115 protein-coding genes and 3 tRNA genes (2 of these 118 running past the window's edge) are annotated in these 110,621 nt (G+C 63.6%); 41 read left to right on the top strand and 77 right to left on the bottom strand.

The window, feature by feature from the left end; translation table 11 throughout:
* From O6P39_RS17315 to O6P39_RS17305, 3 genes are all read left to right on the top strand, one after another.
* Positions 1-300: the 3' end of a 3-hydroxyacyl-CoA dehydrogenase NAD-binding domain-containing protein gene (locus O6P39_RS17315; protein ID WP_275607713.1), read on the top strand. 1,845 nt of this gene lie to the left of the window's left edge; 300 of the gene's 2,145 nt are visible here — the last part of the coding sequence; the start codon falls outside the window, past its left edge; its stop codon occupies positions 298-300.
* A 169-nt stretch (positions 301-469) separates the two neighbouring features.
* Positions 470-1,024 carry a cysteine hydrolase family protein gene (locus O6P39_RS17310; protein ID WP_275607712.1) on the top strand — a complete coding sequence of 185 codons (555 nt, stop codon included), beginning with the start codon at positions 470-472 and terminating at the stop codon, positions 1,022-1,024.
* A gap of 204 nt (positions 1,025-1,228) precedes the next feature.
* Positions 1,229-1,966, top strand: coding sequence for an amidotransferase (locus O6P39_RS17305; protein WP_275607711.1), 738 nt, complete (start codon positions 1,229-1,231; stop codon positions 1,964-1,966).
* Positions 1,967-2,149: 183 nt separating this feature from the next.
* Here O6P39_RS17305 and O6P39_RS17300 read toward each other — a convergent pair whose 3' ends face one another.
* Positions 2,150-3,121 (bottom strand): magnesium and cobalt transport protein CorA, encoded by a 972-nt coding sequence (locus O6P39_RS17300; RefSeq protein ID WP_275607710.1) that lies wholly within the window; start codon positions 3,119-3,121, stop codon positions 2,150-2,152.
* Between the two features lie 107 nt (positions 3,122-3,228).
* Entirely contained in the window at positions 3,229-3,450 is a 222-nt protein-coding gene (locus O6P39_RS17295; protein WP_275607709.1) for a hypothetical protein, read from the bottom strand.
* Positions 3,451-3,728: 278 nt separating this feature from the next.
* Here O6P39_RS17295 and O6P39_RS17290 point away from each other — a divergent pair, with 278 nt between their 5' ends.
* Positions 3,729-4,226: a macro domain-containing protein gene (locus O6P39_RS17290; protein WP_275607708.1), complete on the top strand. Its 498-nt coding sequence runs from the start codon at positions 3,729-3,731 to the stop codon at positions 4,224-4,226.
* A gap of 95 nt (positions 4,227-4,321) precedes the next feature.
* Here O6P39_RS17290 and O6P39_RS17285 read toward each other — a convergent pair whose 3' ends face one another.
* Both O6P39_RS17285 and O6P39_RS17280 read right to left on the bottom strand, forming a co-directional pair.
* The gene (locus O6P39_RS17285; RefSeq protein WP_275607707.1) at positions 4,322-4,507 is read right to left on the bottom strand and encodes a hypothetical protein; all 186 of its coding nucleotides are present in this window, start codon (positions 4,505-4,507) and stop codon (positions 4,322-4,324) included.
* 177 nt (positions 4,508-4,684) lie between these two features.
* Positions 4,685-5,374, bottom strand: coding sequence for a crotonase/enoyl-CoA hydratase family protein (locus O6P39_RS17280; RefSeq protein ID WP_275607706.1), 690 nt, complete (start codon positions 5,372-5,374; stop codon positions 4,685-4,687).
* Between the two features lie 208 nt (positions 5,375-5,582).
* On the opposite strand from O6P39_RS17280, the gene O6P39_RS17275 reads away from it, so the two are divergent.
* Positions 5,583-6,857, top strand: coding sequence for a hypothetical protein (locus O6P39_RS17275; RefSeq protein ID WP_275607705.1), 1,275 nt, complete (start codon positions 5,583-5,585; stop codon positions 6,855-6,857).
* Positions 6,858-6,878: 21 nt separating this feature from the next.
* Positions 6,879-7,163 carry a GNAT family N-acetyltransferase gene (locus tag O6P39_RS17270; protein ID WP_152222548.1) on the top strand — a complete coding sequence of 95 codons (285 nt, stop codon included), beginning with the start codon at positions 6,879-6,881 and terminating at the stop codon, positions 7,161-7,163.
* A 222-nt stretch (positions 7,164-7,385) separates the two neighbouring features.
* Here O6P39_RS17270 and O6P39_RS17265 read toward each other — a convergent pair whose 3' ends face one another.
* Together O6P39_RS17265 and O6P39_RS17260 are read right to left on the bottom strand one after the other, a co-directional pair.
* The gene (locus O6P39_RS17265; protein ID WP_275607704.1) at positions 7,386-8,462 is read right to left on the bottom strand and encodes a 3-deoxy-7-phosphoheptulonate synthase; all 1,077 of its coding nucleotides are present in this window, start codon (positions 8,460-8,462) and stop codon (positions 7,386-7,388) included.
* A gap of 179 nt (positions 8,463-8,641) precedes the next feature.
* A complete protein-coding gene (locus O6P39_RS17260; RefSeq protein ID WP_275607703.1) occupies positions 8,642-9,061 on the bottom strand; it encodes a PilZ domain-containing protein in 420 nt (139 codons plus the stop codon).
* Between O6P39_RS17260 and O6P39_RS17255 the strand changes: the two genes are divergently transcribed.
* From O6P39_RS17255 to cysB, 5 genes are all read left to right on the top strand, one after another.
* Positions 9,060-9,446 (top strand): thioredoxin, encoded by a 387-nt coding sequence (locus O6P39_RS17255; RefSeq protein ID WP_275607702.1) that lies wholly within the window; start codon positions 9,060-9,062, stop codon positions 9,444-9,446. The two genes, O6P39_RS17260 and O6P39_RS17255, sit on opposite strands and share 2 nt — an antisense overlap.
* Complete coding sequence (locus tag O6P39_RS17250) at positions 9,446-10,393, top strand: putative 2-dehydropantoate 2-reductase (protein WP_275607701.1); 948 nt, start codon at positions 9,446-9,448, stop codon at positions 10,391-10,393. The genes O6P39_RS17255 and O6P39_RS17250 overlap by 1 nt, the downstream gene beginning before the upstream one ends.
* A gap of 21 nt (positions 10,394-10,414) precedes the next feature.
* Positions 10,415-11,326, top strand: coding sequence for a 5'-nucleotidase (locus O6P39_RS17245; RefSeq protein WP_275607700.1), 912 nt, complete (start codon positions 10,415-10,417; stop codon positions 11,324-11,326).
* A gap of 94 nt (positions 11,327-11,420) precedes the next feature.
* Positions 11,421-11,906 (top strand): universal stress protein, encoded by a 486-nt coding sequence (locus tag O6P39_RS17240; RefSeq protein ID WP_152222560.1) that lies wholly within the window; start codon positions 11,421-11,423, stop codon positions 11,904-11,906.
* 166 nt (positions 11,907-12,072) lie between these two features.
* Positions 12,073-13,047, top strand: a complete 975-nt coding sequence (cysB, locus tag O6P39_RS17235; protein WP_207887173.1) for an HTH-type transcriptional regulator CysB — start codon at positions 12,073-12,075, stop codon at positions 13,045-13,047.
* A gap of 856 nt (positions 13,048-13,903) precedes the next feature.
* On the opposite strand, the gene O6P39_RS17230 is transcribed toward cysB, so the two are convergent.
* From O6P39_RS17230 to O6P39_RS17220, 3 genes are all read right to left on the bottom strand, one after another.
* A complete protein-coding gene (locus tag O6P39_RS17230; protein WP_275607699.1) occupies positions 13,904-15,088 on the bottom strand; it encodes an MFS transporter in 1,185 nt (394 codons plus the stop codon).
* A gap of 75 nt (positions 15,089-15,163) precedes the next feature.
* A complete protein-coding gene (locus tag O6P39_RS17225) occupies positions 15,164-15,508 on the bottom strand; it encodes a hypothetical protein (RefSeq protein ID WP_275607698.1) in 345 nt (114 codons plus the stop codon).
* Positions 15,509-15,592: 84 nt separating this feature from the next.
* Positions 15,593-16,327: a phosphoadenylyl-sulfate reductase gene (locus O6P39_RS17220; RefSeq protein ID WP_275607697.1), complete on the bottom strand. Its 735-nt coding sequence runs from the start codon at positions 16,325-16,327 to the stop codon at positions 15,593-15,595.
* 188 nt (positions 16,328-16,515) lie between these two features.
* Here O6P39_RS17220 and thrH point away from each other — a divergent pair, with 188 nt between their 5' ends.
* Entirely contained in the window at positions 16,516-17,133 is a 618-nt protein-coding gene (thrH, locus tag O6P39_RS17215; protein ID WP_275607696.1) for a bifunctional phosphoserine phosphatase/homoserine phosphotransferase ThrH, read from the top strand.
* A 341-nt stretch (positions 17,134-17,474) separates the two neighbouring features.
* Here thrH and pabB read toward each other — a convergent pair whose 3' ends face one another.
* Complete coding sequence (gene pabB / locus O6P39_RS17210) at positions 17,475-18,818, bottom strand: aminodeoxychorismate synthase component I (RefSeq protein ID WP_275607695.1); 1,344 nt, start codon at positions 18,816-18,818, stop codon at positions 17,475-17,477.
* A gap of 163 nt (positions 18,819-18,981) precedes the next feature.
* On the opposite strand from pabB, the gene O6P39_RS17205 reads away from it, so the two are divergent.
* From O6P39_RS17205 to O6P39_RS17175, 7 genes are all read left to right on the top strand, one after another.
* The gene (locus tag O6P39_RS17205) at positions 18,982-21,690 is read left to right on the top strand and encodes a helix-turn-helix transcriptional regulator (protein WP_275607694.1); all 2,709 of its coding nucleotides are present in this window, start codon (positions 18,982-18,984) and stop codon (positions 21,688-21,690) included.
* Positions 21,691-24,414, top strand: a complete 2,724-nt coding sequence (locus tag O6P39_RS17200; protein WP_275607693.1) for a helix-turn-helix transcriptional regulator — start codon at positions 21,691-21,693, stop codon at positions 24,412-24,414. It abuts the gene before it with no gap.
* Between the two features lie 229 nt (positions 24,415-24,643).
* Positions 24,644-25,099, top strand: coding sequence for a DUF6160 family protein (locus O6P39_RS17195; RefSeq protein ID WP_275607692.1), 456 nt, complete (start codon positions 24,644-24,646; stop codon positions 25,097-25,099).
* Positions 25,100-25,180: 81 nt separating this feature from the next.
* Positions 25,181-25,942 carry a C39 family peptidase gene (locus tag O6P39_RS17190; protein ID WP_275607691.1) on the top strand — a complete coding sequence of 254 codons (762 nt, stop codon included), beginning with the start codon at positions 25,181-25,183 and terminating at the stop codon, positions 25,940-25,942.
* Between the two features lie 48 nt (positions 25,943-25,990).
* On the top strand, positions 25,991-26,995 hold the full coding sequence (locus tag O6P39_RS17185) for a transporter (protein ID WP_275607690.1): 1,005 nt from the start codon (positions 25,991-25,993) through the stop codon (positions 26,993-26,995).
* A gap of 18 nt (positions 26,996-27,013) precedes the next feature.
* On the top strand, positions 27,014-28,612 hold the full coding sequence (locus O6P39_RS17180; protein WP_275607689.1) for an outer membrane protein transport protein: 1,599 nt from the start codon (positions 27,014-27,016) through the stop codon (positions 28,610-28,612).
* Positions 28,613-28,683: 71 nt separating this feature from the next.
* On the top strand, positions 28,684-29,808 hold the full coding sequence (locus tag O6P39_RS17175) for a MalM family protein (protein WP_275611970.1): 1,125 nt from the start codon (positions 28,684-28,686) through the stop codon (positions 29,806-29,808).
* A 413-nt stretch (positions 29,809-30,221) separates the two neighbouring features.
* Here the strand turns inward: O6P39_RS17175 and O6P39_RS17170 are convergent, their stop codons facing one another.
* The 6 genes from O6P39_RS17170 to O6P39_RS17145 all read right to left on the bottom strand — a co-directional run bounded on the left by O6P39_RS17170 (position 30,222) and on the right by O6P39_RS17145 (position 37,043).
* Complete coding sequence (locus tag O6P39_RS17170; RefSeq protein ID WP_275607688.1) at positions 30,222-31,208, bottom strand: alpha-L-glutamate ligase-like protein; 987 nt, start codon at positions 31,206-31,208, stop codon at positions 30,222-30,224.
* Positions 31,209-31,211: 3 nt separating this feature from the next.
* Positions 31,212-32,747 (bottom strand): inactive transglutaminase family protein, encoded by a 1,536-nt coding sequence (locus O6P39_RS17165; protein WP_275607687.1) that lies wholly within the window; start codon positions 32,745-32,747, stop codon positions 31,212-31,214.
* A 4-nt stretch (positions 32,748-32,751) separates the two neighbouring features.
* Positions 32,752-33,291, bottom strand: coding sequence for an ATP-dependent zinc protease (locus O6P39_RS17160; protein WP_275607686.1), 540 nt, complete (start codon positions 33,289-33,291; stop codon positions 32,752-32,754).
* Positions 33,292-33,560: 269 nt separating this feature from the next.
* Entirely contained in the window at positions 33,561-34,451 is an 891-nt protein-coding gene (locus tag O6P39_RS17155; protein ID WP_275607685.1) for a DUF2950 domain-containing protein, read from the bottom strand.
* Positions 34,452-34,461: 10 nt separating this feature from the next.
* Positions 34,462-36,063 carry a DUF3300 domain-containing protein gene (locus O6P39_RS17150; RefSeq protein WP_275607684.1) on the bottom strand — a complete coding sequence of 534 codons (1,602 nt, stop codon included), beginning with the start codon at positions 36,061-36,063 and terminating at the stop codon, positions 34,462-34,464.
* 161 nt (positions 36,064-36,224) lie between these two features.
* Positions 36,225-37,043, bottom strand: a complete 819-nt coding sequence (locus O6P39_RS17145) for a pyruvate, water dikinase regulatory protein (protein ID WP_152222596.1) — start codon at positions 37,041-37,043, stop codon at positions 36,225-36,227.
* Between the two features lie 219 nt (positions 37,044-37,262).
* Between O6P39_RS17145 and ppsA the strand changes: the two genes are divergently transcribed.
* From ppsA to O6P39_RS17105, 8 genes are all read left to right on the top strand, one after another.
* Positions 37,263-39,578 carry a phosphoenolpyruvate synthase gene (gene ppsA / locus O6P39_RS17140; protein ID WP_331314103.1) on the top strand — a complete coding sequence of 772 codons (2,316 nt, stop codon included), beginning with the start codon at positions 37,263-37,265 and terminating at the stop codon, positions 39,576-39,578.
* Positions 39,579-39,645: 67 nt separating this feature from the next.
* Positions 39,646-40,620: an alpha/beta fold hydrolase gene (locus tag O6P39_RS17135; protein ID WP_275607682.1), complete on the top strand. Its 975-nt coding sequence runs from the start codon at positions 39,646-39,648 to the stop codon at positions 40,618-40,620.
* Between the two features lie 105 nt (positions 40,621-40,725).
* Entirely contained in the window at positions 40,726-41,214 is a 489-nt protein-coding gene (rraA, locus tag O6P39_RS17130) for a ribonuclease E activity regulator RraA (RefSeq protein WP_152222602.1), read from the top strand.
* Between the two features lie 94 nt (positions 41,215-41,308).
* A complete protein-coding gene (locus tag O6P39_RS17125) occupies positions 41,309-42,307 on the top strand; it encodes a zinc transporter ZntB (protein WP_275607681.1) in 999 nt (332 codons plus the stop codon).
* A 49-nt stretch (positions 42,308-42,356) separates the two neighbouring features.
* Positions 42,357-42,611: a CrfX protein gene (locus tag O6P39_RS17120; protein ID WP_275607680.1), complete on the top strand. Its 255-nt coding sequence runs from the start codon at positions 42,357-42,359 to the stop codon at positions 42,609-42,611.
* A 2-nt stretch (positions 42,612-42,613) separates the two neighbouring features.
* The gene (locus O6P39_RS17115; RefSeq protein WP_275607679.1) at positions 42,614-43,438 is read left to right on the top strand and encodes a mechanosensitive ion channel domain-containing protein; all 825 of its coding nucleotides are present in this window, start codon (positions 42,614-42,616) and stop codon (positions 43,436-43,438) included.
* Positions 43,439-43,510: 72 nt separating this feature from the next.
* Complete coding sequence (gene sigX, locus O6P39_RS17110; RefSeq protein ID WP_275607678.1) at positions 43,511-44,101, top strand: RNA polymerase sigma factor SigX; 591 nt, start codon at positions 43,511-43,513, stop codon at positions 44,099-44,101.
* Between the two features lie 108 nt (positions 44,102-44,209).
* Entirely contained in the window at positions 44,210-45,265 is a 1,056-nt protein-coding gene (locus O6P39_RS17105; RefSeq protein WP_275607677.1) for an OmpA family protein, read from the top strand.
* Positions 45,266-45,334: 69 nt separating this feature from the next.
* Here O6P39_RS17105 and cobA read toward each other — a convergent pair whose 3' ends face one another.
* The 12 genes from cobA to acnB form a co-directional block, all read right to left on the bottom strand.
* Positions 45,335-46,072 carry a uroporphyrinogen-III C-methyltransferase gene (cobA, locus tag O6P39_RS17100; RefSeq protein ID WP_275607676.1) on the bottom strand — a complete coding sequence of 246 codons (738 nt, stop codon included), beginning with the start codon at positions 46,070-46,072 and terminating at the stop codon, positions 45,335-45,337.
* A gap of 37 nt (positions 46,073-46,109) precedes the next feature.
* The gene (locus O6P39_RS17095; RefSeq protein WP_275607675.1) at positions 46,110-48,824 is read right to left on the bottom strand and encodes a nitrate reductase; all 2,715 of its coding nucleotides are present in this window, start codon (positions 48,822-48,824) and stop codon (positions 46,110-46,112) included.
* A 37-nt stretch (positions 48,825-48,861) separates the two neighbouring features.
* Positions 48,862-49,203 (bottom strand): nitrite reductase small subunit NirD, encoded by a 342-nt coding sequence (nirD, locus tag O6P39_RS17090; RefSeq protein ID WP_275607674.1) that lies wholly within the window; start codon positions 49,201-49,203, stop codon positions 48,862-48,864.
* 56 nt (positions 49,204-49,259) lie between these two features.
* A complete protein-coding gene (nirB, locus tag O6P39_RS17085) occupies positions 49,260-51,710 on the bottom strand; it encodes a nitrite reductase large subunit NirB (RefSeq protein WP_275607673.1) in 2,451 nt (816 codons plus the stop codon).
* A gap of 261 nt (positions 51,711-51,971) precedes the next feature.
* Complete coding sequence (locus tag O6P39_RS17080) at positions 51,972-53,777, bottom strand: bifunctional protein-serine/threonine kinase/phosphatase (protein ID WP_275607672.1); 1,806 nt, start codon at positions 53,775-53,777, stop codon at positions 51,972-51,974.
* Between the two features lie 2 nt (positions 53,778-53,779).
* Complete coding sequence (locus O6P39_RS17075; protein ID WP_275607671.1) at positions 53,780-54,991, bottom strand: nitrate/nitrite transporter; 1,212 nt, start codon at positions 54,989-54,991, stop codon at positions 53,780-53,782.
* 587 nt (positions 54,992-55,578) lie between these two features.
* Positions 55,579-56,070 carry a cytochrome C gene (locus tag O6P39_RS17070; RefSeq protein ID WP_275607670.1) on the bottom strand — a complete coding sequence of 164 codons (492 nt, stop codon included), beginning with the start codon at positions 56,068-56,070 and terminating at the stop codon, positions 55,579-55,581.
* Positions 56,071-56,149: 79 nt separating this feature from the next.
* Positions 56,150-56,578, bottom strand: a complete 429-nt coding sequence (locus O6P39_RS17065; RefSeq protein ID WP_275607669.1) for a thioesterase family protein — start codon at positions 56,576-56,578, stop codon at positions 56,150-56,152.
* Between the two features lie 86 nt (positions 56,579-56,664).
* Positions 56,665-57,354, bottom strand: coding sequence for a polysaccharide lyase family 7 protein (locus O6P39_RS17060; protein ID WP_275607668.1), 690 nt, complete (start codon positions 57,352-57,354; stop codon positions 56,665-56,667).
* Positions 57,355-57,561: 207 nt separating this feature from the next.
* A complete protein-coding gene (locus tag O6P39_RS17055) occupies positions 57,562-58,140 on the bottom strand; it encodes an ANTAR domain-containing response regulator (protein ID WP_275607667.1) in 579 nt (192 codons plus the stop codon).
* A 2-nt stretch (positions 58,141-58,142) separates the two neighbouring features.
* A complete protein-coding gene (locus tag O6P39_RS17050) occupies positions 58,143-59,345 on the bottom strand; it encodes a CmpA/NrtA family ABC transporter substrate-binding protein (protein ID WP_275607666.1) in 1,203 nt (400 codons plus the stop codon).
* A gap of 378 nt (positions 59,346-59,723) precedes the next feature.
* Positions 59,724-62,333, bottom strand: coding sequence for a bifunctional aconitate hydratase 2/2-methylisocitrate dehydratase (gene acnB / locus O6P39_RS17045; protein WP_275607665.1), 2,610 nt, complete (start codon positions 62,331-62,333; stop codon positions 59,724-59,726).
* A gap of 430 nt (positions 62,334-62,763) precedes the next feature.
* Here acnB and O6P39_RS17040 point away from each other — a divergent pair, with 430 nt between their 5' ends.
* The gene (locus O6P39_RS17040; RefSeq protein ID WP_275607664.1) at positions 62,764-63,240 is read left to right on the top strand and encodes a DUF1289 domain-containing protein; all 477 of its coding nucleotides are present in this window, start codon (positions 62,764-62,766) and stop codon (positions 63,238-63,240) included.
* A 157-nt stretch (positions 63,241-63,397) separates the two neighbouring features.
* On the opposite strand, the gene O6P39_RS17035 is transcribed toward O6P39_RS17040, so the two are convergent.
* Positions 63,398-64,261, bottom strand: coding sequence for a universal stress protein (locus O6P39_RS17035; protein WP_275607663.1), 864 nt, complete (start codon positions 64,259-64,261; stop codon positions 63,398-63,400).
* A 165-nt stretch (positions 64,262-64,426) separates the two neighbouring features.
* Between O6P39_RS17035 and miaE the strand changes: the two genes are divergently transcribed.
* Complete coding sequence (miaE, locus tag O6P39_RS17030) at positions 64,427-65,044, top strand: tRNA isopentenyl-2-thiomethyl-A-37 hydroxylase MiaE (protein WP_275607662.1); 618 nt, start codon at positions 64,427-64,429, stop codon at positions 65,042-65,044.
* Between the two features lie 146 nt (positions 65,045-65,190).
* Here miaE and O6P39_RS17025 read toward each other — a convergent pair whose 3' ends face one another.
* From O6P39_RS17025 to O6P39_RS17015, 3 genes are all read right to left on the bottom strand, one after another.
* Entirely contained in the window at positions 65,191-66,522 is a 1,332-nt protein-coding gene (locus O6P39_RS17025; protein WP_275607661.1) for an SPFH domain-containing protein, read from the bottom strand.
* A 123-nt stretch (positions 66,523-66,645) separates the two neighbouring features.
* The gene (gene lpxH / locus O6P39_RS17020; protein WP_275607660.1) at positions 66,646-67,368 is read right to left on the bottom strand and encodes a UDP-2,3-diacylglucosamine diphosphatase; all 723 of its coding nucleotides are present in this window, start codon (positions 67,366-67,368) and stop codon (positions 66,646-66,648) included.
* A 4-nt stretch (positions 67,369-67,372) separates the two neighbouring features.
* Entirely contained in the window at positions 67,373-67,879 is a 507-nt protein-coding gene (locus O6P39_RS17015) for a peptidylprolyl isomerase (protein WP_275607659.1), read from the bottom strand.
* A 121-nt stretch (positions 67,880-68,000) separates the two neighbouring features.
* Here O6P39_RS17015 and O6P39_RS17010 point away from each other — a divergent pair, with 121 nt between their 5' ends.
* Both O6P39_RS17010 and cysS read left to right on the top strand, forming a co-directional pair.
* The gene (locus O6P39_RS17010; RefSeq protein ID WP_275611969.1) at positions 68,001-69,683 is read left to right on the top strand and encodes a glutamine--tRNA ligase/YqeY domain fusion protein; all 1,683 of its coding nucleotides are present in this window, start codon (positions 68,001-68,003) and stop codon (positions 69,681-69,683) included.
* Between the two features lie 3 nt (positions 69,684-69,686).
* Positions 69,687-71,075: a cysteine--tRNA ligase gene (gene cysS, locus O6P39_RS17005; RefSeq protein WP_275607658.1), complete on the top strand. Its 1,389-nt coding sequence runs from the start codon at positions 69,687-69,689 to the stop codon at positions 71,073-71,075.
* A 61-nt stretch (positions 71,076-71,136) separates the two neighbouring features.
* Here the strand turns inward: cysS and folD are convergent, their stop codons facing one another.
* Positions 71,137-71,991, bottom strand: coding sequence for a bifunctional methylenetetrahydrofolate dehydrogenase/methenyltetrahydrofolate cyclohydrolase FolD (gene folD / locus O6P39_RS17000; RefSeq protein WP_275607657.1), 855 nt, complete (start codon positions 71,989-71,991; stop codon positions 71,137-71,139).
* Between the two features lie 263 nt (positions 71,992-72,254).
* Between folD and O6P39_RS16995 the strand changes: the two genes are divergently transcribed.
* The 3 genes from O6P39_RS16995 to O6P39_RS16985 all read left to right on the top strand — a co-directional run bounded on the left by O6P39_RS16995 (position 72,255) and on the right by O6P39_RS16985 (position 72,573).
* Positions 72,255-72,331, top strand: a tRNA-Arg gene (locus O6P39_RS16995).
* A gap of 29 nt (positions 72,332-72,360) precedes the next feature.
* Positions 72,361-72,436 (top strand) — tRNA-His (locus tag O6P39_RS16990).
* 52 nt (positions 72,437-72,488) lie between these two features.
* A tRNA-Leu gene (locus O6P39_RS16985) sits at positions 72,489-72,573 on the top strand.
* Positions 72,574-72,724: 151 nt separating this feature from the next.
* Here the strand turns inward: O6P39_RS16985 and O6P39_RS16980 are convergent.
* The 11 genes from O6P39_RS16980 to O6P39_RS16930 all read right to left on the bottom strand — a co-directional run bounded on the left by O6P39_RS16980 (position 72,725) and on the right by O6P39_RS16930 (position 81,035).
* Positions 72,725-73,858, bottom strand: a complete 1,134-nt coding sequence (locus O6P39_RS16980) for a PD-(D/E)XK nuclease family protein (RefSeq protein ID WP_275607656.1) — start codon at positions 73,856-73,858, stop codon at positions 72,725-72,727.
* Positions 73,859-73,953: 95 nt separating this feature from the next.
* Positions 73,954-75,144 carry a DUF3596 domain-containing protein gene (locus tag O6P39_RS16975; RefSeq protein WP_275607655.1) on the bottom strand — a complete coding sequence of 397 codons (1,191 nt, stop codon included), beginning with the start codon at positions 75,142-75,144 and terminating at the stop codon, positions 73,954-73,956.
* A 142-nt stretch (positions 75,145-75,286) separates the two neighbouring features.
* A complete protein-coding gene (locus tag O6P39_RS16970; RefSeq protein ID WP_275607654.1) occupies positions 75,287-75,409 on the bottom strand; it encodes a hypothetical protein in 123 nt (40 codons plus the stop codon).
* A 55-nt stretch (positions 75,410-75,464) separates the two neighbouring features.
* Positions 75,465-76,229 (bottom strand): hypothetical protein, encoded by a 765-nt coding sequence (locus O6P39_RS16965; RefSeq protein ID WP_275607653.1) that lies wholly within the window; start codon positions 76,227-76,229, stop codon positions 75,465-75,467.
* A 63-nt stretch (positions 76,230-76,292) separates the two neighbouring features.
* On the bottom strand, positions 76,293-76,646 hold the full coding sequence (locus tag O6P39_RS16960; protein WP_275607652.1) for a hypothetical protein: 354 nt from the start codon (positions 76,644-76,646) through the stop codon (positions 76,293-76,295).
* 45 nt (positions 76,647-76,691) lie between these two features.
* Positions 76,692-79,415 (bottom strand): toprim domain-containing protein, encoded by a 2,724-nt coding sequence (locus O6P39_RS16955; protein ID WP_275607651.1) that lies wholly within the window; start codon positions 79,413-79,415, stop codon positions 76,692-76,694.
* Positions 79,412-79,648 (bottom strand): hypothetical protein, encoded by a 237-nt coding sequence (locus O6P39_RS16950; RefSeq protein ID WP_116820440.1) that lies wholly within the window; start codon positions 79,646-79,648, stop codon positions 79,412-79,414. The genes O6P39_RS16955 and O6P39_RS16950 overlap by 4 nt, the downstream gene beginning before the upstream one ends.
* Before the next feature lie 67 nt (positions 79,649-79,715).
* Positions 79,716-80,027 carry a hypothetical protein gene (locus O6P39_RS16945; RefSeq protein ID WP_275607650.1) on the bottom strand — a complete coding sequence of 104 codons (312 nt, stop codon included), beginning with the start codon at positions 80,025-80,027 and terminating at the stop codon, positions 79,716-79,718.
* A complete protein-coding gene (locus O6P39_RS16940; protein WP_116820442.1) occupies positions 80,024-80,323 on the bottom strand; it encodes an ogr/Delta-like zinc finger family protein in 300 nt (99 codons plus the stop codon). Before O6P39_RS16940 ends, O6P39_RS16945 begins: the two co-directional genes overlap by 4 nt.
* Complete coding sequence (locus tag O6P39_RS16935) at positions 80,320-80,793, bottom strand: YmfL family putative regulatory protein (RefSeq protein ID WP_275607649.1); 474 nt, start codon at positions 80,791-80,793, stop codon at positions 80,320-80,322. The genes O6P39_RS16940 and O6P39_RS16935 overlap by 4 nt, the downstream gene beginning before the upstream one ends.
* Positions 80,794-80,822: 29 nt before the next feature.
* A complete protein-coding gene (locus O6P39_RS16930) occupies positions 80,823-81,035 on the bottom strand; it encodes a DNA-binding protein (RefSeq protein ID WP_263889464.1) in 213 nt (70 codons plus the stop codon).
* A 261-nt stretch (positions 81,036-81,296) separates the two neighbouring features.
* On the opposite strand from O6P39_RS16930, the gene O6P39_RS16925 reads away from it, so the two are divergent.
* The 4 genes from O6P39_RS16925 (at position 81,297) to O6P39_RS16910 (ending at position 83,913) form a co-directional block, all read left to right on the top strand.
* The gene (locus O6P39_RS16925) at positions 81,297-81,470 is read left to right on the top strand and encodes a hypothetical protein (protein WP_275607648.1); all 174 of its coding nucleotides are present in this window, start codon (positions 81,297-81,299) and stop codon (positions 81,468-81,470) included.
* A gap of 83 nt (positions 81,471-81,553) precedes the next feature.
* Entirely contained in the window at positions 81,554-82,018 is a 465-nt protein-coding gene (locus O6P39_RS16920; RefSeq protein WP_275607647.1) for a hypothetical protein, read from the top strand.
* Positions 82,019-82,462: 444 nt separating this feature from the next.
* Positions 82,463-83,356 (top strand): hypothetical protein, encoded by an 894-nt coding sequence (locus tag O6P39_RS16915; protein ID WP_275607646.1) that lies wholly within the window; start codon positions 82,463-82,465, stop codon positions 83,354-83,356.
* Entirely contained in the window at positions 83,353-83,913 is a 561-nt protein-coding gene (locus O6P39_RS16910; RefSeq protein WP_275607645.1) for a hypothetical protein, read from the top strand. The genes O6P39_RS16915 and O6P39_RS16910 overlap by 4 nt, the downstream gene beginning before the upstream one ends.
* A 234-nt stretch (positions 83,914-84,147) precedes the next feature.
* On the opposite strand, the gene O6P39_RS16905 is transcribed toward O6P39_RS16910, so the two are convergent.
* From O6P39_RS16905 to O6P39_RS16770, 28 genes are all read right to left on the bottom strand, one after another.
* Positions 84,148-84,912, bottom strand: a complete 765-nt coding sequence (locus O6P39_RS16905; protein WP_275607644.1) for a hypothetical protein — start codon at positions 84,910-84,912, stop codon at positions 84,148-84,150.
* Positions 84,913-85,044: 132 nt separating this feature from the next.
* The gene (locus O6P39_RS16900; protein ID WP_275611968.1) at positions 85,045-86,304 is read right to left on the bottom strand and encodes a phage late control D family protein; all 1,260 of its coding nucleotides are present in this window, start codon (positions 86,302-86,304) and stop codon (positions 85,045-85,047) included.
* Between the two features lie 2 nt (positions 86,305-86,306).
* On the bottom strand, positions 86,307-86,747 hold the full coding sequence (locus tag O6P39_RS16895; protein WP_263889458.1) for a phage tail protein: 441 nt from the start codon (positions 86,745-86,747) through the stop codon (positions 86,307-86,309).
* A 6-nt stretch (positions 86,748-86,753) separates the two neighbouring features.
* Positions 86,754-89,522: a phage tail tape measure protein gene (locus tag O6P39_RS16890; protein ID WP_275607643.1), complete on the bottom strand. Its 2,769-nt coding sequence runs from the start codon at positions 89,520-89,522 to the stop codon at positions 86,754-86,756.
* On the bottom strand, positions 89,512-89,631 hold the full coding sequence (locus O6P39_RS16885) for a GpE family phage tail protein (protein WP_116820450.1): 120 nt from the start codon (positions 89,629-89,631) through the stop codon (positions 89,512-89,514). The genes O6P39_RS16890 and O6P39_RS16885 overlap by 11 nt, the downstream gene beginning before the upstream one ends.
* An 8-nt stretch (positions 89,632-89,639) precedes the next feature.
* On the bottom strand, positions 89,640-89,987 hold the full coding sequence (locus tag O6P39_RS16880) for a phage tail assembly protein (protein ID WP_275607642.1): 348 nt from the start codon (positions 89,985-89,987) through the stop codon (positions 89,640-89,642).
* An 83-nt stretch (positions 89,988-90,070) separates the two neighbouring features.
* Positions 90,071-90,586, bottom strand: a complete 516-nt coding sequence (locus tag O6P39_RS16875) for a phage major tail tube protein (protein ID WP_275607641.1) — start codon at positions 90,584-90,586, stop codon at positions 90,071-90,073.
* A 54-nt stretch (positions 90,587-90,640) separates the two neighbouring features.
* On the bottom strand, positions 90,641-91,813 hold the full coding sequence (locus O6P39_RS16870) for a phage tail sheath protein (protein ID WP_275607640.1): 1,173 nt from the start codon (positions 91,811-91,813) through the stop codon (positions 90,641-90,643).
* Between the two features lie 100 nt (positions 91,814-91,913).
* Positions 91,914-92,282, bottom strand: coding sequence for a DUF1353 domain-containing protein (locus tag O6P39_RS16865; RefSeq protein WP_265297149.1), 369 nt, complete (start codon positions 92,280-92,282; stop codon positions 91,914-91,916).
* Positions 92,279-92,656, bottom strand: coding sequence for a DUF4376 domain-containing protein (locus O6P39_RS16860; protein ID WP_275607639.1), 378 nt, complete (start codon positions 92,654-92,656; stop codon positions 92,279-92,281). The genes O6P39_RS16865 and O6P39_RS16860 overlap by 4 nt, the downstream gene beginning before the upstream one ends.
* A 139-nt stretch (positions 92,657-92,795) precedes the next feature.
* A complete protein-coding gene (locus O6P39_RS16855) occupies positions 92,796-94,685 on the bottom strand; it encodes a phage tail protein (protein ID WP_275607638.1) in 1,890 nt (629 codons plus the stop codon).
* Positions 94,676-95,299 (bottom strand): phage tail protein I, encoded by a 624-nt coding sequence (locus O6P39_RS16850; protein WP_275607637.1) that lies wholly within the window; start codon positions 95,297-95,299, stop codon positions 94,676-94,678. The genes O6P39_RS16855 and O6P39_RS16850 overlap by 10 nt, the downstream gene beginning before the upstream one ends.
* On the bottom strand, positions 95,299-96,213 hold the full coding sequence (locus O6P39_RS16845; RefSeq protein WP_275607636.1) for a baseplate J/gp47 family protein: 915 nt from the start codon (positions 96,211-96,213) through the stop codon (positions 95,299-95,301). The genes O6P39_RS16850 and O6P39_RS16845 overlap by 1 nt, the downstream gene beginning before the upstream one ends.
* A complete protein-coding gene (locus tag O6P39_RS16840) occupies positions 96,210-96,554 on the bottom strand; it encodes a GPW/gp25 family protein (protein WP_116820459.1) in 345 nt (114 codons plus the stop codon). The genes O6P39_RS16845 and O6P39_RS16840 overlap by 4 nt, the downstream gene beginning before the upstream one ends.
* On the bottom strand, positions 96,551-97,123 hold the full coding sequence (locus tag O6P39_RS16835; RefSeq protein WP_275607635.1) for a phage baseplate assembly protein V: 573 nt from the start codon (positions 97,121-97,123) through the stop codon (positions 96,551-96,553). The genes O6P39_RS16840 and O6P39_RS16835 overlap by 4 nt, the downstream gene beginning before the upstream one ends.
* A gap of 61 nt (positions 97,124-97,184) precedes the next feature.
* A complete protein-coding gene (locus O6P39_RS16830) occupies positions 97,185-97,643 on the bottom strand; it encodes a phage virion morphogenesis protein (protein ID WP_275607634.1) in 459 nt (152 codons plus the stop codon).
* Positions 97,636-98,169, bottom strand: a complete 534-nt coding sequence (locus O6P39_RS16825) for a phage tail protein (protein ID WP_275607633.1) — start codon at positions 98,167-98,169, stop codon at positions 97,636-97,638. The genes O6P39_RS16830 and O6P39_RS16825 overlap by 8 nt, the downstream gene beginning before the upstream one ends.
* On the bottom strand, positions 98,153-98,383 hold the full coding sequence (gene lysC / locus O6P39_RS16820; RefSeq protein WP_275607632.1) for an Rz1-like lysis system protein LysC: 231 nt from the start codon (positions 98,381-98,383) through the stop codon (positions 98,153-98,155). The genes O6P39_RS16825 and lysC overlap by 17 nt, the downstream gene beginning before the upstream one ends.
* Positions 98,271-98,714 (bottom strand): Rz-like lysis system protein LysB, encoded by a 444-nt coding sequence (gene lysB, locus O6P39_RS16815; protein WP_275607631.1) that lies wholly within the window; start codon positions 98,712-98,714, stop codon positions 98,271-98,273. The genes lysC and lysB overlap by 113 nt, the downstream gene beginning before the upstream one ends.
* On the bottom strand, positions 98,711-98,953 hold the full coding sequence (locus O6P39_RS16810) for a hypothetical protein (protein WP_275607630.1): 243 nt from the start codon (positions 98,951-98,953) through the stop codon (positions 98,711-98,713). The genes lysB and O6P39_RS16810 overlap by 4 nt, the downstream gene beginning before the upstream one ends.
* Positions 98,950-99,789, bottom strand: coding sequence for an N-acetylmuramidase family protein (locus tag O6P39_RS16805; RefSeq protein WP_275607629.1), 840 nt, complete (start codon positions 99,787-99,789; stop codon positions 98,950-98,952). Before O6P39_RS16805 ends, O6P39_RS16810 begins: the two co-directional genes overlap by 4 nt.
* Complete coding sequence (locus O6P39_RS16800) at positions 99,786-100,058, bottom strand: phage holin family protein (protein ID WP_275607628.1); 273 nt, start codon at positions 100,056-100,058, stop codon at positions 99,786-99,788. The genes O6P39_RS16805 and O6P39_RS16800 overlap by 4 nt, the downstream gene beginning before the upstream one ends.
* A 1-nt stretch (position 100,059) precedes the next feature.
* Positions 100,060-100,422, bottom strand: coding sequence for a putative holin (locus O6P39_RS16795; RefSeq protein ID WP_275607627.1), 363 nt, complete (start codon positions 100,420-100,422; stop codon positions 100,060-100,062).
* Between the two features lie 21 nt (positions 100,423-100,443).
* Entirely contained in the window at positions 100,444-100,656 is a 213-nt protein-coding gene (locus O6P39_RS16790; protein WP_275607626.1) for a tail protein X, read from the bottom strand.
* A complete protein-coding gene (locus tag O6P39_RS16785) occupies positions 100,656-101,120 on the bottom strand; it encodes a head completion/stabilization protein (protein WP_275607625.1) in 465 nt (154 codons plus the stop codon). The genes O6P39_RS16790 and O6P39_RS16785 overlap by 1 nt, the downstream gene beginning before the upstream one ends.
* A gap of 103 nt (positions 101,121-101,223) precedes the next feature.
* Positions 101,224-102,063 (bottom strand): terminase endonuclease subunit, encoded by an 840-nt coding sequence (locus O6P39_RS16780; RefSeq protein ID WP_345774664.1) that lies wholly within the window; start codon positions 102,061-102,063, stop codon positions 101,224-101,226.
* An 11-nt stretch (positions 102,064-102,074) separates the two neighbouring features.
* Positions 102,075-103,088: a phage major capsid protein, P2 family gene (locus O6P39_RS16775; protein WP_263889441.1), complete on the bottom strand. Its 1,014-nt coding sequence runs from the start codon at positions 103,086-103,088 to the stop codon at positions 102,075-102,077.
* A gap of 36 nt (positions 103,089-103,124) precedes the next feature.
* On the bottom strand, positions 103,125-103,976 hold the full coding sequence (locus O6P39_RS16770; RefSeq protein WP_275607624.1) for a GPO family capsid scaffolding protein: 852 nt from the start codon (positions 103,974-103,976) through the stop codon (positions 103,125-103,127).
* A 151-nt stretch (positions 103,977-104,127) separates the two neighbouring features.
* Between O6P39_RS16770 and O6P39_RS16765 the strand changes: the two genes are divergently transcribed.
* Positions 104,128-105,888, top strand: a complete 1,761-nt coding sequence (locus O6P39_RS16765) for a terminase ATPase subunit family protein (RefSeq protein ID WP_275607623.1) — start codon at positions 104,128-104,130, stop codon at positions 105,886-105,888.
* On the top strand, positions 105,888-106,937 hold the full coding sequence (locus O6P39_RS16760; protein WP_275607622.1) for a phage portal protein: 1,050 nt from the start codon (positions 105,888-105,890) through the stop codon (positions 106,935-106,937). Before O6P39_RS16765 ends, O6P39_RS16760 begins: the two co-directional genes overlap by 1 nt.
* Before the next feature lie 34 nt (positions 106,938-106,971).
* Here the strand turns inward: O6P39_RS16760 and O6P39_RS16755 are convergent, their stop codons facing one another.
* From O6P39_RS16755 to umuD, 4 genes are read right to left on the bottom strand one after another with little or no spacing between them, the layout of a single operon-like run.
* Positions 106,972-107,385 carry a hypothetical protein gene (locus O6P39_RS16755; RefSeq protein ID WP_275607621.1) on the bottom strand — a complete coding sequence of 138 codons (414 nt, stop codon included), beginning with the start codon at positions 107,383-107,385 and terminating at the stop codon, positions 106,972-106,974.
* 52 nt (positions 107,386-107,437) lie between these two features.
* Complete coding sequence (locus O6P39_RS16750; RefSeq protein ID WP_275607620.1) at positions 107,438-107,947, bottom strand: hypothetical protein; 510 nt, start codon at positions 107,945-107,947, stop codon at positions 107,438-107,440.
* 33 nt (positions 107,948-107,980) lie between these two features.
* Positions 107,981-109,249, bottom strand: a complete 1,269-nt coding sequence (gene umuC, locus O6P39_RS16745) for a translesion error-prone DNA polymerase V subunit UmuC (protein ID WP_275607619.1) — start codon at positions 109,247-109,249, stop codon at positions 107,981-107,983.
* Positions 109,242-109,673: a translesion error-prone DNA polymerase V autoproteolytic subunit gene (umuD, locus tag O6P39_RS16740; protein ID WP_275607618.1), complete on the bottom strand. Its 432-nt coding sequence runs from the start codon at positions 109,671-109,673 to the stop codon at positions 109,242-109,244. Before umuD ends, umuC begins: the two co-directional genes overlap by 8 nt.
* Before the next feature lie 89 nt (positions 109,674-109,762).
* Between umuD and O6P39_RS16735 the strand changes: the two genes are divergently transcribed.
* Positions 109,763-110,443 carry an SOS response-associated peptidase gene (locus O6P39_RS16735; RefSeq protein WP_275607617.1) on the top strand — a complete coding sequence of 227 codons (681 nt, stop codon included), beginning with the start codon at positions 109,763-109,765 and terminating at the stop codon, positions 110,441-110,443.
* Here the strand turns inward: O6P39_RS16735 and O6P39_RS16730 are convergent, their stop codons facing one another.
* Positions 110,444-110,621 carry the 3' portion of a hypothetical protein gene (locus O6P39_RS16730; protein WP_275607616.1) on the bottom strand. Its footprint extends 77 nt past the window's final position, so only the last 178 of its 255 coding nucleotides appear in the window; its start codon lies off the right edge, out of view; the stop codon is at positions 110,444-110,446.

Raw genomic sequence — 110,621 nt, 5'->3', positions numbered from 1 at the left:
GAGAAGGCTGACGCACAGATTTCCGCCGAGGACGTGCGCGACCGCATCCTCTTCGTGCAGGCCATCGAGACGGTACGCTGCGTGGAGGAGGGCGTGCTGACCTCCACCGCTGACGCCAACATCGGTTCGATCTTCGGCATCGGCTTCGCGGCCTGGAGCGGCGGCGCGCTGCAGTTCATCAACCAGTACGGCCTGAAGGACTTCATCGCCCGCGCCGAGTACCTGGCCGAGCAGTACGGCGAGCGCTTCCTGCCGCCGGCGCTGCTATTGGAGAAGGCGGCGCGCAACGAGCAGTTCTGAGCGTACGTGTAGGAGCGAGCTTGCTCGCGAACCACCCCCGCTGCGGGGCCGTTCCCGAGCACGCTCGCTCCTACAAGTCGTCACTTCACAAAACCGGCCCTGGTGGCCGGTTTTTTCTTGCCGGTGCAAGCCGTAGGATGGGGCCTTCCGACTCGCAAGGACCGCACCGATGACCGTTCCCGCCCTGTTGATCATCGACCAGCAGCAAGGCATGCGCGAAAGCCCTGAGCCGCGCAACAACCCGCAGGCCGAACAGCGTATCGGTGAGTTGCTGGCAGCCTGGCGCCAGGCCGGCTGGCCGGTGGTTCACGTGCGGCACATCTCCCGTACACCGGGCTCGCCATTCTGGCCGGGGCAACCGGGGGCGGAGTTCCAGCCGGAGCTGGCACCGCTGGACCACGAACAGGTGCTGGAGAAGAACGTCCCTGATGCCTTCATCAATAGCGGCCTGGAGCGTTGGCTGCGGGTGCGCGGCATCGACTCGGTGGTGATCTGTGGCGTCAGCACCAACAACTCGGTGGAGGCCACGGCGCGTTCGGCGGGCAACCTGGGCTTCGTCACGCAGGTCGTGGCAGACGCCTGCTTCGCCTTCGACAAGCGCGATTTCAACGGCGTGCTGCGCAACGCGGAGGAGGTCCACGCCATGTCCCTGGCCAACCTGCAAGGCGAATATGCCCAGGTGCTGGACGCGAACTCGATCCTGCGAGCGCTGTCCCTGAGCTGAATCCTTGCCAACCGGCCGTCACCCCTGTGCGTCCGTGCAATTGAAGGAAGTCGGTTTTTCCGGTATTTCCCCTGAAATTCCTACGCAAGAATCGGCCACGGTATCTTGCGTGGTGAAAAAATAGGGCGTAATTTTCACGCGCGTTCCATCAGTGCCAGGATAACCATTCTTATCAGCCGCTAACCCCCCAGGAATCACCCCTGCATGTCGTTGCACATCTGCATTCTGGAAACCGACATCCTCCGCCCCGAGCTGATCGACCAGTACAAAGGCTATGGCTGGATGTTCCAGCAACTGTTCGCCAAGCAACCCGTTCCGGCCGAGTTCAAGGTCTACAACGTGGTGGAAGGGCATTATCCGCCCGAAGATGAGAAGTTCGACGCGTACCTGGTGACAGGCAGCAAGGCGGACTCGTTTGGCACTGATCCCTGGATCCAGACCCTCAAGGACTACGTGCTGAAGCTCTATGAGCGCGGTGACAAGCTGCTGGGCGTGTGCTTCGGCCACCAGCTGCTGGCGCTGGTCCTCGGCGGCAAGGCCGAGCGTGCGGATCAGGGCTGGGGCGTGGGCATCCACGACTACCGCATCGAGGAACAGCCGGAGTGGATGAGCCCGTCGCTGGGCGATGGCCTGACCCTGCTGGTCAGCCACCAGGACCAGGTCACCGAGCTGCCCCATGGCGCGCGCCGTATCGCTTCCAGTGACTTCTGCCCGAACGCGGCCTACGCCATCGGTGACCAGGTTCTGTGCTTCCAGGGCCACCCCGAGTTCCAGAGCGACTACTCCCAGGCCATCCTGGAACTGCGCAAGCACGTCTTCAGCGAGCCGGTGTTCCAGTCCGGTATCGACAGCCTCGCGCGCCCGCACCAGGGCACTGTGGTGGGCGAGTGGATGATGCGCTTCGTGCAGCAGGGCCGCGAGAAGAAGCAGAACGCCGCCTGATTCCCGCCGTGCCCCATGAAAACGCCGCTCCTTCGAGCGGCGTTTTCGTTTTCCCGGGGCGTAGGGCGTACGACCGCTCGCGGTTGTACGCCGATACACCTTGGTTCGTGGTCGGCGCCGGGATCGAGAGCGGAGTGCCCTGAGATCACGGGCAAACGGCGTACAACGTCCATGCGTCGTCGGCTAGAGCCACTCCGCCTGCTTGAAGCTGATGTACAGCCCGACGCACCCCAGCACCAGCAGCCCCATGATCAGGAAGTAGCCGTAGTGCCAATGCAGCTCCGGGATGTATTCGAAATTCATCCCGTAGATGCCGGCCACCGCCGTGGGAAAGGCGAGGATCGCCGCCCAGGCAGCGAACTTGCGCTGCACCACGCTCTGCCGTGAAGACTCCAGCGCCAGCCCGACCTCGATAGTCTGGGTGGCCACGTCGCGCAGGGTGGTGAGATCTTCCAGCAGGCGATTCACATGGATCGCCACGTCTCGGAAATAGGGGCGCATCTGTTTGTCGATGAAGGGGAAGTCCAGGCGCTGCAGTTCCTGGCAGATCTCCACCATGGGCGCGGCATAGTGCTTGAGCTTGAGCACCTCGCGGCGCAGGCCGTAGATCTTCTCGATCTGCTCCTGGGTCAGCGATTTGCGCAGTACCTGCTGCTCGACTTCCTCGATTTCTCCGCGGATGGCTTCCACCACCGGCTCGTAGTTGCTGACTACGAAGTCCAGCAGGGCATAGAGCACGAAGTCGGTGCCGTGGGCCAGCAGCAACGGCCGAGCCTCGCAGCGCTGGCGCACCTGAGAGTAAGACTGCGAGAAGCCGTGGCGGGCGCTGATGATGTAGCCGACGCCGGCGAACAGGTGGGTTTCCACGAACATCAATCGGCTGTCAGCACGGATTGGCGAATAGATCACCATGAACAGCGCGTCGCCAAAGGTCTCCAGCTTCGGTCGGCTGTGCTTTTCCAGGGCGTCGGAGACGGCCAGTTCGTGCAGGTTGAACTGCCGCTGCAGGTTGAACATTTCTTCCGGTGTCGGCTCCTGTAACCCCGTCCAGACAAAATGGTCGGGCTGGCAAGCCCAGCGGTAACCGTCCTCCAGGGGAATATCGGAGACCTTGCGGCCTTTGCTGTAGACGGCGGATGCGATGACACGGCCCATGGTGAACCCCCCGCAACTGGCTGGCGCGCGGGACAGTTCGTCCCGCGACGCAGACTCTCACGCGGACAGTGTTGGACAAGCTCGCCGGCTGCGCCAGCCAAAAGGCATCAGGAGTGGGGATTCAGGGCGCTCTGCAGGCCTTGCAGTGCCACGGGCAGCGCCTGGTTGATGCGGGTGAAGAGCCCGGCCCTGTCGACATTGTCCACCGGTGCGCGACGGACGCTGTCGTAGCCGGCAGCCAGCGCCATGACCACCAGGATCACCATGGTGTAGAGCCCCAGGGCGGCGAGGGCGCCGTTGCGAGCGTAGCGATGGGCCTGGCGATTCATGGTGATGGCTCGGGTGGCGGGAAGCGATGGCTCAGTGTCGCCGTCGTCCTGCCCGTTGAATAACGAAGCCGGTTGCTTTCGAGTATCAGGGAAATTGATGGCGGGCCGGGGTGCATGCCGCCGTGGAGTGCGGGCGGAGTACTCGGAAGTTTCCGAGAGCTGGACAGCGTTCATGGGCGTTTGACCCGCGTCAAAAATGGGGAGGCCGCCGGGCGTAACGTGGAAATCAGGGGGTAGCGCAACGCTGCCACGGACATTCCGAACACAAGGAACGCTTTATGATTCGATACGTTGAAGGCGACATTCTGCTCAGCAAGGCCCAGGTCATCGCGCACGGCATTGCACCCCAGGACCACTTCGACTCCGGCCTGGCGCTGGCACTGCGCGAGCGCTGGCCGTCGATGGTGCGCGACTATCGCCACGCCGCCCATTCGGATGCGCCGGAGCCGGGTTCGATCTGGGTCTGGTCGGGCGTCGATGCGGACGGTGGCACCCGATGCATCGCCAATCTGCTGACCCAGGACATGCAGGGTTCCGGACGCGGCGCGCGACCGGCGAAGGCGACACTGGAGAATGTCGGGCACTGCCTGAAGGAACTTGCCCGCTACCTGCAGAGCGAACGGGTGAGCAGCCTGGCGCTGCCTTGTCTGGCTACCGGTGTGGGCGGGCTCGACTGGAAGGATGTGAAACCGTTGGTGGAGCGTTACCTGGGCGATCTGGGCATCGCAGTGGTGGTCTACGAGGTCTACCGCAAGGGAGTGGCCGCCGCTGAGTGACGCCGCCCTGTCGCCCTCGAAAAGCCCGGCCGCAAGCCGGGCTTTTCGCATCGGGCTGGAGGGCATGATGTCACCTGCTGCTGGCGAGGTCGGTATCAGCCTTGTTTGGCAGTGGCTTCCACGGTGTGGCTGGCTGCCTGCTCGGCTGGTTGTTGCTGAGCGCTCTGGGTCAGGTTGAGCATGCGGTTCTGCATCAGCGGGGATTCCTCGGCGAAGCTGGCCTGGGCGGCGATGGCAGTGGCAGCGGCGAAGAGGGTTGCGGCGATAACCTTGAGTTTCATGATGAACACCTCCGATGGTGTTGCTTTGGGTTCATCCATAGGTTAATACGCAATAATTTTTGAAAAATAGCAGTTCGGCTTAATGAGTTTTTACAAAAACGCAACAGTTGGCTGGCGCAATGAAAGTCCCGGGCATAAAAAAGCCCGGCGTGGGGCCGGGCTCTTTCTCGCTTGGGGTCAGGCGAGGTGCTGCTTGTCCTGCTCGATGGAGCGGTCGAGGGTCTCCAGCAGTTGCTTGCGCACTTTCAGCTTAGTGTTGCGGTGAGCGGTCATGTTGAGCTTCTTCAGGTGGCGTGCCGCTTCCAGGGCTGCCTCCTGCAGTTGCTCGGCCGGTACCACCTTGTCGAGGAAACCGGCGTCCACGGCATCGCGCGGGTTGAACATCTCGGCGTTGATCACCGAGCGGGTGAAGGCCGAGCGGCGCAGGCGGTCGCGGGCCAGTTCGATGCCCACGTGGTGCATGGTCATGCCGATGGCGACTTCGTTCAGGCCGATCTGGAAGGGGCCGTCGACGCCGATGCGGTAATCCGCCGAGAGCAGGATGAAAGCGCCCTTGGCCACCGCATGGCCGGTGCAGGCGACGATGACCGGGTAGGGGTGGGAGAGCATGCGGCGCGCCAGGGTGGAACCGGCGGCCACCAGGTTCACGGCGTTCTCCGGGCCGGAGGTCATCACCTTCAGGTCGTAGCCGCCGGAGAGAATGCCCGGCTGACCGGTGACGATGACCACTGCCCGATCCTGTTCCGCCTGATCCAGCGCCTGATTGAAGGCCTCGATGACGGCGGGGGAGATCGCGTTCACCTTGCCGTTGTTCAGGGTCAGGGTGGCGATGCCGTCTTCGAGTTGGTAGGTGATCAGCTCACTCATGGCGGTAGTCCTTGGTTGGAAGTGGGCCAGAACATACTGACGGGGGAGGCGGGCGTAAAGCACTTTGGCTGACCGGTGAGTCACCCGGAATCCGGGGCTTGTGGGGAGTCGTACGCATTTCCGGGAGGCCGTCGTGGAGGGCGTTCGACAGTGCTGTTAAGCTGCCACTATTGCCCGTGATGCCTCCCGCTCTCGCAAGGACTGCTGCATGTCGAAACTCGTCAAATGGATCTTCCTGGCCCTGGTCGCCGTCGCCGTGATCATCAAGGCGTCGCTGTGGCTGTCCGTGCGCAGCATCGTCGATGATGCGATTGCGCAGCTGTCGCCGATGATGGAGATCAGCTACGGCGGTATTTCCTCGTCCTTCGACGGTCGGGTCGGGCTCAAGAACGTCGTGATCAGGGTGCCCATGGCCCATGACAGCCTCAAGGTGGCCCATGCCCAGTTGAAGTTCAACGGCTTGCGCGAGCTGCTGAGCTTCAAGGAGCGCCTGGCCGAGCGCAAGCTGCCCGAGCAGATGGCCCTGGAGCTGCAAGGCGTGGAGCTGGAGGTGGCCGGCCCGTTCGTGCAGCAGTTGTATGCCGTACCCGCCGAGAAGAGCGCCTTCACCGCGATGAGCGAAGTGGTCTGCGGCAACGTCCGTAATATCGGCGTCGATGAACTGTTGCAGATGGGCTATCGCTCCCTGCAATCGGACCTGGAGTTCTCCTACCGCTTCGAGCCCGGCGCGCAGAAGCTCACCTTCAACCTGCGCAACGACGCCCGCGACATGCTGGACTTGCGCCTGAGCATGTCGCTGATCAACGTGTCCGAGCGTCCGGGCGACATGCGCGTGAACCCGCCACGGGTCGCGCAGGTCACCGTGGAGATGGACGACAACCAGTACCAGCGCCGGGTCACCGAGTTCTGCCGCAGCAAGCTCGGCCTCGATCAGAAGGCTTATCTGGCGCTGTCGCTGGAGCAGTTCGACAAGTCCCTGCGCCAGCAGCGCATCGCCCTCGACAAGCCGGTGCTCGAGGCCTACGGCCGCTACCTGAGCGATCCCCGTTCGCTGCGCATCGAACTGACCCCCAGCGAGGGGATGGCCTGGGATGGTCTACAGTTCTTCGAGCCCAAGGATGTCATCGGGATGCTGCGACCGAGCGTTCTGGTCAACCAGGAGGCTGTGACCCAATTGGGTTTTACCTGGGTCGATCCGCTTAAACACAAAATCACGCCGGAAAACGACCTTCAAAAGGTTTCGGCTGAAGAAACGGTTGAGTCGGAAGCTAGAACGCAGCAATATGAGTTCGTTAATGTTGACAGCCTTGCCCAGTACACCGGCAAGCGCCTGCAGTTCATCACGTTTGATGGTGCCTATTACCAGGGTGTGCTGCACAAGGTGGAGAACGGTCGAGCCTATATCACTGTCCTGATCGGGACCGGCTCGGCGGAAATGTTCCTCCGCCTGAACAAGATCAATCAGGTGCGGGTCATGTTGTGAGGCCCCAGAAGGAGAGAGCAAGTGAGTGAGTCGTTGTCCATCCATCACGATGAAACCAGCCACCAGTTCGTCACGACGGTGGACGGCCATCGCGCCTATCTGGCCTATATGGATCTGGGCAAGCAGACGCTCGACATCTACCGCACCTTCGTCCCGGATACCCTGCGCGGCCGCGGCATCGCCGCTGCTCTGACCGAGCACGCCCTGCAGTACGCCGAGCGCAAGGGCTACAGCGTGATCCCGTCGTGCTCCTATGTGGAGCGCTACCTGGAACGCCGCCAGCGCCATACCGATACCGCGCTCTGATTCGCGGATCGCAGAAATGAAAAAGCCGGGCTCATTGCCCGGCTTTTTCTTTGCCATATGCCCGCCCCATCAACTTGTAGGGCGGATAACGCCTCAAGCGTTATCCGCCATCATGGGTATCGCTTCGCTCCACGCCATCCTACAAAAACACCTCATGGCAGGCGCGGATGCCTGGGCACGAAAAAGCCGGGCATCGGCCCGGCTTTTTCATTACCGCAAACCTCAGCCGCGCTGACGCTTGGGCAGGACGTCCTTGAGCTTGGCATGCATGCTGCGCACGGCCTTCTCGGTGGTGTCCCAGTCGATGCAGGCGTCGGTGATGGAAACACCGTACTGCAGCTGGCAGAGATCTTTCGGGATCGGCTGGCTGCCCCAGCCCAGGTGGCTTTCCACCATCAGGCCGACGATGGAGTTGTTGCCTTCGGCGATCTGGTTGGCGACGTTGTCCATCACCAGCGGCTGCAGCGCCGGGTCCTTGTTGGAGTTGGCGTGGCTGCAGTCGACCATCACGTTCAGCGGGATCTTCGCCTTGGTCAGTTCCTGTTCGCACAGGGCGACGCTGACCGAATCGTAGTTCGGCTTGCCGTTGCCGCCGCGCAGCACCACGTGGCCGTAGGCATTGCCCTTGGTGGTGACGATGGAGACGCCGCCTTCCTGGTTGATACCCAGGAAGCGGTGCGGGCTGGAAACCGACTGCAGGGCGTTGATCGCCACGGTCAGGCTGCCGTCGGTGCCGTTCTTGAAGCCGACCGCCGAGGACAGGCCCGAGGCCATCTCGCGGTGGGTCTGGGATTCGGTGGTGCGCGCGCCGATGGCCGACCAGCTGATCAGGTCCTGCAGGTACTGCGGGGAGATCGGGTCGAGCGCTTCGGTGGCGGTGGGCAGGCCCATCTCGGCGAGGTCGCGCAGCAGCTGGCGGCCGATATGCAGGCCGTCCTGGATCTTGAAGGAGTCATCCAGGTAGGGGTCGTTGATCAGCCCCTTCCAGCCCACGGTGGTGCGCGGCTTTTCGAAGTACACGCGCATCACCAGGAACAGGGTATCGGAGACCTCCGCGGCCAGTACCTTCAGGCGCTCGGCGTATTCGTGGGCGGCCTTGATGTCGTGGATCGAGCAGGGGCCGATCACCACGAACAGGCGGTGGTCCTTGCCATCGAGGATGTCGCGGACGACCTGGCGGCCGTTGGCGACGGTGCGCAGGGCGGCGTCGGTCAGGGGGATTTCGCGCTTGAGCTGCTCCGGCGTGATCAGGGTCTCGTTGGAGGCAACGTTAAGGTCGTCGATCTGTAAATCAGCCATCGTGGTACTCAATCAGGTCACGGGTGCCGGCCGCCAGAAATCCCCGTGCGATGGGGCGCAGGCAGATATTCGCTAAGGGGAACCCGAACCTTAACCGGTCCGACGCTGGCTCGACAATGGCCTTTGGCAGGAAAATGCCCGGACCACGGGCATTTGCGCGACTTTCTGCGCGAGCGGCGTCAGACTGCGCAAAACAATGGGAAGTCCTGGGCGTTGTGCGCGATCCATTCCAGGGCGAGTTCCTCGAACGACAGCGCGGCGCCCGTCTCCTGTTCGCGCTGCCGCCGGTAGCGCTCTATCTGGCATACCTGCTCGACCATGCGGGCGCGGAACAGCGTGTCTTCGTCGATGAAGGCAATGCCGACGATGTAGTCGCTGTTCTGCTTGCGGCTCCAGGCCACTACGCCCGGGTAGCGCGCCGAGTCGCCCAGCAGGGGAATGCGCAGCTCGATGGACGTGCCGCGACGAAAGCCCCGTGGCGAGTTGCACGCCACACCGCCGAGGCTGATATTGTGCAGTCGCTGGCGCGGCAGGAAGGTCTGCTTGCGAATGACCAGTTCAACCGGAAGGTCACAGGGGTGACGCAGGAACTGCCGCATGACGGAATGCTCCGACCGCAATCTTTCTAGTATTGGCCACTTGAGTATAGTGCCGGCCCTTGAGCTGACCGACCTGGACGCCGACCGCCGGCTGCTTTCCCTGCCGGGCGTGTCGCTGCTGGTGTTCACCAGCGAGGGCTGCTCCTCCTGCCGCTGGGCGCGGGCGAAGCTGCCGGAGTTCGGCCTCCCGGTGGATCGCCTGTGCTGGATCGACGCCGGTCGCAGCGGCGGGTTGGTGGCGCGCTATGGCGTGTTCCACCTGCCGGCGATGTTCCTGGTGCGCGACGGTCATTTTCTCGGCCCGGTCCATGCCGCCCTGCGTCCAGAATCGCTGATCGACGCCTTGCGCGCTGGCCTGTCGCGCCCGGCTGAGGAGTTGCCTTGATGAATCTGCGAATCGGCATCATTGGAACCGGCGCCATCGGCGGTTTCTATGGCCTGATGCTGGCCCGCGCCGGCCACGACGTGCATTTCCTGCTGCGCAGCGAGTACCCGGCGGTGGTGGAGAACGGTCTGCGCCTGAACAGCCAGGTTTACGGCGAGCTGAGCCTGGCACCGGTGAATGCCTATGACGACGCCGCGCGCATGCCGCCTTGCGACTGGCTGCTGGTCGGCGCCAAGACCACCAGCAATGCCAGCCTGGCGCCCCTGATCGCCCAGGCGGCCGCCCGTGGCGCCAGGGTCCTGCTGCTGCAGAACGGCCTGGCGGTCGAGGACGAGCTGCGGGCGCTGCTGCCCGACCACCTGCATCTGCTGGGTGGCCTCTGCTTCATCTGCGTGCACCGCAGCGCGCCGGGTGTCATCGAGCACCAGGCTTTCGGCGCGGTGAACATCGGTTACCACTCGGGCCCCGCAGTGGGTGAGCCGGAGCGCCTGGCCATCGTCGAGGAGGGCGTCGAGCTGTTCCGCAGCGCCGAACTGGGCTCCAACGCCATGCCCAGCCTCGAACATGCACGCTGGCAGAAACTGGTGTGGAACATCCCCTACAACGGTCTTTCGGTACTGCTCGACAGCGGCACCCGGGCGATCATGGACAACCCCGACAGCCGCGCCCTGGTGGCCGAGCTGATGGAGGAGGTAGTGGCCGGCGCGAAGGCTTGCGGGCATTCGCTGCCGCCGAACATCGTCGGCGCGATGCTGGCCTCGACCGACGCCATGCCGGATTACCTGCCGAGCATGTATCACGACTTCGCGCAGCATCGACCGCTGGAGCTGGGCGCGATCTACGCCGCGCCCCTGGAGGCTGCACGCAAGGCCGGGCGCGAGCTGCCGAAAATCGAGGCGCTCTACCGCGCCCTGCGTTTCATCGACGCGCGCAACCAGGCTCATTGAGCCAATACCTCGGAGAGCGACATGGCGAAGGGACTGGGCGATAAGCTGGTGGTGGCGATTTCCTCGCGGGCGCTGTTCGACCTGCGCGAGAGCCACCAGGTGTATGAGCGCGAGGGCGTTGAAGCCTATCGCCAGTACCAGATCGCCCGAGAGGACGAAGTGCTGCCGCCCGGCGATGCCTTCGCCCTGGTGCAGAAGCTGCTGGCGCTCAACGGCGACTCGGACAGCGCACCGGTGGAGGTCATCCTGGTTTCGCGCAACAGCGCCGATACCGGCCTGCGGGTGTTCAACTCGATCCAGCACTACGGCCTGGGCATTTCCCGCGCCGCCTTCGTCGGTGGCCGCAGCCCCTATCCCTACCTGAAAGCATTCAACTGCCACCTGTTCCTCTCCACCCATATCGACGACGTACGCAGTGCCTTGGATGCCGGTTTTGCTGCTGCCACCATCCTTTCCGGTGGGACCCGGCGCGAGAGCAATGGGGAGCTGCGCTTCGCCTTCGATGGCGATGCGGTGCTGTTCTCCGACGCTTCCGAGCGCGTCTACCAGCAGGGCGGGCTGGAGGCGTTCCAGACCCATGAGCGCGAGTCCGCCCGCGAGCCCCTGGGCGGCGGTCCGTTCAAGCCCTTCCTCGCCGCGCTCAACCGGGTGCAGCAGGCGTTCCCGCAGGAGTCCTGCCCGATTCGCACCGCGCTGGTCACCGCCCGTTCGGCGCCGGCGCATGAGCGGGTGATCCGCACGCTGCGCGAATGGGATATCCGCCTCGACGAGTCGCTGTTCCTCGGTGGCCTGGACAAGGCCGCGTTCCTCGAAGCCTTCGCCGCCGACGTGTTCTTCGACGACCAGGCGGGGCATTGCGAGAAGGCTCGCGAGGTGGTCGCCACCGGGCATGTGCCGCACGGCGTAAGCAACGAAAAGCAGACCGCCGGATAGCCGCCAGGCCGCGACAGTCGGTCCCTGCGGAGCGCCGCGCGTTCTGCTGCTACGCTGCTGATAGGCCCGCCGCGCAGGCAGTCGAGGAGGCCGCATGATCCGATCGATTCTTTACGCTACCGACCTTGGCCTCTACGCGCCTTATGTCCTCCAGCATGCTCTCTCGCTGGCCCGTGCCTATGGGGTCCAGTTGTACGTGGTGCACGCCGTGGAGCCGCTCGGACTGTTCGCCGAGTCGGTGCTGCAGACCTACCTGGACGAGAACACCCTCAACGAAATGCGCGCCAATGGCCTGCACAACGTCATGGGCAGCATCGAGCAGCGCGTGATGGAAGGGTTCCGCGACGAGCTGGGGGAGCTGCGTCAGGATGCCGAGCTGATCCACTCCGTACGGGTCATCCAGGGGGACCCGCCGATGGTGATCCTCGACGAGGCGCGGCGTCTGGGGGTGGACCTGATCGTCGCCGGCAGCCACAGCCACGGGGAGGGGCTGAACACGCCGCTGGGGCGCACCGCGGGGCGTCTGGTGCAATTGGCGGAGGTGCCGGTGTACCTGGTACCGATGCTGCTGCACCGTTGAACGCAGTGTGACAATGCGTCGGATAAGACCGGAATTTCCGTATGGCTTTAGACGAATGGCATGCAGAGCTAAAAAAAACGTCTAGTTTTATTCCTTAAACCATTAATATGGTTATAAAACATAAGCCCCTGATCGCGGGTCGCGACATTCTTTCCGAGGAAATTCCATGAAGCTTCAGCAACTGCGCTATATCTGGGAAGTCGCGCACCACGACCTGAACGTTTCGGCCACTGCTCAAAGCCTGTATACCTCCCAGCCCGGCATCAGCAAGCAGATCCGCCTGCTGGAAGACGAGCTGGGCGTCGAAGTCTTCGCCCGCAGCGGCAAGCACCTCACCCGCGTCACCCCGGCCGGCGAGCGCATCATCAACACCGCCGGCGAGATCCTGCGCAAGGTCGAAAGCATCAAGCAGATCGCCCAGGAATTCTCCAACGAGAAGAAGGGCACCCTGTCCATCGCCACCACCCACACCCAGGCGCGCTATGCACTGCCGGGTGTGATCAGCGGCTTCATCAAGCAATATCCGGACGTCTCCCTGCACATGCACCAGGGCACGCCGATGCAGATCGCCGAGATGGCCGCCGACGGCACCGTCGACTTCGCCATCGCCACCGAGGCACTGGAGCTGTTCGGTGACCTGATCATGATGCCATGCTACCGCTGGAACCGTTGCGTGATCGTGCCCCAGGGCCACCCGCTGACCAAGGTGCCGAAGCTGACCCTGGAACTGCTGGCCGAACAGCCCATCGTCACCTACGTGTTCGGTTTCACCGGTCGTTCCAAGCTGGACGAAGCCTTCAACCAGCGTGGTCTGGTGCCGAAGGTGGTGTTCACCGCCGCCGACGCCGACGTGATCAAGACCTACGTGCGCCTGGGCCTGGGCGTGGGCATCGTGGCTCACATGGCGGTTGATCCGAAGCTCGACAGCGACCTGGTGATGCTCGACGCCAGCCACCTGTTCGAATCCAGCGTGACCAAGATCGGTTTCCGTCGCGGCACCTTCCTGCGCGGTTTCATGTGCGACTTCATCGAGAAGTTCGCCCCGCACCTGACCCGCGACCTGCTCTCCAAGGCCGTGCAGTGCCACAACAAGACCGAGCTCGACGAGCTGTTCGAAGGGATTGAGTTGCCGGTTTACTGATCAGGTTCGCGTCTGGCATTTGCTGTCGTCTGCTCGTCCCCAAAACGCCGCGATTCTCAAGAGAGTCGCGGCGTTTCTTATTGGGATGTTTTCCAGGTGTGGAGCCGGCGGATATCGCTGCGCGTTATTGACCATGGTTCGCGAGCAAGCTCGCTCCTACAGTTTGGCGACAAACCCAGGCGTTTCCCTATCAGCGCGGATTTTGCCGCGATGGATTTCGCGGACAAGGTCCGCTCCTACGACATACATCTGCACTCCGGACGGCCCTCACCCTAACCCTCTCCCAACGGGAGAGGGCTGGGGTGAGGGGGATGCATCGGCACGGACTTCCTGGAAGAAGACAGTTGCTCCTACGGGAGCGCAGCTTCTGCTTTGGCTTTGGCCCTCAAAGGCTTCCAGAGAAACATCCGCACACGCCGGAGCGCCCCTTCAGGAGGCAGAGTGGAGTCGGAGTTTCAGGGGTTGAGCGGCATGGATGCCGCGAGAGCGTCGTTGGGCCATGGATGGCCCGTCGACGCGTGCCCCTGAAATTTCGATGGAGCGAGGGAAACGAAGCGCAGCGAAGTAACAGCCGAAGGCTGGCCCGAAGGGTGAGCGAAGCGAATCAGTCCGGCGAAGCCGGACCCGGATGCAGGGGCAAGCCTTCTTGGTTACTTCTTTGGGGGCGGCCTTCCGACGTTTGGAAGAAGTGACTCGCCCGAGGGGGCGAAACAAGAAGTCCTCGCACACGCCGAAGCGACGCGTAGACACCTGAAGCCAAAGCGCGGATGGCGGATAACGCTTGAGGCGTTATGCGCCCTACGTTGGATCACATGCGCACCAATGAAGAAGCCCGGTAGATGCCGGGCTTTTCGTCTCAGCGAATACGCCAGCGCAACAGCAGCAACGCGACGAAAGCCAGGCCCGCCCCTGTGAGGAACGTGGAGCTGGCACCGAAACTCTGCCAGAGCCAACCAGCCAGCACACTGGCCAGCAGCATGGCGAGGCCACTGGCGAGGTTGAACACGCCGAAGGCGGTACCTTTCAGATCGGCCGGTGTGGTGTCGGCGATCAGGGTGGCCAGCAGGCCCTGGGTGAAGCCCATGTGCAAACCCCAGACAGCCACGCCAAGCAGCATCAAGGGAGTGGAGTCTGCCCAGGCCAGCAGCAGGTCCGCCGCCACCAGCAGAAGCATGCCGATGGCCAGCAGACCGGTGCGGTCGGTGCGGTCCGACCACCATCCCACCGGGTAGGCCGAGAGCATGAACAGCAGCGACATCACCACCATCACCACCGGCGTCCAGGCCATCGGCAGGCCCAGGTTCTGCGCGCGCAGCACCAGGAAGGCCTCGCTGAAGCGGGCGAGGGTGAACACCGCGCCGATCCCGACCACCCACCAGTAGCGCGCCGGGAAGCTGCGCAGCGCATCGCGATGGATCGGTGAGCGGAAGCGGTGACGGCCGGCGGCATGCTCCGGCTCTTTGACGAAGAAGATGATCGCCAACACCGCGAGGCCCGCCGGGATGCAGGCGAACCAGAACACCAGCGGCAGGTTGTTGCCCAGCCAGAGCATCAGGGCGATCGCCAGCAAGGGGCCTGCGAAGGCGCCGACGGTATCCATCGATTGACGCAGGCCGAAGCAGGCGCCGCGGATGGAAGGCGGTGCCACATCGGCGATCAGCGCATCGCGTGGGGCGCCGCGAATGCCTTTGCCGATGCGGTCGAGCAGGCGCGCGGTGAAGATGGCTTCGCCGGAGGTGGCCAGCGGAAACAGAGGCTTGGACAGCGCAGCCAGGCCATAGCCGAACAGCACCAGACCCTTGCGCCGGCCTAGGAAGTCGCTGATGGCGCCGGAGAACACCTTGACGATCAGCGCACTGGCCTCGGCGATGCCTTCGATCAGGCCGACGGTGACCATGCTCAGCCCCAGGCTGCCGACCAGGAACAGCGGCAGCAGGCTGTGCAGCAGCTCCGAGGAGACGTCCATGAACAGGCTGACGAAGCCCAGCGCCCAGACGGTGCCGGGGATGCGGGGGCGGGAAGGTTCCGAACCGTCGGGCATGGCCGACATCCTTGTGCGCTACAGGGGCGCTCAGTATTGCCCGGAGGGGATCAAGAAAGCGTCAAGTATGCCGCTTCAGAGACGGTCGAGATCGTCCCGGCTGGCCAGCTCCGCCAGCGCCTCGCGGGAGTCCAGCGGCAGCTCGCCACGGCCTTCCAGCACTTCATGGAGGAAGCTCATGAACACGGTGTAGACGACCTCGCGGCCGTCATCGTGGCGGACCACGAAGAAGGGGGCGGTGTCCACGCCGTACTGCGCGGCAACCATCCAGCCGGCACTGCCGGGGTTGCGCTCGTCGGCGACCAGGGTGCGGTCGATGCGGTCCAGATAACCGCCTTTCTCCAGACGTTCGTGGACTTCGCGGCACTTGCGGCAGTCCTGGCCGTTGGCCAGGACTTTCTTCACCAGGGTGATGCGCATGGGATCGGCTCCGCCGCAGGCATGCAGGCGTCCGATCCTGGCTGCGGGCTGACGTAGAAATTTCCGTCAGCCGAGGGTAAGGCCTCAGGCCTTGCTGATCAAATTGCCAGCGTGCAGACCGCATTCCTTCTGCGTGGCTTCCTCCCACCACCAGCGGCCTTCGCGCTCGTGCTGGTTGGGCAGTACCGGGCGGGTGCAGGGCTCGCAGCCGATGCTGATGAAGCCGCGCTCGTGCAGGCTGTTGTAGGGAATTTCCAGCATGCGGATGTAGGCCCAGACTTCCTCGCTGCTCATGTTGGCCAGCGGGTTGAATTTGAACAGCGGCTTTTCCGGGGTGGAGAAGGCGCCGTCGAGTTCCACCACCGCGACCTGGCTGCGGGTGCCGGGGCTCTGGTCCTTGCGCTGGCCGGTGGCCCAGGCGGTGACGGTGGACAGCTTGCGCTTGAGCGGCTCGATCTTGCGGATGCCGCAGCACTCGCCGTGGCCGTCCTTGTAGAAGCTGAACAGGCCCTTTTCCTTGACGAAGGCCTCCAGCAGGCGCGGATCGGGCGACATCACTTCGATGGCGATGCCGTAGTGCTCGCGCACCTGCTCGATGAAGCGGTAGGTCTCGGGGTGCAGGCGCCCGGTATCCAGACTGAAGACCTTCACGTTCTTGTTGAGCTTCCAGGCCATGTCCACCAGCACCACATCCTCGGCGCCGCTGAAGGAGATCCACAGGTCGTCGCCGAAGTGCTCGAAGGCGAACTTCAGGACGTCCTGGGGGGATTTGCTGGCATAGCTCGCGGCGATTTCCGCGATGTCGAACGGATGGCTCATCAGGCGGTATTCCTAGTTTTGGTGGCGCGGGGCGCTCTTTGCCGGGATGGTAGCAAAGAGGTGGATATGCCCCTAAATAACCTTCAGGAAGGGGCACTGTGGTGTTTGGGTATAAGTGCCGCGTTGCGCCGCTCCGAGCGAGCGGCTAGAGTGCCGCCTCTCAAGTCAAACCTGCGGGGAAATCGTTCGTGGAAATCGCCTGTCTCGACCTGGAAGGGGTTCTGGTTCCGGAAATCTGGATCGCCTTCGCTGAAAAAACCGGTATCGATGCGCTCAAGGCGACGACTCGCGATATTCCGGACTACGACGTGCTGATGAAGCAGCGTCTGCGCATCCTCGACGAGCACGGCCTGAAGCTGTCCGACATCCAGGAAGTGATCGCTACCCTCAAGCCGCTGGAAGGCGCGGTGGAGTTCGTCGACTGGCTGCGCGAGCGCTTCCAGGTGGTGATTCTCTCCGACACCTTCTATGAGTTCTCCCAGCCGCTGATGCGCCAGCTCGGCTTCCCGACCCTGCTGTGCCACAAGCTGATCACCGACGAGACCGACCGCGTAGTCGGCTACCAGCTGCGCCAGAAGGACCCGAAGCGCCAGTCGGTCATCGCCTTCAAGAGCCTGTACTACCGCGTGATCGCCGCCGGCGACTCCTACAACGACACCACCATGCTCAGCGAAGCCCATGCCGGCATCCTGTTCCATGCGCCGGACAACGTGATCCGCGAGTTCCCGCAGTTCCCGGCGGTGCACACCTATGAGGACCTGAAGAAGGAGTTCCTCAAGGCGTCGAACCGTCAGCTCAGCCTGTAAGAGCGGCTGTGACGAAAAAGCCCCGCGAATGCGGGGCTTTTTCTTTCCCGGGAGGGTGGCTTTCGTAGGAGCGGACTTTGTCCGCGATGCCTTTCGGACCGGCCTGTTGGTCGGATCGCGGATGAAATCCGCTCCAGCGGGGATTTTCAGACGTGCAGCGCAGTTGGTGGCAGGTCTGGCGAAACGGCGTACAACCGCGAACGGTTGTACGCCCTACGGGGCTTTACGGCGGCTTTTCGTAGGAGCGAGCTTGCTCGCGAACCGCTTAACTCCGCAGCTGCCGGAGAGTCTGTTCGCGAGCAAGCTCGCTCCTACAGACGCCCCATGAACCCTCGCGGGGTTTACAGGCTCTCCAGGGTCCGCAGCAGCACGCCGACCTTGGTCAGCGACTCCTCGTACTCCTCCTGCCAGTCCGAGTCGGCGACGATGCCGCCGCCGCCCCAGCAACTGACCTGGTCGTCCTTCACCAGCAGGGTGCGGATGGCGATGGAGCTGTCCATCTCGCCGCGCACGTCGAGGTAGAGCAGGCTGCCGCAGTAGATGCTGCGCCGGGTTGGCTCCAGTTCGTCGATGATCTGCATGGCGCGCACCTTCGGCGCGCCGGTGATGGAGCCGCCGGGGAAGCTGCCTTCGAGCAGGTCCAGGGCGTCCTTGCCGTCTGCCAGTTCGCCCGTGACGCTGCTGACCAGGTGGTGGACGTTGGGGTAGGTCTCCAGCGCGAACAGTTCCGGCACCCGCACGCTGCCGGGGCGGCAACTGCGGCCCAGGTCGTTGCGCAGCAGGTCGACGATCATCAGGTTCTCGGCGCGGTCCTTCTCGCTGGCCAGCAGCGCGTCGGCGTTGGCCTGATCCGCCGCAGGCGTGGCGCCGCGCGGACGGGTGCCCTTGATCGGGCGGGTTTCCACCTGGCGGCCGTGGAGCTGGATGAAGCGCTCCGGCGACAGGCTCAGCACTGCGCCTTCGGGCAGTTCCAGGTAGCCGGCGAACGGCGTCGGGCAGGCTTCGCGCAGCGCCCGGTAGGCCAGCCACGGCGAGCCGCTGCAGGGCGCGCGGAAGCGCTGGGTGTAGTTCACCTGGTAGCAGTCGCCGTCGAGGATGTAGCGGTGCACCTGGTCCAGGGCGTCGCGGTACTGCTCGCGTGTGAGGTCTGGTCTGAATGGCGAGCCGAGGCGGAAGGGCGGCAGTGTGTCTGCCTGGGCTTCGTTCTCGAACAGCGCAATCAACCGCTCGCGCTCGCTCGGCTCCAGGGTCGGGTGGAACACCAGCTGGCTGGTGCGCTCCTGATGGTCGGTGACCTGCGCCCAGGCATAGAGACCGAGGCGGGCGTCGGGCAGGTCGAGGTCGTCGAGTGCGGGAGCGGCCAGGCGTTCGATGCGGCGGCCGAAGTCGTAACTCAGATAGCCGATGATTCCGCCGACGAATGGCAACTTCCGGTCGTCCGGCAGCCGGGCTTCGCCCAGGCTCTGCAGTGCGCTTCTTACCCGGGCGAAAAAGCGCTTGGCCGATTCGTCGGCGGTCGGTGCCAGTTCTGCCAATGGCCAGGCGCTCAGAAGGTCATAGCGTCCACGGGTGGCAAAAGGGCGGCCGGCGTCCAGCAGAACGGCGCCAGGTGCGCGATGGATCAAGGCGAAGCGATCACCAGGGTCTTCCTGATAGGGAAGAGGGTGTATGAAACAGTGAGGCATGAGTGAAAGCGTGCAAGGCGAATGGGAGGTTTCAGATCGTCTGAAGCGTCGATCCTAGAGCCATTTCTTCAGTTTACGTAGGAAACGCATTCTGTTAAGAATTGAATTATCCCGCGGGGATTATGCTCCGTACCACAACGATAATGACACAGGGATACAGGCCGTGGATGTAGTACTTGAGCCCGCAGCCGGCAGCCTTTCGCGCTCCAGATTAACACCCCCTCAGGTGCCTGCTGACTATTTGATTCGTCCCCGACTCCAGAATGCTCTGGATCGTCATCCATACGCCTCCGTGCTTTCGTTCAGCGCACCGGTCGGTTTTGGCAAGACCACCGCCCTCGCGGCGCTGGCCAGGTCGCGTGAACTGACCGGCGAAGCCGTCGCCTGGATTTCGCTCGAAGAACAGGACGACGACCCCGGCCGCTTCTGCCTGAAGCTCATCCAGGCGTTGTCCGGCGCCTTGCCGGGCATCGGCGAGGATGCGCAGGGTTACTTGCAGAACACCATGCGCGTGCCGGTGGTGGCGGTGATGGAAAGCCTGCTGATCGACCTGTCGCGCCATGAACACAAGGTGCTGCTGGTGCTGGACGATCTCCATGCGATCAGCCACGCCGACGTGTTCACCGGCCTCAACCGCCTGGTGCAGTACGCGCCGCCCGGATTGACCCTGGCCATCGGCAGCCGCTCGCAGCCCCCGCTGAACCTTGCCACCTGGCGCGCCAAGGGCCTGCTGCTGGAGATCGGCCAGGACGAGCTGCGCCTGAGCGAAGACGAAACCCGCGAATACCTCGCCCGCGACGGTCTGCAACTTGACGACACCTGCCTGCAGAGCCTGCACAGCCAGACCGAAGGCTGGGTAGCCGGAGTGCACCTGGTCAGCCTGTGGCTGCGCCAGCAGGCGGGAACGCCCGAGGACCTCAAGGCGCTGAGCAGCGACAAGGCTGCCGTGGGCGATTACCTGCTGCGGGTGGTGTTCGAGCGCCTGCCGGGCGATATCCAGGACGCGCTGCTGGCTCTGAGCATTGCCAACCGGCTGAGCGGCGACCTGGCCAACACCCTGACCGGCCGCCAGGACGGCCAGGCCCTGCTGGAGCGCCTGGACAGCATGCAGCTGTTCCTCCTGCCGCTGGACCGTGATCGCCACTGGTACCGCTTTCACCAACTGTTCGCCGATTTCCTCCGGGCGCGCCTGCGCGAGCGCGACCCGGAACGCTTCAAGCAACTGCACTTCAACGCCAGCCTGTGGTTTACCAACCACCACATGCCGACCCTGGCCATCGAGCACGCGTGCCTCGCCGAAGACCCGGAGATGCTTGCAGCATTGGTGGATGGCTGCGGCCTGGAATTGATCAACCGCGGCCAGCTGTACCTGATCTCGCGCTGGCGCCGCCATGTGCCGAACGAAATCGCCGAGCGCTACCCGATCCTGGTGCTCAGCGATGTCTGGACCCGCGCCTCGGAGCTCAGCCTGCCAGAAGCCAATCGCATGATCGATGAGCTGCTGGCGCGCTGGGGCGACCACAAGGGCAGTGGTCCGATGGGCGACCAGTACCTCTCGGCGCTGGCGGTCAAGGCGGTGCTGGCGCTGCAGAAGGACGACCTGGAGCAGTGCATCACCCTGGCCAGGAAGGTCGAGAGCCAACTGGGGCGCAATTCCGCCTTCCTCGAAGGAGCGGTGCTGCTGATCGCCGCCTTCGCCCAGGTGGTGCGCGGCCAGGCCGACCAGGCCCGGCGGCTGATGGGGCTGGCGCAGCAGCGCAACCATTTCCTCGATGGCCGCTACCTGCACATGCAGCTCTCCACCATCGAGGTGGTGCTGGCGCTGGAGCAGGGCCAGGTCAAGCAGGCGCAATTGCTCATCGAGCGCCTTCGCCAGCAGGCCATGCCGCTGTTCGACAAACGCTCCCAGGCCCTGGCGCTGCCGACCATCGCCGAGGCGCTGACCGCCTACTACCGCACCGACATCGACGGCCTCGAAGAGCGCCTGCGCTGGGCGTTGGGCCGGGTCGACGTGGTCAACCCGATCGACCTCTACGCCCAGGGCATGCAATGCCTGGCGCGCATCCAGCGCCTGCAGGGGCGCGGCAAGGAGGCGTTGGGCACCCTCGGGCTGATGCAGACCCTGGCCTCGCGCAACCACTCCTGGCGTTTCTTCGCCATGGCGGTGGGCGAGGAGATCAACCTGATCCTGCAGGAACCGGCCACCGACCGCTGCAAGCGCGCCGAGCAGCGCCTGAAGGCCATCGACTGGCAGAAGCTCGCCAGCCATTACAAGCAGATGCCGTTCAATCCGGTGCTCTGGGTGCTGGGCATCAGCCGCGTGCGCCTGTTGCAGGCGCGCGGGCATTTCAGCGAGGCGCTGCACGAGATCACCCAGCTGCGCGGCATGCTGCAGCCGGGCTGGCATGGCTTGCAGCGCCTGCGCCTGGACCTGCTGGCGGCGCTGAGCTACCAGCGCCTGGGGTACCAGGAGCGCTCCCACAGCCTGCTCGGGCAATGCCTGGTGGGCGCCGAGCGGGAAGGGGTGCGGAGCATTTTCATCGAAGAAGGTGAGGGGATTCGCCAGCTGTTGCAGCAGCTCGAGTCCACTGAGCGACAACCGGCCCTGCAGGCGTTCATTCGCGGTCTGCTGACCGTCTGGCCGGGGCAGGAAGCACGCAGGTCGCCCGAGGCGCTCGAGGAAGGTCTGACCGACCGCGAACGCGAGGTGGTGTGCCTGGCCGCGCAGGGGCTCTCCAACGAGGAGATCGGCCGACAGCTGTCGCTGGCGCTCGGTACCGTCAAATGGCACCTGCACAACATCTACGAGAAGCTCAAGGTACGCAATCGTACCCAGGCGATCCGCCGTGCCCGCGAGCTGAGTCTGCTCTGAATGACGACCCTGACCTCCCTGCCGCAGCCGCCGATGCCGCTGCTGCGTACCAAGCTGTTCCCGCCGCGCACCGACAGCAGCGTGCTGCTGCCGCGCCGCGCACTGATCGATCGCCTGTTCGCCGCCCGCCAGCAGCGGGTGCTGGTGCTCAGCGCGCCGGCGGGGTTCGGCAAGAGCACCGCGCTCAGCCTGTTCCGCCAGCGCCTGCAGCAGAGCGGGGCGCGGGTGGCCTGGCTGTCCTGCGACGAGGGTGACAGCGAGCCACAGCGCCTCGTGCAATACCTGGTGGCGAGCATCTGCAGTGTCGAGGAAGGCTTCGGCGTCAACACCTCGAACCTGTTGCAGTCGGATATGACCCTGCCGCTGGAGGGCATCATCGATGCCTTCCTGTCCGACCTGCGGCGGCTCGACGGCCCGCTGTACCTGATCCTCGACGACTTCCACCAGATCCGCCATCCAGCCCTGGCCCACGGTGCGCGCTACCTGATCGAGCACCTGCCGGAGAATGTGCGGCTGGTCACCAGCACCCGTTATCGTCCGCGCTTCCTTGTCGATGAACCGGCGCTCGCGCCGCTGACCTTCTGCCTGAGCGGCGACGACCTGCGCCTGACCCGCGAAGAGACTGACACCTACCTCATCGAGCTCAAGGGGCTGTCGCTCAGCGACGCCGAGCTCAAGTTGCTGCACAAGCGCACCGAGGGCTGGATTACCGCGCTGCACCTGGCGGCGCTGGCGCTGGCGCGGCATCCGGATCGCGCGGCGTTCCTCAAGGGCTTGTCCGGCTCCGAGCGCGACCTCGCCGATTACCTGGCCGAGGATGTGTTACGCAGCCTGCCCGAATCGCTGCAGCAGTTCCTTGATCAGACCTCGGTGCTGGACGAGTTCTGCGCCGAGCTGTGCAACGCCCTGACTGGCCGCCGCGATGGCCTGGACATGCTGATGCGGCTGCAGAACGAGCAGCTGTTCATCATCCCGCTGGACGACCAGCGCGAGTGGTTCCGCTATCACCACCTGTTCGCCGAGTTCCTCCAGGGCCGGCTGGCCCGGCACGCGGACCCGACGCCGTTGCTGCACGCCGCCGCGCGCTGGTGCGAGAGCCACGACCTGGCCGACCGCGCGATCAAGTACGCGCTGCGCGCCCGCGACTATGGATTCGCCGCCGACCTGCTGGAGCGCCAGGGCGCCAAGCTGATCGCCGGCAACCGCGTCTACGGCATCCTCGGCATGCTCGGCAACATTCCCGCCGAGGTGATTCGCGAACATCCGGTGTTCCAGATTTTCTATGCCTGGCAGTTGGCCTTCGAACAGAAGTTCGCCGAGGCCGAGGCGTTGATCGAAGAGCTCAGCGTCCGGCTGCTGCAGGGGCAGGGCAAGGTGCGCAACTTCGGCCTGGCCGAGTTGCTGGCGGTGGCCCAGGTGCTCAAGGCGCTGGTGCTGCTCTACCAGGACAAGCTGGAGGGGTGCCTGAAGGTGGCCCGTCAGTGGCTGGCGCTGGTGCCGGGCAATCAGCCGGTGTTCCGCGCCAGCCTGTCGTGCATCCAGGCGGCGGCCTATGCGCTGCTGGGGGATTATGCCGAGGCGGCGAGCGCCATCGGTGTCGCCCGGGAGTGCCTGCGCATGGCCGATAGCGAATACCTGCAGGTGGTGGCGAGCATGATCGAGGCGCTGATCTGCAAGGAGCGCGGCGAACTGGAGCGCGGCCGCACCATCGCCGAGAGCGCGCGCGGCCGGGTGGAGCGCGTGTTCGGCCGCCGCAGCCGGGTCGGCGGGCCGCTGTCGCTGGCCTATGCCGACATTCTCTACGAGCAGGACCGGCATGCCGCGATCCTCGCCGAACTGCCCTTGGCGACCACTTGGCGCGATGTCGCCACACCCGTGGAGCTGCTCAGCCGTGGCCAGTTGGTGATGGCCAAGGCGCGCTTCTTCGCCGGCGAGTCCGAACAGGGATTGGCCCAGCTCGACGAATGGCTGGTCGACCTGCAGTCGCCGGGCTATGAGCGGGTCTACGCGCTGTCCATGGGTTGCAAGGTGCAGCTGCTGTTGTGGATGCGCCGGCCGAACGAGGCGGAGCGGGTGTGCCTGCAATTGGCGCGGCACCTCTCCGGACTCTCCGCCGAGCGCTACGCCGACGCCCAGGCCGCGCTGGTGATGGCCGAGGCTCGCCTGGCGTTGTCCGAGCGTCATGCCGAACGCGCGCAGCAGCGTCTGGAAGGCTGTCTGGCGGGCTTCACCTCGCCCTACCAACGCGACCGGCGGTTGCGTTTGTCGTTGTTACTTTCTGTGGCGTTTTGGCAGAAAGGTAACAGCGAAAAAGCCTTCGCCTTGTTCGCGCCGACGCTGGAAGAGGCATGGAATCTGGGCTACCGCCGGCTGTTCCAGGACGATGCCCTGTGGCTGCTGCCGCTGTGGGAAGCCTGGAAGGCGGCCGAACCCAAGCGTGCCGCCGCCTGGCAAGGGGTGGCGGAAATGCTCCGCGAGCAGTGCCGGCGTCTCTCCGTCGACCCTGAAAGTTTCGATGAAAATCAAGATGTTAGTCACCGCGAGCGGGAGATCCTGCGGCTCGTGGCGGCGGGCTTGTCGAACCGCGACATTGCCCAGGCGGTGCATCTGTCGGAGGCCACCATCAAGTGGCATCTGCACAACCTGTTCGCCAAGCTCGGTGTGCGCAGTCGGACCCAGGCGGTACTCAAGGGCAAGAGCCTGGGGTTGCTCAGCGAAGCCTGAGTCGGGCGGTGGATTTTGCGCCATCCCTTGGATGGGCTGGCAGGTGGGGGGCGGGTCAGTAGCTTGGAGATCAGGACGCGAAGCATGGTGCTTCACGAATCCATGCCCACGGCGCCTAGGGAAGTAGTCGTGGGTCTGGAGGGCCGGCGTAGCCGGCCGACCTGCAGCGGGGCAGGACGCCCCTTGCAGTGCCTGGGGCAACCCACCTGAACACTGGAGAGAAATAACAATGAAAAAAATCAAGCAACTGGTTCTTGCAAGCGCAGTTCTGGCTACTCCGTTCCTGGCACATGCCGACATGCAATCCATGGATGACGCTGCTCTGTCCGGTGTGACCGGCCAGGACGGCATCAGCATCGCCGGTACCTTCAACGCATCCATCGGTGCCGTTACCTACAAGGACTCCGACACCACCAACGGCACCCTGTCCCTGGAAGGCATCCACCTGCCCAGCCTGACCATCGCCGACAACGCTCCGATGACCATCGACGTGGTGACCACCAATATCACCCCGGCTGGTGGCGGCACCGCTGTTGCCACCCAGCAGCTCGCCATCGGCCTGCCTTCCGTGACTGGCGACGTGACCGTCGACGCCGTCAAGGTCGGTTCCGGCGCCAGCATTGGCTCCCTGACCATTTCCAACCTGAACCTGGCCGGTTCGACCGTCAAAGTCTGGGGTCACTGATCCCCGAGGTTGCAAGCGCAGTAACCCTTGCCGGCATCTGCCGGCAAGGTTCTTCCGGGTGTTGAGTAGTAGGGGGGTGGAATGTTCGAGATTCTGCTGGGAAGCCTGCTGGGGCTGTTCGGTTTCACCCAGGCCGTGGACACCAAGCCACAACAGCAGGGCACAGTGAACATCTCGCAGCCGCTCACGCCCAATGGCCCGTTCCGCGAGTCGGTGCAGCTTGAGCCGATGAGCCAGGTGCAGTTCCGCAACGTCATCCACCAGGCCTATGACTACAGTTGCGGCTCGGCGGCGCTGACCACGCTGCTGGACTACTACCTGGGGCGCAACCTGGAAGAGCGTCAGGTCATGGAAGGCCTGATCAAGTACGGCGAGGCCGACAAGATCGTCCAGCGCCGTGGCTTCTCGCTTCTGGACATGAAGCGCTATGCCGCCGCACTCGGCTACAAGAGTGGCGGCTTCCGTGCCGAGTTCTCCGACCTGGACTCGCTCGAACACCCGGCGCTGGTGCCGATCCACTATGCCGGCTTCAAGCATTTCGTCGTGGTCCGCGATGTCTATAACGACCACGTCTTCGTTGCCGATCCTGCCTTGGGCAACATCAGTTTCACCCGCGCCCGTTTCGAGGATATCTGGGACCAGAACGTCCTGTTCGTCATCTACCCCAGCGGCCAGGAACCCAGGAATGCCCTGGCGTTGCAGGACACCGACCTGCGTCTGGTGGATGACCGCACCGTCAGCCTGCTGGCGTTCCGGGAGTTCCCGGAGATGAGCAAGTTCACCCAGAACCAGATCGGGGAGGCCGCCTCCGGCGGGGATGTCCAGTACATCCGCCGCAAATGATTGCCTGATCGGCCCGTACGAATAAGAACAAGACCAGGGGATAGCAACATGAATTTGAAGGGGTTTGCGTGCGTTGCCGCTCTGGCTTTGCTGGTCAGTACCGCCGCCGTGGCGGAAGAGGCGACGTCCGAGGACGCGCGCGATGCGCTGGCCAAGAAGGACAGCGATGCCGACAGCGCCAAGGCGCTGGAGCAGGTGTTCCAGGCCACCGAGAAGAGCTACACCCTGCTCAAGAAGGGCGAGCGCCAGCTCACCTATGGTTTCGATTACTCGCTGATGCGCGATACCCGCATCCAGGCCGTGCGCTCCGGTCAGAACGTCTACAGCGTGCTGGCGCAGAGCGAGGCGCAGCACACCTTCACCAACTCCTTCACCTTCGACTACGGCATCTGGGACAACCTGACCTTCAGCATGCGCCTGCCGTTCGTGGCCAAGTACGACACCGAACGCGACATCCATGCCTACAGCCTGGGCGACATTTCCGCGACCCTGCGCTGGCAGCCCTGGGAGTCGCGCCGCGGACGCCCGGTCACCACCCTCTACGCCACCCTCGGTCTGCCCACCGGCGACAGCCCCTACGACATGGACGTCGAGAAGGACGTCTCCACCGGCAACGGCTATTACAGCCTGGGCGTGGGCGCCAACACTTCCTACGTGATCGATCCGGTCGTGCTCTACGGCTCGCTCGGTTACACCTACAACATGCAGGTCGACGACATCCACCAGGCCCAGTACGGCGAAGAACTGGAGAAGGTGGTGCCCGGCGATACCATTAACTTCGCCATGGGCATGGCCTACGCGCTGTCCTACGACGTCTCGCTCGCCACCTCCTACCAGATGGCCTACTCGATGAAGAACAAGTACTACTTCAACGACCGGACGGTGGAGGCACCCGAGCAGACCAGCGCGATCATGAACTTCTCGCTCGGCCTTCGAACGTCACCCGACTACATCGTCAACGTGAACGCCGGTTTCGGTCTGACCGAAGACTCGCCGGATGTACTGCTGGGGCTGTCCCTTCCCCTGGATATCCAAGGCCTCAAGGCCCAGTAACCGACGAGCGAACTCCACATGACAATGCGCATTTCGCCACTCGCGTTGGCGATGGCAGGGGTGAGCCTTGGCTGGTCGTCGCTGGCCGGGGCCCAACTGGCAAACGATCTGACCATCGGCAACCCCAAGGCCATGGCCATGGCCAACGCCGTCACCGCCGATTCCACCGGCATCGACGCGGTGCACTACAACCCCGCCGCGCTGACCAAGCTCAAGGGCCGGCAGACCCAGCTCAAGCTGGTCACCGGGGTGATGGACATCCGCGCCGACTTCAAGGCACCGCCCAACTATGGCGATGCCGCCTTCGGCCTGGATGACGATCCGGTGGCCAACAGCAGCAGCCGTACCCTGACACCGACCATGTACCTGCCGGGCCTGGGCGGGATGACCGACATGCCGTTGCTGGTGGCGCCGCTGGCGGGGCTTTCGATCAACCCGCCGGGCTCGAAATTCACCTTCGCCACCAACGTCTATGCGCCCCAGGCACTGGGCTACTCGCGCGACTCCGACAGCGATCCGGCGCGCTACGAAGGGCGCCGGGTATCGCTGCAGCGCATCACCTACTTCTCGCCCTCGGTGGGCTACGAGATCAACGACACGCTTTCGGCGGGCCTGTCGATCGGCTTTTCGCACCAGGCGATGGCCCTGGATACCGACTTCCGCAACCCCGGCCTGCTCACCGGCCTGCTGCAGACCCTGCACGACACCACCTGCGTGCCGGGCGCGCAGGAAATCGTCGAGCTGGTGTTCAACGTCTGCGGCGGCCGCATCGGTCCCTACGACTCGCTGGCCAACCTGAAGCTGGACATGCAGCAGAGCCTGTCGCCGAGCTTCAACCTCGGCATCCTCTGGGAGCCCCGCGACTGGTTCGCCTGGGGCGCGACCTACCAGAGCGAGTCGCGCATGCACCTCAAGGGCAAGTACCGGGTCGACTACAGCCAGGACTGGCAGGGCTTCTGGTCCGGCCTGCAGAGCTCGATCTTCGGCGCCTTCCTGAGCCCCCTGTTCCCCTACGGCAACACCGACGAGGAACACGGCGTGGCGACGCTGAACATGGTCAACCCGGACAGCTTTTCCACCGGCATCAAGGTGCGCCCGTTCGACAAGTGGCAGTTCAACTTCGACCTGAAGTGGACCGACTACAGCGACTGGAACAAGCTGGAGATCGAGTTCGACAAGGAGCTCGACCTGTTGCGCATCGCCAAGAACTTCGCGCCCAACGGCGCCACCGACCACAGCATCATCCTCGACCGCGGCTACCAGGACACCTGGAGCTACGCCATGGGCATGCAGTACGACGTCAACGATCGCCTGCAACTGCGCGCCGGCTACGAGTACCGTCCTTCGGCAATCCCCAAGGACAAGGCCGACGCCCTGGTGCCGATCGGCGACGCCGATCTCTACGGCCTGGGCCTGGGCTACCAGTGGGACAAGGACACGGTGATCGATCTGGGCTTCAACTACTTCGTGTCGAAGCAGAGCATCAAGTCCGGCAGCAGCTGCAACCTGAACTGCACCGGCATCGACAACCTGGTCTACAACCCCTATGCGGGGCTTGACGTCAGCACCACGGTGAAGGCCTATATCTTCGCCATGACGTATCGGACGACTTTCTGAGGGCATCGGACATGGGCAAGCGGACTTTGCTGACGGGCTGCCTGATCGCCGCCGGACTGGCCGCCCCGGCGATGCAGGCCGCCAGCGGGCGCTACCTGTCCTGGGTGGACGACAACGGCCAGGTGCACAACACCTTCGTCGACGCCAGCTTCAGCCAGCAACAACGCCAGGCCGACAAGCGCATTGACCAGAGCGACCGGGCGCGCCAGCTCGACGCATCCGGTACCCAGTGGCCGGGCGCACAGCCGGCCGGGGAGAGCAAGCGCCGCTACTTCACCTGGGTCGATGCCCAGGGCAACATCCAGAACAGCTTCTATGCCGCTGGCCAGGTACCGCCGGGGCGCGCCGACTACGTGCTGCCCAACGGCGACCACTCTTCCGAGTACATCGACGCCGAGGCGTATGAGGACAAGGGCTTCGTTCGCAGCGAGAACGGCAACCCGTACTACACTTGGGTCGACGAGCAGGGGCGCATGCACAACTCGCCGATCAGCGCCGAGCAGCGGGCCGAAGCGTTCCGCCGGGGCGAGCAGGGTGGTGGCAAGGTCGCCTATACCGAAGGGCGACAGATCGATTTCAAGTCGCGTCCGGCGGACCTGCCCGGCCTGGATGGCAGCGGCGAGCAGACCGACGCCATGAAGGCGCTGCTCAAGGGCAGCGGCAAGACCCTCGACGATCTCTACCAGGACCTGCAGCGCCGCTGTTGCGAGCAGATGGCCGATGGCGACTTCACCGAGTTGAGCGCCGAAGAGCCGCGCTATGAAGAGCTGAACAAGTTCTCCCCGAGCTTCGACTTCCCCATGGGCAAGAGCTACTTCGTGGCGATGAAGCTGCCCAGCTCGCAGCGGGTCTACGGCCTGCGCGTGCGCAGCTTCGCCAACCACCAGGTGGTGTACCCGTCGCTGCTGTTCCTCGACGAACGCAAGCGCCCGACCCGCTTGGTGAGCGATGCGGTGTACAAGCTCAATCCGGAAACCTGGTACCGCTATGCCTTCATCGAGGGGACGGTGCCGGTGCGTGCCAACCAGGGCGAGCGTTACGTGCTGCTGCTCACCACGGATGAAGATCGCAGCTTGCAGACACTCGACAACAAACCCTACAAGCGCCCGCTGGAAAACCTGGCGGTGAACGAGGCGGGGATGAAGGTGCGCGAGCATGGCGACCAGGGCGGGTTCGAGCTGGCCGTGGTGCGCTGATCTGACGCCTTTCGTAGGAGCGAGCTTGTTCGCGAACCGTCCAACATCGAAGTGGTCAGGGAATTCGTTCGCGAGCAAGCTCGCTCCTACAGGTGCCACCCTGCGTTTCGTGGCCGCAACAAGCTCGGCAATCGCCGGACCTTTTCATGGGGCAGCACGTAGGGCGTACAACCGTTCGCGGTTGTACGCCGATACACCCGAAGCGCCGGCAGGAGCTGTGGCTGATCTCGAAGCGCTCGGCGACGGGCGTCCGAGTGGATCTCCGTGTAGGCGGGAACCAGGGGCAAACGGCGTATAACGTCGAACGTTATACGCCCTACATTCGCGGCTGTGGTGTGCTGAGCCGGGGGGCTACACCTCGCACCCATGAAAAAGCCCGGCAATCGCCGGGCTTTTTCATGGGGCAGGGCGCCTCAGACTTCCTTTGGCTGCACGTGTCCGAACAGCTCCTGGGCGAAGCGCACGCGTTCTTCCACTGTCTCCTTCACGCCCTTGGCTTCCATCTCGGCAATGTGTGCCTCGACGGCATGGGTGCGCAGGGTCAGGCCGCAGTCGTTGGCGATCTGGATGTTCAGGCCGGGGCGGGCGTTCAGTTCGAGGATCAGCGGGCCCTTGTCCTGGTCCAGTACCATGTCCACGCCAATGTAGCCCAGTCCGCAGAGCTCGTAGCAGCCGGCGGCGAGCTTCATGAAACCGTCCCAGTTGGGCAGTTGCACACCGTCCACCGCGTTGGTGGTGTCCGGGTGTTTGCTGATCTTGTTGTTCAGCCAGGTGCCGCGCAAGGTCTGCCCAGTGGCCAGGTCCACACCCACGCCGATGGCGCCCTGGTGCAGGTTGGCCTTGCCGTTGGACTGGCGGGTCGGCAGGCGCAGCATCGCCATCACCGGGTAGCCCATCAGCACGATGATGCGGATGTCCGGTACGCCTTCGTAGCTGATGCTCTTGAAGATCGGGTCCGGAGTGACGCGGTATTCGATCAGCGCGCGGTCGCGGTGGCCACCCAGGGAGTACAGGCCGGTAAGGATGCTCGACAACTGGTGCTCGATTTCCTCGTGGCTGATGATCCGCCCGGAGACCGTCTTGTAGCGGCCCTCGAAGCGATCGGCGATCACCAGGATGCCGTCGCCGCCGGCGCCCTGCGCCGGCTTGATCACGAAGTCGTTACGGTCACCGATGATTTCCGGCAGGCGCTCGATCTCTTTCTCGGTGGAGATGATCCCGTACATTTCCGGTACGTGGATGCCCGCCTCGATCGCCCGCTGCTTGGTGATGATCTTGTCGTCGACGATCGGGTACAGGTGCCGCTGGTTGTACTTGAGCACGTAGTCCGCGTTGCGCCGGTTGATACCCATGATGCCGAGGGCGCTCAGGGCTTTCCATCGCTTGATCAGGCCGAACATGGCTTAGTCCTTGAGGAAGGCTTTGAAGCGGAACAGTTCGGTCAGGCGGTACCCGCGGTAGCGACCCATCGCCAGCATGAACGCCACCAGGATCAGCAGCACGGCCGGGAAGGTGAACACGAAGTACACCAGCTCCGGAATGCGCATCAGGATGTGCGCCAGGGCAGCGGCGACCAGGGTGCCGATGGCGGCCTTCATGGCGTGCGCGGCGCCGCGCTCTTCCCAAGTGATCGACAGGCGCTCGATGCTCATGGTCAGGATCACCATCGGGAACAAGGCCACCGACAGGCCGCTCTCGAAGCCCAGCTTGTGGCTGAGCAGGCTGATGGCGGCGATCATCACCACCACGAAGGTCAGCACCACCGACAGGCGCGGCAGCATCTGCAACTTCAGGTGTTCGAGATAGGAGCGCAGCGACAGGCCCAGCGCGGTGATCACGGTGAACAGGCCGATACCCCATTGCAGGCCGGTTTCGCGGAAGGCGAGGGCGATCAGCACGGGGGTGAAGGTACCCAGGGTCTGGATGCCGATCAGGTTGCGCAGCACCAGGATCACCAGCACGCCGAACGGGATCATGATCATGATCTGGAAGGTCTGCTGGGTGGACAGTGGCAGGCCGTACAGCGAGTACTCGAGGAAGGCCGCGTCGGTGTTCTCGTCGGACAGCTTGGCCAGGCGGATGGCGTTCATCTCGCTGCTGTTGAGGCTGAAGTTGACCTGGGCCTTCTTGCCGCCTTCGATGGACAGCAGGCTTTCATCGCCCAGCCACCAGATCAGGCGGTCGGCGGGCAGGCCGCGCTCGCCGGTTTCCGGGTTGAAGTACAGCCACTCCTTGCCGTTGAAGCTGCGTAGCCAGAGCTCGGGCTGCTGCGGCTGGTTGGCCACCAGGCGAATGGTGTGCACGCGCTCCAGCGGCACGTGGGCCACCGCCAGCAGGGTCTCGACCACATGGGAGCGTTTTTCCAGGCTGGTGTCGCCGGCCAGCAGCAGCTTGACGTTGTCGTCGTTGAGGTTGTTGGCGCGCTTGATGGCTTCGCTGACGAAGGTCTCGACGTCCGCCGAATGCTGGCGGATGGGGGCGATCAGGGCTTCGGCGGCGATCTTCTCCGGGCCTTCCAGGGGCAGGCTGTCACGGAAGATCGGGCCTTTTTCCTTGGGCTTCTCGCCGGCGGCGCCGGTGTAGCGCTTGGTCAGCACCAGGCGATAGTAGAGGGTCTGCTGGCCGCTGGCGCGGCGCGAGGACCAGGTCACCTTGCGGTTGCCGTCGGCGCGGTTGATGCCCACGCCGTAGTTGTTGGAGACGAAGCTCTCGTTGAGGCTGACGTAGTTCTGGCTCAGCGGCGGGACGAACATCTGCACCTTCACCGGTGTCTTCGGCGTGGCGACGAATTCGACCTTGGCATCGATGTTCCACAAGTCGTCGGTCTCGGCCTCGGTCATCGGGATGCCGAGGATGAAGATCTGGTAGGCGGTGATCGCGACGCCCAGCGTCAGCAGGATGGCGATCAGGACCTTCAGATGCAGGGTAAGAGAGCGCATGGGATTACTCGGCAGGTTTCGCTACGGGTTGGCAGCCGGGCTTGCCGGCAGCGTATTTCAGGCTCGGGTCGACCAGGGCGCCGAAGCGCTTGAGCGCGTCGGAGCCGATCAGAAGCGGGTATTGGAAGGCGCTGCGGTCGGTAAGGTTCACTTCGATGGTGCGTCGGACCTTGCCCATGCAGACGTCCAGCTCGATCACCGGGCGGGCGGTATAGTCCTTGCCTTCGTCAGGGTCGTAGTCGCCATGACGGCGCTTGATCTTGCTGATGCGGGCCAGGGGCTTTTCGATCGGCTGGCTGTCGGCGGTGTCGGTGGCCAGGTAGAAGCGTACCCAGGTCTCGCCGTCGCGCTTGAAGCGCTTGATGTCGCGGGCGCTGAGCGAGGCGGTCTTGGCGCCGGTGTCGAGCTTGGCGGCCAGCTCCAGGCTCAGATCGTCGATGCGGGCGTATTCGTTCAGACCGTAGACGGTCTTGCCGGCAGCGGCGCTGACGCCGGAAAACAGGACGATGCTCAGGAGCAGCAGGGCAGTGGGCTTGATTCTCATGGGTCTTGATGAGTGGGTGGCCGCAAAGCCTTGGAAAAGTGGGTGTCCCGGTCGTCACCCTCGCTCGGACATGGCCGGATTGCCACCGGGCTGGGCCCAGGGACGCCAGGCAATAGCGCGGCGAATTCTACCATGTGGTTTTTACGTGGCGACAGTCGGTTGGTCTCTTGGCAGGGTATTTGTCAGCGACTGCCCCGTGCACAGTAGACGCAGGGGCAGTCGCTGCACCCGCTCTCGACAGCCTGGCTGCCGCGGGCGGGCGTTGAGGCTCAGGGACTTTCCGGGACCTTGACTTCGCTCCAGCTGCTGTCGGGGTCGAAGCGGGTCATCTTCAGGGCGATCTTGTCGCCATTGGGGCCCAGGTTCTTGGAGAAGACCTCCCCGTCGTGGCTGATCATGAAGCTCATCACGCCCGTGTCGCCATAACGGACCGGCCAGGCGATCAGGGCGAAGCCTCGGGTCATCTTGCCGCCGATCAGGTAGTCATAGGCGCCGCCGGGGGCCGAGGGACCCTGGGCGGTGAGTATGCGGTAGTGGTAGCCGTGCCAGCCGCCGTCCGGGAGTTCGTCGCCGAACAGGGGGCCGAGCGGGCTTTCCTCGCCGTCTTCCTCTTGCGGCCAGTACAGGCCGTCGTGGCGGCCATCGCTGCTGACAAATTTCTGGGCGTATTCCAGTACGCCGTCGCCATTGCGGTCGACTTCGGCAAAGTCCATCTGCGCATCGTGATAGGCCTGCACCGCGTTTATCGCTGCTTCTTCGTTGCGGCCGATGCGGCGGACGCGAATTTCCTCCCCGCCCGCCTTGGCGTTGAATGCCCAGCCCTGCTTCTGGTGCAGGATCGGCAGGGGCAGTGTCCATGGATCATTGCCGACTACCAGGTGGGCACGGTCGGGGCCGTCTTTCTCGATCTGGTGCTTGTCCTTGTAATGCGCGAGGAAGGCATCCACTTCATCCCGGTCGATGCCTTCGGGCGGGATGTAGCTGCGCCAGTCCTTGCCGAGTAGGGCGGTCAGGCGCTCCGGGTCGGCCTTCTCGGTGCCGAGCGCGGCGACGAAGGCATCGGCGGCGGCTTCCGGTGTGGGAAAGGTTTCCTGCGCCAGCAGGCTGCAGGGCAGTGCGCCCAGGAGGGCGAGCGCCAGTAGGCGCGATGCGAAATGCATGATTCGTCTCCTATCGGCGCCGTCCGCCGCCGGAAAATGCGCGGGCGGGACGTTGTACGGTGTGCCCGGCGCGTGCGGCCTGAGGCCGGCTGGCGACGGCGCGGCTGGCTTGTCCGCGCTCGGAGAACGCTCGGGATTGCCTTGGGTTGTTGGCTCCGACGAAGGCATTGTTCCGCGGCGCCTGGGTCCTGGCGCGCTGCTGGCGGGCCTGCTCGCGGATTTGCGAGTTGTTCTGCGCACGTGGCCGTTGCTGTGCCTGGGCGCTGCGGTTTTGCGCAACGCTTTGCGCACGCTGCCGGGCGTCGGGGTTGTTGCGCAGTTCCCGGGTGGCGGCCTGCGCGCGCTCGCGGGCTTGCGGGTTGTCTCTCAGGTCGCGGGTGGCAGCCTGGGCGCGTTCGCGGGCCTGCTCATTGTTCACCGCCGGTGGGGTGATGCCGCGCTGGGCAAGGCTCTCGCGGGCCCGGGCACGCTCCTGGGTGCGTGCGGAGTCGAAGCCGCGCAATGCCTCGCGCTGCTCGCCGCCTGCCAGCCGGCGGTTGTACTGCTCGCGGCTGGCCGCGTCACGGTAGGGCACGCCATTGCGGTAGGTGGGGTCATGGCGCCAGGTGGCGCGGTTGCCGTTGAACTCGCGGTTCACGTTGCGATTGACGTTCCGGTTGCTGTTGAAGTTGTTGTAGTGCTCTACATCCACGTCGATCTCATGGTCGTCCCAGTCGCAATCGCCCCAGAGCGAATTGACGATGGCGATGCCCGCGCCGAACGCCAGGCCGGTGGCCAGCGCGGTAGCGACGGGGTACTGGTATTGGGGCGGAGGCGGGTAGTAGGTCGGCGGGCTGGAGGGATAGGCCCAGGTGCCGTAGACCTGATTGGGGTTATAGCTGGGAACGTAGACCACCTGCGGGTTGGTCGGCTCGATGACGATCGTCTGCGAGGGGGCGGGCTGCTGCACGACCACCGTGTCGCCGCCGGGAGCTGGTTGCGCGGGAGGCGGGGCCGCCGGCTTGATGCTGATGGTCTGCTGTTCGTTGGATTTCAGGTTGCCGGCAGCCTGGGCCTGGCGGCGCAGGCGCTGGACGGAATCCATCACGGCGTCGGGCTGCGCCAGGAAGGCGTCGCCGACGCGTTGAACCCAGGCGGGGTCCTGTTCCAGTGTGGCCAATACGACAGGGAACGCCACCAGCGACTGGACGCTCGGGTCCCACGGCTGATTGGCAACCTGCTTCACGGCCTCGTCGCCGCTTACGCCGGGGTGGGCCTTGGACCAGGCGGCTGCATCGGCCACATTGCCCGGGTAAGTGGTTGCCATCAGCACTTGGGCCAGCAGGGAGTCCGGGTACAGCGCCAGCGGCGCGAGCATCTGGTCGAGTTCTTCGGTGCTGAATACAGCCTGAGACGGATTTGCCGGTGCGGCCGGAGGCGCTGCTGTCGCCGCAGCAGCGGGTGGCGCTGGCGCGGCTGCCGGTGCAGGGGCAGGCGCTGCAGGGGGTGCGGCAGCGGGTTGGCCGGCGGCTGGGGGCGTGGGTGTGGTGACCTTGGCGTTGGGCGGCTCGCTCTTGTCGCAGCCGGCCAACGCCAGCAGGGCAGCCAGAATCAGGTGCTGACATTCGCGCATGGCGCTCTCCTTTGCCTGTGCCGGGGAATGCCCGACCCGTCGAAAACGCCACGGGCAAATCTCGGGTCTACAGAATGATAGGCGGGTTGGCGAGAGGCTGCCGAAAGACTAACGGCCGGGGATACCGGCCGTCGATTGAGGGTACTTCGAGAGTTGGGCGGCTACTTGAGCCGGCGTTCCACGCCTTTCTCGACGAGGATCTTGGCGGAGATCTCTTCCACCGAGAAATGCGTCGAGTTGATGTAGGCGATGTTCTCGCGGCGGAACAGGTTCTCCACCTCGCGGACCTCGAACTCGCACTGGGCGAAGCTGGCGTAGCGGCTGTTGGGTTTGCGCTCGTTGCGGATGGAAGTCAGCCGGTCGGGATCGATGGTCAGGCCGAACAGCTTGTGCTTGTAGGGCTTGAGCGCGTTGGGCAATTGCAGGCGCTCCATGTCTTCCTCGGTCAGCGGGTAGTTCGCCGCGCGGATGCCGTACTGCAACGCCATATAAAGGCAGGTCGGGGTCTTGCCGGAGCGCGACACGCCCACCAGGATCAGGTCGGCCTTGTCGTAGTAGTGGGTGCGGGCGCCGTCGTCGTTGTCGAGCGCGAAGTTGACCGCGTCGATACGCTCCATGTAATTGGAGTTGTGGCCAATGCTGTGGGATTTTCCGACGGAATACGACGAGTCGGCGGATAATTCCTGCTCGAGCGGGGACAAAAACGTCGAGAAGATGTCAATCATGAAACCGTTGGATTGCGCAAGGACCGAACGGATCTCGCGGTTTACGATGGTATCGAAGATGATCGGGCGTGCCCCGTCCGCCTCGGCAGCGTTGTTGATTTGCTGTACCATGACGCGCGCTTTTTCTTCGGTATCGATGTAAGGTCGCGTCAGTTTGACGAAATTGATGTTCTCGAACTGCGCAAGAAGGCTCTGGCCGAGGGTTTCGGCAGTAATGCCGGTGCCATCGGAAATGAAGAATGCAGTTCGTTTCATATGCGCTGCGGGCCTTAAGGTAGGAACGTTTCTTGGCTATGATAGGCCGCGCGTTTGCAAGGCCCTTTGCCGGGGCATTCTTACTCATTTTTCTGGCCCGGGCCAGAAGAGTGGCGCCGCACCGGCCCGTACGACCTTTTCCAACACCTTAGTGGAGAGATCACCTTGGTAGAGTACGTAGTTTCCCTCGATAAGCTCGGCGTCCATGATGTCGAACGTGTGGGGGGCAAGAACGCATCCCTGGGCGAAATGATCAGCAACCTCGCCGGTGCTGGTGTTTCCGTACCAGGTGGTTTCGCCACCACCGCCCAGGCCTACCGTGACTTCCTCGAGCAGAGCGGCCTTAACGATCGCATCCATGCTGCGCTGGACGCTCTCGATGTGGATGACGTGAATGCCCTGGCCAAGACCGGTGCGCAGATCCGCCAATGGGTGATGGATGCCGAATTCCCGGCCCAGCTCGACGCCGATATCCGCAAGGCCTTCACCGAGATGGCCGCCGGCAACGACAATATGGCCGTTGCCGTACGCTCTTCGGCAACCGCCGAAGACCTGCCGGACGCCTCCTTCGCCGGCCAGCAGGAGACCTTCCTGAACATCCGCGGCGTGGACAACGTGATCCGCGCGGCCAAGGAAGTCTTCGCCTCCCTCTTCAACGACCGTGCCATCGCCTACCGCGTGCACCAGGGCTTCGACCACAAGCTGGTCGCCCTGTCCGCCGGTGTGCAGCGCATGGTCCGCTCCGAAACCGGCACCGCCGGCGTGATGTTCACCCTGGACACCGAATCCGGTTTCCGTGACGTGGTGTTCATCACCGGCGCCTATGGCCTCGGCGAGACCGTGGTGCAGGGTGCGGTGAACCCCGACGAGTTCTACGTCCACAAGCCGACCCTGGAAGCCGGCCGCCCGGCGATCCTGCGTCGCAACCTGGGCAGCAAGGCCATCAAGATGGTCTACGGCGAAGAAGCCAAGGCCGGCAAGTCGGTCAAGGTGGTCGACGTGGAGAAGGCCGATCGCGCCCGCTTCGCCCTGTCCGACGCCGAAGTGACCGAGCTGGCCAAGCAGGCCCTGATCATCGAGAAGCACTACGAGCGTCCGATGGACATCGAGTGGGCCAAAGATGGTGACGACGGCAAGCTGTACATCGTCCAGGCCCGCCCCGAGACCGTGAAGAGCCGCGTCAGCGCCACCGTGATGGAGCGCTACCTGCTCAAGGAAAAGGGCAAGGTCCTGGTGGAAGGCCGCGCCATCGGCCAGCGCATCGGCGCAGGCCCGGTGAAGGTGATCCACGACGTTTCCGAGATGGACAAGGTCCAGCCGGGCGACGTACTGGTCTCCGACATGACCGACCCGGATTGGGAGCCGGTGATGAAGCGTGCCAGCGCCATCGTCACCAACCGTGGCGGCCGTACCTGCCACGCGGCGATCATCGCCCGTGAACTGGGCATCCCCGCTGTCGTCGGCTGTGGCAACGCCACCGCGGCGCTGAAGGATGGCCAGCGTGTGACCGTATCCTGCGCCGAAGGCGACACCGGTCTGATCTACGAAGGCGAACTGGGCTTCGACATCCGCCAGAACTCGGTCGATGCCATGCCGGAGCTGCCGTTCAAGATCATGATGAACGTCGGCAACCCCGACCGCGCCTTCGACTTCGCCCAGCTGCCGAACGAAGGCGTGGGCCTGGCTCGCCTGGAATTCATCATCAACCGCATGATCGGCGTGCACCCCAAGGCGCTGCTGAACTTCGCCAGCCTGCCGGCGGACATCAAGGAGAGCGTCGAGAAGCGCATTGCCGGTTACGACGATCCGGTCGGCTTCTACGTCGAGAAGCTGGTCGAGGGCGTCAGCACCCTGGCCGCTGCCTTCTGGCCGAAGAAGGTCATCGTGCGTCTGTCGGACTTCAAGTCCAACGAATACGCCAACCTGATCGGCGGTAAGCTCTACGAGCCGGAAGAAGAGAACCCGATGCTCGGCTTCCGTGGTGCCTCGCGCTACATCAGTGAGTCCTTCCGCGATTGCTTCGAGCTCGAATGCCGCGCGATGAAGAAGGTCCGCAACGAAATGGGCCTGACCAACGTCGAGCTGATGGTGCCCTTCGTACGTACCCTGGGCGAAGCCTCCCAGGTCGTCGACCTGCTGGCCACCAATGGTCTCAAGCGTGGCGAGAACGGCCTGCGCGTCATCATGATGTGCGAACTGCCGTCCAACGCCCTGCTGGCTGACGAGTTCCTCGAGTTCTTCGACGGCTTCTCCATTGGTTCCAACGACCTGACCCAGCTGACCCTGGGCCTGGATCGTGACTCGGGCATCGTCGCGCACCTGTTCGACGAACGTAACCCGGCGGTGAAGAAGCTCCTGTCCAACGCCATCCAGGCGTGCAACCGTGCTGGCAAGTACATCGGCATTTGCGGCCAGGGCCCGTCGGACCACCCGGACCTCGCCAAGTGGCTGATGGAACAGGGCATCGAGAGCGTGTCGCTGAACCCCGACTCGGTTCTCGACACCTGGTTCTTCCTCGCCGAAGGCCACTCCTGACAGTTCCTTCACCATCCATGAGAAGGGCGGGTGATTTCACCCGCCCTTTTTTGTGCCAGCCGATTCCATGCAAAGCAGCAGTCAACTCTTTCCCGTCGCGCTGATGAGCGCAGAGTTCCGCGGTGACCTCACCGAGGATGTATACCGCTTGAAACCGGGCAACAGCCCCGATTCCAGTGTCGAGCTGGTGCTGACCCGTCTCGGGCAGCGCGATGGCTCCCGTGGCGTGCCGGTGATCCTTCTGCACGGCAGCTTTTCCAACCGCCGCTTCTGGTATTCACCCAGGTGCATCGGCTTCGGCCCGTATCTGGCGCGTGCCGGCTTCGACGTCTGGATTCCGGAGATGCGCGGGCACGGGCTTTCTCCGCGCAACCAGGACTATGACCGCAACCGCGTGGCCGACTATGCGCGCTTCGACCTGCCGGCCATCGCCAGCTTCGTCGTCGAGCAGAGTGGTCAGGCGCCGCACTGGATCGGCCATTCCCTGGGCGGTATCACCCTCGCGGCGGCGCTCGGTGGCGGCTATCTGGAAGACGGGCAGGCGGCCAGCGTGGCGCTGTGTGGCAGCCAGATCAGCCGTACCTACTGGCCGCTCAAGCTGCCGCCGGTGGCCTGGAGCGGGCGCTTCCTGCTCAAGCGCATGGGCGGGCTGTCCGGCTCCAGGCTCAAGCGCGGTCCGGAAGACGAGCCGCTCGGCCTGGCTCTGGAAACCCTGCGCTGGTACAGCCTGTTCGGTCGCTTCGGCGAGAAGGACAATGACTGGTGGGGCGGTCTGCAGAACGTCAAGGTGCCGGTGCTGGCGGTGGCCTCCGACGGTGACTACCAGGACCCTGCCTGGGCCTGTCGCCAACTGCTGGAGCAGTTTGGCTCCGAGGCTCGGGAATACCTGCGCCTGGGCAAGCGCCATGGATTCTCCGAAGACTATGGTCATGTCGAGATGCTGATCAGCAAGGGCGCGCAGCGTGAAGTCTGGCCTCTGTTGCAGCACTGGCTGGAGCACGGTGCGTTGCCGGCCGGGCAGGGCGCTCTGGCGCAGGCTTGAGCGTTCCTCGCTGGCGCCGTAGCGGTTAGACTGTGACGCCAGTGAGCCTTTCGGTCACGTCAGGGCCGGATTGCCGTATCCGTTTTCATCAAGAGGAGCGTCTCCATGCATTACGTCACCCCCGATCTGTGCGATGCCTACCCGGAGCTGGTCCAGGTCGTCGAGCCGATGTTCAGCAACTTCGGCGGGCGGGACTCCTTCGGTGGCGAGATCGTCACCATCAAGTGCTTCGAGGACAACTCGCTGGTCAAGGAGCAGGTCGAGAAGGACGGCAAGGGCAAGGTCATGGTGGTGGACGGCGGCGGCTCCCTGCGCCGCGCGCTGCTGGGCGACATGCTGGCCGAGAAGGCGGCGAAGAACGGCTGGGAAGGCATCGTGGTGTATGGCTGCATCCGTGACGTCGACGTGATCGCCCAGACCGACCTGGGCGTGCAGGCGCTGGCCAGTCACCCGATGAAGACCGACAAGCGCGGCATCGGCGACCTGAACGTCGCAGTGACCTTCGGTGGCATCACCTTCCGCCCGGGCGAGTTCGTCTATGCCGACAACAACGGCATCATCGTTTCGCCTAAAGCGTTGAAAATGCCGGAGTAAATCGAACCTCCGAGCGCGGTTCGAGTCAATGCCGGAAGCGAAGGCTTCCGGCATTTTTCATGGAGCGCCCCCAAGGGCGAACGCGGGAGAGGGCATGCAGGCATACGAAAGTGGCACCGAGCGTGGCTTGATCGACGGCTTCGTGCTTGATGGGCGTGGCGGTGCCCGGGAGATATCCCGCAACGAATTGCCGTTGCTGGACCTCAAGCCCGAGGAAAGTCTCTGGGTGCACTGGGACCGCGGTGTGCCGGAGGCGCAAGCCTGGCTGCGTGAGTCCAGCGGGCTCAACGAGTTCGCCTGCGACCTGCTGCTGGAGGAGGCGACCCGTCCGCGACTGGTCGATCTGGGTGGCGAGCGCCTGCTGCTGTTCCTGCGGGGCGTGAACCTGAACCCCGGAGCGGTGCCCGAGGACATGGTGTCGCTGCGCGTCTACGCCGAGTCGCAACGGGTGATTTCCCTGCGTTTGCGCCCGCTCAAGGCGGTGGCCGACCTGCGCACCGACCTCGCGGCCGGGCGCGGCCCGAAGACGGCGTCGGAAGTGGTGCTGTATCTAGCGCATTACCTCACCGACCGGGTCGATACGCTGATCGGTGGTCTGGCCGACCAGCTCGACGCCATGGAGGAAGCCATCGAGGAGGACGAGCGCAGCATTCCCGATCAGCACCAACTGCGGACGCTGCGCCGGCGGGCTGCCGGGTTGCGGCGCTATCTCTCGCCGCAGCGCGATATCTACGCGCAGATGATCAAGTTCAAGCTGTCCTGGACGGTCGCCGATGACGCCGACTACTGGAACGAGCTGTACAACCGCCTGACCCGGAACCTGGAGGAGCTGGAGCTGGTTCGCGAGCGCATCAGCCTGATCCAGGAGGCCGAACATCGTCGAATTACCGAGCGAATGAACCGCACCATGTATCTGCTGGGTATAATTACCGGCTTTTTCCTGCCCATGAGCTTCGTGACGGGGCTTCTGGGTATCAACGTCGGCGGCATTCCCGGCTCCAGCGCACCCTACGGCTTCGCCGTGGCCTGCCTGCTGATCCTTGGGATTGCCACCTTCCAGTGGTGGATCTTCCGCCGCCTGCGTTGGCTCTAGGTTGTGACTTTTGAGGTGGTGAGGGCGTCAAGCACCTCACACAGGCGAGGTGCGTATGCACGACCCATTTGAAGAATCCTTGCGTGATCTGCTGAAGATGCCGCCGGAGCAGCCGGGCGACGACTCGCGCCTGGATCGCGTGCTCAAGACCGCCAACCGCCAGGTCGGCGCGGGCGACCTGTTCAGCCTCATGGGCCACTGGCTGGAGGCGCTGTCCATTGGGGTCACCCGTGGCGCCGCGCACCTTGCACCCGTATCGCGCCACGTGCAGAATTCCGCCCCTTCCGCTGACAAGGCCGATTGAACATGCAATTCGACATCTGGACGCAAAGCCTGCTCACCGCCATGAACACCCTGTGGGGCAAGCTGGCCGGGTTCATTCCGAACCTGCTCGCCGCGCTGGTGATCGTGCTGCTCGGCTTCATCGTCGCCAAGCTGCTCGACGCGCTGCTGTCCAAGCTGCTGGCCAAGCTGGGCCTGGATCGCCTGATGGCGGGCACCGGCCTGACCAAGCTGATGTCCCGTGCCGGGATCCAGGTGCCGGTCTCGACCCTGATCGGCAAGATCATCTACTGGTTCGTGCTGCTGGTGTTCCTGGTCTCCGCTGCGGAGTCGCTGGGCCTGCAGCGCGTATCCGCCACCCTCGACATGCTCGCGCTGTACCTGCCGAAGGTCTTCGGCGCGGCGCTGGTGCTGATCGTCGGTATTCTCCTCGCCCAGCTGGCCAACAGCCTGGTGCGCGGCGCCGCGGACGGTGTCGGTCTCGAATACGCCAATGGCCTGGGGCGTGTCGCCCAGTGGCTGGTCATCATCATCAGCATCTCGGTGGCCATCGGCCAGCTCGAGGTCAAGACCGACCTGCTGAACTACATCATTGCCATCGTGCTGATCACCATCGGCCTGGCGGCAGCGCTGGCCCTGGGCCTTGGCAGCCGCGAAGTCGCCGGCCAGATCATCGCGGGCATTTATGTGCGTGAGCTGTACCACGTCGGGCAACAAGTGAAAGTCGCGGATGTCGAAGGCATCATCGAGGAAATTGGTACCATCAAGACTATCCTGCTGACGGAAGAGGGCGAGCTGGTGTCCATTGCCAACCGCATCCTGCTCGATCAGCGAGTGACCAGTCGCTGAGATGATGACCGATCGCCGATGCCGCTCCACGCGAGCCGCGTCGGCCGCTGACATGACCTGGCCCGACCCGACTTGAACACGCCGCAATCACTTCCCTTGCGCTACGACCCGCGCCAGCTTACCGATGAGGAGCTGGTGGAGCGTTCTCATGCGGAACTGTTCCACGTGACCCGAGCCTATGAAGAGCTGATGCGCCGCTACCAGCGCACGCTGTTCAATGTCTGTGCCCGATATCTGGGCAATGACCGGGACGCCGATGATGTGTGTCAAGAAGTGATGTTGAAGGTTCTGTATGGTTTGAAGAACTTCGAGGGTAAATCGAAGTTCAAGACCTGGCTGTACAGCATCACTTACAACGAGTGCATTACCCAATATCGGAAGGAGCGGCGCAAACGGCGATTGCTCGATGCGCTGAGTCTGGACCCGGTGGAGGAGGCTTCCGAAGAGAAGGCTCCGAAAGTGGAAGAGCGCGGTGGACTAGACCGATGGCTAGTTCATGTCAATCCCATTGATCGGGAAATTCTGGTATTGCGATTCGTGGCCGAGCTCGAGTTCCAGGAAATCGCCGATATCATGCACATGGGGTTGAGCGCTACCAAAATGCGCTACAAGCGTGCACTCGATCGATTGCGCGAAAAGTTTTCCGGTGTGACGGAATCATAGTTTAGTAAATATTGTCTCTTTGGCCGGGAAGTTCTGATAAACTTGCCACCCAAGTTGTACGGCCTATGGTTTGACAACTTATTGACCACCAAGATGGGGATTTAACGGATGAAACTGAAGAACACCCTTGGCGTCGTTGTCGGCTCTGTAATCGCCGCCACCGCTGTAAACGCCTTCGCTCAAGGCCAGGGCGCGGTCGAGGTCGAGGCCTTCGGCAAGCGCTACTTCACCGACAGCACCCGCAACATGAAGAACGCGGATCTGTACGGCGGCTCCGTCGGCTACTTCCTGACCGACGACGTCGAGCTGGCTCTGTCCTACGGTGAGTACCACGACGTTCGTGGCACCTACGAGACCGGCAACAAGAAGGTTCACGGCAACCTGAGCACTCTGGATGCCATCTACCACTTCGGCACCCCGGGTGCTGGTAACCTGCGTCCGTACGTGTCGGCAGGTATCGGTCACCAGAGCCTGACCAACATCAATTCCGACAACGGCGGTCGTCAGAACCTGACCATGGCCATGATCGGTACCGGTCTGAAGTACTACTTCACCGAGAACTTCTACGCCAAGGCGAGCCTCGACGGTCAGTACGGCCTGGAGCAGCGTGACAACGGTCACCAGGGCGAGTGGATGGCTGGTCTGGGTGTTGGTATGAACTTCGGTGGTGGCAAAGCCGCCCCGGCTCCGGAGCCGGTTGCTGAAGTCTGCTCCGACTCCGACAACGACGGCGTCTGCGACAACGTCGACAAGTGCCCGAACACCCCGGCCAACGTCACCGTTGACGCCAACGGCTGCCCGGCTGTTGCTGAAGTCGTTCGCGTTCAGCTGGACGTGAAGTTCGACTTCGACAAGTCCAAGGTTAAAGAGAACAGCTACGCTGACATCAAGAACCTGGCTGACTTCATGAAGCAGTACCCGTCCACCTCCACCACCGTTGAAGGCCACACCGACTCCGTCGGCACCGACGCCTACAACCAGAAGCTGTCCGAGCGTCGTGCCAACGCCGTTCGTGACGTACTGGTCAACGAGTACGGTGTTGAAGGCGGCCGCGTAAACGCTGTTGGTTATGGTGAGAGCCGTCCGGTTGCTGACAACGCAACTGCCGAAGGCCGCGCTGTTAACCGCCGCGTAGAAGCCCAAGTAGAAGCCCAAGCCAAGTAATTGGTCTGAGCTGCTGAGAAAAACCCGGCCTAGGCCGGGTTTTTCTTTGCCTGCGAGAAAGTTTTCGGATCAGGCGGTACGTTCCAGAGCGAGCTGTTGCGCGGCGGCGGCCACCTCGCCGATCACCAGGATTGCCGGGCTTTTCAGGGCAAAACGCCGGGCATCTTCGAGCATGTCCTTGATCCGGCTGCGGTACTCGCGCTGGCTGGGCAGGGAGGCATTCTCGATCATCGCCACCGGCATCTCGGCGGGCATTCCGCCGTCCAGCAGGCCGTCGCGGATTTCCGCCAGTTTCGCCACGCCCATGTACACCACCAGCGTCGTGCCGCCCTCGGCCAGGCCGCGCCAGTTCAAGGGGCTGTCGTCCTGGGTGTGCGCGGTTACAAGGGTCACACCTCGACTCACGCCGCGCAGGGTCAGCGGGATGCGACACTGAGTCGCAGCTGCCAGTCCGGCAGTGATGCCGTTCACCAGTTCGCACTCGATACCCCGCACACCAAGCCACTCGGCCTCCTCGCCGCCACGCCCGAAGATGCACGGATCGCCACCTTTGAGGCGCGCCACACGCCGTCCTTGGCGGGCATGGCGCAGCATCAGCCGGTGGATGAAATCCTGCGGCGTGGAGCGGCAGCCGCCGCGCTTGCCGACGGAAATCACCCGCGCCGTCGGGCAGTGTTCCAGCACCGCCGGGTTCACCAGATCATCGATCAGGACCACCTCGGCCTGTGCCAGGGCGCGTACTGCCTTCAGGGTCAGCAGTTCCGGATCACCCGGGCCCGCGCCGATCAGCCAGACTTTTCCACTCATGATCCATCTCCTCGGGCTGCCGTCTACGCGGCGTGATTCAGGCCGTTGCGGCCAGCGGACGCTGGACCAGCAGGCGCTTGATTTCCGGTACGCAGGAACCGCAGGCGGTCCCGCACTTGAGTTCGCACTTGAGGCCGTCCAGGTCCAGGCCCTGGTCGATGCCGGCCTGGATGCGGCTCTGGCTGACGTCCAGGCAGTTGCACAGGGTCTTGTCGGCCGTAGCGCCGACTTTGCCCGGCGCGGCACTGAGGGGGGCGAGCAGCCAGCGGCGCAGTTCCTGATCGGCGCGGCCTTCCTTCCACAGTTCGCGCAGCCAGGCGCGCGCTGCCGTTTCGCCTGCCAGGCGCAGCGAGACGATGCGCGATTGCTCGATGCGTACGCGTTTGCCGACCGAGATACGGGGGTCGTCGTACGCCATGACTGGCCCATCGTTGAGATCGAGCAGCACATCGATGGCGGCCAGCCATTCCGCGCTCGGCGCCTTATGGTGCGCGGCCCGGATCACCAGGGCCGGGCGCTCGCGGCCAGTGGGGCTGAAGCTGGCGTAACGCAGGCCTTCGAACAGCAGGCGCAGGGCATCGAAACGTTTCTGTACATCGCCTTCCACCAGGGCGAAGAACTGCCAGGGCAGCTCGATACGGCTGACTTCCACCGTGGCGTGTTTCAGCTCGGGCTGACGTGACAGCGGGTCCACGGCCGGCAATGTGAGTACGTTGACGCCCAAACCTTTGAGGAAGCGGTCACCCCAGTGCATCGGCAGGAAAGCCTGGCCGGGCCGCAGGCGATCGTCGGCCTGCACCGGCAGCACCAGCTCGCCACGACGACTGTGCAGGCGGACCAGTTGGCCGTCGCTGATGCGTCGGCGGCGCAGTTCGTCCGGGTGCAGGCCAAGCACGGCTTCCTCGACGTGACCGAACAGCTGCGGCGCGGTGCCGGTGCGGGTCATGCCGTGCCACTGATCACGCAGGCGCCCGGTGTTGAGGATCAGCGGATAGCGCGCATCGCGTTTTTCCTTCGGTGCGCGATAGGGCTCGGCGATGAGCCGGGCGCGGCCATTGGCGGTGGGGAATTGCCCGTCGCTGTAGAGGCGCTCGGTGCCTTGGGTTGCGTGCAAAGGGAAGGGCCATTGCTGCGGGCCGCGAGTGTCCAGCAGGGCGTAACTGATGCCGGACAGGTCGAGATCGCGCTCGCGGGTCAGCAATTTGTACTCATCGAACAGTGCTGCCGGCGAGTCGAAGTCGAACAGGCTGGTCTCGCCGGGGCGCAGGCGCTGCTCCAGGCGGCGGGCGAAATCGCAGACGATGCTCCAGTCCGCGCGCGCCTCGCCGATGGCGGTTATGGCCGGGCGCACATGACTGATGCGGCGTTCGGAGTTGGTCACCGTACCTTCCTTTTCGCCCCAGCTGGCGGCCGGCAGCAGCAGGTCGGCGTACTGGCAGGTTTCGCTGGTGCTGAAGGCTTCCTGGACGATGACGAAGGGGCAGGCGGCCAAGGCTTCGCGCACGCGGGTCTGGTCTGGCAGGGACTGCGCCGGGTTGGTGCAGGCGATCCACAGGGCCTTGATGCGTCTGTCCCGCACGCCGTCGAACAGCTCGATGGCGCTCAGGCCGGGATTCTCCGGCAGGTGCTCGACGCCCCAGTAGGCGGCGACTTCCGCGCGGTGTTCGGCATTGCCGGCTTCGCGGTGGCCGGGTAGCAGGTTGGACAGGCTGCCGGTCTCGCGGCCGCCCATGGCATTGGGCTGGCCGGTGAGGGAGAAGGGGCCGGCGCCGGGACGGCCGATCTGCCCGGTGGCCAGGTGCAGGTTGATCAGCGCACTGTTCTTCGCGCTGCCGGCGGTGGATTGGTTCAGGCCCATGCACCAGAGCGAGAGAAAGGAGGGCGCCTGGCCGATCCACCGGGCGGCGCGCTGCAGGTCATCCACGGCGATGCCGCAGATTTCCGCCACGGCCAGCGGGCCGTAGTCGCGTACCAGTGCCTTGAGTTCTTCCAGGCCCTCGGTGTGGGCGTCGATGAAGGCGCGGTCTATCCAGCCTTCCCAGAGCAGGATGTGCAGGATGCCGTGGAACAGCGCAACGTCGGTGCCGGGCAGGATGGCCAGGTGCAGGTCGGCCTGTTCGGCGGTGTCAGTGACGCGCGGGTCGATGACGATCAGCTTCATCTCCGGGCGCCGCGCGCGGGCCTCTTCCAGGCGACGGAACAGTACCGGGTGGGCGTAGGCCATGTTGCTGCCGGCGATCATCACGCAGTCGGCCCGCTCGATGTCCTCGTAGCTGCAGGGCGGGGCGTCGGCGCCAAGGCTGCGCTTGTAGCCGACTACCGCAGAAGACATGCACAGCCGCGAGTTGCTGTCGATGTTGTTGGTGCCGACCAGGGCGCGGGCGAGCTTGTTGAAGGCGTAGTAGTCCTCGGTGAGCAGTTGGCCGGATACGTAGAAGGCCACGCTGTCCGGTCCGTGCTCGCGAATGGTCTCGGCGAAGACGCCTGCCGCATGCTCCAGCGCGGTGTCCCAGTCGGTCCGGGTGCGCGACAGGCCCTTGCCCAGGCGCAGCTCCGGGAACTGCGCGCGGGCGGCGGCATCGCCGGTGAGGTGCAGGGTCGAGCCCTTGCTGCACAGGCGGCCGAAGTTGGCCGGATGCTGTGGGTCGCCCTGTACGCCCAGGATGCGCTCGTCGTCGTGTTCGATCAGTACGCCGCAGCCCACGCCGCAGTAGCAGCAGGTGGATGCGGTGGTGCGACGGTTCGGGTTCATGGCGCGGCCTCGCTGCAGTGTTTCGGCAAAGTGGGGATCAGGCGCAGTGGGCCTGATCCAGAACAGCAGGACCGCGCAGGGCCAGCAGCACCCGGCCGTCCTCGACCTTCACGTCGTGGCGATGGGCGCAGCCCTGGTCGGGGGCGACGGCTTCGCCGCTGGCCAGTTCGATCTGCCAGTTGTGCAGCGGGCAGGCCACGCGCTTACCGTAGATGAGCCCCTGGGACAGCGGACCGCCCTTGTGCGGGCAGCGGTCGTCGAGGGCGAAGACTTCGTCGCCAGCCGTGCGGAAGATCGCGATGTCGCCCTTGGGGCCGGCGATGACGCGCGAGCCGAGCGGGTTGATGTCGTCCAGGGCGCAGATGTCGAGCCAGTTCATGGGATGTCTCCAGCGATGCGGTGGTTGGGGCCCCGGTGACGGGGCCCGGCGTGCACTCAGGCGGTTTCCAGTTGCTTGAGCGGAATCCGTTCGAATTCCTTCTTCAGCGGTTGCTGGGCGATGCGCTCCTGCCACGGGTCCTGCTCCAGCGACAGGGAGAATTGCAGGCGCGCATTGAGCGCCTGGCGGTTCTCCGCGTCCTCCAGCACGGCCTTCTTGATGCGCTCCATGCCCACGCGTTGCAGGTAATGCACGGTGCGTTCGAGGTAGAAGGCTTCCTCGCGGTAGAGCTGCAGGAAGGCGCCGCTGTACTCGCGCACTTCCTCGGCGGTCTTGAGCTTGACGAAGAACTCCGCCACCTCGGTCTTGATCCCGCCGTTGCCGCCGATGTACAGCTCCCAGCCCGAATCCACGCCGATGATGCCGATGTCCTTGATGCCGGCTTCGGCGCAGTTGCGCGGGCAGCCGGAGACCGCCAGCTTGACCTTGTGCGGTGACCACATGTTGAACAGGTCGTGCTCCAGGTCGATGCCCAACTGGGTCGAGTTCTGCGTGCCGAAGCGGCAGAACTCGCTGCCCACGCAGGTCTTCACCGTACGAATGGACTTGCCGTAGGCATGGCCGGAGGGCATGTCCAGCTCCTTCCAGATCGCCGGCAGATCGTCCTTCCTGATGCCCAAGAGGTCGATGCGCTGGCCGCCGGTGACCTTGACCATGGGCACCTGGTACTTGTCGGCCACGTCGGCGATGCGCCGCAGTTCGGCTGCATTGGTCACGCCGCCCCACATGCGCGGGACCACCGAGTAGGTGCCGTCCTTCTGGATGTTGGCGTGGGCGCGTTCGTTGATCAGACGCGACTGCGGGTCGTCCTTGGCCTCGCCCGGCCAAGTGGAGATCAGGTAGTAGTTCAGTGCCGGGCGGCAGGTGGCGCAGCCGTCCGGGGTGCGCCAGTCCATGAAGCGCATGGCGGAGCTCAGCGAGGTCAGGTGATGCTCGCGGATCGCTTGGCGTATCTGGCCGTGGTTGAGGTCGCTGCAGCCGCAGATGGCTTTCTCACTCTTGGGCTTCACGTCCGCCGCGCCGCCCACGGTGCTGATCAGGATCTGTTCCACGAGCCCTGCGCAGGAACCGCAGGAGCTGGCGGCCTTGGTGTGCTTCTTCACCTCGTCGACGCTGAACAGGCCGTTCTCCTGGATCGCCTTGACGATGGTGCCCTTGCACACGCCGTTGCAGCCGCAGACTTCGGCGCTGTCAGGCATGTTCGCCGCGCTGTTCTGGCCCTGATGGCCGACGTCGCCAATGCTGCTCTCGCCGAACATCAGATGGTCGCGGATCTCGGCGACGTTGTGGTTCTCTCGGATCTGCCGGAAGTACCAGCCACCGTCGGCGGTGTCGCCGTAGAGGCAGGCGCCAACCAGCACGTCGTCCTTGATCACCAGCTTCTTGTACACGCCGCCGATGGGGTCGGAGAGGGTGATGGTCTCGGTGCCTTCGCCGGCCATGAATTCGCCAGCGGAGAACAGGTCGATGCCGGTGACCTTGAGCTTGGTGGAGGTCACCGAGCCCTGGTAGCGGGCGAAGCCGAGCATGGCCAGGTGGTTGGCGCAGACCTTGGCCTGCTCGAACAGCGGCGCCACCAGGCCGTAGGCGATGCCACGGTGGCTGGCGCATTCGCCCAGGGCGTAGATGCGCGGATCGTAGGTTTGCAGGGTGTCGTTGACCAGGATGCCGCGGTTGCAGGGCAGGCCGGTCTTCTCGGCGAGTTCCGTATTGGGGCGTATGCCGGCGGCCATCACCACCAGGTCGGCGGCGATCACCTCGCCGTCCTTGAAGCGCACGGCGCAGACGCGGCCGCTGCCGTCGTCGATCAGCTCCTCAGTCTGGGTGTTGAGGCGGAAATGAATGCCGCGTGATTCCAACGCACTTTGCAGCAGTTTGCCAGCAGTGCGGTCCAGCTGGCGCTCCAGCAGCCAGTCGGAGAGGTGCACCACGGTCACGTCCATGCCGCGCTGCTTGAGACCATTGGCGGCCTCCAGGCCGAGCAGGCCGCCGCCGATGACCACCGCGTGGCTATGGCTGCCGGCGGTGTCGATCATGGTTTGGGTGTCGGCGATGTCGCGGTAGCCGATCACGCCCTCCAGGCGGTTGCCCGGCACCGGCAGGATGAAGGGGTTGGAGCCGGTGGCGATCAGCAGGCGGTCGTATTCAGCTTCGCTGCCGTCCGCGGCGTAGACCTTGCGGCGGTGGCGGTCGATGCGGGTGACCTTGCGGTTGAGCAGCAGGCGGATGCCATTCTCGCTGTACCAGTTGAGGTCGTTGAGGACGATGTCCTCGAAGGCCTGTTCGCCGGCCAGCACGGGGGAGAGCAGGATACGGTTGTAGTTGGGGTGGGGCTCGGCGCCGAACACGGTGATGTCGTAGAGGTCGGGCGCGATCTTCAGCAGTTCTTCGAGGGTGCGCACACCGGCCATGCCGTTGCCGATCAGTACGAGCTTGAGCTTTTTCATGTCAGGGCTCCGTCACGCAATCGCGGAAAACAAAAAAGGCGTCCCGCCGGTTACCCAGCGAGGACGCCTTTGTCCAAGGGATCGAGAAGTGCGAGCCTCTTCGTTGAGGGACGCGCTTTTGTAGATTGTTGCTGTGGGTACTGCAGGGCACGTGCCAACTTGTGCTGTGCCAGTATTTTCGTGCCTTGCACTGCATTGGCCGGTGATTTTTCCGGGGCGTGTGCACTGCGCTGAAGCGTTTTGAACCGAACTGGTGCGCCCTCAGCCGCGATGCATCAGCCAGAGAATCAGCCCCAGGTTGACGGCCAGGGAGGCGAGGGCAATCCCGCGCCAGACCCGCAGCGGCTCGCGCTCCAGCAAGGGGCGTGGTCGTGCTGGAGCCTGGCGTTCGCCTTGTTCCAGGGTGAGCAGGCATTGCTCGGCGGTTTCGAAACGTTGCTGCGGCTGCGCTGTGATCAGTCGACCCAGCCAGTCGTCCAGCCAGGCCGGGACGTCAGGTCGATAACGACTGGCCGGGGCGGGCGTGCCGAAGCGCGGATGCTGGAAGGCTTCGATCTCGCCGTAGGGATAATGGCCGCAGAGCAGGCGGTACAGCGTGACGCCGGCGGCGTAGAGGTCCTGGCGGGCGTCCGGCGCTGCGCCCTGGAAGGCTTCGGGTGCGAGGTAGCTCGGGGTGCCGGGCAGGTCGTGCGGGTCCTCGCGGGACAGGCCCGGGCAATACGCCAAGCCGAAGTCCAGCAGGCGCAGCTCGCCGTCGTTGGCCCAGTGCAAGTTCTCCGGCTTGATGTCGCGGTGCAGGATGTTGCGCCGGTGCAGTTGGCCCAGGCCGCGCAGCAGGCGTTGGGCGATATCCAGCCAATCCGGCAGGTTCAGCGGGCCGTTCAGCTTGAGGTGCTCGTCCAGGGGCTGCCCGGGGTATTCGCGCATTACGTAGTAGAGGTGCTGGCGTTGCGGCAGGCTGTGCAGCTCGGGAAAGTAGCGGCCCTGTACGCGGCGCAGGAACCATTCCTCCAGCAGCAGCGACTGGCCGGCGTCCGCTGCATCGCTCAATGCCGGTGGCAGGGTCTTGAGCAGCCAGGGGCGACCCTGGCGGTCGCGCACGCGGTAGATCAGCGACTGACGCGACTGTGCGAGTCGGCCTTCTACCTGCCAGCCCTCGAACTCCTGTTCGTCCCGCAATGCCGGTGGCGCCGGCCAGTGGTCGAGCTGGGCGAGGGCATCGCCGAGGCTGGCCGGCGGCAATTCGTCCACGCGCAGGAGCAGCGCACTGGCGTTGTCCTGGCTGCCGGCCAGATGCGCGGCGTTGACCAAGGCATCGGTGCAGGCTTCGAGGGATTGCGCGTCTTCCAGCAAACGCTGGATGGCGTTATCGCCCAGCGCGGCCCAGACACCGTCGCTGACCAGCAGGAAAGATTGCCCGGCTTCCAGCTCTCCGTCGCAGTAGTCCACCACCAGGTGCTGGTCGAGGCCCAGGGCGCGCTTGAGCACGTGCTGCATGCCGGGCTGCTCCCAGACGTGGTCCTGGGTCAGGCATTCCAGTTGTCCTGCGTGCCAGCGGTAGAGGCGGCAGTCGCCGACGTGGGCGAGGGTGAAGCGCCGCCCGCGTAATACCAGGGCGGTCAGCGTGGTGAGCAGCGGCTGGCCGCCGCCATTGGCCTGTAACCAGCGGTTCTGCGAGATCAGCAGGCGGTCGAGGGCCTGGGCGACGGCCCAGGTCTCGGGGGTGGCGTAATAATCGGCGGCCAGTGCTTGCAGCGTCAGGCGCGCGGCCAGGCCGCCGTCAGCGCAATGGCTGACGCCGTCGGCGATGGCGAACAGGTGCCCCTTGCTGGCGGCCAGCCCTGCGGGTGGAGTGACCACCCGCAGGGCATCCTGGTTCTCGTCGCGCGGGCCGGTGGCGCTGGCCTGGGCGAAGCTCAGGCGCAGCTCATTGTAGGAGCGAGCTTGTGATCCATAGGGATGTGGAGAATGCCGACTATTGTCGGGAACACAATCGGCCTCGCGAACGCCTTTCCCGGTGACTGCCGCGTTAAGCGGTTCGCGAGCAAGCTCGCTCCTACAGGTCATGGCTACACCCGCGCGGCGGTGACGGCTGCGCTGCCCCAGGTGGTGCGCCAGCGTAGCTTCACCCCATGCAACCCGAACCAGGCGAGCACGCCGAGGCTGGCGAACAGCCAGAGACCGAGCTGGTAGTCGCCGGTGGCCTGCTTGATCGCACCCAGGCCCGCTGTCAGGCAGAAGCCGCCGATACCGCCGGCCATGCCGATCAGGCCGGTCATCACGCCGATGGTCTGGCGGAAGCGCTGCGGCACCAGCTGGAACACCGCTCCGTTGCCCGCACCGAGGCTGAGCATGGCGACCACGAAGAGACTCAGTGCCGCCACTGCGCTGGGCAGGTGGAAGCCCACGGCGGCGATGCAGATGGCGGCAACGGTGTACATCACTAACAGGCTGCGGATGCCCCCAATGCGGTCGGCCAGGGCACCGCCCAGTGGACGCATCAGGCTGCCGGCGAAGACGCAGGCGGCGGTGTAGTAGCCGGCTTTCACCGGGTCGAGGCCGTATTGGTCGTGGAAGTAGCCGGGCAGGGTGCTGGCAAGGCCGAGGAAGCCGCCGAAGGTGACGCTGTAGAAGAACATGAACCACCAGCTATCACGGTCGCCCAGGGCCTTCAGGTAATCCCCCAGGGATTTTGCCGGCGGTCGCTCCGGAGCGTTGCGGGCGAGCAGAGCAAATACCACCAGGGTCGCCAGCAGCGGGATCAGCGCGAAGCCGAAGACGTTCTGCCAGCCGAAGGCGGCGGCGATGGCCGGGGCGAACAGCGCGGTCAACACGGTGCCGGAGTTGCCGGCGCCGGCGATGCCCATGGCCTTGCCCTGGTGCTGCGGCGGGTACCACTGCGAGGCCAGTGGCAGCGCCACGGCGAAGGAGGCGCCGGCCATGCCCAGCAGCACACCGAGGATCATCGCCTGTTCCAGGCTGTGGATGCCCAGCTGCCAGGCGCCCAACAGCGCGCAGATGACGATCACCTGGCCGAGGATGCCGGCGGCCTTCGGCGACCAGCGATCGGCCAGCAGGCCCATGAGAAAGCGCAGGATGGCGCCGGAGAGGATCGGCGTGGCGACCATCAGCGCGCGCTGCTGGGTGGTCAGTTGCAGGTCGGTGGCGATCTGCACTGCCAATGGGCCGAGGACGTACCAGACCATGAAGCTCAGGTCGAAATACAGGAAGGCGGCAAACAGGGTCGGCGCGTGGCCGGCTTTCCAGAAACTCGTGTTCATCGAACACCTCATCAGCAACGGTTGAGAACCCCGGTCGTGCGCCACAAGGCAGCCGCCGGGGTCGAGAAAGGTCGGAGGGGTCTGATGACGTTTTGACGCAGGCCGCGTTGCCGCGACAAATCACGCCAGGCGAGGCGCGGGATGCAGGAAATGGTCATTCCCTTTTCAAGTCGCGCAACGACGCATGGCGTGATTTGCCGCGCAACCCGAAGGGACGGGCCGCATTTTGCGCAGTGCTGCGTTACTCGTCGTTCGCTTGGAATGACCAAATCACTCTCCTCGCGCCTTGCCCTGCGCAAAATGCGGCGCCGTCGCGGTCGCGGCAAAACGTCATCAGACCCCTGAGCCCCTACGCCGGGGCAAACGAAAAAGGCGTCGCTCCACCCACCGCACTGCGCGGGTGTGGATGCGACGCCTTTGTCGAAGTCGGGTAATCGCCGTTGATTACCATCACCTTGCGTAGAGCAAGGCGCGGGCCAAGACCGCAAATCTCAGGTGAACCAATGGGTTAGGAGAGAGCGTGAAGCCTTGGGTGTGCCACAACGGGGCGCTCGCGGTCAGGGCGTGCTCCCCGTTGGGGCGGCGGGTCATTGGGTGGGCGGGGAAGGGAAAACCACCGCTGGACCCTTGGGGGCGCTGCCCGGCGGTAGGTAGGCAGGGGCGACATTTCCTGCCGGTCCCAGTTGGCGGACGAAGCGGTAAATGCTGCGCAGATCGTCCTCGTTCATCACACGCAGCACATAGGATGGCATCGGCGGCCGGAAATTCGCCTGTCGCGCCGTGGCCAGCCACTGCTCCTCGCTGCGGCCCTGCATGTACAGGCGCAGATTGGCGGGGTAGGTGGTGCCCCAGGGGCCGTTCCAGCCCAACTGGTCGCCGGTAAGCCAGGCGCTTTCCGGAACTTTCTCGGGGGCCATGGCGTAGCCGGGGGTGTGGCAGTCGTTGCAGCCGGCGATCTGCACCAGATAGCGGCCGCGTTGCAGGGGATTGGTGTCCGCCGCCGGGCTCGGCGTGGACAGGGTCAGGATAGGCAGGCACAGACAGCCGGACAGCGCGCCCACCCGAAGGAAGGACGGCATTGGAAGTTCTCCTCTGATGTCGGTTTGATAGACGGCTCCAGAGGTATAGCGCGTTGCCAGCATCGCCGCCCGGCGAGGATCAGGCGATCCAGTTCACATTGGGGAATGCGTCACGAAACGCCTGAGGAATGGGGGTGACCTTACCGGCCTGGTAGTCGAAGAACACGAAGCCGGACTTGGCCATGGCGACCAGGATTCCGTCCGCTGGGCGGGTGATGCGGAAGATGATGTCGCCGCCGTACTTGTTGAAGTCCATGACACCGACTTCGAACAGCAGTTGGTCGCGGGCGTGGGCTTCGGCGCGGTAGGTGGTGGCCAGGTCGGTGACGATGATGCCGCTCTCGCGGATGCCGTAATCGAACAGGAAGCGCGCGCGGGCCTCGGAGATCATCGAGATCATCGAGTCGTTGCCCAGGTGCTTGGCGCCGTTGATGTCGGTGACGCGTACGGTCAGCTTGGTGCTGTAGATGAAGAGTTCTTCGGGGAATTCCAGTTTCAGGCGGGCCATGGGGCGCTCTCGGATCGAGGAGGATGCGCCATTGTACGAAGCCCGCCGCCGGTTTCGCAGTGCCATAGGCGGGCTGAATGGGCGCGTCAGTGCGCCAGGTTGACGTGGTAGAAGGTTACGCGGCCGCCTTCGTCAGTGGGACCGTAGTTGTCGTTGATGTAGGCGCCGGCCTTGAAGTAGAGCAGTTGCTTGCTCCAGGTGGTGCTCAGGGCCTGGCGGTAATACTGCTGCTCGCCATCGGAGGTTTCGGCGCGCAGGCCTAACTGGCCGGTGGACGTCACACGCAGGCTGTAGGTGACTCGCTCGTTCAGGCGCACATCGGTGAGCAGCGGGATATTCTTGCTTTCGCTGTCGTCCGGGTGGTTGCGCACCAGGGCTTCGATACTGCCGGTCTGGGTCTTGGGGTAGTAGTGGTACTGCAGCTTCACCAGCGGTTCGCCGTCGCCGCTGGTAGGCGATTTGCTGTGGATCTGGCCGATGATGATCTTGTTCTGCGAGGGAACGCGACCGACGCTGACTGTGGCGCGCAACTCGTTGTCGCCGCCGGTGTAGTACCAGTTGTAGATGCTGCCGTCGCGTTTGGTCTCGCGCAGCTCGGTACGTGGGTAGGTGCTGTCTTCGCTGTGGGAGCCGTTGACCGGCACCCAGAACACGATGGTGTCGCCATCGCGCTTGAAGTAACTGCTCTGGTAGCCGTCGAGCAGTTGCTGGGTGGTGATTTCGGTGGGGCGGGGGTCGCTGGGAACGCTGAGGTTCCAGGTGGAAAGGTCGATCATGCTGTCTCGCTCACTAGGGGGCGGATGCGACCGGCAGGTACCTAGCCGACGGGTCGCACTACGGACTTCCATGGTCATGCAATGGAAGCGAGGGCACCGCGCGAGGTTTAGCGCGGCGCGCGGAGGATACGCAGTGGCCGCACCGGCGGGGGCCAGCAGGCGGGCTGGCGTTCTGATCGCGGGGTGCCGCCGCTGGCAGATGGCCTGTCAGTGCCCCAGCATTTCGTGCATCGCAATGATCTGCTCGGCCACCTGCACCAGCTTCTGCTGGCGCCCCATGGCCTGGCGGCGCATCAGGGTATAGGCCTCTTCCTCGGCGCAGCCCTTCATCTTCATCAGCAGCCCCTTGGCCAGTTCGATGCGCTTGCGCTCGGCCAGTTGCTGCTCGCGGGCCTGCAGTTGTGCGCGCAGTGCCTGGTCGCTCTCGAAGCGCGCCATGGCAACGTCGAGGATCGGCTGCAGGCGCTGGGCCTGGATGCCCTCGACGATGTAGGCGCTGACCCCGGAACGGATGGCCTGGCGCATCACTTGCGGGTCGTGTTCGTCGGTGAACATGACGATGGGGCGCGGCTGGTCGCGGCTGACCAGCACCACCTGTTCCAGTACATCGCGGCCGGGGGATTCGGTATCGATCAGGATCACATCCGGGCGCAGGGCTTCTACGCGTTGCGCCAGGTCGACGGTGAGGCCTGATTCGTCGACCACCTCGAAACCGGATTCCACCAGCGCTGCCTTGAGGCGCCCGACCTTCTTCGGGGTGTCATTGATCAGCAGGACGCGCAACATGCTCAGTCTCGCTCCGTCAGGGCATTCAATTCGAAGCCGTGGGCATAGCTGGTCGGATCGCTGCCATCCCAGATTCGCCCATCGATCAGCGTCGAGCTCCGCATGTCGACGTTCGGCACCGCTACGCCAATGGCTTCGGCGGCTTCGCGGTACAGCTCGAGCCGTTGGACCCGGCGGGCAATGCCCAGGTAGTCGACGTCCTCGCGCAGCAGGCCCCAGCGGCGGAACTGGGTCATGAACCACATGCCGTCGGACAGCCACGGGAAGTTGGCCTGTCCGCCGTCGTGGAAACGCAGCGGATGGGCATCCTGCCAGGCGTGGCCGAGGCCGTCCTGATAGCGACCGAGCAGGCGTGGCTCGATGCTGGAGACCGGTGCGTCGATGTAGTCGCGCCCGCTGATCAATTGCGCAGCGCTGCGCAGGTTGTCCTCGCTGGCCTCGATGAAGCGGCTGGCATCGAGCAGGCTCATCACCAGGGCGCGGGCGGTGTTGGGGTATTGCTCGACGAAGGCGCGGGTGGTGCCCAGCACCTTTTCCGGGTGGTCCGGCCAGATCTGCTGACTGGTCGCCAGGGTGAAGCCCAGTCCTTCGTCCACCGCGAGCGCGCCCCAGGGACCTCCGGCGCAGAAGCCGTCGATGCGTCCGGCCTTCAGGTGCTCCACCATCTGCGCCGGCGGCACCACCAGCGAGCGCACGTCACGTAGCGGGTGGATGCCGTGACTGGCCAGCCAGTAATACAGCCACAGGGCATGGGTGCCGGTGGGGAAGGTGTGCGCCAGGGTCAGCGGCGCACCGTTGTGGAGCGCATGTTGGCGGAGTGCTTCAGCACAGGTCACGCCGTCGCGCATCAGCGGAGCGGAAAGATTGATCGCCTGGCCGTTCTGGCACAGCCCCATGAGCACGGCCATCTCGGTGGCGGGCGTGCCGCCCAGGCCGAGTTGCATGCCGTAGATCAGGCCGTAGAGCCCCTGGGCCGCATCCAGCTCGCCGCTGAGCAGGCGATCGCGCAGGCCGGCCCAGGAACTTTGCCGCTGCAGGTTGAGGGTCAGGCCGTAGGGCTGGGCGAAGCCCTGGGTGGCGGCGACCACCAGGGATGCGGAGTCGGTGAGGGCCATGAAGCCCAGATTCAGGGCGCTCTTCTCCGGTGCGTCGGAGCCGGCGACCCAGGCCAGGCTGTCCGGACGGCCTCTGGTGCTGTCGATCATTTCCACCTCTGAAGGCAAAGGGCGTCGCTCCGCCGACCATCGATGGGCGGGGAGGCGACGTCATCGTCTTTCAGGGCCCGCCGTTGGGCTGCCTGCTACAGGGCATTCAGCAAGGGATGTGCCAGGTACGGCGGAAAAAATAAGCCCCGCCACAAGGGCGGGGCTCAGAGGAAGGGAGCGCACCTCTGGAGGGTTCCATCAAGGGCACCTGAGCACGGATATCGGCAGGGCCTGCTGACACCTTAGACACGCGGGCGACTGGCGCAACGGTCAATAAGTATTAGCCCCATCGTGAGTAGCGGTTCAGGCCGCTCTATTTCGGGCGCCACAAAAGAAAAGCCCCGCACGGGGCGGGGCTTTTCGTCACGCTGGGATCACTCAGACCTGAACGGCCGGGATCTTCGCGTTGGCTGCAGCTTCGCGGAACTCGGCGATCTGGTCGAAGCTCAGGTAGCGGTAGATATCGGCAGACATGCTGTCGATGTCCTTCGCGTAGGCCATGTACTCCTCGACGGTCGGCAGCTTGCCGATGATCGAAGCGACGGCGGCCAGCTCGGCGGATGCCAGGAACACGTCGGTGGCGTCGCCCAGACGGTTCGGGAAGTTACGGGTCGAAGTGGAGACCACGGTCGAACCGGTCTGTACGCGAGCCTGGTTGCCCATGCACAGCGAGCAGCCCGGCATTTCCATGCGCGCGCCAGCCTTGCCGTAGATGCCGTAGTAGCCTTCCTCGGTCAGCTGGTGGGCGTCCATCTTGGTCGGCGGAGCCAGCCACAGACGGGTCGGAATGCCACCCTTGACCTTGTCCAGCAGTTTGCCGGCAGCGCGGAAGTGACCGATGTTGGTCATGCAGGAACCGATGAAGACTTCATCGATCTTGCGGCCTTCGACGCTGGACAGCAGGCGAGCGTCGTCCGGGTCGTTCGGAGCGCAGAGTACCGGCTCCTTGACGTCGGCCAGGTCGATCTCGATGACCGCGGCGTACTCGGCGTCCTTGTCGGCTTCCAGCAGTTGCGGGTTGGCCAGCCAGGCTTCCATCGCTTGCGCGCGGCGCTCCAGGGTGCGGGCGTCGCCGTAGCCTTCGCCGATCATCCAGCGCAGCAGGGTGATGTTGGACTTCAGGTACTCGGCGATGGCCTCTTCCGGCAGCTTGATGGTGCAACCGGCAGCCGAACGCTCGGCGGAGGCGTCGGACAGCTCGAAGGCTTGTTCGACGGTCAGGTCGTTCAGACCTTCGATCTCGAGGATGCGGCCGGAGAAGATGTTCTTCTTGCCTTTCTTCTCGACGGTCAGCAGGCCAGCCTGGATCGCGTAGTAGGGGATGGCATGGACCAGGTCACGCAGGGTGATGCCCGGCTGCAGCTTGCCCTTGAAGCGCACCAGAACCGATTCCGGCATGTCCAGCGGCATGACGCCGGTGGCAGCGGCGAAGGCCACCAGGCCGGAACCGGCCGGGAAGCTGATGCCGATCGGGAAGCGGGTGTGCGAGTCGCCGCCGGTGCCGACGGTGTCAGGCAGCAGCATGCGATTCAGCCAGCTGTGGATGATGCCGTCGCCCGGACGCAGGGAGACACCGCCGCGGGTCATGATGAAGTCCGGCAGGGTGTGGTGGGTCTTGACGTCGATCGGCTTCGGATAGGCAGCGGTGTGGCAGAAGGACTGCATCACCAGGTCGGCGGAGAAGCCCAGGCAAGCCAGGTCTTTCAGCTCGTCGCGGGTCATCGGGCCGGTGGTGTCCTGGGAACCGACGGTGGTCATCTTCGGTTCGCAGTAGGTGCCCGGACGTACGCCCTGGCCTTCGGCCAGACCGCAGGCGCGGCCAACCATCTTCTGGGCGAGGGTGAAGCCCTTGCCACTGTCGGCCGGCGCTTCCGGCTTCTTGAACAGGTCGGACGGAGCCAGACCCAGCTCGGCGCGGGCCTTCTCGGTCAGGCCACGGCCAACGATCAGCGGGATACGGCCGCCGGCGCGGACTTCGTCCAGCAGAACCGGGGTCTTCAGCTCGAAGGTGGTGACCACTTCGCCGCTGTCATGACGCACGACCTTGCCTTCGTACGGGTACACGTCGATGACGTCGCCCATGGCCAGGTTGGTGCAGTCGAATTCGATCGGCAGGGCGCCGGCGTCTTCCATGGTGTTGTAGAAGATCGGGGCGATCTTGGTGCCGAAGCAGAAGCCGCCAGCACGCTTGTTCGGAACGTAGGGGATGTCGTCGCCGAAGAACCACAGCACCGAGTTGGTGGCGGACTTACGGGACGAACCGGTGCCGACCACGTCACCGACGTAGGCAACCGGGAAACCCTTGGCCTTGACGGCTTCGATCTGCTTCAGCGGACCGACCGCGCCCGGCTGGACCGGTTCGATGCCGTCACGGGCCATTTTCAGCATGGCCAGGGCGTGCAGCGGGATGTCGGGGCGCGACCAGGCGTCCGGAGCGGGGGACAGGTCGTCGGTGTTGGTTTCGCCGGGGACCTTGAACACGGTCAGGGTCAGCTTCTCGGCGACGGCCGGCTTGGCCTTGAACCACTCGCCTTCGGCCCAGGATTGCAGCACGGCCTTGGCGGCGGCGTTGCCTTTCTTGGCGCGCTCGGCGACGTCGTGGAAGGCGTCGAACATCAGCAGGGTGTGCTTGAGTTGCTCGGCGGCGACTTCGGCCAGCTCGGCGCTGTCCAGCAGCTCAACCATGGTGGCGATGTTGTAGCCGCCCTGCATGGTGCCCAGCAGCTCAACGGCGCGGGCCTTGGTCAGCAGCGGGGAAGTGGCTTCGCCCTTGGCGACAGCGGAGAGGAAACCGGCCTTGACGTAGGCGGCTTCGTCGACGCCCGGCGGCACGCGGTTGGTGATCAGATCGAGGAGGAATTCTTCTTCGCCGGCCGGCGGGTTCTTCAGGAGTTCGACCAGACCAGCGGTCTGCTCGGCGTTCAGCGGCTGGGGCACGACGCCCTGGGCGGCACGCTCTTCTACGTGTTTGCGGTAGGCTTCAAGCACAGTTTTTCCCTCATCAGTGGTCCCGGAGGACGCGTATCCAGGAGACCCTTCCGATCCATTCGTCAGGCATGGTGGACGGTAATCCACTGACCTACGACGGCACCGGCGATCTCCGGGCAGAAGCTGTTTTCAAAGTTTTACGCCGGTGTGGCCTGGGACGTAGGGGCCTGAACGCTTGAGGGGAGCGCCCAGGCCGCGCGGCTGCCGGAATCTGTGCTTCGTGACGCTTTGAAAACAGCTTCTTTCGGACAATGACGCCAAAAAGGCGAGGGGATTCTAATGCAAAAAGCCGGTGTTGGTAAGCCGATTTGCTACCCCCGCAAGGGTGATATTGCCTAGACAATGGTCGTGTCCGACCACAGGGCAACCCGGTTTGCGAGGATGCCCCCTCGGACACTAATATGCCGCTTTGCCCGCTACTCCTTCCGTCATGTCTTCTTCGCGCATCAAAACTCCCTGTGTCGGGCTCTGCTCGACGGTTTACGGCGACCTGGTCTGTCGTGGCTGCAAGCGTTTCCACCATGAAGTGGTGCACTGGAACGGCTACAGCGACGAGGAGAAACGCTCGGTGCTGAGCCGCCTGGAGGTTTTGCTGACCCAGGTGATGATGGCCAAGCTGGAAGTCTTCGACCCGCAGCGCCTGCGTGCGCAACTGGAGCAGCGGCAGATCCGCTTCGTCCCCGAGCAGTCGCCTTATTGCTGGGCCTACCAACTGATCGCCCGCGGCTCGCGGATGATCAACCAGGTTGAGGCCTATGGCCTGGCGCTGCTGCCGGAATTCCGCGACTGGTCGTTGCCGGACCTGCGCGATGCCATCGACAAGGAATTCTTCATCCTCTCCGAGGCGCACTACGAGCGCTATATCGCCCCGCGCTTCCTGGCCGAGGGCATGGAGTCGCGGGTCTGAGGCGAACGATGCCTACATGAAAAAGCCGCCCGACGGGCGGCTTTTTCATGCTCTATGTAGGAGTGAGCTTGCTCGCGAACCATTTCCCGGCAGCTCCGGTGCTGGGCGCTTCGCGAGCAAGCTCGCTCCTACAGGATGTCGCTCCGCATTTGTCCCGTCAGGGTTGGGCAGCCAGCTCTTCCAGGTGGGCGATGATGTCGTCCGGCTTGAGCACCAGGACGTCGCTCTCCAGCGCATCGAGCACCACCTCGGCGGTATTGCCGATCAGCGCGCCGGAGAAGCCGGTGCGCGCCACACTGCCGATCACCGTGACGGCAGCCGTCAGGCTGTGCGCCGCGCGCGGGATGAGTACATCGGCCGGGCCTTCCTCGATATGCAGGTGGTCGTTGTCAACGCCGTACTCGGCCTGGAACGCCCGGCAGGCCTCGCGGTACTTCGCCTCGATGGTTTCGCTGAGCTGGAAGGTCGGGTCGGCGGCCGACAGCATCGGCGAGGGGTGGGCGCTGATCACGTGCAGCTCGCCATGGGCCAGTCCGGCGATGTCATAGGCATGGCTGACGATGCCGGCGTGCAGGGTGCGGTGCTCGGTGTCGCTGTTGCCCACGTCCACCGCCGCAAGGATGTTGCGTCCGGCCCAGGGCTGGTTGGTTTTCACCAGCAGCACGGGGGCGGGGCAGTGGCGCAGCAGCTTCCAGTCGTCCGGGGTCAGCAGCGCCTTCTTCAGCGGGTTGTCGGGGGTGTGCTGCTTGATTACCAGGCCGCAGCCTTCGGCCTGCTGCTCGGCGATGATGGTCTGGTGCAGACCGTCCTTCCAGGCCTGCCGGCTGGAGGCGCTGAAGCCTTCTTCGCGCAGCCCCTGGGTGAGCTCTTCGAGTGCGGCAGTGCAGTCGCCGCGCTTCTCGCAGGCCAGCAGATGCAGGTGGGACTGGGTGACGCTGGCGATCAGGCGCGCCCGTTTCAGGGCGAGACCGTCCGGCTGGTCGGGGTCCACGACTACGAGGATGCTACGGATGGCTTGCATGATCGTCTCCCTTCGTGCGCGTTGTTTATGTGGAACAACTGTAGTCGGGATATCGCCGTCATGACGTTGAGGCATATCAAGGGCGGACGCTGGTTCCGCGCGGCTGCATTCGTATAATGCCCCGCATTTATGACACCGGCCAGCCGGTGGAACGCTTCGTTGGAGTTGAGCATGCTGTCTGAAATCAGGGAATTCCTCGGTTGTGCCACGCCGGATGCGTGGGTGGAAGCCGCACTGCGGGATCAGGCGGTGATGCTGATCGACCACAAGAACAACGAGTTCAAGGCCGCCAGCACGGCCCTGGCCCTGATCGCCAAGTACAGTGCCCACGAGGAGCTGGTGAACTTCATGTCGCGCCTGGCCCGCGAGGAATTGCGCCACCACGAGCAGGTGCTGGCGATCCTGAAGAAGCGTGGCATCCCGCTGCGGCCGATTTCCGCCAGCCGCTATGCCTCCGGCCTGCGCGCCGTGGTGCGCAACCACGAGCCGCACAAACTGGTGGATACCCTGATCGTCGGCGCTTTCATCGAGTGCCGCAGTTGCGAGCGTTTTGCTGCGCTGGTGGATCATCTGGATGTTGACCTGGCCAAGTTCTACGGCTCGTTGCTCAAGTCCGAGGCGCGGCACTTCCAGGGTTACCTGAGCCTGGCGCGTCGTTATGGCGATGATGCGGACATCGATCGCCGCGTGGTGGAGATTCGTGAGGTGGAGGCTGGCCTGATCCAGTCGCCGGACAGCGAGTTCCGCTTCCACAGCGGCGTGCCGGTCGAGCTGGCAGCCTGATCCGCGAGCCGGAATGAAAAAAGCGCCCAGTCGGGCGCTTTCCTTTGGCTCTTCGTAGGAGCGAGCTTGCTCGCGAACCAGCCCAGCCATCGGAGCTGCCGGGAAATCCGTTCGCGAGCAAGCTCGCTCCTACAAAAGAGTCGAACTCAGTCCTTCACCTTCAGATCCAGCGCCAGATCGCGCGCGGCCTTGGTGGCCAGCACCCCCATCAGTTGGCCGATCTCGTCCTGGCGGCTGCTGGCGCTGGTCGGGCCGCCGGCCATCATCACGCTGGGCACCGGCGCCTGGGCGGCGGCCTCGGCCCATACCTTGTTGATGGCGATCAGTGCGTCGAGTTTGGGCTGCAGCGCGCCGTCCGCCTTGATCACCGCTTCACGGGCGTAGGCATCGGCGTCGGCGGTGATCTTGGTGGCCTGGGCGGTCACGGCGGCCTTGTCGCGCAGCAGTTCGGCGGTCTGTTTCTCGATCTCGGCGCGCTGCTTCTCGCGCTCGGCGTTGATCACCGCCAGTTGCTTGTCGGTTTCCGCCTGGGTGGTGCGCTCGATCTGGTCGCGCAGGGTTTCCTGGCGCTTGGCTTCCACTTCCTTCTCGCCGCGGGCGGTGACCAGCAGCTTCTCTTCCTCTTCCTTCAGACGGTTCTGGCGGGCCACGGCCAGCTCGGCCAGGGCCTGCTGTACCTTGACCATGCGCTGCTTGTACTGGGGGTTCGGATCGACGTTGGTGATGCGCGCTTCCACCACTTCCACGCCGAACTTGCGGAACTGCTGCTGTTTGCGCACCGGGATGCCCTTGGCATCGGTGACCTTCTCGGTGACGAACTGACTGGCGTTGTTGTCGCCGAAGCTGCCTTGCTCGGTGCCGGCCTGAAGGATGGCGGTCTGGTGGGGCAGGGGGCCGCGCGGGCCGCGGACTTCCTTGCGCTTGATCAGGTACAGGCCGTCGTTGAGCTGGTTCTCGAACTCGGCGGCGAATTCGCTGCGGGCGCCGGCGTAGTAATCGTCGGCGCTCATCAGCGAGGCGGTGGCCTGCAGGGTTTCCTTGATCGCCGGCACCAGCGCGGTGCGGATGAAGTTGTCCGGGTTGCGGTATTCCTGGGCCATCTTCAGGAAGGAGTCGCCACCGGGAAGGCGGAAGCGCGCCGAGGACTCGACCTTGGCGTCGACGTTGCCGAGGAACACGATGGGGAAGGCTTCGATGGTGGCGCCGAGGGCGTCGTTGTCGGGGTTGTTGTCGTTCTCGTCCATGACCAGCACGGACTGCACGCTGATCGCCTTCTTCCAGGTGGTGGCGCGGCCGAACCACTTGGTGGCGTAGCCCACGTCGTCGACGATCTTCTCTTCGCCGAAGATGGTGCGCACGTGGGTCATGTAGCCGGCTTCGTTATAGAAGAACACCCCGTTGAACAGGACGAAACCGACCGCGGCCACCGCCAGCGGCGCGGCGGCATATTTGATGAGGCTTTCCTTGGATACCAGCATGGTTCTTCCTTGAGTGAGCAAAGCGGCGATGCTGCGCAAGGCCGCCAGTGCCGGTCAAGAGGAAACCTCTGACAGTGCGTGTAGGTTGGCGTCGGAAGGCCACCATGGCGGTGGCCGGCGCTCTCAGAGCGGGAAGGGCGCCTGCTGCAACCCCTGGTCGTCCGCTTCCAGGGCCCAGCCCTGACGGTCCCAGTCGCCGAGGACGATGCGCCGGGCAGGGCGTCCGTCGATCTCCAGCTCGTGTACCGCAGGGCGATGGGTGTGGCCGTGGATCAGGATGCGTACGCCCTTGTCGCGCATGATGCGCTCCACTTCCGCCGGGGTGACGTCGACGATCTCGCTGGCTTTCATGCTCGTCTGCGCGCGGCTTTCCTTGCGCAGCTTGCGCGCCAGCTTGTGGCGGGTGGCCAACGGCAGGTTGCGCAGGATGAACAGCGTGAGCGGATTGCGCAGCCAGCGGCGCAGCTTCATGTATGCCTCGTCGAGGGTGCACAGACTGTCGCCGTGCATCAGCAGGACCTTTTCGCCGCCCAGGTCGATCAGGCTCGGGTCGCGCAGCAGGGTGCAGCCGGCCTCGCGGCAGAACGCCTTGCCGATCAGAAAGTCGCGATTACCGTGCATCAGGTAGATGCGTGTGCCGCTGTCAGACAGTTCACGCAGGGCACGGGCGATGGAGTGCTGGAACTCGTCCATGCCGTCGTCGCCGATCCAGGCTTCGAAGAAGTCTCCGAGGATGTACAGCGCTTTGGCCGTGCGGGCGCGGGTAGACAGGAAATGCAAGAACGCCCGGGTAATGTCCGGGCGTTCCGCTTCGAGATGCAGGTCCGAGATGAACAGGACGCTCATCGACTCACTCGCCGAGGATTTCGGCTTTCTCGATGATCACGTCGTCGGCCGGCACGTCCTGGTGGCCAGAGCGCATGGTGGTGGCCACGCCCTTGATCTTGTTGACCACGTCCATGCCGTCCTTCACCTGGCCGAATACGCAGTAGCCCCAGCCCTGAACGGTCGGTGCGCTGTGGTTGAGGAAGTCGTTGTCAGCCACGTTGATGAAGAACTGAGCGCTGGCCGAGTGCGGCTCCATGGTGCGGGCCATGGCGACGGTGCCGATCTTGTTGCCGACGCCGTTGTTGGCTTCGTTCTTGATCGGCTTGTTGGTGCTCTTCTGCTTCATGCCCGGCTCGAAACCGCCGCCCTGGATCATGAAGTTGTTGATCACGCGGTGGAAAACGGTGTTGTCGTAATGGCCGGCCTTCACGTACTCCTTGAAGTTGGCCACGGTTTCCGGCGCCTTGTCGTCGAAGAGTTCGAGGGTGATATCGCCGAAGTTGGTCTGCAGTTTGACGGTGGTAGTCATCAGGGAATTCCGCTGGTTGGAAAAATCGAAGGCCTGTCAGGGGGTTGACAGCTTCGGCTATGATAAGCGCTTTGGTTTGGCTGGCCTACCCTGGCCGAACACCAGCATGATCAAGGACACCATGAGCAAGCCTACCGCCGATACGAAAGAAGCCACTGTTGCCGCCAACTTCCTGCGCCCGGTCGTCCAGGCCGATCTGGAAAGTGGCAAGCACCAGAAGATCGTCACCCGCTTCCCGCCGGAGCCCAACGGCTACCTGCACATCGGCCACGCCAAGTCCATCTGTCTGAACTTCGGCCTGGCCAAGGAGTTCGGCGGTGACTGCCACCTGCGCTTCGACGACACCAACCCGGCGAAGGAAGACCAGGAATACATCGACGCCATCGAAGCCGATGTGAAGTGGCTGGGCTTCGACTGGGTCGGTCCGGTGCGCTATGCATCCAACTACTTCGACCAGCTGCACGCCTGGGCGGTGGAGCTGATCAAGGCCGGCAAGGCCTTCGTCTGCGACCTCAATGCCGAGGAAATGCGCGCCTACCGTGGCTCCCTGACTGAGCCGGGCAAGAACAGCCCGTTCCGTGATCGTTCGGTGGAAGAGAACCTGGACCTGTTCGCCCGCATGAAGGCCGGCGAGTTCCCGGACGGAGCACGTTCGCTGCGTGCGAAGATCGACATGGCCTCGCCGAACATCAACCTGCGCGACCCGATCCTCTACCGCATCCGCCACGCCCATCACCACCAGACCGGCGACAAGTGGTGCATCTACCCCAGCTACGACTTCACCCACGGTCAGTCGGACGCCATCGAGGGCATCACCCACTCCATCTGCACCCTGGAGTTCGAGGATCACCGCCCGCTGTACGAGTGGTTCCTGGCCAACCTGCCGGTCCCGGCCCAGCCGCGCCAGTACGAATTCGCGCGCCTGAACCTGAACTACACCATCACCAGCAAGCGCAAGCTCAAACAACTGGTGGACGAGAAGCACGTCGACGGCTGGGATGACCCGCGCATGTCGACCCTCTCCGGCTATCGCCGCCGCGGTTATACCCCGGCCTCGATCCGCACCTTCTGCGACATGATTGGTGTAAACCGCGCCGGCGGCGTGGTGGACATCGGTATGTTGGAATTCGCCATCCGTGACGACCTGGATGCCAACGCCGGCCGCGCCATGTGTGTGCTCAAGCCGCTGAAGGTGGTGATCACCAACTACCCGGAAGGCCAGGTCGAGAGTCTCGAGCTGCCGTGCCATCCGAAGCAGGACATGGGCATGCGCGTGCTGCCGTTCAGCCGCGAGATCTACATCGACGCCAGCGACTTCGAAGAAGTGCCGCCGGCCGGCTACAAGCGCCTGATCCCGGGTGGCGAAGTGCGCCTGCGCGGCAGCTACGTGATCCGTGCCGACGAAGCCATCAAGGATGCCGACGGCAACATTGTCGAACTGCGCTGCAGCTATGACGAGAACACCCTGGGCAAGAATCCCGAAGGCCGCAAGGTCAAGGGCGTGATCCACTGGGTGCCGGCTGCCGAGAGCATCGAGTGCGAAGTGCGCCTGTACGACCGCCTGTTCCGCTCCGCCAACCCGGAGAAATCGGAAGAGGGCGGCAGCTTCCTCGACAACATCAACCCGGACTCCCTGGTGGTGCTCAAGGGTTGCCGCGCAGAGCCATCGCTGGCTGGAGCCACCCCGCACGATCGCTTCCAGTTCGAGCGCGAGGGTTACTTCTGCGCCGACTCGAAGGATTCCAAGCACGGCGCCCTGGTGTTCAACCGCACCGTGACCCTACGCGACTCCTGGGGGCAGTAAGGCATGGCTGACTTGCAGATCTACAGCACGCTGTCCAAGACCAAGGACGCCTTCAAGCCGCTGGTGGGCAACCAGGTGCGCATGTACGTGTGCGGTATGACCGTCTACGACTTCTGCCACATCGGCCATGCCCGTGTGATGGTGGCGTTCGACGTGATCGCTCGCTGGTTGCGCCATCGCGGCTATGACCTGACCTACGTGCGCAACATCACTGACATCGACGACAAGATCATCCGTCGCGCCCAGGAGAACGGCGAATCGTTCGAAGACCTGACCGCCCGCATGATCGCCGCGATGCATGAAGACGAGGCGCGCCTGTCGGTCCTGCGTCCGGACATCGAGCCGCGCGCCACCGGCCACATCGCAGGTATGCACGAGATGATCCAGACCCTGATTGACAAGGGCTACGCCTACGCGCCGGGCAACGGTGACGTCTACTACCGGGTCGGCAAGTTCGCCGGCTACGGCAAGCTGTCGCGCAAGAAGATCGAGGACCTGCGCATCGGTGCGCGGATCGAGGTCGACGAATCCAAGGAAGACCCGTTGGACTTCGTGCTCTGGAAAGGCGCCAAGCCCGGCGAGCCGAGCTGGGAATCGCCCTGGGGCGCCGGTCGTCCGGGCTGGCACATCGAGTGCTCGGTGATGTCCACCTGCTGCCTGGGCGAGACCTTCGACATCCACGGCGGCGGTCCGGACCTGGTGTTCCCGCACCACGAGAACGAGATCGCCCAGAGCGAGGCGGCCACCGGCAAGCTCTACGCGGCCAGCTGGATGCATGCCGGCGCGGTGCGCGTGGACGGCGAGAAGATGTCCAAGTCCCTGGGCAACTTCTTCACCATCCGCGAAGTGCTGGAAAAGTACCATCCGGAAGTCGTGCGCTTCCTGCTGGTCTCCAGCCACTACCGCAGCCCGATCAACTATTCCGAAGACAACCTGAAGGAAGCCAAGGGCGCGCTGGAGCGTTTCTACACCGCGTTGCGTGGCTTGCCGCAGGTGGCCGCCGAGGGTGGCGAAGCCTTCGTCGAGCGTTTCGCCGCGGCGATGGACGACGACTTCGGTACGCCGGAAGCGGTTGCCGTGCTGTTCGAGATGGCGCGTGAAATCAACCGTCTGCGTGATAGCGAGCCGACAGCGGCAGCTGCTCTGGCGGCGCGTCTGCGCGAACTGGCCGGTCTGCTGGGTGTGTTGCAGCTGGATGCGGACGAGTTCCTCCAGGCTGGCGCGGCAGGCAAGGTCGATGCTGCGCAGGTCGAAGCGCTGATCCAGGCGCGCCTGGATGCCCGCGCGGCGAAGAACTGGGCCGAGTCCGACCGCATCCGCGACGAGCTGACCGCGCTGGGCGTGGTGCTGGAAGACGGCAAGGGCGGTACTACCTGGCGTCTCGCCGAGTAAGCGCTCCTTCGGAAATGAAAAAGGCCGCTGATCAGCGGCCTTTTTCTTGTGCGCGACGAACTCAGGTGTGCAGGTGTTCGGCAGCGTACAGGGTGTTTTCCAGCAGGCAGGCGCGGGTCATCGGGCCGACACCGCCCGGAACCGGGGTGATCCAGCTGGCGCGCTCGGCGGCCACCTCATATTCCACGTCGCCCACCAGCTTGCCGTCAGCCTGGCGGTTGATGCCCACGTCGATGACGATGGCGCCTTCCTTGATCCACTCGCCCTTGACCAGGCCCGGCTTGCCGGCGGCCACGACCACCAGGTCGGCACGGCGCACGTGGTCGGCCAGGTCGCGGGTGAAGCGGTGGGTCACGGTGACGGTGCAGCCACCCAGCAGCAGTTCCAGCGCCATGGGGCGACCGACGATGTTGGAAGCGCCCACTACGACTGCATCCATGCCGTACAGGTCGACGCCGGTGCTTTCCAGCAGGGTCATGATGCCCTTCGGGGTGCAGGGGCGCAGCAGCGGGATGCGCTGGGCCAGGCGGCCGATGTTGAAGGGGTGGAAACCGTCCACGTCCTTGTCCGGGCTGATTCGCTCCAGCAGCTGGGAGGCATCGAGATGGGCGGGGAGGGGGAGCTGGACCAGAATGCCGTCGATGGCCGGATCAGCGTTCAGGCGGTCGATCAGGGCCAGCAGCTCTTGCTGGGTGGTGCTGGCGGGGAGGTCGTACGCCTGGGAGAGGAAGCCTACCTCTTCACAGTCCTTGCGCTTGTGCGCGACATAGACCTGAGATGCGGGGTCGCTGCCGACCAGGATCACAGCCAGGCCGGGGATGCGCAGTCCTTGCTGGCGGCGTTCATTGACGCGTTGGGCAATCTGCTGGCGGAGGCTGGCGGCGATCGCTTTGCCGTCGATCAGTTTTGCAGTCATGTCGGGGGGATAACCATTAAGGCGGGTGAAAAGATGGCGCGCATTTTCGCACGCTGCCTTCATAAGGCAAAGGCGGGCACCCTCGATTTGCCGTAACTCCTTTATCTCTTTGAATTTTTTTTAAAAAAGTTGTTGACGAGGTATGGGCGCATCGATAACATGCGCCCCGCTTGCCGAGCACAGCCCGAAGCGAAAGCAGAAGGTGGTGCAAACCGGTTCAGTGGTTTCCACTGATCTGCTAAGCAAGGGTTGCAGCCACTAAAGCGCCCGTAGCTCAGCTGGATAGAGCATCCGCCTTCTAAGCGGATGGTCGCAGGTTCGAGTCCTGCCGGGTGCGCCATGTGGCGTTCGGTACAAGCATGTAATATGGTGGGCGTAGCTCAGTTGGTAGAGCACAGGATTGTGGCTCCTGGTGTCGTGGGTTCGATTCCCATCGTCCACCCCATATTCCGAAGCGCCAGGCCTAAAGCCTGGCGTTTTCGTTTCTGCGGTTCCCTGCGGACGTGGTGAAATTGGTAGACACGCTGGATTTAGGTTCCAGTGGCGCAAGCTGTGAGAGTTCGAGTCTCTCCGTCCGCACCATGTAAGCACTTGTTCTACAAAGGAAATTTCTGAGCGAGCCTTGAAATGGGAGCGTCTTGGGAACAGATTGGGAACAGGTAACGAAAAAGGCAGCCTTATCAGGGCTGCCTTTTTTCGTTTGCGAACCGTCCGTCAGATTCGACGAGTGGCCTCATGAGCTCGTAGCTGCTTGCCAAAGCTCGTGCACACCATCGATTAGATTCCGAGCAATAGCTTGACGTTGTTCTGGGTCGCGCAATAGATCGAGGTCGGCGCGAGTCGGGTTGTGAAGGCGCGCTTTAGGGGATGAGTGCCGCCAATAAAGACCATCAGCCTCTTGAGCTCCCCCTGATAATCCGCGAGTGATCCTCAGCAAGTGCTGACGGCCGGTGTTTTTGGTTGTGTCGGCTTCCATAAAGCCACAGTAGAGGTAGTGGTCCACTTCGACGTAGGCGTATCCGGGCAAGGGAGCAAGCGAATAGTAAAGGCCGTAATATCGATTGCTTTTCGACTTCATGTAGTAGTTACGGATCGCTTGGCGTTCCGCGTTGTCCTCGGGAGGTGGCATGTTCGGGTATGCCTCCAGCTGATAAGCGCGCATCTTTTCCCAGATGTCTTCTTGAAGGTCAATCAACACTTCAGTAAAGGCTTGCTGAATGTCGTTTACCAAGAGAAGGTTTTCGCCTTTCAATAGCTCGCTCTTAAGGGCATCCATGTACGCTCCTCCTTGGTCGGTAGACGTAAGTCGTTTCAGCAGTTCAATGTATTGGAAAATTGCTTCGCGTAAGCCTGGTTCACGAGCAACCAAGGCTATGCATTGGTCCAGCCAAGCTAGGATGTCAGTCTGGTAGCTGATCTGCTCCACTTCCAGGTTACCTTTGCTGTGCTCAGCTGGTTCAGAGCCGGTCAGGGTCAGATAGAGGTTGATTACGCTCTGATAGCCCTCTCGCCTTGCCGTTTGCTCATAGCGCACTAACTGCTCTCGAGCATCGCTAGCATAGATTTTATTTTCCAGAATGATGGCCTTGCCTTCTGCATTACTGATGAAAATGTCAATGCTCTTGTATTCCGTCTGCACCCTCGCGGTTTTCACATCGAAGTCATCAATATTCATGACATCTAGAAAACTTTGAAGTAAGGCGCTGCCGCAAGTGTGGTTGCTTTGGGGGTTTAGCAAAAATGCCAGAAAGCGAGAGTGCAGAAACTTCTCATCGCTTTCCTTTCGCAGAACAGAGAAAAGATTGAAAGCGGGCTCTCTATGATGTTTTGCACGCAACACTTCGGTCTGATGAAACAGGCTGCTCATGATCTATATCCCTATCAAGATCGCACATTAATGATGTCACGCCATGTATGCGGTCGACCACATGGGCATCGCGGAATGAATGCCCTATCAAGTACTCAATTGACATCTATTGTTGGTGGCAACAGGTTCAGCGCTCTCTCAAGCATCCCTATCATGTCCGGCCCATCTTGGTTGATCCACTTGCCGTAGTGGCGCCAGATCATGGCGGTAGACGTGTGGCCCATCTGGTCAGCGATCCAGTCCAGCGGCACTACGCCGGACGTCAGTAGCTGGCTGGCATACGTATGCCGGCAGTTGTTCGGGCCGCGGTACCGAACACCCGCTTTCTCCAGGTGTGGCTTCCACCAGCGCTGCAGCAGGATGTCAGAGCTGGTGTGGGCCGCCCGTGTGGCCGAGTTGTGGAAGACAAACCGGACCATCTGTCGCTTTTTCGTCTTGTTGTCCCGATCGGTGACTTCTATTTCGACGGGCGGCAGATTCGCCGTCCGCGCCTTCTGTTCCCGCAGCGCCTCCAGGGCTGGCTTCAAAAGCCGAATCTCCCGAGTCGAGCGGCGGGTCTTGGTTACCTTGTAGTGGCTGCGCACCTGTGATCGCCGGAAGCGCACCGTACCGGCCTCGAGGTTTACGTCCTCCCAAGCAAGGGCAATGGCCTCTGACACGCGCGGCCCGGCCCAGATCATGAACTGTGCGAGGGCTACCTCCTGTCGGCGATCAGTCTCGACGCCCAAGATGGCCGCGATTTCCTTGCGGTCGAATGGGTCTGCTTCATCTGGGTCCGGCAATCTGACCGTGATGCCCTCGGTCGGATCGTGCGACGAGCGGTTCCGGGTGCGGTAGAGCGTGAATACTTGGCCAAGGATGCTGATGATTTCGCGTACCGTCTTGTTGTGCAGCCTCACCATGAGGTCGGCCTGAACCCAGGCCTGCAGATCCAGGTGGTCGATCTGGTCGGCCTGGTAGGAGCCCCAGCGCGGGCGAATGTGCGTCTCCACCTTGCTCTTGTGAGTGCGGAAGCCGGACGGAGCCAGCTCGTTGCGCTTTATCTCGAGCCAGAGGTCCAGGTAGTGCCCCAGGGTGTTGGTCTGCACCCTGGGAGAGTTCGGGAAGTGTCGGCTGTAGCTGAATGTTCCGTGCTTGATTTCGTAGTTGATGATGCCGGCCAGCCGCTCGGCGTTGGCCACGTTTTCGGGTGTTGCATCACCCGCTACAGCCTCCCGGCACAGCTCGCCCTGGTAACGGAAGTAAACCCTGATCCGGTTGCCCCGGACCTCCACGCCATCTGCCATCTTCTTTCCCTGGTCTACAACGAATGGCCACGCTATCAAGCTGGCAAAAGAAAGGCCCGCAAGCGGGCCTAGAACTGCGGTGCGCCATTTCTAGCGCTGTTTTCACTAACCCGGTGGTACTGCCGCTCACCGGGGCCTTCTTTTAGGCGGCGACATAGCCGCCGGGGGTCTTGTGCAGTACTCCGAGTTCGGCGGCCTGCTGTAGGAGCTTGGTGGCCTTGCTGCTGCCGATCCGCAGTTCCTTCGCCACTTGCCTTACCGCCACCTTGGCGCCGCTCTCTGTTCCGGCGATGAGCTGCTGCAGCAGAGCCGGCAGGCCTTCATCTGCGGCCGTTTCCGGCCCTGTTTCCGAGCGTTCCTCGTTGCGTTCTTCGGGCTGTTTCCGTTTCTCGGCTACTGCTACCGGAGCGCGTTCCGCCGTTGTTCCTGGTCGGAGCGCGGAGAGAATCAGGGCGGGGACCACTTCCAGCGCTGCGGCGAAGCCGAGGCAGAGGAGGGTGGCCCGCTGCCTTGGCTGGCTTCGCGAGTAGGGCTGTCAGCTCCTGAGAGGCGTTATCTCTGCGAACCTGAGCTTGGCCGCGCTCCGAGTCGATTCGGGCCATGGCGGCCCCTTCCAGCTCCAGCGCGCGGGTGACCATGCCTCGATCACGCAGTGCGTTCGCTTGCTCGCGAGTGGTGACAGCTTCGGCGTCCAGCTGCTGGATACGGGCGGCGTCGGCGCCGCGCTGCTCGATCAGATCTGCCTTGCGTTGTGTCTGGCGCGCCTGTAGCTCCGCGCGGCTGGTGACGATCGAGGTCATGAGGCGGTCGTAGCTGGCCCAGGCGGACACGCCGCCCAATGCCAGCGCGCTGGCCATCATCAGCAGCGCGCACACGGTACGGCGCATTTCCAGCAGGCCGAGGGCGAAGGGCCAGGCGATGTACTTGAACAGGTCCAGGACGACCGCTGCCGAGGCGAACAGGACCGCCAGCAGGGTGTTCTCGATGAGCGCGGCGATCGCCAGCGCTACGGAAGTGGCGGACACGCCTGCCAGGGCTGTGACCATAGCCAGTAGGGCCCAGCGGTGCTGCTGAAGTTGTTGCATGGTGCTTCTCCTTGAGACCGGCTCTGGCGAGTTGCCGCTCACCGGGGCCGATTTGCTTCCGGGCTATTCGCTGATCGGGTTGAAGGCGAACTCGCCGGACTGGGCGAACGTCACCAAGTGGGGGAGGAGGGCGAGCACCTGTTCCTGGCTCAGGTGCATCCGGTTGCTTACCACGGCTCCCGCAGGCAGCTTCACCGGCTGCCAGCCTTTGCCCGGCTCCATGACCTGGATGGATGGGTTGTCGACGCCGAACCAGCAGCAGGTTGGCTCCGCTAGGCTGCTGATCTGCAGGGAGCAAACCGCCCCGTACTGATCCTTGAAGCAGATCATGGGGAAGCCGCGGTAGGTGGTCGTGCAGGTGAGCTGGTCTACACCTTCCTCTCGCAGAGCAGGGGGAGTACTGGAGTGCTTATGCATGGTGCTTCTCCTTGGGGTTGATGACCGGGCGTTGCCGCGCCCTGGTCAGGCTTCGAAAATCCAGCACTTCACCGTGCTGGGCTTCGCGAACATGGTGTTGTTGACGGCCTGTGCGGCGCGCACCGCGCTGTCGACGGCCTTGTAGTCGAGGTACTTGTGGCGCCGGGACTCTTTCAGCAGCTCGCGCAGGGTCGTGGCGTCGGCCACCTTCTGGCGGTGCTCGGCGGCCAGCTTTACGAACTCGTTGAGGTTGATGGCGATGGTTTCCGGCTTCTTGCTGTGGTTCAGCACCGGCCCGTCCTGGGTGTTCTCGAGGTACTCGTAGACCTCCCAGAATTCCGCCACCTCTTGCGCGTCGGCGTTGACGGCGGACTGGCGCTCCAGGGCCATGGTCAGCAGGGCCTGCTGCGCGCAGGCGTGCTGGGTGTCGGTGAGCGGCACCACCAGGCGCAGGCCGTCCACCAGGGCCATCAACATGGCGTGGTTGAGGATCAGGCGCTCGATGCGGACCTGCTTCAGGCCGCGCAGGGTGGCGGTGTGGACCTTGATGCGTTCGCGGAAGCACTCCAGCACCTGGCCTTCGGCGCGGATCGCCTTCAGCAGGAAGTGGCTGACGTCCATCACGCCCAGATGGTTGAGGTTGTCCGCCGCGGCCTGGCTGTCGCGGGTGATCTCCGGGCGCATGAAGTGCAACTTCACGATGCGGGTCATGATCGCTTCGGAGGCCAGCACCGTGGCGTTCTGGCTGATCACCAGGGTGCCGCGGAAGGGCGGTTCATAGGTCTCGTTGCCGGCGGTCTTCTGACCGGTGACGCCCAGGGAGCGGCCGTTGAACAGCGGCTTGAACTCGTCCCAGTCGAAGGCCTTGGCGGCGCCGCCGGCCCGGCTGTTGTCGCTGCGGTCGGCCTCGAGCAGCACCATGGGCATGTTCGACAGCTGGGTGAGCCAGCGGCGCAGGCCCGCCTTGGTCATCTTCGACGGGTCCTGGCCTTCCTCATCGGCACGGCCGAGTAGCTTCCAGAGAAAGGTGATCAGCGTCGACTTACCCGCGCCGGCCTCGCCTGTGGCTTCCAGGAACGGGAAGGACTGGTACTCCGCCCGGATCTGCTCCGCGAACAGCGAGCCGAACCAGAACGCCAGGGCGACCAGGCCCTTGGCGCCGAAACAGGTCCACAGCCAGTCGAGCCACTCCGCCCGGTAGGTGTTGTCGTCGGTACCGATCTGCAGCTTGATCGAGCGCTGCAGGGTCTTCAGGCGCAGCTTCTGGAATTCGAAGTAGTCCTCGGCGTTGGCCTTCTCCAGCACGCCGCCACGTACCGCCACGTCGCCCAGGACGTAGCAGGCGTGCTCCCGGCTGTAGCCCAGGTAGTCGATGGTGGCCACCGTCTTCAGGCCGGTGAGCTGCAGCTTCATGATCTGGTCGAGCTGCACGCCGCTGCCGGTGTAGATGGCGCCGGCGGCCACGCCGAGCAGGCGTTTCTTGAACTCGCTGGCGGCCGCCACCTGGGCGCTGGTGAAGGTGTTCTTCACCGGCTCGTCGTCGGGGCGGTCGACGCGGAAGTAGTACCAGCTCTCGTCGGTCACCTCGTTGCGCTGGAAGTACAGGGCCTGCGGGAAGCAGTTGGCGATTTCCACCACGCCGCCGGCCTGCTGGAGGGCCTTGTCGCGCATCTGCTTCTGGTTGAGCAGCTGGTCGTCGTGGTCCTCGCTGTCTTCCAGGCTCTGCATCGCCTTGTTGAACTTCTCGATGTCCAGCTTGAACCAGTACAGGCGGTTGCCGAACCGGAAGTGGAATTCGCCGCGCTTGCCCCAGTCGTACATCAGCAGGGCCTTCTCGGCCGCGCTCTCGGCGATCAGCAGGGCGCCTTCGTGGCGGGCGGCCTTGAGGTCCTTCTCGATCTGGTCCTCACGCTGCCCGGCGTCGTCGATGAACATCCAGCGCTGGTGCAGGTCGTTCCAGTCGGTTTTACGGTTGCCGCGCTGGCCGATCTGTGCGGCCTCGCAGTTGTAGCCCAGGGCGCGGGCTTCCTTGACCCAGCGGCGGGTGTAGTGGTGCGCGCCCGGCTCGTTGTCCAGGGCCCAGACCAGTTTCGGCAGCTTGCCGCCACGGGCGCGTGCCAAGTCGCGCAGGGACTCCTCGGGGAAGGCGTTGGACGACATCGCGGAGACGGCGGCGATGCCGTGGTGCAGCAGGGCGATGGCGTCGAAGATGCCCTCGACGATCCACAGGTCTTTCACCTCGAGCAGGTCGACGCAGGGCGGGCACCACCAGACGCCCTTGTAGGATTCGCCTGGCTTGAAGCGCGCCTTCTTCTTGCCGAAGCGCGCGGGCTGGTCGATCAGGCGTTCCCAGTAGCCGCCTTTGGCCAGGGCGAAGCGCACGGTGGCGCTGCCGATGCCGAGGTCGCGGTCCCAGTACTGTTCCTGGGTGTACCAGCCTTCGACGAGCTTCAGATCGAAGCCACGGGCATGGCTGAGGTAGGCCTTGGCCGAAGCGGTCGGCTCCTTGTCGCTGGACGGCGCGCGTTTGCTCCAGTCGTCGAACAGCTCGGGGTAGATTTCCTTGATGTGCCAGCTCTCGCCGCACTTGCTCTCCCGACCGCAGCGGATAAACCAGGGGTTGTCGACCAGGGTGAACAGCTCCTTCTTCAGGCAGGCCGGGCACTCACCCTTGCGCATGTACTTCGTGCCCTTCATGGGCTTGAGGCCGAACTGCAGCTGCAGCTTGCTCAGGACGTCCTGGCGCAGGTCGTTATCCATGTCCCTCATGCCGGCAGCCCCCGAAGTTGGGTGCGCAGTTCGCGCATGCTGCGCACCAGGCCGACCATGTGCGGGTGGTCCGCGATGATGCGTTTTGCCCGGAAGCCCTGGGGTGTGAAGCGGTAGCGGTCGTCGAACCAGAACTCCGTCATGGCCAGCTCGTACTGACTGACCAGCCATTGCAGGTAGCTCTCTGCCTGCTCTCGATCGACAGTCACGTTGATGGAAATTTCGCCACTCATGGCGGATACCTCGAATTCAGGGCGTAACTCGCCCAAACCCACGGGAGGAGGGCTTGGGATCAGGGAATCAGGGGTGTTTCGGGTGCTTGCTGATCAGGCGATCGGAGACAAAGCAGGGTGCTTCACCGGCCGCCATGTCGACGCCGATCCAGACGACGTCTGGCTTTGGCTCGGGGAAGAGGTCATCCCAGGCGCGCTGCACCAGGGATTGCGACAGAAAGACCGGGACGCCGAGGGCATTCACCAGGTGGTGTACGCAGGCGTTGAACAGCAGATCCGACTCGGCCAGGTGCTGGTCCTTGTGGCGCTTCAGGTAGTCCAGCGCCGCGCGCTGCATGGACGTGCGGTAGTCATCAGCGTTGATGGTGTGAGTGGTCATGCCAGCGCCTCCATGGGCAGGTCGTCGAGCAGGTCGAGCTGGTCGGTCTCGGCGCGGGAGTCGCGCAGGGCCTTCATCCGTGTAACCGAGGGCGCGACAGGTAGCTGCACACGCGGTTTGTCCAGGCCGGAGGGGCTGAGTTCGTATTCCCAGGACTGGGAGCCTGCGAACGTGGCGCCACAGGCGACGTTCATGCACTGGCCGTAGATGCTGCGGAAGATCGGGCTTTCGCCCTCGCTGTTTCGGATACGCAGCTTGCCGCCGCAGGCGGGGCACACCAGCTTGTAGACGCTCATGCCTTGCCCCCGTCGCTGTGAACGGCGATCACCGAGAGCACCTCGCCGTGGCGCTCGGCCATGTAGTCGGCGTGGGCCTTGAGGATCAGCTTGGCTTCGGCGGGTTCGATCACCCCGTCTTCCAGGGCCTTCTCGATGATGAGGTCGACGGCGCCGCGCTTCACCGAGGCGCGCACCGACCGGCTGTAGAGGTCGATGTTGTCGAGCGACTCAGGGTCCGGCAGTTGCACGAACATGCCGCCGTAGAGGTTGGCGAGGTATTCCGGCAGGAAGGTGCTGCCGGCATCCTGCTCGAGCACCCGCAGTTGTTCGTCGGTGAGCGGGCGGCTTCCGGCGGACTCGTAGGCGTGGTTGTCGAATTTCTTGAGGTCCATGCCCAGGCGGGCTGCGGCGCACTCACGACCGCCGGGGAAGGCCCCGATGATGGCTTGGACGACCTTGCGGCGGCTGTCTAGGAAGTTGCGTTTCATCTTCTGGTTCCCCCCTGGAACCGCTGCCACTACTGTGGGATCACGCCGACCTTGAGGCCAAGCAAGACAGCAACGCGGCGAGCTTCACCGCGAAGACATTTCTTCTGTCCGTTGAGCACCGCGTAGACGGTGCTTTCGCCCAGGTCGTTCTTGTCGGCCCACTCCCTGACGGTGAGGCCCTGCTCGTATATGCGTTGTCGGGCAGCCTCGCGGGCTTGCTCCGTGGGGTAGGCGTTCGGCATAGTGCAAATTCGTGCAATTTCGTGTGATGACAAGCGCAGAATGATGCACATAACTGCACCAGTCAAGGCTGGAGATGAAAAATTTTGCATTTAACACGTGAGGCAACTGGCGCGCGGCTGCAAGAAGAGCGCAAGCGTCTCGGCCTCAATCAGGATGAGTTTGCGCAGCACATTGGGGTCGCCAAGCGAACTCTTGCTGGCTACGAAGGTGGGAGTGGTGACGTTGGCGCAACTGTCTTAGGCGCTGCTGCAGGCCTTGGCGTGGACGTCCTGTATGTAGTGACCGGGCGCCGGCTTCCAGCGGAGTTGGAGGCTCTGAGCTCTGCCGAACTGGACCTGCTGCGCTTCTTCAAGGGCATGGCGCCGGACGATCAGGTGTCGTTCCTACGCGTCGCCAAGGGCATGTTCCTGGTGGCCCAGTCCGCCGCCGACTGACTTCTGTTCCGCCCGGCTGGTGTCGGGCCATCTAAATCATACGGAACGGACTGATGTAGTCGATTGGTCGCAAGGAGATAGCGATGAATCCAATCCAATTCGTATACCGAGATGCCAGCGGCAATATCGCCACTTGGCTGTTGACTCGCTGGAAAGAAAACTCCCGCTACATCCAGGGCCGCGGCGATGCCGATAGCCTTCCGAGGACCTTCCGCAAAGACCGGGTAATCGAGTACCTGGTGGGCGCGGATCAGCTCCTCTTCGATAACGCTCCACCGGCTCCAGAACCTGCACCCAAGGTGCAGCCTGATACTCGCCCCCAGGTTCTTTTCACGGGTTTCAAGGCGGCTGATAGACAACGCCTTGAAACACTCTCAGCCGAAAGTGGTTTTCGCGTGATGAAGACTGCCGGCAGATCCCTTGCAGTGCTGTGCATCGGCTACAACGCTGGCCCCTCCAAGGTGGAGGATGCACGGGAGGCGGGCGCTTTCATCGTTACCGAAGAACAGCTTTTGCACTTGCTGAAAACCGGCGAGGTGCCTTGCTGAACATAAAAGGGGCATACCCGTCGCTATAGCGAAGGCAGGCTAGTGGCACGCGTCTTTGTGCTGAGAATGGGCCACTCCCCCCGGGCGGTTGGACGTCGGCAAGGTGCTGACGGGCGCCCGAGGATGTGAGGGAGTACGACCCATGGAGCAATGCAAACTGGTGGTAGCCACTCTTATTGCCGAGAAGTGGCAGCCTGTTGAACGACTCAGTGCACTGGAATCCGTGCTTCTACGCCGCTTCCGATGCCTGAGGCCCCAGGATCGGGAGACGGTGTTCAAGTTGATGGAGGGCCTGGTAGCGCTCACGGAACTGGAAAACTGAGCCGACCCCCGACTTATTAGTCGGGGGTTTTGAAATTTCAAGGATTTGCAGAACAATATAATTTAGGGTGCTTAAATTTGAATACCGTCTCGCCATATACAATTCGATGCTTTGATCCGGTGATGAAAGGCAAACAGGTCAAGAACTCGTATTCCCCGCTTGGGGGTATTGGTCAGTTTGACATGTACAAGGTTTTTAAAGATTTCATCGCCTCTAAGGGTGATAAATATCAAATTGTAGAAGATAGTAAGCAGATTTATGCCTTTTCCTCTTTCAAGTTTGATGATGTCAAGCGTGAGTTTCGAGGGATCATGAAGGCAGGCAGCTATGGTTCAAGAACCGATATTGTAAATATTGAAACTGGGAATGTGGATTTTCAGCGTCTTGAAAAGAATGCGGAAGTGCTTAAGCACTATGTGCGCTTCTACATTCCCGAGAAGCTCGATGAAGGTGTAGCTCTTCTGCATAATCAGCGAAATATCGGTATTAAGACATTGCTTCATGAGTTGTTGCGTGCGGAGTTGTCACGCGTAACTGGTGGTCGCGTTCTGCAAATGAATCCTCTGTCGTATGAGAAGGCTTTCGAGGAATGGAAAAAGGCTACTGCAAAAGAAATTAAGTTGGTTCGGTTCAGCGGGATGAATGCTATTGAGGATCAAATAAAAAATCTTGGTCATAATGAGGCGGAGCACACCTATATAATCAAAGCGCCGCGTCGTAAAAATCTTGGTGTATTTGCTGACTATTTAAAAGCCGGCACGGAGCAGAGCGCGACTATCGAAATGCTCACGCAATTGTGTACTCAGGTGAAGACGGTTGTGGAAATGAACGGCAGGAAGCGAACTTTTAGGCTTGGTGCAAATCCAAGTAATCAAGTTTGCGAGATTGATGTTGATGAAGATAAGGTTACAATTACTGCCGGAAATCCTAATATGAAGGAATTTGATAGTTGGTGTAAGGTTCTTTTGAATGAGTTTCTCTCAACTATATATCCTGGGATGGGCATAAAGGTATGAGCAGCAAGATTAACATAAAGGAAATCGTGCTGGGGCACTTCGGAACGCTGGGTGATGTTGATGGCGGGTGGTCATGGTTGGACTTCGTGACTTTTTGTTGTGTTCCCGTGCTCTTTGGCTTTCTCAGTATTGCTTCCGGTTTTTTGCTGACAAAGGATATTTCGTCGCTGCTCGTTAACTTTGGTGCAATTTTTACAGCTTTGCTACTTTCTGTTTTGGTACTTGTTTATGATCAAGAAAGTAAGCTTGATGAAAGGCGCCAGAGAGATATAGATCTGAAAAGGCCTGTGGATAGTCTGTATCCAGCAAAGAAAAAACTTTTGGATGAGCTCTATTACAATATCAGTTTTTCTATTCTTTCCTCTCTTGTCCTTATTGCTATTTGCTTTGCGTTCTCTGTTGCAGACAGTTTTATAGTCGATAAAACCAAAACGTCTTTTTCCCTTGTTTTGTCAAAACTGTTCTTTACGCCGATTGCCGTAGTGGTTTGTGTTAATTTGCTGTTGACTATCGTGATGATAGTTAAGCGCCTGCATTCATTGCTACGCATGAAATGATTCGTTATTTGCGATTTCGCGTTCCTCTGGCTCACCTACAGGTGACGCAGTCGCTGTGGGTGGCGTTCTTGCTCCACTGGTGTCGCTAGGCAGCAGCATGGTCGTCTCTGCGCCGCTTCCGGCCCTCGAGGCCCCAGGATCAGGCGATGATATTCAAGTTGATAGGTGTCTGGCAGCACTCACGGAACTGGAAAGCTGAGCGGGCCCCTGTGTTGTGCCGGGGGGCTTTATACCTCAGGCGCGAGCGCGATCAATCAGGTACTTGTCGATGGAGTTATTCAGCCTCTCGACAACTTCTTTAAGTTCCTGAGTCAGTATTTTCATTCCAGTAGCTGTTGATACCATCAATAGGCGAGCGGACATTTCGTCTATGCAAGCTACATAATGTTCCTCAAGCTTTTTTGCAAAGGCATCATTAGTAAGTTCTAGGAAGGCTGGATCATGGCGTTTTTGCATCATTGAATCGAATGCGTAGCGCCGGCATTCTTCTGTGTCAGAGCTATTCTCCTTCACCATGGCAACCAGCCCCTTGGCCCGCATGTAGAAATAAACAATATCCTTTGCAATCTCGCGGGGTGCCATTGCGAGGGCTTCTGGCGCTGAGTTGAATATTGTAAATGGGTCTTCGCCAATCGGGAAGGTTGATAGAAGTGGCTCTGTATCATCAAGCTCTACCAAATCTTTTCCGTACTCGATCCAGTAAATTTCCCATGCACTATTTATCTCGACCTTGAGCATCGCCAATGTGTTGTCGAGCAGCTTGTCCTCATCCGCTCTAGCGTTTTCTTGCTCAAGAATATGGGCCTTTTCAGCACCCTTTAGCGTAAAGAATCCACCGATGGCGGCGCCTATCAAGCCTGTCAGGAAATTTCCAAAGCCGTCATGGGACTTAAGAAATTCAATTGCGCCACCAAATAGAGTGAATAGTACTCCGATACTGTCGACTATATATGTCCTGAGCGCGCTGAGAATGTCTAGAAAGTCCTTTGCGTATTCCATTTTCACTCCACTGAAATCTTTTTCGCAGGGCTAATTTTTATCTTTTCACAAGCTACTGTCCATGCTGACGCAAATGGCTAGCTATTACACTGCCGTTGGCGGCCCGCGTCCCAGGGAGCAGCCAGCGAACCTTTAATCGCTGGCACTGCGCTGCAGCCGCTTCCACTCTCGATCTGCCGCCCGCTGCGCGTTCTTCTGGCTCACATACAGGTGGCGCAGGCGCCGTGGGTGGGTCTGATCACCGGCGGTGACCTTCTTCTCGGTGCCGGTCTTTTTGTCGCGGTAGAAGGCGACGATGCCGGTGTAGTTGCCCGGGTTGTCGGTGGCCAGGTCCTCGACCAGGTCTTCGGGCAACTTGCTCTCCAGCTCCAGGCTGGTGACGAAGCCCTCGTCGGCGCTGAGCCGGTGCTGGATATTGCCGCCGTACCAGATGATGGCGTCGATGTCCGCCTTCACCCCCTGCAGGGTGTAGGTGAGTTCAGGGATAAGGTCTGCCCGGCCGCGCGCGAGGTTGTAGGTCAGGGTGGCGGTGCCGCGCTGCAACCGCCGCCATTCGGAGCGAGCGGCGCGCAAGGCGCTTTGCTGGTCGCTGTAGGTGTGGCGCAGGTTCTTGAGGTTCTCGCCGCCGCCTGCGATCGCTTCCTGCTTCTTGGCGCTGTTGATGTCGTAGTAATACGCCCTGACCCCGTCGTAGCTGTCGCGATCGGCCAGCAGGTAGCGGTGGCCATCGCCGTCGGCGCGCACCAAGGTGATGTGCGGCAAGGCCAAGCCACTCACGCTGCGACCGCCGCCGGCGGGCATGCAGACCAGGCATCCAGCCTTGACGCTGGCCACGGCGTCGAAGTCTTCGCCCAGGCGGGTCAGCAGGTTGGCGTCGGATTCGTTGGCCTGGTCCAGCTGGGGAATAACCTGATCCTTCAACGTGTCGGCTATGCGCAACTGCAGCTGGTTGCGCTGGGCCACGTCGGCCAGCACCTGGCCGAGGGTCGTTTCGCTCCAGCTGCGCTCGCGCTTCACCTTCAGCGCCTTGCGCAGGTCCGCACTACGGGCACGGATGCTGAGCAGATCGGGCGCGCCGCTGTGCTCGATCTCGTCGACGGTATAGGTGCCCTTGTCCACCAGTCCGGTATTGCTCCAGCCCAGCCACAGCCTCAGAACCGCACCCTTACGCGGGATGGCGAGCAGGCCGTCGTGGTCGCTCAACGTGATGTTGAGCTGGTCGGCCTCGATGCCGCGGTTGTCGGTGAGGTCCAGGTTGATGAGCCTCGGGCTGATCAACTGGGCGATGTCGTTGCCGTCGACGCTGATGCGGAAGGCCGGTACCGGGTAGTCCGCTTCCTGCTGGTACTGGCCGGCGACATCCCGGACGTACCCGGTGACGCTGTCGAGCAGGCTCACAGGACGGCCTGCAGGATGCTGCCGGCGCTGCCGGTCAGCGCGCCGAGCAGGTCGACGCGGCCGTCGTCGATGCGCTTGAGCGAGAGGCTGAATTCGATGCGGCGGGGCGCACCGTCGGCGAAGAACAGGGTGCGGGTCTCGCTGATCTTGTCGATCACCCACAGACCCCGGATGCGCCCGTTACCCTCAACCAGGGGCCAGGCCTTGCCGGTGTCGGCCATCTGCCGAAGGGTATCCAGACTGAGCATCGTGCCCGCCAGCTCCGGCAGCAGCACGCCGGGGAGGGTGATGGTGTCGTCTCCACGGCCGACAAACTGCCGTGCCGGTGCGGCGCCGACACGGTTGGTACTGGGGTGGCGCCATTCGGTTTCCTGCTGCAGCTCCTGATACGCCAGGGTGTGCAGGCTGAAGACGAACATGCCGAGGGCCATCATCATGGTGGGTTACTCCCTGTCGGCCAGGCGTGAACGTACCCGCACCGCCTTGGCGCGCTCGCGCTCGTCGAGCATCTGCTCGAGCATGCGGCGCAGCGATGCCGTGTCAGTGCCGGGGCCGGCCTGGATGGTGATCTGGTAGGTGTCGCCCTGGATCACCGGCGCCGGGCTGACAGCGCTGATCGGAGGGCGGTTGTCGATGGCCACCGCTGGAGTGCTGGTACCGACCACCAGGGCGCCGGCCGCAGTCAGGCGTGCGGCAAAGTCAGCGAGGGCTCCGAGCAGACCGTCCTGTTTCGCAGCAAGGGCCCGTTGCGGTGACGCCTGGGCCGAGTTGTCCGGCAGCGTGGTGGGGCGATTACCGACCGCCGTTACCGGTACGGAAATGCCGATGGCCGCGGAGCCGGCCGCAGCAAGGCGCGCTGCAATGTCGGTGATAGCTGCCAAGGGGCCACCTTGACCCGCGAGCAGCCCCTGAGCGAGGCCAGCCATGGTGAAGCCGCCCAGCTCGGCGAAGACGCGGCTCGGCGAGTGGATGTCGAGCTTCTCCTTGAACCAGGTGATGGTGCTGTCGCCGACCTGGCTGATGGCGTCCTTGACGGCGCCGAGCTTCGACGTGATCCCGTTGATCAGGCCATCGAGGATCATGTTGCCGAACTCGGTGAATTTGCCGGGCAGCTCGACGCCGAAGTAGCTCATGACGCCCGCGAACGCGCGGTAGAACAGGCCCAGTGGAGAGAAGTCGAGCATCAGGCGAACGATGCCGCTGATGCCGCCGTCGAACCCCGCCTTGATCTCTGCCCACATGCCCAGCAGGTAGCTCTTCACCTGGTCCCAGTGGGTGTAGATGAGGTAGGCAGCGCCGGCCAGCACGGCCACGACAGCGGCGATGGCCAGCACCACCGGGTTGGCGGCCAGTCCCCAGAGCGCAATGCTGACGGTACGGATTCCCGCGACCAGAGGGCCGGTCAGTACGCCGACCATGCCGCGCAGAAGCCCGAATAGGGAACCGCCCTGGATACCGAACAGTGCCAGGCCGTAGCGCGCCACCGCGAGCGGCCCGAGGAAGCCCGCGAGCGCGACGGTCAGAGTGCCGAAGACGGTGAACAAGGCAGCAACCGCCGCAACGGTGAGCATCACGCCCTTGGCCAGACCAGGGTTCGCCCTGGTCCACGCACCGACACCGTTAGCCACTTCGCCCAGCCAGTTGATGAGGCTTTTGAGTTCTGGGGCGATGGTGGCGCCGAGTTCGGCCATGGCGTTGGTCCAGCTACCCTGGGCGGCCTCCATGACGTTGGTCAGGGTCTTGAGCTGCGAATCGACGCGGGTGCGCAGGTCGGCTTGCGTCTTGACCTTGTCCGCGACCTCACGGTAGCCGGCCAGGCCCTTATTCATCAGGGTGTTGAGGGTGGTGAGGGTTTCACTGTCATCGCCGAACAGGTCCTTGACCACCATCAGGCGGTCTTCGGTAGTCAGTGATTTCAACTGATCGAGCTGGGCGAACATCTTCTCCATGCCGCCAAACTCGCCCTTGCCGTTGCTGAAGTCGAAACGGATCTTCGAGCCGCGCAGTTGGAACATCTCGTTGACGTCCTTGATCTTGTCGACGTTCAGCGAGCCCTGGAAGATTTTGCGGAAGGCGTTGCCGGCGGCGCTGCCCTCCAGGCCTGCCTGATCCATCATCACCAGCAGCGGGGTGAAGGCCTCAGTGGCTTCCAGGCCCTGCTTCCTGAGAATGTCCATCGCCGGGGAAATCTTGCTGAAGCCCTGCAGCATGTTGGTGGGGTCCACGCCCAGGTAGAACGCCCGCTGAATGCTGTCCATGAGCTTCATCATGTCCTTCTCGGGCGTGCGGGTGGCGTCCTGCATCTTGGCCGCGAACTCCGCCGCAGCTTCCACCGGCATCTTCAGCTGTACGCCCAGGTAGGCCGCCGCTTCGCCGGTACCGCCAAGGATCGACTGCGCGCTCAGGCCTTGCCGGCGCAGCATGGTCATCATGTTCTGGAAGTCGGCCGTGGTGCCCGGCAGCTTGTCGCCCAATCGGGTGGCGAGGTCGGTGATCTTCTGGAACTCGGCCGGGACGCTGCCATCAGCGACCATCATGGATGCCTTCAGCTGGGTGGCGGCGTCCTCGTTGGGGGCGAAGGCCTGAACCGCAGCATTCAGGGGGCGGCTGGCGGCGTAGCCGACGCCCAGAGCAGCGGCGCCGGATGCGGCCATGCCACCTGCTACGCGCTGGGCGCGATCCAGCTCGCCACGGGCCTTGGCCATCGCCTGCTGCTTGCGATTGACGTCCTGCAGGCGCCGCCCCTGCTCGCTGATGCTGGCGTTGGTGGCCTCGATCTGCTGGCGTAGCGCGCGCTCACCTTCGCGGAAGTTGCGGGTATCGATGCCTGCCGCTGCCAAGCGCGTGCGCAGCGCCTGCACGGCCTGGCTCTGGCTGTCATGCTGTTGCTTGAGGCGTTGGGATTGGCGGATGGCCCGCTGGTAGTCGCGGGTCATCGCCCGAGTGGGCGGCCCGGCGGCAGCCATGGAACGGGCCAGCTCGGAGATTTTCGCCTGATTGGCCGCCATGGCGCGGCTGGTCTGCTCGAGCGCGGCGCGCTGGGTACGCCAGGCGCTGGTGTCGGCCTGCGTGGCGTTGAGTTCCTTGAGCCGCTCGCGAGCAGCCTTCAGGGCCTTGGCCGTGTCGCCGCTGCCCTGGGTGATCTTCTTCAACGGGCCGAGGGCCTTGTCGATCACGCCGAGCAACACTCGCAGCTGCAGGTCATTCGCCATCGGCGGAGCTCCTTACCCGGGCGCGCTCGCGCCACTCCATCAGTTCCGAGAGGGACAGCCGGTCCATGTCGGCCGGCGCCCAGTGAAAGACCACGGCCAGGTCGGCCATGGCGTCCTCTACGCGAGCAGGTATGCCGCCTTCTCGCGCTTCTGCAGCAAAAAACCGCAGATCTTCGCGGCGCAGGCCTGCAGGTCGGCCGGGTCCATCGCGGCTGCCTCGGGCTCGGTGATGCCGGGGGAGCTGATGCGCGGCAGCAGCTTCATGGTGCTGGCCACGTCCATCTGCAGCAGGCTGGCCATCTGCAGGCCGCGCAGCTCGCCGGCGGCCGGCTTGCGCAGGGTGAGGCGGTCGATCTGGCTGGTACCACGCTTGAGCGGGGTATCGAGCACGACGACGTTGTCGGGGATAGCTTCTTCCTGCGGGGCTACAGACTGGTTTTCAGCTTGGGGTTCGAGATCGTCCATGGGGGCTCCTTGGTTGCGAAAGGGGGCGGCCGTGGGCGCCATGAGCGTCGGAACGGCCGCAGGGTGCGGTGGGGGTTATGGGGTCAGATGCCGATGGCTTTGCGCTGCTCGGCGAGGCGGTCAACGCCGTTGACCTTCTCGATGAAGTTCAGGTGGTCGATTTCGAGGATCTCTTCGCCGTCGACGATCAGCTTGTAGTAGCTGCAGGTGACGGTGAACTTGTGCTCGGTGTCCTCGCCGGGCTTGGCTTCGCCCATGTCGATTTCCTTCACACGGCCACGGGCGACGATCTCCACGGGTACGGTTTCGCCGGTGTCATCCTGCTGGTAGGCGCCGGTCCAGCGCAGAGGGACCGCCGTGGCGGTGGCGGCGGCGAACTGCTTGATGGTGATCACGTCGAGACCGCCCTGGGAGAACTCGACCACCAGGCCGTCGTCACTGAAGCCAAGGTCGACCTCTACCGGGCCGTTCATACCGCCGCCACGGTAGGCCTCCATCTTGCGGGCCAGCTTGGGCGGGGTGACGGACTTGGAGACGCCCAGGAAGCTGTTGGCGTCGTTGAAGAGGTTCATGTTCTTGAGTTTGCGCGGCATGGCCATGGCTGGGCTCTCCGGGGTTCAGCGCAAACCCTCCCGCGCAGGGAGGGCGCGGGATCAAGCGTTGATACGGTTGGCGAAGTCGGCCAGGTAGGTGTCGGTGATCTTCTGGTTGAAGGTCAGGTCCTCGAGCGGCGGCACCGGGGTGTACTCGTAGACGATCTTCAGCTTGCCGGCCTTGAGGGTGTCCTTGTCGTTGAGGGTCTCGTCGTACCAGGCGTCGAAGCCGATCAGGTACCCGTTGGCGACCAGCTCGCGGCCCTTGGCCTTGAGGCCCTCGATGATGTCGCGGATCAGGGTCGGGTGCATGGGCTTGTCCATCGCCCACAGGTGCGCTTCGGCGACGGTATCGGCCAGCACCTGGGCGGTGCGGGTGTAGTTCTCGAAGGCGAACAGCGGATCGTCCGAGCAGGTGCGCGAGCCCCAGAAGCGGTAGCCGTTGGCGTTGATGAGGGTGGTGACGTCCGCCTCGTTGAGGTAGTCGCTGTCGGTGGCGGTGCTCTGCAGGTCCCAGTACACGTCGGCGCTGATGCCGGTCACGCCGTTGACGGCGACGTTGGACAGGGTTTTGTGCCAGCCCACTTCCTGGTCGATCTTCGCGCGCAGTCCCAGGGCACGGGCCACCGCCGGCGCCACAACGGTGCCGTTGGCGACGGTGTCCCAGCGCTGGAAGTCTGGCCAGATCACCATCACTTCACGGGCGCCAAAGCCCTCGCGGTAGGCGGTGGCCTCTTCCTTGGTTTTCGCCTCGGCGGCGGAGACGTAGGCGAAGGCGCGCATCTGCTGGGCCAGGGCGACCAGGGCGGTGGCCACGGGCTCGCTGTCCAGCCCTGGCACGCCCAGGATGCGCGGGGTAACGCCGAACTTGGTCTTGGCGGTCTTCAGCGCTTTCATCCCGGTGTATTTGCCGTCGACGGTGGTGGTGCCGATGAGGTTGCTGGTGGTGGCGGCATCGTCTGCGCCCTTGGCCACGCGCACCACGACGGTGACGGCGTTGGTCTGGTCGGCGATGGCCTGCAGGCTGGGCGCCAGGGTGCCGTTGGTGCCGGCCTTGCCGATGGCGGACTGCACGTTGGTGAGCAGTACAGGGGTATCGAGGGGGAAGAGGGTGGCGTCGGCGTCCTCGGCAACCGCTACCAGGCCGATGATGGCGGTGCTGATGGTGCGGATCGGCCGAGTGCCTTCGTTGATTTCGACGACGCGCACGCCGTGATGGTATTCGCCTGCCATGGTAGGTGCCTGTGCGGGTGGATGACACTGCACAGGCTGCCGCGCGCGCGTGATCGGAGCGAGCGCCGCGCCCTGTAGCGGCGGGCGCTACAGGGTCAGCTCAGAAGGACGCGGGGTGACGGTAGTGCGACGAACCACCGAGACGGACGCCTGCCCACATCAGCCAGGCCCGCCAGCGGGCAATACCCGTGGCGCGCAGGGCTTCGCGGAAGATCCTGTCAGCGCTCGCGCGCGGCACCAGGCCGCTAGAGTACAGCCAGTCGTGCAAGGTGGCGGCGGCGTGGCCGTAGGCGCCGACCAGGTCGAAGACGACCGGGATGCGCGGCACGCTGGCGAAGTCCGTCTCGAAGCCGCGGGCGACCGCAATGCGCCCGTGCTCGGCGTCCTCATAGACGAACTCGCTCAGCAGCTTCCAGGTTGTGCGATCACCCTGCAGCTCAACCTGCAGGGCGGTCAGGAAGCGACTCATGCTGGCCAGCCCTGGTCGAGTTGTTCGCCAGAGTAGGTACCGGCATCCACGGCGGCCAGCAGTGCAGCCTCGCGGTCGAAACAGGCCTGAACGTGTGCGCGCATGGCGCTGGCCAGGGCGATGATCTGCTGAGCGCTCATGTCGACGAAGCCCTCGGCAGTCTTCCACTGGCAGGTGTAGTTCGGATCGATCACGGCCGCGAGGGCGGCGCCTGTCACCAGGGCCTGGCTGTCGCGGTCGGTGGGCAAGGCCATACCGTTGACGGTGATGCCGGCGGTTTCGGCTTGGTAGCGGCGTTCAGCGATGCGCAATGTCGGCGGAGTTTCCGGCGCAGCGGCAAGAGTAGGAATGCCGCTGCTCCAATCGATCAGCAAGCCCCTATCTTGCCCATTCAATAGCTCCGAGTGCAGCTCTTCGGAAATCTCAATCGCGTCGTCTGGGATGCTGGAGCCATGGATTTCCTCGACATAGAAACCCCGAGTAGATGCAGATGCATAAGGCATGTGTTGGACCTCAGTAACCAATCGCGATGTAGGAGAAACCAGCGGTCGACCTGGCGGGAGTGCTGCCGATGGACCAGCAGTTAACTTGAAAGTCGGTCAAGCTCAGCGAAGCGCTTTGAGCCAGGGTCGCTACATAAGCGGAGGGGTTCCCTGGGCATGGGACAACCGCCGCGCAATAGTTGGGGAAAGCGATAGGAAATGTGATCGTGGCCGGACCGCTGGTGGAGCCGTTGCCTACACCCCACTGGATCATCATTCCGGATGCGTCGCGCTTGTAGCCGTTCGCCGCGAGGAATCCGGTGCCAACGCCACCACCGGCAATCCACGACGAGCCCGGACCAAACGAGGTCAGCTCCACCGAGTCAAAATTGCGCAGAACGATGGTGCCGGACGGGGTGCCTGAGTTGTACGACCCCTGACCGATGAAGTTCTGCGCGCTGGTGATAATGACGCGGTTTGCGTTGCTGGACAGCTTGGTGATACGGAACACCACGCCAGGCGGGGCGTTCTCCGGCATGGTCAGGGTAACGTCGCCGCCGCCGGTGTTGACGTTGATCAGCATGCCGGCATCGGCCATCGATAGCGCCTGGCTGGCATTGATCGTCTTCACACCTTGGATGTTGCCCAGCGCTCGCTGCACAAAGGCGCTCGTGACCAACGACGTGTCGTTATCGAACTGGGCTGGCGTGGGCGCGGTGGGGTTACCAGTGAATACCGGGCTGGCCAATGGGGCTTTGGCCGCGATCTCACCCTGTACGAACGCTGTCGTCGCGATGGATGTATCGTTGTCCCCACCTGCCGGCGTTGGCGCAGTAGGGTTTCCGGTAAAGACGGGGCTGGCCAGCGGTGCCTTCGGGGCTATGGCTTGCTGCACGAACGCCGTCGTCGCGATAGACGTGTCGTTATCCCCATCTACCGGGGTCGGCGCGGTTGGGTTCCCGGTAAAGGCCGGGCTGGCCAGTGGCGCCTTCGGGGCGATGGCCTGCTGCACGAACTCCGTCGTCGCGATGGACGTGTCGTTGTCACCAGGGGCGGGAGTCGGCGCGGTTGGGTTGCCGGTGAATGCTGGCGATGCCAGACGCGCCAGGCCGTTGGTGATGTCCTGGAAGACCAGAGCAGTGGTGCCCACAACGATAGGCGCGTCGGTGATCAGCTGCCAGACGGTGTCTGCTTGCGTGGTGCCGCTTTCGACCGCGACGGTGAGGTTCGGGGTTACCTCGGCGTTCTCGTCGGCGTCCGCGCTGCGTGTCCAGGCTCCGGCCGACACCACATAAATGCCGTTCTGACTGCCGGTGTTCTGGTTCTTCACCAACACCCGGTTACCCGCCGCCAGCACCACCCCATCGACAGTCAGCAGGCCGTTCAAGGCGATGTTCGCGGTGGTGCCCACGCGCACCGACGCCTTCGCGTCCTGGCGATTGATCGCGGTGACAATGGCGGTGTCGACATATTCGCGAGTGGCCAGCACGACACTGGGGTCGATCTTCAGCTCGACGGACCCGGTGTTGTTGACGATCAGTACCATGCGGACGGTCTGGGTGCGGCCGCTGCCCTCGGCGAGCTGGGGCTTGTAGGACGGCGCGCAGTTCGCGATGGCAATCAGCGCGCCGGTATTGTCCAGTAGACCCATTTCTCGAATCCACCAGCCGCCCACCGATTCGGGAATGACCTGCTCGGCGATGATTTGCGAAGCGTTTCCCGGATCGATGCTCAGTTGGTTCAGCGGTGCCCGGCGCACTTCATTGACCAAGGTGGTTCGGTTCGCATCGGGCACCGGCACGTTGCCGCCCCCGTCGCCAACAGCCATCTGGCTAATCTGCAGGGAGGTGCCGAGGGCGGCGGCATTGGCCAGCTTTGCCGCGCCGACGGCGGTGAGAATCGCGTAGTAGGTCACTGCCATGGGTAGACGCTCACAGTGTCAATGGTGTGTTCGCGGCCTGGCATGCTCACGCTGCCGATGACCTCGATTGTTTCGGGGATGTACGGGTAGACGGTGAGGGTGTCGCCGTCGTAGTGCGCTGCGGATACAGGGACGTGGCCTTGTACTTCGAGGCTGATGTCGAGCCCTACCAGGTGGCGGGTCAACGGCTTGGCGTCGTCGATCAGCCAGCTGAGTTCGGTATACATCTCATCGGTGATGCCGGAATCGAGCACGCCGACCACCAGGGCGAAGGTTCCAGGCACGCCGGCCGGCGCCATTTGCCACCACTCGCGGACCTCGATCAGGTAGCCCAGCGGCTCGACCACCCGGCGTAGGGCGCCAATGGTCCCCTTGCGCGAGTGGATGAAGTAGGCAGCGCGGATGGCGGCGCGCTTCGCGGCTTCCGGCCAGGCACTATCCCAGCGGTCGACGGAGAAGGCCCAGGCCAGGTACGGCAGTAGCGTGGCTGGGCAGGTATCGGGGTCGACCAGTTGTCGGAGCGGAATCGGCACGCGCTGGATATCGGCCAACGCCTGCGCGGCGAGCCGTTCCAGCAGCGTTGCATTTCCCGGGAGCAGCGGCGTGGCTGGCATCACTCGCTCCCCAGAGAAAGGGTCACGCCGGTGCAGTAGGGGGCCTGGGCCTCGGTGGCAGTGACATCGACCCATCCGGTCAGCACGACTTTGCGCACACCTTCGACGTGCAGGGCGGCGTGGATGGCCGACTCGGAGACTTCCAATCCGAGTCGGCGGCGCTGATGAACGAAGGCCAGCAGGGCGGCTTCGGCTGCCTCCATGATTGGCTCTGACTCAGGGCCTGCGGTGTTCAGGTAGAGCGTGGCGGTGACGCTGTACGGCAGCACTTGCGCACCCTGGACTGTCAGCCGGTCGGCCACGGGGCGGCGATCTTCATCGCTGAGGTAGGCCTGAACGGCGGCAATAAGATCGGGTGGCGCGGTCCCATCCCCGGCCATCGCCTGGATGGTGACCACGGCCACAGCAGGTGACGGGCTGGTCGCCGTAGCGTCGGCGACCCGGCCGTCAGCTGCGCGGGCGTGGAAGATGTAGCTGTTGCGTGGGCCCGCGGTACTCAGTCCCTCCCACGCCATCTGGGCGCGCTCGCGCAGACTGTCGTCGTCCTCGAGGACCTCCGCGACCAGTGGCACAGCAGAGGGATCACCTGGGGTGACCACCAGGCGCTTGACGTTGTAGTTCGCGGCGAGCTGCTCGAGGTCGCTGCCGGCTGCGTAGGCCAGCAAGTTGGCCAGCGCAGCCTCGTTGACCCGTTGCCGCCAGACCAATTCGCGGTAGGCGTTTTCCTGCAGCAGCTTGGTGAGCGGCTCGGATTCCAGCTCCAGCCGCGCGGCGATTTCCTCCTGCTGGTCCGCTGGGTACAAGCTGACCAGGTAGGCCTTGCGCTCGGCGAGGATGGTTTCGAAGTCGATCTGCTCGACCACCTCCGGGATGGGCAGTTGGCTCAGATCGATAGCGGAGAAGGTGATGCTCATACCGAGGCGCCCATGCTCAGCGGGATGCTGATGTTCTGCTGTTCGTTGCTGTCCACCAGCGTTGCCTCCAGCTCCAGCACCACGGAGCCCTGCAGGGAGATGCCGTTGAACTGCACCCGGCTGATGCGGATGCGGGGCTCCCAGCGCATCAGGGCGATGACGGTGGCGGAGTAGGCACGCAGGCGGGTGGCGTCGTTGAAGGGCTGGTCGACCAGCTCCGGCAACTGGCTGCCGTACTCACGGCGCATACAGCGAGTACCGATGCGGGTGGTGAGGATGTCCGCAATGGATTGGCGGATGTGGGCGAGGGTGCCGATGGTGCTTCCAGTGGTGCGGTTCACTTCGGCACCCCCGTATTGGAACCACCGCCCTGCACCCCACCGTGAACGTGGTGCACCAGGCTGATACCCGCGGCGACCACGTCGATGCTCACCTGGACGTTCCCTGTGACCTGTTGGTTGCCGGTCTGGATGAGGTCGCCTTCGAGGGTGACGTCTCCGACGATGTGGACGCCACCGTCGCTGATCAGCTCGGTGGTGCCGCCGGCCGGCAGATGGGCGCGCAGGTGGTGGGCCTTGCTGTCGTACTCGATTACGGCGCTGTCGGAGTAGGTGCGGCGGTGTAGGCTTGCGCGGTCGCCGTTGGCGGGGTGCTGGGTGCTGAACAGGCCGGTGATGGCCACACCGTTCGCCAATTGGCCAGAGGGGCTCAGCAGTAGCACCTGCTCATCGACGGTAGGCGGGTCCCAGTCTCGGTCTGCGCCGGCACGCGCCGCCGTCCAGGGCAGCCAGCCGGTGAGCAGTTCGCCGGTCCGCACGCGCACGCGGGCTTTCACCAGGTCGATTTCGGCGATGGTGCCGACACGGACCAGGTTTTCGATGAGGCGGGAGAGTTCGGCGAAGTCAGTCATGGCGCCGAGCATGGCGCCCACGCGCGCGCGACGCAGCCGCCCGACCCTGTAGCGGCGGCGCTTACAGCTCGACGTGCTCGAGCAGGCCGTCGCGGATCAGGTCGAGGTCGGTGTCGGTGAAGCCGAACAGCTTCCGCTCGGGGTAGCGGACGTCCGGTGCGCCTCGTTCGGCGCGGTCCTTCAGACCGAACTGGTGGACGCGAGCGATGCGCGAGATGCGGCCGGCGAAGCTGAGGACGATAGCTTCGGCGTTGCCCTTGGCCTTGAGGTAGCGGGCGGTGCGTAGCTTGGTGAACATCGCGGCGCGGCGCTTGATGCGCCCGACCTTTCCCCGCAGGTTGCGCGGCTTTCGAGGGGTGTAGGGGCTGCCGTCTGGGTTCTTCTGTTCGGCGATGCGCTTCTGCTGGCTGCGGCGCAGGCGGCGCGCCAGGTCGGCAGCCAGGTTCTTGCGCTGTGCCGGCTCCAGGGCTCGCAGAATGGGGCCGGCCCAGTCTTCCAGGGTGTCGAGCGGATCAGCCATCGCTCGGGCGGCGCGGGTTCGGAGTGACAAGCGCCATGGCGTCTGGCGCCGGCGGTGGCGTCCACTCTGTCAGCAGCTCGCCGTTGGCGATGAACTGCATGGGGCCGTAGTTCTCGTAGGCCTCGTACTGCGGCTCAGGGGCGTGAGTGACGCTGTAGGTGCCGTCCTCAAGGCGCTTGACGACCACCCGCTCAGTGAGCTGCAGGGTGATGGCCATGTCGACCTTGGATTTGTCGAGGATGTCGACCTCGAACTCAATGCCTTTGTCCACCTTGTCGAGGTTGGCCAGCAGCTCACTCTGATGCTCGCGCAGCCAGCCGAGCAGGGGCAGCATCACGGCGTCTGGCGAGCCAGGGAAGTCGGTGAGGATGATCTGCAGGCTGTAGGCGTACTCATACGACAGGGACGCGGCAGCGGTGCAGCGGACGCTACCCTGGTCGATGAACATCAGCAGTCGCTCATGGTCGTGCTTGAGCTGCGGTACCGAGGCCAACAAGGTGGCGCGGAGGCTATCGGGCTTGTACATGCTGGGGATGATCCTGCTGGTAGCGGTAGATCGTGTCGACCTGGGCGGCGCAGTCCGCCCAGGCGGCCTCGGCGCGGTCGGCGTCGTCGAGCAGTTCGCCGTTACGGCTGGGAGCGGTCGCCGGCAGTTGGCAGGGCACCACGACCGGACAGCCAGTCGCGATAGGCGTCTGCTCCGGTGAGGGCGGGGCGCTGCCGCAGGCGGCGAGCAGCATCAGGCAGCAACTGATCAGCCCATTCGCGTAGTTCCTGGTTCTCACGCTTCAAGTCCTCGATCTGACGTTGTCGGTCGGCCAGCCCCTGGCGGAGCTGGTTTTGCGTGGTGCGTAGGGTGGCCTGCGCCTCGCGTTCGGCCTTCAGGCTGTCGCTCAGCGCGGTGATACTTTTCGCCTGCCGTTCGGTGCGGGCTTCGGCATCCTGCCGTTGCTGGTCGGTCAGGGCCAGGGTGGCGGCAGCGGCCTGATCGCGCTGGTGGTAGCCCCATAGCAGCAGGCCCAAGGCGCCCAGCAGCGCAATACTGTAAAGCGCCTGGCGCAGCGTGCTCACGCCCGGTACCAGCCGGCGTCGTTCATCTGCCCGACGTCCAGGCAGCGCACGTCCCCAACAACTACCAGCGGGGGCACGGGCAAAAGCATCTTCAGCGCGTTGGCAACTTTCTCCGCCTCGTGGGTGGGCGTTCCTTCTGGGAGCACGATGACAGTGGAAGGGGTGGCGCGAAGCGCAACCATGCGCTCGAAGAGTTCCTTGTAGGGGAATCTGCCTTCGGTTTCGGTGGCCTGGCTCATGCCGCTTTCTCTCCCATGGCTTCGGTGTGGCGGGCGTAGGCCCGTTCGAGCTTCACGTCGTAGAGGTTCCGGGCGTAGGCCGGGCCGTTGTAGCTCTTGGCGAAATCGGCCCACTTGCGGGCCTTCAGGGCCTTGAGCAGGGCCGGGTCGGCCTCGATGAAGCGGACGAAGGCGTCGAACTGGGCTGGCTCGCCGCTGGCCATGGCGGCGGCGAAGTCCTGCACGCTCTCATAGCCCAGGCGCGTGGCGTGGTAGCCCATGATCTGGAAGGCGCCCCAGCTGGTGGACTCCAGGGCGGCGGTGTCGTCGATCATGCGGGCCTGTGCCAGCCGCTGATGCTCGGCAGTACCGCCGGCATAGCCACCCGGTGTGGGGTTGATCAGGGACGGGGACAGGGCGACCAGCTCATCGGCGTGGCGCTTCAGCTCCGCCGCATCGTCGTCGGGGCTCCGGGGTGTGCAGAGCTGGCGATACATCTGGTGCCGCTCGAAGAGGATCTTGGGCTTGCCGTTGGCCAGGAAGCCGGCGCCGGCCGATTCCACCTCATTGACGGCATAGACGGTGGCCAACGGAAGGCCAAGGCGTTGGGCGGCTGCAGCGAGGTTGCCGGCACCCAGCAGCAGGGTGGTACCCACACCCGTGAGGGCGGCTTGTGTCTTGGTCCCGACGATGCCGTCGTCGACCAGGCCGGCGCCGCGCTGGAAGGTGCGGACGGCAGCCTCGGTGGCGTCGTCGAACAATCCGGTGGCGTCCAGGCCAGCCTTGAGGCGGTCGTTGAGCCGGTTCTGCAGGGTGCGGACATCCTGTCCGCGGTCGCCGTGGCGAAGGATGGTCATGTGGAAGGCCTCAGCAGAGCGGCGACGTTGCCGCGGGAACGGAAGATCAGCAGGCACAACAGGCAGGCAGTGACGCCGTGCCAGATGCTGACCGGTGGGCGATAGAGCAGGATTTCCAGGCCGCTGATGGCCATGGATGCGCCCAGCAGGCTCGCCAGCAGGGACATCCCCCGGCGATAGCGGGCGCCATCGCGCTTGAAGCAGGCCAGGCGAAGGGCGGCCATCAGGTAGGCGACGGCGGTGATGAGGGGGACGATGAGCGCAAGCATGTCAGCTACCTCCCAGTACCTGCCGGATTCGGCGGACGAGCTCGGCGAAATCGACACCGTCGATCCAGGCGGCGGCCTTGAGGCTGACCGGGATGACCAGCAGGGCGCAGGGAATAGCGGCGAATTCGCGAGTGGTGAGCCAGGGGAACTGGGCTAGTGCCGGCCCAGACGACAGGTATCCCACACAAGTCGGCGGGATCAGTGCCAGCAGGCGCGCCCAGGCCTTCAGGTCGTGCTTGGTGCTGGTGGCCAGCCAGGCGCCCAGCAGCGCGCCGAACAGCACGCCGCCGTCTACCGGGAGGGTCGCGCCCAGCCCGAGCCCCATCAGAAGACCGCCGGCCGCGGTGGTGGTTGGATCAGCCATGGCTACTACTTCCCTTGTTGGTCAATCCCACAGGTTCACTACCTGTTGTGTGGGTGCGGTGTTCTGGGCATCGGGCATGGTTACCTCGATGCCTTGCGGCAGAATCGGGCCGTGGTCGGCCAGTCCTGGGTTCGCCTCGAGCACGGCCTCGGTGACACTTCCGGTCCGGCCGTAGTACCTCCAGCACAGGGCCTCGACGGTGTCGTACTGCTGAGTGCGGAGGAGAGCGGCCATCAGATCAGCTCGATGGTGGAGCGCGGACGGCCGACCAGGTCGCTGAGCGCCCAGGACAGGTCGCGGCGGTACTCGTCGATGGTCGGGGTGCGTTCTTCGGCGTTCTGGCTGCCGATGTTGGTGGTGTCGTAGCCGCGGTAGCGCTCGAGCAGCTCGGCGGCCGTGGCGCAGCACACTGCGCGCTGGTAGTGCTGGACCAGGGCGGATTTTCCCGCCACCTGCTTGGCTGGTACCTGGCTGAGGGTGGTGTAGCCCTGGTCTTCCTGCAGGGACTGCCATTCGCCGAGCTGGCGGTTGACGTTCAGCAGGGCGGCAACCACTGCTGTCTCCAGCTTGGCCGGGCTGACGTCGGCGCCGATGCGCATGTCGTCGCGCAGGTCGTCGACGTCGATGCCCGGCCAGAATTCGTCGCTGTTGATGGTCACGCCGGCGGCCACGTCGCCGCTGGCTACGAATGCACTCATGGTCCTGCCTTGAATAGGTCGCCGGTGGTCGGGGCGTCACTGCGCTGGAAGGAGTCACCAGGCAGATCGGCCCCGAGCCGGCGTGGGTGCGCGGGGCGCTCGGTCAGCCCTTGCTGGGCGGATTCTTTCGGTTCTTCCGGCTTCCCTTGCCGTACGGTTTCGGAGGCACAGAAGGCTTTTCGTCAGCCGGGGCGGTCGAAGGCGGCGGGGGTGTCGGTGGCAGCCCCGTCGAAGTCGGAGCAGCTGCCGTAGCAGCGTCGGCCAGTTTCTTGTGCAGCCGATCGGCGGATTCCAGGTCCTTCTTGCCGCCACATTTGTCGTGCAGCTCAATGGCGCGCCTCAGGAGCGCAATGCCCTCTGCGACTTGGCCAGGCTTGCCAGGGGCCTCGACGTCCAGGCCATACAAGGTGGCGCGGCCGAGAGCGAGGAACAGCTTGGCCCGAGCCTGGTCCGGCATGTCTTGCTCAGCGGTGAGTTCGGCAGTGCGCAGCAGCACATCGATGTCGAAGGGTTGGTCGGCTTTCAGGGCTTTGAGCGCGCCTTCGGCTACTTCCTCTGCTACCACGCAACCGATGGAGCGATTGAAGCTATCCGGCATCAGCAGGCCATGCTGGAAAACGTAGGCCGCAGCGTCCAAGCCGCCGGCATAGTCGGCAGTGTCAATCCGCCAGAGCATCACGGTGACCAGGACCTCATCCTGCGCACCTTTGCCAGCCGACAGCACGCCCTCGACGTAGGGGGCGTAGGCAGGCAACAGCACACGCTTGAGCTCGATCTTCCCCTCGGTGGACTGGATGCCCTTTAAGCGAGCCTTGTCCTGGATGAGCTGGGCGAGCTGTAGTTCGTAAGCGGTCAGACCGGCCATGGTCTGGGTGGGGCCAGCGGCCTCCGCCGCCGCTTGGGCGGCGGTGACGCGCTGGTAATGGCGACGGCAGAGGTTCATGGCGATCTACCTCACGCGACCTGCAGTTCGATGTTCTCGGCCATCGCGGCGCAGCCGTTGTCCTCGATCACGTAGGAGTCGTTGGACGACTCGTAGTTCTCGATGCGGTCGCGCTTGGCGTTGTCCACGATCTGACGGCGGCGGCTCTCTTCCTGCCAGTAGATGGACAGGTTGTCGAGGCGGGTGATCATCAGGCCCTTGGCCGGGAAGAAAGGAACCCGTGCGGCCGGCAGGCCGCCAATGCGTTTCTGGCTCATGACGACGTCGGCGGCCAGTTGCTCGCTCGGGGCCTGATCCTTGTTGACCAGCGGGAAGTACTTGTCGGCCAGCAGCTCGCGGCCACACACGACCACCAGCTCGGAGTCTTCCTGGTACCAGGGCTCGATGAGCTCGTTGACCATCGCGTAGACCAGGGCGTCGATGTTCTTGAAGTCGCCGGTAGCGCCGATCAGGATCTTGCCGGCCTCCTTGTCACCCTCGGACATCACGCGTGCCGCGTTGGTGAGGCGCATCTTCTCCAGCCAGCCGACGTTGACGTCTTGCAGTAGCGGATTGGTGGCGATGTTCGAGGTGGCGGCACGGCTGGTGCCGTTCCAGCCGATCATGATGCGGTCGAGGGCTTGGCGGCGCAGGATCGCGTCACGGATGCGAGCCTGGAAGTCCTTGAACTTGCGCCAGGCGTCGAGCTTTTTGTAGGTGATGTGGCTGTCGAAGTTGGTCTGGGTGCAGAGGTAGCCCAGGTTGTCGAGGACGGTCACGTCACGGGTCTGACGGTCTTGCGCGGTGGTGTCGGTGGTGCTGGCAATCGGGCCGGAAACGCCAAGGCCGACTTTTTCGCCCGACTGCTCGGTGACGCCGAGGATGTTGATCTGCTGCAGGAAGCCGCTCGACTCCTGAATGCGGGTTTCCAGCGTCTGGGCGACAGTCGGGTCGACCGAGAATTTCGTGGTGACGTCGTCTACACCGTTCAGCGCGGCGAGCTGGCCGAGGTATTCGTTGAACAAGCGGCGGGTATCGTTGTGCATGGGGCTACTCCGTAGCGATAGGGCGGTCGTGGTGGGTCAGCAGTCGGTCTTCTCGACCGAGTTGTCGCCGCCGGTTGCCACGGGGCGCTGGATCTGCTTCGGATCGGGGGTGTGGCTGAGTTTCTGTTTCAACTCGTCCAGGTCCTTGCTGAGCTGGACGAGTTTGCCGTCCTGCTCTCCTTGCTTGCCTTCCAGGCTGGCGAACTTCTCCGGCAGGTCCTTGACGTGATCGGCCACTGCCTCAACGGCTTCGGCGACCTGGCTGAACTGCTCGTCGGTCTGAGCCTGCTTGCCACTGAGCAGGGCTTTCACGCTGCTGAGCAGCTTGGCGCCGACCCCGGTTTTCGGGTCTTCCACTTCCTCGAAGGCGAGGCCCTCGACTTCGATGGACTCGGTGAACATGGAGGTTTCGGAGTAGTGCCGGTCCTTGAAGGGGCTGGACTCCGGTTTCTGCGCCGAGAACGCCAGCACGTCGGTGCCCAGGCTCGCGGGCGAGTCGGTCACGGCGAGGCCCACGATGTAGGCCTCGCCGGTGTCCGCGAAGGAGTCGTCGATTTCGATGGAGGTGTAGATCTTCTGCTTCGCCTTGTTCATGGCGATCAGGTCGGGGGTCGGTTCGACCTGGGCGAACAGGGCCAGCTTCTTCTGGCCGGCGATGTCGACCTCTTCAACCTTTACCGCCAGGACGTCGCCGTAGGCACGGAACGGGCTGTCCGGCAGCAGGCTGCGGAAGTGCTCCATCCAGATGCGGGCGCCGTAGACACTACGGTCGAAGTTCTTGGCGGCTTGCTCCAGCCAGCTGCGCTTGATGATGCGTTTGTCCGAGGTCGCACCTTCTACGGCGACGCGGAACCAGTTGGAGCGGAATTTCTTGGCGGGGGTCGACATGTGCTGTCCTCAATGCGTTGCGGCGGATGCCGTGGCGTTGAGGGCATGGTCGGTAGGTGGGGCAGGGCGGGCAACGACTCGACCCTGTAGCGGGCAGCCTTACAGGGTGTGGCGCTAGGGGGCCTCGCGCGCGGGCGGCAGCATCGGCGCCATGAATGTGACCGCCGAAATCCCTGTCCGAGACAACCGCCGCCAGGCCAAATTCCTGTACTGGATGGGCTGGCGTGTCTGCGATATCGCCGACTTCCTGAGCGAGAAGGAGAAGACCCTTCACAGCTGGAAGGATCGCGACAGCTGGGATCGGGCCGACAGCGTAGAACGGATTGGCGGCGCGCTGGAAGCCCGTCTCGTCCAGTTGATCCTGAAGGACGGCAAGACCAGCGGAGACTTCAAGGAAATCGATCTGCTGCACCGCCAGCTGGAGCGCCAGGCGCGCATCCAGCGCTACCAGGATGGCGGAACCGAGACGGATCTCAACCCCGAACTGGCCAAGCGCAACGCGGCGCCCAAGCGGAAGCCCAAGCGTAACGATATCGACGAGGATCTGGTCGAGAAGCTGATCGAGGCGTTCCTCGACCAGAGTTTCGATTACCAGAAGGACTGGTACCGCGCTGGCGAGATGCGTACGCGGGTCATCCTGAAGTCCCGGCAGATCGGCGCCACCTTCTACTTCGCCCGTGAGGCGCTGATCGACGCCCTGGTCACCGGGCGCAACCAGATTTTCCTGTCTGCCAGCAAAAATCAGGCACACATCTTCAAGGCCTATATCCAGGCCTTCGCCCGCGAAGTGGTGGGAGTGGAGCTGACCGGCGACCCGATCACCTTGCCCAACGGCGCCAACCTGTACTTCCTCGGCACGAACGCCCGCACCGCCCAGGGCTACCACGGCAACTTCTACTTCGACGAGTTCTTCTGGACCTACAAGTTCAACGAGCTGAACAAGGTCGCGTCCGGTATGGCGATGCAGAAGCAGTACCGCCGGACCTACTTCTCGACGCCCTCGAGCATGGCCCATGAGGCCTACACCTTCTGGACCGGCGAACGGTTCAACAAGGGCAAACCGACTGCACAGCACGTCAAGATCGATGTCTCGCACGATGCTCTGGGCCCTGGCCGGCTGTGCGAGGACAGCATCTGGCGGCAGATCGTCACGATCCTCGACGCCGAGGGTCGCGGCTGCGACCTGTTCGACATTGAGGAGCTTCGGCGTGAGTACGACGCCGAGGCGTTCCAGAACCTGCTCATGTGCCAGTTCGTCGACGATGGCGCGAGCATCTTCCCGCTGTCCATGCTGCAGCCTGGGATGGTCGACAGCTGGGTCGAGTGGGCTGAGGACTACAAACCCTTCGCGCTGCGCCCCTTTGGCGACCGGCAGGTCTGGGTCGGCTATGACCCTGCGGAGAATGGCGACAGCGCTGGCCTGGTGGTGGTGGCGCCACCGCTGGTACCAGGCGGAAAGTTCCGCGTCCTCGAGCGCCACCAGTTCCGCGGGATGGATTTCGCCGCCCAGGCCGAGTTCATTCGCAAGGTCACCGAGCGCTACTGGGTAACCTACATCGGCATCGACACCACCGGCATGGGGACCGGTGTAGCCCAGCTGGTGCGCAACTTCTTCCCAGGCCTGACCACCTTCAGCTACTCGCCCGAAGTGAAAGTGCGCCTGGTGATGAAGGCCTGGGACGTGATCAAGAACGGACGGCTGGAGTTCGACGCCGGCTGGACGGATCTGGCGTCGTCGCTGATGGCCATCCGCAAGACCATGACCGCTGGCGGGCGGCAGTTCACTTACACCGCCGGCCGCAACGACAACACCGGCCACGCCGACCTGGCGTGGGCATTGTTCCACGCCCTGCACAACGAACCGCTCGAGGGCCAGACCAAGGCCAACACCGGATTCATGGAGAGCTACTGATGAGCACCGCCACCCGCCAGGACATGGCCACCAATTCGAACACCGCCCAGGGCGAATTACTTCCGCGTCAGGCGTCGATGGATGCCTTCACCTTCGGGGAGCCGACTCCGGTACTGGATAGCCGCGGCATCCTCGACTACGTCGAATGCTGGTCCAACGGACGTTGGTACGAGCCGCCCCTGTCGATGTACGGCCTGGCCAAGGGCATGCGCTCGAGCCCCTACGTCCAGTCGGCGCTGATGTTCAAGCGGAACATGCTGGCCAAGACCTTCATCCCGCACCGCCTGCTGAGCTTGGCGGCATTCGAGCAGTTCAGCCTTGACTGGCTGACCTTCGGCAATAGCTACCTCGAGAAGCGCCGCGCGCGGATGATGAACACCCTGTCACTGCAGCCACCGCTGGCCAAGTACATGCGCCGCGGCGTCGAGGACGGCGTCTACTTCCAGGTGCTGGGCTGGAAGGATGAGCACGAATTCGAGGCCGGTAGCGTATTCCAGCTCCGAGAGGCGGACGTCAACCAGGAGCTCTATGGCATCCCGGAGTGGTTCTGCGCCCTGCAGAGCGCGCTGCTCAACGAGTCGGCCACGCTGTTCCGGCGGAAGTACTACAACAACGGCAGTCACGCCGGCTTCATCCTCTACATGACCGATGCCGCCCAGGATCAAGCGGACATCGACAACCTGCGGACCGCGCTGAAGAACGCGAAGGGCCCGGGCAACTTCCGCAACCTGTTCGTCTACGCGCCCAACGGCAAGAAGGAGGGCATCCAGCTGATTCCAGTCAGCGAAGTGGCGGCCAAGGATGACTTCGGGGCGATCAAGAACATCAGCCGTGATGACCAGCTCGCGGCGTTGCGTGTCTACCCGCAACTGTTGGGGGTGGTACCGCAGAACGCCGGCGGGTTCGGGTCGATCAAGGAGGCGGCGGAGGTGTGGACCACCAACGAACTGGAGCCCATGCAGGCGCGGCTGCGCCAGGTGAACGAATGGGCAGGGGAGGAGGTTATTCGATTCAAGGAAGTCGCGCCGCCGCTGCCGGACAAGCGCTGATCTTCCAAATCAAAGCCGCGTGCGAGGCGGCTTTCTATGGTTGGAGGTAGGTGGCAATGACCTTGGTGCCTATGTAAGCGAGAAAACCTGCATAGAGAAAACCGTTTCTGATTTTGTACCACCGGTTGGTCCTCTCGCTCACCTTGTCTATCAGCTTGGCGGCATGTTTCCTGCCTGCAGGGGTGAGAGGAGCTTCGAGATATTCGGAGTTCATTCTAAGGACAGCCGTTACTGCCTCCAGCCGGCGAAATCCCGCGTAGGAACTAAAAGCGAGGGCAGCAAGGGCGATGAGGTACATAGTCTCCACGTTGCATCCGACCTTCCCGAACGGATTCGTCTGTGCAAGATAGGCGCATGCTGCGAGGCTCGCCCCCAGCAAGAAGTGGTCAAACTTATGCATGCTGTCCAGGTAGGCGAGATGGATCGCTAATCCTCGCTCATTGCTCATGAAATACCTCGTTCCTTGGTCGCGATAGAGCGGATGGTGATGGTGCAGTAGCTCATGCTCGACGTCTTGCTTCGGCCACTGCTTCCTTCGGGTTGCGGAGCTTTTCGTCGATGTATGCAAGGCAGACCGATGCTGCAATTCCGAAGCAAACCCAGGCGGTTAATGCCGCAACATCCTTTCCCAGGTATGCCTGCTGTGTTGCAAAGACCCAGATAAGAAAGCCGATCGTAGCCCCGAGTCCCATGCGAATAGCAGTCAGGAAACCGCAGCCGACCTCGGTCATGAATTTGTGTGTCGCTGTGATCCAATGCTGAGCCTCCTCCGAGGCTGACCGGAGGTAGAGGTACACGATGCTGATGAACCCGAACGCAATCACTAGATAGAGGTAGTAGGACATCAGAAACTCAGGAGCGAGCAGGGCGTTTACAGCCTCGTCGACCTGCTTGGGATTCCTCGACTGGAGCAGCAGGGGAAGGCCTCCAACAACAAATGACACGCACAACTCTCGAAGACACCTGGCTACCAGTTCCCTCAAGCGAGAACGCTTAACGGTCAGTTTCATCGGAGCTCCTTTTGGGTTGGTGGCATATTGTAATCATTTGACGCGCCAGAGTTGCTCCAATCGGGTGGTGAAGCTTTGGCTCATGAGATCGCGGCGCATCCCCCAATCTGGTTCAGCGGGTACCCCGCCAGGGCGGACGGTGCCTTTGCCCCAGCGCGCATTGATAGCGTCCATCACCGCCATGGTCTGGGTGGCACGCTCGGGCTGAACGGGCGAGAACAGGTCATCGGTGAACTCGCCAGGTTGCCGCAGGTCGAGCAGTAGGACCTCGGCTTTGCTGAACGCGAAACCTTCCCGGAAGACCAGCTCGAGGCCGTCTGTGGCTGCCTTGGTGATGAGCCGGGTATCGTCGGTCGGGTAGGGGAGCTCGACGCTCATGCCCTTGGAAAACTTGGGTTCGTCGGGGTTGAACATTCCGGTGCGGATGCTGACCTGCACACGTTTGCAGTAGGACCCCTGGGCGCGGAGCTTTTCGCAGGCACGGGCGGCGTAGGTGGCAACCGCTTCACGGATCGGAGGTAGGTCATGCAGCCGCTTTCCGAACATGCGGCTGCAGCAGATTTCCTGCTTGGGTGGGGCGGCTTCTTCCAGCTCCAGGCACGCGATGCCGCGCAGTTCACGGGCGGTCTTCTCGATGACAACGTTGAACTGTTTGCGCAGTGTCCAGGCGTCTGCCTGGGCAAGGTCCCAGGCGGTTCTGATTCCCTGCGCGTTGAGATGTTCGGTCATGCGCCGGCCGACACCCCAGACGTCGCTGACATCGCAGGCCTTCAGCAGTCGGTCACGCCGGGATGGGGCGCGCACATCGAGCACGCCACCAGTCTGGGACTGCCATTTCTTGGCGCCGTGATTGGCGAGCTTGGCAAGGGTCTTTGATGTTCCGATACCAACTCCGACGGGAATGCCGGTGCGCTGGAGGACGCGGGCGCGCATCTCGCGGCCGATGCGGACCAGGTCGCCGGGTATGCCGGTGAGGTCAGCGAAGCATTCGTCGATGCTGTAGACCTCAACTGCCGGAGCCATCTCCTCAAGGATGGTCATCACTCTCGCGCTCATGTCGCCGTAGAGCGCGTAGTTGCTGGAGAAGGCGAGGATGCCGAGCTTCTGCAGCCTGTGTTTGATCTTGAAGTAGGGCTCGCCCATGGCGATGTGTGGCTTGGCGTCGGCGCTGCGGGCGATGACGCAACCGTCGTTGTTGGAAAGAACGACGATGGGGGTGCGTGCCAGATCAGGGCGGAAGACGCGCTCACAGCTTGCGTAGAACGAATTGCAATCGATGAGGGCAATGGCGCGCTCAGCCATGGTCGTGGCACCGGATGCTGTAGCCGACGACGCCCCAGACGAGCATCTCGTCGCCTTCAAGGATGTAGCGGGGCGGATACTTGGGATTCTCGGCGCGCAGGACGACCTGGCGGCCTTCCCTGGCCAGGCGCTTGACGGTGGGTTCGCCATTCACGGCGGCGATGATGATGTCGCCAGGCTCTGCTTCGCGGGAGCGATCGACGACGAGCAGGTCGCCGTCGTGGATGCCCGCGCCGATCATGCTGTCGCCGCCGGAGCGCACCAGGTAGGTGTGAGGTGCGCGAATCTGCAGGATTTCGTCAAGCGAGATTTCGCGCTCAAGGTGGTCCTGAGCGGGGGACGGGAAGCCGGCAGGGACCCGGAAAGCGAAAAGAGGAAGGGGGCGACTACGGGCCAGCAGGCGTGCAACGACGTCATGGAGCATGGGATTCGTCCTAATTACTGTATATAAATACAGTAATAGACTGTCAGTGCCTCCTACAATGGGGAGAGTGACGGGCGGAGGGCATCACGATGTGTGGACGGGTAGCGCAGTTCGGGACGTTCCGGGAGATCGTGGAGCTATTGCGCTGGCCCGGGCCGGCAGAAGAACGGCAGCAAGCGGAGGCGCGGTACAACATTCCGCCGCAGTCACCGCTTCGTCTTCTGCACGTCGAAGGCGATTCTCTGGTGCAAGACCTGGTGCGGTGGGGATGGAAGCCGCACTGGGCGAAAGATAACCGTCTGCCGTCGAATGCCCGACTGGAGGGGGTGGCGCATAGCTCCTACTGGCGGGCGATCTGGCCACACCGGGCCATTGCACCCATTGATGGGTGGTTTGAGTGGGTGAAGGATGAGGCCGATCCGAAGAAGAAACTTCCTTTCTATATAAGGCGGGCGGATGGACAGCCTTGCCTGGCTGCAACCATCGGGCAGTACCCATCAGGCACACAGGATGCGCGTGAACACGATGGCTGCGCGATCGTCACGGACGAGGCCCTGGGAGGGCTGGTGGACGTGCATGACAGGCGGCCAGTAGTGCTGCCGCCGGATCTGGTTGCCGAATGGTTGGATCCGTCCACGCCGGCTGAGCGGGCAGAGCAGATGCTACTGCACCAAGGCGAGCCGGCGGAGGCATTCGAGTGGTACCGCGTGAGCACCGAGGTGAACAGCTCGGCTCATAAGGGGCCGCAGTTGATTCGGCGGCTGGAGTAGTTACTTCTCGACGCCAACGAGGCGCTCGACTTCACGCTTGACCATCGCCTGGAATTCGGGCGGGGTGAGGGCACTCAGCTCATCTTGTACCCATTCCGACCATTTCCCCTTTCGCTTCGACCTTTCGCCGAACAATTTGCCAGCCTCTGCCTTGGCGCGATCCAAGTTCTGTTGCCAG

The organism is Pseudomonas sp. PSE14 (assembly GCF_029203285.1).
Classification (GTDB): domain Bacteria; phylum Pseudomonadota; class Gammaproteobacteria; order Pseudomonadales; family Pseudomonadaceae; genus Pseudomonas.
The sequence above is the reverse complement of the archived record's forward strand: the minus strand, read 5'-3'. Positions and strand labels throughout refer to the sequence as shown.

Bases quoted from the DNA above. Each gene is read 5' to 3' on its own strand.
- O6P39_RS17310 (WP_275607712.1), top strand. From the start codon at position 470: ATGACCGTTCCCGCCCTGTTGATCATCGACCAGCAGCAAGGCATGCGC.
- O6P39_RS17305 (WP_275607711.1), top strand. From the start codon at position 1,229: ATGTCGTTGCACATCTGCATTCTGGAAACCGACATCCTCCGCCCCGAG.
- O6P39_RS17300 (WP_275607710.1), bottom strand. From the start codon at position 3,121: ATGGGCCGTGTCATCGCATCCGCCGTCTACAGCAAAGGCCGCAAGGTC.
- O6P39_RS17295 (WP_275607709.1), bottom strand. From the start codon at position 3,450: ATGAATCGCCAGGCCCATCGCTACGCTCGCAACGGCGCCCTCGCCGCC.
- O6P39_RS17290 (WP_275607708.1), top strand. From the start codon at position 3,729: ATGATTCGATACGTTGAAGGCGACATTCTGCTCAGCAAGGCCCAGGTC.
- O6P39_RS17285 (WP_275607707.1), bottom strand. From the start codon at position 4,507: ATGAAACTCAAGGTTATCGCCGCAACCCTCTTCGCCGCTGCCACTGCC.
- O6P39_RS17280 (WP_275607706.1), bottom strand. From the start codon at position 5,374: ATGAGTGAGCTGATCACCTACCAACTCGAAGACGGCATCGCCACCCTG.
- O6P39_RS17275 (WP_275607705.1), top strand. From the start codon at position 5,583: ATGTCGAAACTCGTCAAATGGATCTTCCTGGCCCTGGTCGCCGTCGCC.
- O6P39_RS17265 (WP_275607704.1), bottom strand. From the start codon at position 8,462: ATGGCTGATTTACAGATCGACGACCTTAACGTTGCCTCCAACGAGACC.
- O6P39_RS17255 (WP_275607702.1), top strand. From the start codon at position 9,060: ATGACGGAATGCTCCGACCGCAATCTTTCTAGTATTGGCCACTTGAGT.
- O6P39_RS17260 (WP_275607703.1), bottom strand. From the start codon at position 9,061: ATGCGGCAGTTCCTGCGTCACCCCTGTGACCTTCCGGTTGAACTGGTC.
- O6P39_RS17250 (WP_275607701.1), top strand. From the start codon at position 9,446: ATGAATCTGCGAATCGGCATCATTGGAACCGGCGCCATCGGCGGTTTC.
- O6P39_RS17245 (WP_275607700.1), top strand. From the start codon at position 10,415: ATGGCGAAGGGACTGGGCGATAAGCTGGTGGTGGCGATTTCCTCGCGG.
- O6P39_RS17240 (WP_152222560.1), top strand. From the start codon at position 11,421: ATGATCCGATCGATTCTTTACGCTACCGACCTTGGCCTCTACGCGCCT.
- cysB (WP_207887173.1), top strand. From the start codon at position 12,073: ATGAAGCTTCAGCAACTGCGCTATATCTGGGAAGTCGCGCACCACGAC.
- O6P39_RS17230 (WP_275607699.1), bottom strand. From the start codon at position 15,088: ATGCCCGACGGTTCGGAACCTTCCCGCCCCCGCATCCCCGGCACCGTC.
- O6P39_RS17225 (WP_275607698.1), bottom strand. From the start codon at position 15,508: ATGCGCATCACCCTGGTGAAGAAAGTCCTGGCCAACGGCCAGGACTGC.
- O6P39_RS17220 (WP_275607697.1), bottom strand. From the start codon at position 16,327: ATGAGCCATCCGTTCGACATCGCGGAAATCGCCGCGAGCTATGCCAGC.
- pabB (WP_275607695.1), bottom strand. From the start codon at position 18,818: ATGCCTCACTGTTTCATACACCCTCTTCCCTATCAGGAAGACCCTGGT.
- O6P39_RS17200 (WP_275607693.1), top strand. From the start codon at position 21,691: ATGACGACCCTGACCTCCCTGCCGCAGCCGCCGATGCCGCTGCTGCGT.
- O6P39_RS17195 (WP_275607692.1), top strand. From the start codon at position 24,644: ATGAAAAAAATCAAGCAACTGGTTCTTGCAAGCGCAGTTCTGGCTACT.
- O6P39_RS17190 (WP_275607691.1), top strand. From the start codon at position 25,181: ATGTTCGAGATTCTGCTGGGAAGCCTGCTGGGGCTGTTCGGTTTCACC.
- O6P39_RS17185 (WP_275607690.1), top strand. From the start codon at position 25,991: ATGAATTTGAAGGGGTTTGCGTGCGTTGCCGCTCTGGCTTTGCTGGTC.
- O6P39_RS17180 (WP_275607689.1), top strand. From the start codon at position 27,014: ATGACAATGCGCATTTCGCCACTCGCGTTGGCGATGGCAGGGGTGAGC.
- O6P39_RS17175 (WP_275611970.1), top strand. From the start codon at position 28,684: ATGCAGGCCGCCAGCGGGCGCTACCTGTCCTGGGTGGACGACAACGGC.
- O6P39_RS17170 (WP_275607688.1), bottom strand. From the start codon at position 31,208: ATGTTCGGCCTGATCAAGCGATGGAAAGCCCTGAGCGCCCTCGGCATC.
- O6P39_RS17165 (WP_275607687.1), bottom strand. From the start codon at position 32,747: ATGCGCTCTCTTACCCTGCATCTGAAGGTCCTGATCGCCATCCTGCTG.
- O6P39_RS17160 (WP_275607686.1), bottom strand. From the start codon at position 33,291: ATGAGAATCAAGCCCACTGCCCTGCTGCTCCTGAGCATCGTCCTGTTT.
- O6P39_RS17155 (WP_275607685.1), bottom strand. From the start codon at position 34,451: ATGCATTTCGCATCGCGCCTACTGGCGCTCGCCCTCCTGGGCGCACTG.
- O6P39_RS17150 (WP_275607684.1), bottom strand. From the start codon at position 36,063: ATGCGCGAATGTCAGCACCTGATTCTGGCTGCCCTGCTGGCGTTGGCC.
- O6P39_RS17145 (WP_152222596.1), bottom strand. From the start codon at position 37,043: ATGAAACGAACTGCATTCTTCATTTCCGATGGCACCGGCATTACTGCC.
- O6P39_RS17135 (WP_275607682.1), top strand. From the start codon at position 39,646: ATGCAAAGCAGCAGTCAACTCTTTCCCGTCGCGCTGATGAGCGCAGAG.
- rraA (WP_152222602.1), top strand. From the start codon at position 40,726: ATGCATTACGTCACCCCCGATCTGTGCGATGCCTACCCGGAGCTGGTC.
- O6P39_RS17125 (WP_275607681.1), top strand. From the start codon at position 41,309: ATGCAGGCATACGAAAGTGGCACCGAGCGTGGCTTGATCGACGGCTTC.
- O6P39_RS17115 (WP_275607679.1), top strand. From the start codon at position 42,614: ATGCAATTCGACATCTGGACGCAAAGCCTGCTCACCGCCATGAACACC.
- O6P39_RS17105 (WP_275607677.1), top strand. From the start codon at position 44,210: ATGAAACTGAAGAACACCCTTGGCGTCGTTGTCGGCTCTGTAATCGCC.
- cobA (WP_275607676.1), bottom strand. From the start codon at position 46,072: ATGAGTGGAAAAGTCTGGCTGATCGGCGCGGGCCCGGGTGATCCGGAA.
- O6P39_RS17095 (WP_275607675.1), bottom strand. From the start codon at position 48,824: ATGAACCCGAACCGTCGCACCACCGCATCCACCTGCTGCTACTGCGGC.
- nirD (WP_275607674.1), bottom strand. From the start codon at position 49,203: ATGAACTGGCTCGACATCTGCGCCCTGGACGACATCAACCCGCTCGGC.
- nirB (WP_275607673.1), bottom strand. From the start codon at position 51,710: ATGAAAAAGCTCAAGCTCGTACTGATCGGCAACGGCATGGCCGGTGTG.
- O6P39_RS17080 (WP_275607672.1), bottom strand. From the start codon at position 53,777: ATGACCTGTAGGAGCGAGCTTGCTCGCGAACCGCTTAACGCGGCAGTC.
- O6P39_RS17075 (WP_275607671.1), bottom strand. From the start codon at position 54,991: ATGAACACGAGTTTCTGGAAAGCCGGCCACGCGCCGACCCTGTTTGCC.
- O6P39_RS17070 (WP_275607670.1), bottom strand. From the start codon at position 56,070: ATGCCGTCCTTCCTTCGGGTGGGCGCGCTGTCCGGCTGTCTGTGCCTG.
- O6P39_RS17065 (WP_275607669.1), bottom strand. From the start codon at position 56,578: ATGGCCCGCCTGAAACTGGAATTCCCCGAAGAACTCTTCATCTACAGC.
- O6P39_RS17060 (WP_275607668.1), bottom strand. From the start codon at position 57,354: ATGATCGACCTTTCCACCTGGAACCTCAGCGTTCCCAGCGACCCCCGC.
- O6P39_RS17055 (WP_275607667.1), bottom strand. From the start codon at position 58,140: ATGTTGCGCGTCCTGCTGATCAATGACACCCCGAAGAAGGTCGGGCGC.
- O6P39_RS17050 (WP_275607666.1), bottom strand. From the start codon at position 59,345: ATGATCGACAGCACCAGAGGCCGTCCGGACAGCCTGGCCTGGGTCGCC.
- O6P39_RS17040 (WP_275607664.1), top strand. From the start codon at position 62,764: ATGTCTTCTTCGCGCATCAAAACTCCCTGTGTCGGGCTCTGCTCGACG.
- O6P39_RS17035 (WP_275607663.1), bottom strand. From the start codon at position 64,261: ATGCAAGCCATCCGTAGCATCCTCGTAGTCGTGGACCCCGACCAGCCG.
- O6P39_RS17025 (WP_275607661.1), bottom strand. From the start codon at position 66,522: ATGCTGGTATCCAAGGAAAGCCTCATCAAATATGCCGCCGCGCCGCTG.
- lpxH (WP_275607660.1), bottom strand. From the start codon at position 67,368: ATGAGCGTCCTGTTCATCTCGGACCTGCATCTCGAAGCGGAACGCCCG.
- O6P39_RS17015 (WP_275607659.1), bottom strand. From the start codon at position 67,879: ATGACTACCACCGTCAAACTGCAGACCAACTTCGGCGATATCACCCTC.
- O6P39_RS17010 (WP_275611969.1), top strand. From the start codon at position 68,001: ATGAGCAAGCCTACCGCCGATACGAAAGAAGCCACTGTTGCCGCCAAC.
- cysS (WP_275607658.1), top strand. From the start codon at position 69,687: ATGGCTGACTTGCAGATCTACAGCACGCTGTCCAAGACCAAGGACGCC.
- folD (WP_275607657.1), bottom strand. From the start codon at position 71,991: ATGACTGCAAAACTGATCGACGGCAAAGCGATCGCCGCCAGCCTCCGC.
- O6P39_RS16980 (WP_275607656.1), bottom strand. From the start codon at position 73,858: ATGAGCAGCCTGTTTCATCAGACCGAAGTGTTGCGTGCAAAACATCAT.
- O6P39_RS16975 (WP_275607655.1), bottom strand. From the start codon at position 75,144: ATGGCAGATGGCGTGGAGGTCCGGGGCAACCGGATCAGGGTTTACTTC.
- O6P39_RS16965 (WP_275607653.1), bottom strand. From the start codon at position 76,229: ATGCAACAACTTCAGCAGCACCGCTGGGCCCTACTGGCTATGGTCACA.
- O6P39_RS16960 (WP_275607652.1), bottom strand. From the start codon at position 76,646: ATGCATAAGCACTCCAGTACTCCCCCTGCTCTGCGAGAGGAAGGTGTA.
- O6P39_RS16955 (WP_275607651.1), bottom strand. From the start codon at position 79,415: ATGAGGGACATGGATAACGACCTGCGCCAGGACGTCCTGAGCAAGCTG.
- O6P39_RS16950 (WP_116820440.1), bottom strand. From the start codon at position 79,648: ATGAGTGGCGAAATTTCCATCAACGTGACTGTCGATCGAGAGCAGGCA.
- O6P39_RS16945 (WP_275607650.1), bottom strand. From the start codon at position 80,027: ATGACCACTCACACCATCAACGCTGATGACTACCGCACGTCCATGCAG.
- O6P39_RS16940 (WP_116820442.1), bottom strand. From the start codon at position 80,323: ATGAGCGTCTACAAGCTGGTGTGCCCCGCCTGCGGCGGCAAGCTGCGT.
- O6P39_RS16935 (WP_275607649.1), bottom strand. From the start codon at position 80,793: ATGAAACGCAACTTCCTAGACAGCCGCCGCAAGGTCGTCCAAGCCATC.
- O6P39_RS16930 (WP_263889464.1), bottom strand. From the start codon at position 81,035: ATGCCGAACGCCTACCCCACGGAGCAAGCCCGCGAGGCTGCCCGACAA.
- O6P39_RS16920 (WP_275607647.1), top strand. From the start codon at position 81,554: ATGAATCCAATCCAATTCGTATACCGAGATGCCAGCGGCAATATCGCC.
- O6P39_RS16915 (WP_275607646.1), top strand. From the start codon at position 82,463: ATGAAAGGCAAACAGGTCAAGAACTCGTATTCCCCGCTTGGGGGTATT.
- O6P39_RS16910 (WP_275607645.1), top strand. From the start codon at position 83,353: ATGAGCAGCAAGATTAACATAAAGGAAATCGTGCTGGGGCACTTCGGA.
- O6P39_RS16905 (WP_275607644.1), bottom strand. From the start codon at position 84,912: ATGGAATACGCAAAGGACTTTCTAGACATTCTCAGCGCGCTCAGGACA.
- O6P39_RS16895 (WP_263889458.1), bottom strand. From the start codon at position 86,747: ATGATGATGGCCCTCGGCATGTTCGTCTTCAGCCTGCACACCCTGGCG.
- O6P39_RS16890 (WP_275607643.1), bottom strand. From the start codon at position 89,522: ATGGCGAATGACCTGCAGCTGCGAGTGTTGCTCGGCGTGATCGACAAG.
- O6P39_RS16885 (WP_116820450.1), bottom strand. From the start codon at position 89,631: ATGGCCGACCTGGCCGTGGTCTTTCACTGGGCGCCGGCCGACATGGAC.
- O6P39_RS16880 (WP_275607642.1), bottom strand. From the start codon at position 89,987: ATGGACGATCTCGAACCCCAAGCTGAAAACCAGTCTGTAGCCCCGCAG.
- O6P39_RS16875 (WP_275607641.1), bottom strand. From the start codon at position 90,586: ATGGCCATGCCGCGCAAACTCAAGAACATGAACCTCTTCAACGACGCC.
- O6P39_RS16870 (WP_275607640.1), bottom strand. From the start codon at position 91,813: ATGGCAGGCGAATACCATCACGGCGTGCGCGTCGTCGAAATCAACGAA.
- O6P39_RS16865 (WP_265297149.1), bottom strand. From the start codon at position 92,282: ATGAGTCGCTTCCTGACCGCCCTGCAGGTTGAGCTGCAGGGTGATCGC.
- O6P39_RS16855 (WP_275607638.1), bottom strand. From the start codon at position 94,685: ATGGCAGTGACCTACTACGCGATTCTCACCGCCGTCGGCGCGGCAAAG.
- O6P39_RS16850 (WP_275607637.1), bottom strand. From the start codon at position 95,299: ATGCCAGCCACGCCGCTGCTCCCGGGAAATGCAACGCTGCTGGAACGG.
- O6P39_RS16845 (WP_275607636.1), bottom strand. From the start codon at position 96,213: ATGAGCATCACCTTCTCCGCTATCGATCTGAGCCAACTGCCCATCCCG.
- O6P39_RS16835 (WP_275607635.1), bottom strand. From the start codon at position 97,123: ATGACTGACTTCGCCGAACTCTCCCGCCTCATCGAAAACCTGGTCCGT.
- O6P39_RS16830 (WP_275607634.1), bottom strand. From the start codon at position 97,643: ATGGCTGATCCGCTCGACACCCTGGAAGACTGGGCCGGCCCCATTCTG.
- O6P39_RS16825 (WP_275607633.1), bottom strand. From the start codon at position 98,169: ATGTACAAGCCCGATAGCCTCCGCGCCACCTTGTTGGCCTCGGTACCG.
- lysC (WP_275607632.1), bottom strand. From the start codon at position 98,383: ATGCTGCTCGCCGCCTGCGGCAGCGCCCCGCCCTCACCGGAGCAGACG.
- O6P39_RS16810 (WP_275607630.1), bottom strand. From the start codon at position 98,953: ATGAGCCAGGCCACCGAAACCGAAGGCAGATTCCCCTACAAGGAACTC.
- O6P39_RS16805 (WP_275607629.1), bottom strand. From the start codon at position 99,789: ATGACCATCCTTCGCCACGGCGACCGCGGACAGGATGTCCGCACCCTG.
- O6P39_RS16800 (WP_275607628.1), bottom strand. From the start codon at position 100,058: ATGCTTGCGCTCATCGTCCCCCTCATCACCGCCGTCGCCTACCTGATG.
- O6P39_RS16795 (WP_275607627.1), bottom strand. From the start codon at position 100,422: ATGGCTGATCCAACCACCACCGCGGCCGGCGGTCTTCTGATGGGGCTC.
- O6P39_RS16790 (WP_275607626.1), bottom strand. From the start codon at position 100,656: ATGGCCGCTCTCCTCCGCACTCAGCAGTACGACACCGTCGAGGCCCTG.
- O6P39_RS16785 (WP_275607625.1), bottom strand. From the start codon at position 101,120: ATGAGTGCATTCGTAGCCAGCGGCGACGTGGCCGCCGGCGTGACCATC.
- O6P39_RS16780 (WP_345774664.1), bottom strand. From the start codon at position 102,063: ATGAACCTCTGCCGTCGCCATTACCAGCGCGTCACCGCCGCCCAAGCG.
- O6P39_RS16775 (WP_263889441.1), bottom strand. From the start codon at position 103,088: ATGCACAACGATACCCGCCGCTTGTTCAACGAATACCTCGGCCAGCTC.
- O6P39_RS16770 (WP_275607624.1), bottom strand. From the start codon at position 103,976: ATGTCGACCCCCGCCAAGAAATTCCGCTCCAACTGGTTCCGCGTCGCC.
- O6P39_RS16765 (WP_275607623.1), top strand. From the start codon at position 104,128: ATGAATGTGACCGCCGAAATCCCTGTCCGAGACAACCGCCGCCAGGCC.
- O6P39_RS16760 (WP_275607622.1), top strand. From the start codon at position 105,888: ATGAGCACCGCCACCCGCCAGGACATGGCCACCAATTCGAACACCGCC.
- O6P39_RS16755 (WP_275607621.1), bottom strand. From the start codon at position 107,385: ATGAGCAATGAGCGAGGATTAGCGATCCATCTCGCCTACCTGGACAGC.
- O6P39_RS16750 (WP_275607620.1), bottom strand. From the start codon at position 107,947: ATGAAACTGACCGTTAAGCGTTCTCGCTTGAGGGAACTGGTAGCCAGG.
- umuC (WP_275607619.1), bottom strand. From the start codon at position 109,249: ATGGCTGAGCGCGCCATTGCCCTCATCGATTGCAATTCGTTCTACGCA.
- umuD (WP_275607618.1), bottom strand. From the start codon at position 109,673: ATGCTCCATGACGTCGTTGCACGCCTGCTGGCCCGTAGTCGCCCCCTT.
- O6P39_RS16735 (WP_275607617.1), top strand. From the start codon at position 109,763: ATGTGTGGACGGGTAGCGCAGTTCGGGACGTTCCGGGAGATCGTGGAG.